This is a genomic window from Pseudoclavibacter sp. RFBJ3, from assembly GCF_002931375.1.
Classification (GTDB): domain Bacteria; phylum Actinomycetota; class Actinomycetes; order Actinomycetales; family Microbacteriaceae; genus Pseudoclavibacter.
In genome coordinates this window covers 113,356-225,042 of record NZ_PSXZ01000009.1, presented here as the reverse complement: position 1 = coordinate 225,042, position 111,687 = coordinate 113,356, and the positions used below count along the sequence as shown (strand labels likewise).

The following is a 111,687-nucleotide window of genomic DNA, read 5'->3' as shown; positions in this document are numbered from 1 at the left end:
GGGAGGCGAAGTCGTCCTGCGGGGCGATCAGGTCTCCTACATGGAGCCGCTCACCTCCTCGGTACGGGTGCGTCTGCCATCGGGGGTCACGCCGCTGCACCTGGCGACCTGGCAGGTCGCATTCCGGGAGTGCAGGCACATCGTGCGCGTCCGGGTCGAGGGGCTGCCGGTTCGCGTGGTCATCCCCTCGCCCGGTGCCGACGAGCACGCCGGCCGTCTCGCAGAGCAGGTGCTGAATCGGGTCGCGTCCACGAGCTGGGCACTGGAGGGGCCGGTCGCCGCCTTCTCCGCGCCGCGCGGTGTGCGGTTCCGCGTCCGAACGAGCGACCACGAGGACTGGCAGCTCGTGGAAGCGGACGAGCAGGGCAAGGTCCGCTTCCGCGTCGGCGGGGTCGCCGAGGAAGACGCCTTCGCGGAAGGTGACGCAGCCTCAGCAGGCGCCTCCATGCTGAGCACGGGGGAGAGCATCGTGCAGATCGGCCTCGATGACCCCCGGTGCCCGCAGCTTCGTCGCATCCGAGTCGCCGTCGTTCCGCCGGACAGCAGGGAACAACCCCACGGCGATCCTGCGCTGTGGCGCGACGAGGTGCTCCGCTTCGTGGCTGGCCTCGAGGACGACACCCCCACCGAGGCCGGGCTCGCCGGTCTCCTCGCTCGCCACGAGCTGCTCGGCGACGTGCGCGTCGAGCCTTCTGACCTCGCGTCTGCGCTGCACCGGGTCGAGACGCGCGGCGACTGCGCCGACTTCGAGGTGCTCTCGATGCTGCTCGCCTGGCACCGGGTGCCGAGCGATGCCTGGTCCGTCGGGCTGCGCGACCGAGTGCAGGGCGCCGTGACAGGCATGAAGTACTGGATCACCCAACCCGGCCTCGACGCCATGTGCTACTTCACGGAGAACCACCAGTTCGTCTGGCACGTCGCAGAGCTGCTCGCCGGGGAGACCTTCCCAGACGAGGTCTTCTCCGTCGACGGGCGAACGGGTGCCGAGCATGCGGACGAGGCGCGCATCCGCGCCGCCGGATGGCTCGACCGCAAGCTGTCCGGCGGGTTCAGCGAGTTCGACTCGAACGCGTACCTCGCCATCGACAGCTACGCCCTCTGCATGCTGATCGAGCTCGGGGTCGACGACCGTCTCACCGAGGCCTCGCGGGTGCTCCTCGACAAGGTGCTCTTCACACTCGCCTGCAACTCGTGGCGCGGCACGCACGGAGCGGCGCACGGGCGCTCGTACGTGCACACGCTGCGCAGCTCGCGCTTCGAGGAGACCTCGCCCATCCTGCGCCTGCTCGCCGGAGTCGGCAGCCTCAACGACGCCGTGCTGCCGGTGACCACGCTCGCGATCTCGCGGAAGTACGCCGTGCCGGCGATCATCCGCAAGCTCGCCGGGGAGCCGCCCCGCGAATGGTGGGGCACCCAGGTCTACCGCGGGAAGCTGGCGTTCGAACGGGACCTCCTCAGCAGGCCGTACCGCTCAGACCTCCGCGTCTGGAAGACCCCGGACGTGATGCTCTCGAGCGTGCAGGACTACCGAGCCGGGCTGCCCGGCCTCCAGGAGCACATCTGGGGCGCCACGCTCGCCCGCGAGTTCCAGATCTTCGTCACGCATCCCGCGAACGCGGATACGGGGTCTTCGGCGAGGCCCAACGCGTGGGCCGGTCACCGAGTGCTCCCGCGCGTGCATCAGCACCGGAACGTGGTCGTGCATCTCCAGCGATTCACGAGCAGCGACCCCATCACGAGAACGCACCTCTGGCTGCCGTCCGAGCAGGCGGACGAGCTCGTCGTCGGCGGCGAGTGGATCGCCGCCCGGCGCGGGGACGGTTACGTCGCCATCGCGACTCCCGGCGGCGTGCGCCCCATCGCGACCGGTGAAACCGCTCAGCAGGAGTGGATACCGGCCGAACACGGCGCGGTCTGGGTCGCCGTCGCCGGTCGGAAAGAGTCGGACGGCGACTTCCAGACGTGGGCCGCCGGCCTGCAAACTGCGACCCTCGACTGGAACCCGAGCGGCGCCGACGACCCCGGCGTCCGGTTCCAGCTGGGATCCGGACCGAAGCTGGACGTGACCTTCTCGAGCGCGCTGCTCGTCGACGACGTGCCAGAGGGATTCAGCGACGGCACCATCGTCGAGGAACAGCACCTCCAGAACCCGGCGACGCGCAGCGCGTTCGGTGACGCCGAGATCATCGCGGAATGGGACGGCGAGCTGCTCCAGCTGCCCGTCGAGCACGTCCGTCAGGGACTCGCGCAGATCGGCGGTGACGCACATGGCCGGTGAGGACACCTCCTCGGCGGACCTCGCTCCACCGCCGCTGCCGCCGTTGACGAAGGCCGCGGCCGGAAGCGGATTCGCCGAGCTCGAGGGCGATCTCCTGCGCGGCACCCTCGCCATGGGCGTCGACAGATGGTTCTGGGGCGAGGGGGTCTGCCTCCTCGCGACGTGGCGCGCCGCCGAAGCTCGCGGGGCGACACCCCCGCAGCTCGTGCTCGACTACATGGGACGCCACGCGACGCGTCTCCCCGTGCTCGAGCACGTCAACAACATGGCACCGGCCGCCACGGCAGCCGAACTGCTGCGCGCATCCGGTGATCCAGGTGCTCGACGCCTCGTCGATGCCTGCCTGGCCTGGTACCAGGACGCACCGGAAGCGACCAGGGCCTCGAACGGCGCGCTCGAGCACTGGCCGGGCGGAGTCTGGGCCGACACCGTGTACATGGCTGGCGAGTTCCTCCTGCGGGCCGGGCGCGCGCTCGAACGCCCCGAGCTCACGCGGGAGGCGGTTCAGCAGTGGCTCGCCCATGCCGAGCAGCTGCAGGACACGAGCACGGGCCTCTTCGCCCACGGCACCAACCAGGGCACACGGATCGACTGCTTCTGGGGGCGCGCCAACGCGTGGATCGCACTTGCCGGTGCGGACCTGCTGCACCTCGCAGGCGACGATCCGGCCATCGGCGAGGTCCGGGAACGACTCGCCGTGCAGCTCCAGACCCTCGCTGCGCTCCAACCGGACCACGGCGTCTGGGACGTCCTCGTGGACGGCCCCATCGAGACCAGAGGAATCCTCGAGACGTCCGCGGCAGCCGGAATCGGGGCCGCGCTGCTCCGTGGAAGCGCGCTCCTCGAGCAACAGCTGCCAGTCGCCGACCGGCCCCTGCGGCGAGCCGGCGAGCGCGCTGTCCTCGGTTCGCTGGCGTACGTCGACGACGGTCGACTCACCCGAGTGAGCGCTGGAACCGTGCTCCAGCTCATCCCCTTCGGCTACTCCGTGATCCGAGACGACCGCGTCCAGCCGTGGGGACAGGGCCTCGCCCTGGAGGCGATCGCCGCCTGGAACGAGACGACAGCACCATCATCATCAGCCCCCGAACCAGAGGAGCACTCATGACCATCACCAAGTACGCCCACAGCCCCAACGCCGTCGCAGCCATGAAGACCGACGAGCTGCGTTCCTCGTTCCTCATGGAGGAGCTGTTCGCCGCGGGTGAGGCGCGAAGCGTCTACCTGCACCACGATCGGATCCTCGCGTTCGGCGTCGTGCCGCTCGACGAACCACTCGAGCTGCCCACGCCCGACCAGGTGCGTGCCGAGTTCGTCCTGCAGCGCCGCGAGGCCGGTGTCATCAACGTCGGCGGACCGGGCACCGTGCACGTCGGCGGCGAGGCCCACGAGCTCGCGCACGTCGGCACGATGTACCTCGGACGCGGGGAACGCGAAGTGCGGTTCTCCTCGGCCGACCCAGCGAACCCTGCCGCGTTCTACGTGTTCACCGCGACCTCGCACCAGGACCTCCCGACGACCAAGATCACGCCGGACATGACCAACGTCGTCGAGCTCGGCGACCCCGAGAACGCCAACCGCCGCACACTGAACCAGTGCATCTACGAGGGTGGGACCCGCAGCTCGCAGATCGCGTTCGGGTTCACGCAGGTTCACTCGGGCAGCGCCTGGAACACCCTCCCAGCGCACACGCACGACCGACGAACGGAGTGCTACCTGTACTTCGATCTCGCGCCGGAGCACCGGGTCTTCCACGTCATGGGGGAGCCGCAGGAGACCAGGCACCTCGTCGTGTCGAACCGTCAGCTCGTGGTCTCGCCGAGCTGGTCGGTGCACTTCGGTGCGGGTACCGGCCCGTACACGTTCGTGTGGGCGACCGCGGGCGAGAACACCACCTACAACGACATGGACCCCGTCGACACCACGCTGGTGCGGTGAGCAGAGCGAGCCCTGCCGTCGGATGACGGCAGGGCTCGCTGCCTTGGTGAGACAGGATCGACGTGTCCCTCTCGCCTGATCGTCTAGGTTTATCCGGATGATGATGATGTCGAGGTGGGCAGCGAGTGTGCTCCTCGTGTCGGTTCTCGCGGGGATCCTCGCGGCAGTGTTCGCCGCCATGCGGTCCGACTGGGCGACTGGGCTCGCAGCGCTCATCGCGCTCGCGGCCGCATGGGCCTCGATCTGGCTGGTGCTGCGCGGGCATGCGCGCGACCGTGCGCGGCTCGAGGAGGTCACCGAGCTCAGCACGAGGCGGGCCGACCAGGCATCGGTGCTGAGCCACGAGCTCCGCACGCCGCTCGCGGTCATCCAGGGGGCCGGGGAGCTCCTCGCGGAGGAGAAGGCCGGCCCGCTCACCGAGAAACAGGCCGTGTTCGTGCATCGCATCGTCGACAACGCCGTTCGGATGCACAACTTCTCGGAGCAACTGCTCACGAGGGCCCGCCTCGAGGCCGGCCTCGTGTCGATCGAGCGCTCTCGGGTCGACCTCAGAGTGCTGTTCCGGGGCGTCGTCGAGGAGCTGTCGGAGATCTCCGATGTCACGGTCGTGCTGGATGCCCCTGGCGCCCCGGTCAGCGCGTTCGTCGACCCGCAGCTCACGAGGCAGGTCATCACGAACCTCGTGAACAACGCGGCGAGGAGCGAGTCGGCGGGCGGTCGCGTGGAAGTGCGTATCGTTCCTGGGGACGACGAGGTCATGATCTCGGTCAGCGACGGAGGGACGGGGATGACGGAGACACAGCGGGAACGCCTGTTCAGCCGGTTCTCGAGCGGCCGCCCGCTCGGCAACGGCACCGGCATCGGGCTCTTCATCTCGCAGCAGTTCGTGGAGCTGCAGGGTGGCCGCATCCATGTCGACACGATCTCGGGAAAAGGGACGACGATGATGTTCACGCTGCCCCTTGCCGATCCAGCCATCGTGAGGCGTCGACGATGACCGCGCCGCACAGTCTCGCGTTCGTCGTCGACGACGAACCGGCGATGCTCGACATCGTCACGTTCGCGTTGGAGACGCAGGGGTTCACGACGGAGTCGTTCCGCTCGGCGGAGAGCGCGTGGACGGCCCTCGAGCGTTCTCGCCCGGACCTCGTGGTGCTCGACATCATGCTGCCGGGCATCTCAGGCATCTCGCTGTGCCAGCGCATCAAGTCCCGCTGGGACCTGCCGGTGATCCTCGTGACCGCGAAGGGCGAGGTCTCCGACCGGATCGCGGGGCTGGAGGCGGAGGCCGACGACTACGTCGCGAAGCCGTTCCACCCGCGCGAGCTGGCACTCAGGGCGCAGCGGCTCGTGCGGCGGCCGGAGTCGTCGCGTGCCGTCGTGACCTCGGGGGTCCGACTCGAGCTCGACCCCGCGAGCCACGATGTCATCGTCGCCGCGGAGCGGGTCTCGCTCACCAACACCGAGTACAAGCTCCTCGCCGCCCTCATGGCGCACCCAAACTCACCGCTCGACTTCTCGCAGCTCCTCCTCATGTGCTGGGGCGAGTACGACCGCCACGGGGATCGGGAGATGATCAAGGCCGCGGTCTACCGGATGCGCCACAAGCTCGAGGCGGCCGTCACGGGAAGCGCGGCGGCGATCGAGAGCGTGCGGGGCACCGGCTACCTGCTCCGCGCCGACCGCACCTGAGCGTCGTCCGTCACCAGGGCTCCCGCCCAACTCGGTGACAGAGCTGTCACCGAGCATCACCGAGCTGTCACGGGCGTGCCCGCATCCCGCTCGTAGCGTTGGCAACGTCGAGCACAGCTCACTGATGCTCGGCAGTTCGAAGACCAGGACAAAGGAGTTCTCCCGCATGCAACGCACACTGCTTCCCTTCGCGGTCGCGGCAACAGCCGTCACCGCTCTCCTCGCCGGCTGCTCGGCGGGTGCGGGCACCGAGGCGGGCGCCTCAAGCGAACCGGTCACCTTCATCTGCACCCCGCAGGAGGACTGGTGCCAGGTCATCGCCGCCGAGTTCACGGCGGCCTCCGGCATCCCGGCGAACTACGTGCGGCTGAGCGGCGGCGAGGCCGTCGCACGCCTCAGCGCGACAGGAGACACCCCGGAGTTCGACGCCTGGTTCGGCGGCGGCGCCGAGGGGCATCTCGCGGCCGACGAATCCGGCTTCCTCGAGCCGTACACCTCACCGAACGCCGAGCAGATCCCGTCGGAATACAAGGACGCGGATGGGCGCTGGACCGGCGTCTACGTCGGCGCGCTGAGCTTCTGCTCGAACACCGACGTGCTCGAGGAGATCGGTGCCGAGGCGCCGACCTCCTGGGCGGACCTGCTCGACCCGAAGTTCAAGGGGAACATCGCCATGGCGCACCCCGGCACCTCCGGCACGGCGTACCAGGCGCTCTGGACCGAGGTCGAGCTCAACGACGGCGACCAGGATGCGGCCATCGGCTTCTTCGGCAAGCTGCACTCGAACATCCTCCAGTACTCGAAGAGCGGCAGCGCGCCGGGCCAGATGGCAGGTCGCGGTGAGGTCGCCACCGGCGTGATCTTCGCCCAGGACTGCCAGAAGTTCGTGAACGAGGGCTTCACGAACCTCGAGACGACCTTCCCCTCCGAGGGAACCGGCTACGAGGTCGGGGCCGTCTCGCTCATCAAGAACGCGAAGAACCCAGAGGGCGCCAAGGCGTTCATCGACTGGACCCTCACGGCAGAGGCCCAGGATCTCGCCGCGACCGTCGGCAGCTACAGCGTGCCGACGAACCCGGACGCGGTCATCACGGAGGACATGGTCGACTTCGACACCGTGAAGCTCGTGCACGCCGACATCGACGCCGCGGGTCAGGCGCGCAACGAGCTCACCGGACGGTTCGACTCGGAGGTGGCGCCTGCTCCCAAGGAGTAGAAGCGCGGACGAACAATGACCTCAACACTCGAAGCAGTCGCTGGCGGCGCCACGCCGCCAGCGGCCCCCGCCCCCGCACGAGGACGCGGTTCGCGCTCGGCGCCGCGGTCACGAGCCCGCGCCGACCGCAGCGTCGTGATCCTCGGCACGGCCGTCGCCGTCATCCTCCTGCTCCTCATCGGCTACCCGGTGATGAGCCTCCTCTCCGCAGCCTTCGCCCCGGATGGGCTCGCGGTGCTCGCGAGCATCGTGACCGACCCCGTCAACCATCGGATCGTGCTCAACACACTGGTCCTCGGGCTCATCGTCGGGGTCCTGGGCACCATCATCGGCTTCCTGTTCGCGTTCGCCCAGGTCCGCATCGCGTTCCGCGGCAAACGAGCGCTGCACCTGCTCGCGATGGTCCCGATCGTGGCGCCCCCGTTCGCGGTCGCCACCGCCGTCATCACGCTCTTCGGCCGCAACGGCGCCATCAGCAACGGCATCTTCGGCATCAAGGGTGACATCTACGGGCTCTCCGGCCTGGTGCTCGTCCTCGCCCTGTCCTTCTTTCCCGTCGCCTACATGAACTTCAAGGGCATGCTCGAGTCGCTCGACCCGAGCCTCGACGAGGCCGCAGCTGGCCTCGGGGCGAGCAAGATCAAGGTGTTCTTCTCCGTCACCATCCCCATGCTCGTCCCCGGCTTCGCCGGGTCCTTCCTCCTGCTGTTCGTGGAGTCCATCGCCGACCTCGCGAACCCGCTGGTCCTCGGCGGCGACTACACGGTCCTCGCGAGCCGGGCCTACCTCGCCGTCACCGGCGACTACAACACGAGCGCGGGCGCTGCCTACTCGCTCACGATCCTCGTGCCAGCCCTCCTCGTGTTCCTCGTGCAGCGCTACTGGGTCTCGAAGCGCAGCGTCGTGACCGTGACGGGCAAGCCGACGGGACGATCCGAGCAGATCACCGCACCGAGCATCCGGGTGCCCATCCTCCTGCTCGTCGGCTCGATCAGCGCGCTCATCGTCACGATCTACGTGACCGTCCTGACCGGTGGCTTCATGAAGGTGCCAGGGGTCAACAACGAGTTCACGCTCGACCACTTCACCTTCGTCCTCACGGGCATCGGCTCGAAGGCCATGATCGACACGGCCACCCTGGCCCTCATCGCGGCCCCGATCGCCGGTGTGCTCGGGATGCTCATCGCCTGGCTCGTCGTCCGGAAGCTGCGTCGCACCTCCGGACTGCTCGACTTCGTCGGGATGCTGGGGCTGGCCGTGCCCGGCACCGTCCTCGGCATCGGCTACGCGCTCAGCTACATCACGCCGACCACGATCTTCGGCGTGCAGATCCTGCCGGCCCTCGCCGGTGGAAGCGCGGCGTTCTCCGGCGGCATCGCGATCGTGATGGTCTACATCACCCGCTCGCTGCCATCCGGCCAGCGTTCGGGCATCGCGGCGCTCAACCAGATCCATCCCGCCATCGAGGAAGCCTCCACGTCGCTCGGCGCCGGGTCGGGGACGACGTTCCGCAAGGTGACACTGCCGCTCATCCAGTCGGCCCTCCTCACCGGCCTGACCTTCGCGTTCGCCAGGTCCATGACGACGCTGTCGCCCATCGTGTTCCTCACCACCCCAGGCATCAAGATCATGACCTCGCAGATCCTCGCCGAGGTCGACTCGGGGCGCTTCGGGAACGCGTTCGCGTACTGCACGGTGCTCATCCTCATCGTGCTGACGCTCATCCTCATCATCAACTTCCTCGTCCGAAAGGTGATCTTCCGTGGTCGCACACACCGTCGTTGACTCCGTCGAAGGCCTCGCCGAGGCTGTCGGCATCGACCCTGAGGCCGCACTCGGCCGCATCACCCTCCGCAAGCTGACGAAGCGATACGGAGCCAAGGCCGACGACCCGTTGGCCGTCGACTCCGTCGATCTCGAGATCGAACCTGGCGAGTTCATCACCCTCCTCGGCCCCTCCGGCTGCGGCAAGACCTCGACGCTGCGGATGATCGCCGGGTTCGAGGAGCCGACCTCGGGGGAGCTCGAACTCGACGGGGCCGACATGATCCGCGTCGCCCCGAACCAGCGGCCCATGTCGATGGTCTTCCAGTCGTATGCGCTCTTCCCGCACCTGTCCGTCCGCGAGAACGTCTCGTACGGGTTGAAGCTCAAGAAGATGCCGGCGGCGCGGATGCGCGAGGAGGTCGACACGGTCCTGACGATCATGAACCTCATGAACTTCGCCGACCGGGCGCCCCACCAGCTGTCCGGAGGTCAGCAGCAGCGCGTCGCCCTCGCCCGTGCGCTGGTCATGCGACCGAAGGTGCTGCTCTTCGACGAGCCCCTCTCGAACCTCGACGCGAAGCTGCGCGTCCTGATGCGCAACGAGATCCGCCGCCTGCAGCGTCGACTCGGCATCACGAGCATCTTCGTCACCCACGACCAGGACGAGGCGATGACGCTCTCCGACCGCATCGTCGTCATGAACCGCGGCCGGATCGAGCAGGTCGATGTCCCGGACGCCGTGTACCGGCGCCCGGAGTCGGTGTTCGTCGCCGACTTCATCGGCCGCGCGACGTTCCTCGACGCCACCCTCCTCGCCGAGCCGGCGAATGGACGGGCCCGGGTCGTGGCGCTCGGCCGGGAGTTCGAGACGGACTGCCAGGACGGCGTCACGATCGACACGGAGGTGCTCCTCATGATCAGGCCGGAGTCGGTGCGACTCTCCGGTCGAGTGGAGGCCGCGGAGGTCCACGGAGACGTCGGACGGGTCCTCACGACCATCTTCCACGGCGACAGCGTCGAGTACGAGATCGAGACCGACACGGGGACGATCGTGGCGCAGGTCTCGGACCCATCCGTCGAGGACATCCTGCGCCCCATGGACTGCGTTCGCGTTGGCATCGCCCCGGAACGCGGATGGCTGCTGCCCAAGACGGGCGACGAAGGCGACGACACGGCGGCTCACTAGGCGCCTGAGCGGTGTGCGGTCCCGGGCCACTTCCTCCCCGAAGGCGGTGGCCCGAATCGTTCTGTGGAGGCCTCGGGCGCCGCGGGTCAGCGTCGGCGCGCGGCTCGGACGCCGTTCAGGATGACGAGGAGCTCTGCGGCTTCGTGGACGAGCACGACCCCGGCGAGGCCAAGCACGCCGAACAGCGCGAGCGGGAACAGGACCACGATGATGGCGAGCGCGAGCGCGATGTTGACGGTCATGATGCGGCGTCCGCGTCTGGCGTGCGCGAACGCGCTCGGAAGCAGCCTGAGGTCGCTTCCCGTGAAGGCGATGTCCGCGGACTCGATCGCCGCGGCGGCACCGTGGGTCCCCATGGCGATCCCGACGGTTGCCGTGGCGAGCGCCGGGGCGTCGTTGATGCCGTCGCCGACCATCGCGGTCGGCGTCTTGGACGCCAGCCGTTCGATGACGCGGGCCTTGTCCGCCGGAAGCTGCTCGGCGTGCACCTCGGCGATCCCCGCCTGCGATGCGAGCGCCTGCGCGGTCTGCGTGTTGTCGCCGGTCAGCATGAGGGAGCGGATGCCGAGCCGGGAGAGCTGATCGATGGCGTCCGCAGCATCCGGGCGCAGCTCGTCGCGGACGCCGATCAGGCCCGCGATGCTGCCATCGACCTCCACCACCACGACCGTCATGCCATTGCCCGCCAGCGTCTCGGCCGCGACCTCCACGCCGAGCGGCGGGAGCCACCTCGTGTTGCCCACTCGCACGGCCGCGCCATCCACCTGGCCGGCTATGCCGAGTCCTGCGAGCTCCTCGACGTCGGTGGCGGTCAAGGGGGCCTCACCCGCCGCAGTGATCGCGCTGGCGAGCGGATGCCCGCTGACGGCCTCGAGGGCAGCCGCGAGGTCGACGACACCCTGCCCGGTCCAAGCGGCCCCCGGAACGACCTCGACGACGCGCGGGTCGTTCATGGTCAGCGTGCCCGTCTTGTCGAACGCGATCGTTCGGATCGTTCCGAACTGCTCGAACGCAGCACCGGATGTGATGACCACACCGAGCTTCGAGGCGGAGCCGATCGCGCTGATCACGGTCACCGGGACGGCGATCGCGAGGGCGCAGGGAGAGGCGGCGACGAGCACGACCAGGGCACGCTCGGTCCAGAGCGCCGGATCTCCGACGAGGAACCCGAACGCCACGATGAGCAGCGCCAGCACGAGCACCGTCGGCACAAGCGGGCGGGCGATGCCGTCCGCCAACCGCGCGCGGTTCCCCTTCTTGGCGTGGGCTTGCCGGACCAGCTCGACGATCTGGGTCAGCGAGTTGTCTCGGCCATCGGCCGTGGCCTCGACGCGCAGGGCGCCGGAGATGGTGATGGTCCCGGCCGCGATCGCGTCTCCCGGTTCGAGCTGCACGGGGATGGACTCGCCCGTGACCGCCGACGTGTCGACGTTCGATCGGCCCTCCCGCACGATGCCATCCGTGGCGACGCGGTCACCGGCGCCGAGCTGCAGCACATCTCCGCGACGCACCTCGCTGGCCGGAACGGTCGCGGTGCCGCCGGCGCGAACCACGATCGCCGTCTCCGGGAGCAGCGCGAGGAGCGCGCGCAGCCCATCCTTGGCCCGCGACATCGCGCGGCCCTCGAGCGTCTCCGCGAGGGAGAAGAGGAACGCCAGCGCTGCGGCCTCGCCCACGTGCCCGAGGAGCACGGCCCCGATCGCGGCGATCGTCATCAGCAGCCCGACCCCGAGGCGGCCCCGCGCGAGGCGACGGAGCGTGTCGGGGACGAAGGTCGAGGCCCCGGCCAGCAGGGCGATGGCATGGAAGAGGACCGCGGCGGCGGGCGCCCCGCCCCATTCGAACCCGTAGCCGACGATCAGCGCGACGCCCGACACCGCGGACGGCAGGAGCGCCCGATCCCGCCACCAGGGCGCGGCGACGGGCGGTCCGCTCGCCGGTTCGGACGCGGAGCCTGCTGAGGCCGCCGAAGCCAGTGTGGTCGCCGACGCCAGCCGAGGTCCGCAGCAGGCATCCCCGTCGTCGTCTCCGCATCCCGCAGCGACGACCGGCGACGGAGGAAGGGTGTCGGAGGCGGGTGACGGCCCCGAGCGGAGCAGCAGCGGCCGACGCGGGGCGCCTCCTCGCGGGGGTTCGGCCGGGCCGCAGCATTCCTCGCTCACGCGGGACCCGCCACTTCCGAGGCGCACGCCGCGCAGCTGTCGCAGTCGGACCCGCACGGGACGCCCCCGTCGACGGCCAGGACGGTCTCGATCAGCATGCCGAGCGCGCGGGTGATGTGCGAGTCGGCGATCTCGTACCGCGTCTGCCTGCCCTCGGGGCTCGCGACGACGATGCCGCACCCCCGCAGGCAGGCGAGGTGGTTCGAGACGTTCGTGCGAGTGAGCCCCAGCGACTCGGAGAGACGCGCGGGGTACCCGGGGCCGGAGAGGAGCGCAAGCAGGATCCTTGATCGGGTGGGATCCGCCATCGCCCGGCCGAGCCTGTTCATCACGTCGAGCCTCGAAGCAAGAGTCAGCATGGAGTGACTATACAGCGAAGAGTGACCTGTCTGGCGGGTCAGGCTGCCTCCACCACCACGTGCGGGTCAGCGACCGGCCCACTCGCCGCGCACGTGGCCGATGTGCTGTGCCACCAGCTCCTGCATCCGCGCTCGGTCGCGATCGAGCGCCGCCTCGATCATCTGGCCGTGCTCGAGCGTGGACGCGGTGAGCTGGCCGGCTTCGGCGAGCGGCAGCAGGTTGTGGAGGCGGCTGCGCTCGCGGGCACGCCGCACGATCTGGACGAGCTCCGGGTTGCCGTGGAGAGACAGGAACGAGGTGTGGAACTCGGTGTCGGCCGTCAGGTAGGCGACCATGTCGTTCGCCGCCTCAGCTCGCTGCATCGCCTCGACGAGGGGGCGCAGCGAGCGGATGCGCGCCGCGTCCTCGTCGCTGTGCTGCTCGGCGATGTCGCCCATGACGGGCACCTCGAGCAGCAGGCGCACCTCGGCGAGGTTGTTGAGCTCGGCGCGCGTGACCTCCGTCACGCGGAACCCCGTGTTCGGCAGCACCTCGACCATCCCATCACGCGACAGCTCGAGCATCGCCTCCCGGACCGGGGTCGCCGAGGAGGCGAAGCGGGCGGCGAGCGCAGGCGCCGAGTAGACCTGCCCAGGGGTGAGCTCGCCGCCGATGAGCGCGGCTCGCAGTTCCGCGGCCACGCGCTGGCGCACGGAGTCGCGACGGCCCGGGCTGGGCTGCGCGCCGGCGGGGGTGCTCATCGGCGACGCTCGTCTGCATCGGCGATCGCCCGGGCCAGCACGAGGTCCTCCCACGACATTCCGGCGCTCTTGAACACCACGGGGCGGCTGCCGAGCGGCCGGCGGGTGCCCTGCACGAGATCGGCCATCGGGATCAGGTCCCGCGCGTCGAGGGCGTCCTCGTCGATGGCCATGATGACGTCGCCGCACTCGCGAAGCGCCGCCGCGACGTCCTCGACGATCACGTCGGCTCGGCCGAGCAGCGCACCCGGCAGCTCGCGTGCATCCGGCGAATGCGAGCCGACCGCCACGACCACTGCGTCGTCGCGCACGAGCTCGTCGGGGAAGAGCGGGGCCGAGGCTGTCGTCGTGCACAGGATGAGCCCAGCCGCGCGGGTTGCAGCCTCGGCCTCATGGCTGCCCGCCGCGACCACGGCGTCGAAGTCCTCGCTCGCGGGGACGCGCTCGGGGGAGCGGACCACCGACGTGACTCGGCCGATCTGCCGTGTGCCCTCGAGCACGGCCCTGACCGTGCGCACGTGTGCTCTCGCCTGCGGGCCGGCGCCATAGGCGACGACCTCCAGCGGGCCGGAGTCTCGCTCGAGCGCATCCTTGACCGCCGCCACGGAGACGGCCGAGGTGCGAATGTCGGTGAGGGCCGGCCCGTCGATGAGGGCGCGAGGCGTGAGCGTCTCCGCGTCGAACAGCACGTAGAGGCCCTGGATGCGGGCGAGTCCCCGCGCCGGGTTGTCCGGTGCGATCGTCAGCAGCTTGATGCCGGCGCTGTCCGCGGTCTCGGCCGGCATGAGGAGGAACTCGCCGTGCTCGAGCGACTCGAAGATGCGCGCGTGGTCGGTCTCGGGACGGAACCCGTCGGCGAGGGCGCGCCGGAGCGCATCGACAGCCGCCGTCGGGGAGAGGAGCGCCGCGACGTCATCGGCGCCGAGGTAGGGGATGCGCGCGCTCATCGCAGCACGAACCCGGGCGTCATCTCGTCACGAGGGTCGACCTCGAAGACGTGCTCGCCGGTTTTGTGCGCCATGCCCGAGACCTGCGTCGTCGTCGCGCGGCGCCCGGCCTCGACGCCCTCCGCGACGACGCGGGCGAGGAAGCGGGAGCCGACGATGGAGTCGTGCACGAGCTCGGACCCGACGGGCAGCGCGCCCTGCTCGGTCAGCGTCGCGACCCGGGCGCACGTGCCGGACCCACAGGGGGAGCGGTCGAGCTCACCGTCGGCGAACACCGTGGCGTTGCGCTGGCGGACGACGCCGTCGGCGCTGTGGTCGGAGAAGAGGATCGTGCCGTAGACCCCGCTCAGTCGTTCGTCGTTCGGATGCTGGGCGTGCGGCGAATCGTTCAGGAGCCACTTCACCTCCCGCCCGAACGCGATGATCTCGCTCACGTCCTCCGGCTCGATGGACAGCCCGATGGTGCTCACGTCGACCTGCGCGTAGATGGCCCCGGCGAAGGTGAGGTCGGCGAGCACCGCGCCCCTGGATGTCGAGACGGGGACCTGCCGCGCGAGCACGTAGCCCGGAACGTTGATGAAGTCGGCCCCCGTGACGGTGCCATCTGGGTCGGTGTGGACCCTCGCGGTCACGCGGCCTGAGGGGACGTCGATGATGACGTCCGTCGTGCCGCTTGTCTCGGCGGCGACGAGGCCGCTCTCGATGGCCCACACGCCGAGCGCGATCGTGCCGTGCCCGCACGCCGTCGAGAACCCGTCCTTGTGCCAGAAGAGCACCCCGAGGTGGGCGCCGTCGTCGTTCGGCTCCACGATGAAGCCGCCGTACATGTCGGCGTGCCCGCGCGGCTCGAAGCAGAGCAGCTGGCGGACTCGGTCGATGGCGGGGGAGGCCATGGCGAAGACGCGCTTGCTGGCCACGTCTGCGCCCTCGATCGGGATCCCGAGCTCCGGCACGATGCGGAACGGCTCGCCGGCCGTGTGGTAGTCGATCGTCGTGTAGCGCTCGCGCATGAAGCCTCCAGAGAGATTGCAATTGCAATCACACTAGGGCACGGCGCGCGCGACCGACAGGGTGGGCGCAGACACGCGACTCGCGCGCCACTCGAACCCTGCCTAGAACATAGGTACGATGGCGGGGTCATGAACTCGTACCTGCTCCATGCCGACGCCGACTCCTTCTTCGCATCGGTCGCCCTGCGTGACCGGCCGGAGCTCGCAGCCAAGCCCGTCGCCGCCGTGGCGCACCTGTTCATCGCCAGCGCCAACTACCCGGCGCGGGAGTTCGGCATCCACGCCGGCATGCTCGTCACCGAGGCACGTGAGCTGTGCCCACGCATCCTGCTCGTCGAGGCCTACCGCCAGGAGATCGAAGCGGTCGGGGATGCGCTCTACGCGCTCTTCGACTCGGTCGCGCGGGGCATCGAGCCCGGCTCGATCGAGGAGGCGTTCCTCGACGTCGGGGCTCGCACGATCAAGGAGGCGCAGAGCGTCGCCCACGAGCTGCGTCGGCGCGCCGCGACCGAGCTGCGCATCCCCGTCAGCGTCGGCATCGGCCGCACGAAGCTCATGGCGAAGCTCGCCTCGAGAGCAGCGAAGCCCGACGGCGTGCACGTCATCGACGAGGCGCGCGAGCTGGAGCTGCGCACCGAGCTGCCCATCGGCGAGGTGTGGGGCATCGGGGCACGCACCGAGGCGCGGCTCATCAAGCTCGGCGTCGCCCGCATCGGCGATGTCGACGTCATCCCGCGCGACGAGCTGCTGCGGGTCTGCGGCACGGGGATGGCCAGGCGGCTGTGGCGCATCCGCGCCGGCACCGACGATGCGATGATCTCGCCCATCCGGCACCGCACGAGCCTCACCTCGGAATCGTCGACCTCGGGGTACGCGCGGGCCGACCGCACGCCGGAGGAGGTCGTCGAGGGCTGCGTCGAACGCGTCTGCCACCGCGCGACTCGAGCGGGGCTCAGCGCGACGGGCATCAAGCTCGAGCTGCGCCCCGTCGGGCTCGGCCCGGTCAGGGAGAAGTACCAGGGCATCGACTCGAGCGCGTCCTTCGACGTGTGGATGCCCGTCGCGAAGAAGCTGCTCGTCGACTCGAGCACCTCGGAGCTCGAGTCCGCGAGCGTGACGCTCACCGGGCTGGTTCCGGTCGAGATGGTGCAGCCGACGCTCTTCTGACGGTCCCGCCCCGTGGTTTCGTCTGCCCGGTACCCTGCCTCTACGCTGAACTGCAGATCGCGGGATGCGCGAGCGGACGAGACGAGGACCCCGACGATGAGCAGCACTCTCGAGCCGCGCGAGGGCATCCTGCGCCCCATCTCGGCGGGCGTGGTCTCGGCGCTCGTGGCGTTCACGAGCTCGTTCATCGTCGTGCTGACGGGCCTGACCGCCGTGGGGGCGAGTGCAGATCAGGCGTCGAGCGGCCTCCTCGCCGTGAGCGTCTCCATGGGCCTCGGGTGCATCCTGCTGGCGGGATGGACTCGCCTGCCCATCACCGTCGCCTGGTCGACACCGGGCGCGGCCCTGCTCGCGGCGACGGGCACCCTCGATGGCGGCTGGCCGGTCGCGGTCGGCGCGTTCCTCATCACGGGACTCCTCATCGTCGTCACGGGGCTCATCCCGCAGCTCGGAGCGCTCGTCGCTCGCATTCCCGTCTCCGTCGCCCAGGCGATGCTCGCGGGCGTGCTCTTCCAGCTCTGCCTCGGCCCGATCACCGGCATGGCGGAGAACCCGCTCGCCGTCGCGCCCGTCGTCATCGCCTGGCTGCTCGCGCTGCGCTTCCTGCCTCGATGGGCCGTGCCGATCGCGTTCCTCGTCGCGGCGATCGTCATCGGCGTGCACATCGTCGCCTCCGGCGCCTCGATCCAGGCCGCCGACCTCGCCCCGCGCCTGGAGTTCACCGCTCCGGAGTTCTCGATCGCCGGCATGATCGGCATCGCACTGCCCCTCTACCTCGTCACCATGGCATCTCAGAACGTGCCGGGGGTGGCCGTCATGAAGGGCCTCGGCTTCGAGGTGCCGTGGCGGCGGTCGCTCATCGCCACCGGCATCGGCACCGTCGTCGGCGCCCCCGCCGGAGGCCACGCCATCAACCTCGCCGCCATCAGCGCGGCCCTCGCCGCGGGGCCGGAGGCGGGAGAGGACCGTTCACGGCGCTGGGTGGCGAGCGTCACCAACGGGGTCGTCGTCATCGTCCTCGGCGTGGCATCGGCCGCGTTCGGAACGCTGGTGCTGCTCGCCCCGGCCGGCGTCATCGCCGCAGTGGCGGGGCTCGCGCTCATCGGCACGCTCGCCGGCTCGCTCAAGGCGGCGCTCGCCGAGACGGGCGAGCTCGTGCCAGCCGTCGTGACCTTCGCGACCGCCGCATCCGGCATCGCGATCGGCGGGGTCAGCGCCGCCTTCTGGGCACTGCTCGCGGGCCTCGTCGTGCGCTTCGTCGTCCGACCGCGTCGCCCATCCACCGAGAGCTGAGTTGTGGTCGTCTCGGGCGACGAATGACGACCACAACTCAGCTCTCGGTGGATGCGCGACCCGATGCGCGACCCGAGGCGCAGGCCACGCTCAATCGTTGCGGGGCGCCGTGATCCGAACGATCACGAGGTAGACCGCGAGGGAGACGACGGCGCCCACGATCGCCGAGGTCCAGTTCGGCAGCGAGAACGGGTCGCTTGTGCTGCTCCAGAACAGGACGCTGCTGAGCCAGCCCCCGAAGAGCGCGCCGAGCGCGCCCACGAAGAGCGGTGCGATCCAGTCGTCGCGCCTGCGGGTGGGCAGGAAGCGCTTGGCCAGCACGCCCAGGAGAAGGCCGATGGCGAGGAAGGCGAAGTAGCTCACGCGTGCTCCAGAGGTTTCGGGGGGAGAGGACGAGGCTTCCAGCCTAAGAGCCCGCGGCCACCGCGCAGACCTCATCGCCGACGCCGCCCACGATGAGGCCGCGCTCGCGGAACGCCCGCAGCCAGCCGACCATGGGCCACTCGCCCCAGCGCTCGCGGAACACGTTCGCGTTGCGCGCGATGTCGGCGACGTGCTGGACGGGAGGCGAGGACGTCGGATGCCACTGATGGTAGGCGCGGGCGCCGCCCACCCAGGCGAGCCCAACCCCGGCGCCTTCCGCGAGTCGCGCGAAGTCGGTGTCCTCCCCGCCGTACCCGTCGTACCCCTCGAAGAACCCGCCGATCCGCCGCCAGGTCGCTGCGGTCGTCGCGAATGACAGCGACCAGAACAGGTTCCTGTCCTCGCCACCGACCACCGCTCCTGGAGACGGGGCGGGGCGGGCCGGGTGCGGGGCATCGAGCAGCTCGATGCGCTCGCCGTCGTAGCCGGCAGGGCCCGGCTGCTCGAGGTAGGTGACCGGTCCGCTCAGCAGTGCCCCAGACCAGCGCGCATCCGCGGCAGCATCGTGATACGAGGCGACGAGACCACGGCCAGGGATGCAGTCGACGTCGAGGAAGATCAGCAGCTCGGCGCCGCGCGCGAGGGCAGCTCGAGCGCCCTCGTTGCGGGCGGCGGCGAGCGGCAGGGCGCTCGTGTCCGCCTCGACGTCCACGACGATGCCACCGAGGCGATCGGCGGCGGCGAGCCGTCCCAGCTCGGGATCGTCCATGGCCACCACGATCGTGTCGTCCGCGGGGTGGGACTGGCGGAGCAGGCCAGCCCGCAGCGCCCTGAGGTGCGAGTGCCTGCCGTGCGCGATCGTGATCACCGCGGTTCTCATCTGCTCGCCATCCGGTCGAGCAGGGCCGCGGCGCGCAGCGCGCCGGCCCCGTCGTTCCAGCTCGCCCAGTTGCGTCCGTCGAGACGTGCCGCCTCGTCGAGCAGCGCGGCCCAGTCGTCGCGCTCGAAGCTGTTCGTGACGATGACGGGCAGGCCGGGGGTGGCGGCGAGGACCCTGGCTGCGGCCGCCTGCTCGTCGTGCGGTCGATCCTGCGGGACGACGACGGCGGGAACCTGGGCGGCGGCGACGTCGGCGATCGCGCCCTGCCCCGCGTGCGTGAGGACAAGTGAGGCTTCGCGGATGCGCGGGCCGGGGTCGGCGACCCGGTTCCCGGGAGTCGTGCCGATCTCGTCCCATTCGACGCCGGGCGTCTGCCGCTTGGCCTCACGGATCTGCGCGGAGCTCATACCGCCGCCGCCGCTCCCCGCGAGCACCAGGACTCGCGTGACGGGGCCGGGCCCGCGGCCCGTCGAGCGTTCGGCTGCGGAGATCGCGCCGACCGCGTGCAGGCGAGCCAGCACCCGAGCGGACGCGCCGGGCAGCATGCCCTCCGCGCTCGCCGGCCAGGCGGCGAGGACGGCATCCGACAGCCCGAACCCGAGGGTGTGCGGCGCGTCGGTGCGCACGCCGGGCAGAGCTACCGAGACCACGGGGACGCCGTGCAGGCGGGCGAGTGCCGCGACTTCCACCGACACGTCGGAGACGAAGAGGGTGGGCGCGGCGTCGGCGATCCAGGCGGAGATGCGGGCCATGCGTCGCCGCATGCCCTCGTCGTCGACGGGGGCCCAGTGCAGGGCACCGTTCGCCGTGGGCTCGAGTGGCGAGACAGCGAGGTCGTCGCGCTCGAGCCGGATCCAGGGGCCGAGCCAGGCCTCGGGTTTCGGCAGCGTCGAGAGCCCCGTCACCGGGGTCGTGCACTCGCGTGCGATGGCGAGCGCACGTCGTGCGTGGCCGCCACCTCGGTGGTGCACGTAGTAGCCGATGCTTCCCGTCTCGGACGAGCCTGTGTCGCTCATGCCGCTTCCTGCCTCTCACTCTGTGCGCCGCCAAGCAGCGCCTCGTACTCGTCGACCATCCGCTCGAGGGAGCAGAAGGCGACCGCGCGCTCCCGCGCACCCTCGCGGGGCAGCCTCGCGGCCCCGAGCAGCGCGGCGGCGAGCGCCGGCACGTCGTCGCGGGCCGCGAGCCTGCCGCTGCGCTCGTCGATGATCTGCGGCAGCGCGCCCCGATCGAACGCGGCGACCGGCGTGCCGGCGGCGAGCGACTCGGCCGCGACGAGGCCGTACGGCTCGTCCCACCTCGGCGTCACGAGCGTCACGCTCGCCCGCCCGAGATGCTCGAAGAGGGTGGCCTGCTCGAGGTGCCCGAGGTACCGGATGCGCCCACCGAGTCGAGGGCGGATGCTGCGCTCGAAGTACTCGGGGTCGAAGATCGGCCCGGCGATGTCGAGGTCGACCTGCGCGAGCTCGGCGGCCGCGATCGCCAGATCCAGTCCCTTCTCCGGCACGATGCGGCCGGACCAGAACGCGGCGCCGCCGCCCGGCCCAGGCAGGAGACGGTCGGTGTCGACGCCGTTGAGGATCACGGTGCTCTCGACGCTGTCGGCCCAGGCGTCCCGCATGTGCGAGCTGACGGCGATGAAGGTCCCGGTGGACCCGCTGATGCGGACGGCCGACTCGATCCACCCGACGGGCGGTGTGTGCAGCGTCGTGAAGAAGGGCACCCCGAGCAGTCCGGACATGGCGACGGGAAGGTGGTGGATGCTGACGTTGAGCACCGCGTCGAAGCGCGCCGTCGCGGTCTGGGCGAGGTCGAGCATGAGCGCCAGGTAGGCGTGGTGCTCGTGCATCCACTCCACGGGCATCGCGCCGACGTCCTGGCGTGCCGTCTCGCTCATCGTGAAGCTCTCGACGGCGAGGTGCTCGACGCCCAGGGCGGGGTCCGAGCCGGGGGCCGCGAAGAGCGTCACCTGGTGGCCGCGACGCTTGAGCGCCAGGATCAGGGCATGGGTGTGCGACTCGAGCCCGCCGGCGAAGGGCTCGCTGATGGGGAAGCGGGAGGGGCCGATGACACAGATTCTCAACTCGCTACACGCTCCAGGCTCAGGACGGACGTGTACACGTCGTGGTGCGCGGCCGCGATCCGGCTGCGTTCGGCGGCACGCGCCTCGGGGTCGGGGCGTCGAGTCTGCGCGCGGGCTGCTGCGAGCACCGCGGCCTGTAGCGAGCCGACGTCGAGGGCCCCGGTGGGGTCTCGGTGGTACTCGAAGACGGGCCCCTGGTCGGCGAAGTAGCCCACGTCGGGCGCGATGACGGCCGTGCCGAGGTCTCGGCATGCCTCCATCCAGCCGGAATGCGTGCCGAAGCGATAGGGGAGCACCGAGGCGTCGAGCGACGCCAGGTAGTGCCACAGCTCTGTGTCGCTCAGGTAGTCGTGGATGCGCAGCTCGATGCGCCCAGCGTCGGCGAGCTCGCGGAGCCGGGCCGAGAGCTCGGGCTCGAACTTCGCGCCGGTGGGGTCGAGGAGCTCGCGGTGCCCGTTGACGAGCACGTCGAGGGTTTCCTCCCGCGCGCTGAGGTCGACGAGCGCCTCGATGACGGGCAGCGGATCCAGGCTCGCGCGCAGGCTCTTCGCGTGCACGCCGACGCGGAATCGTCCGGCGGATGCGGCGCGCCCGTCGATGGCGGCCTTCGCTTCGTCCGGCTCCACGATGTGCGGGTGCGGTACGACGATGGGGCGGCGCCCCCAGCGGCGCTCGATCTCATCGGCGGCGCCTGCCGTGAGCGTGATGAGCCCATCCGCCGCTGGGATCAAAATGTCCAGGTGGGCGGTGTGCGCGTCAGGGGCGTCGTGGTGCGGGTTCGTGAGGTCGTGCACCGTGTAGACGAGCGGCTTGCCGTGCCTGCCCAGGGCCTCCACGATCGCCCGGAGGGACTCGGGGGAGAGGGCGTCGAAGCCGAAGTGCACGTGGAAGACGTCGAACTGGGCGGCGTGCTCGTCGATCCAGTTCGAGTCGAGCATGACCGGTGGCCACCAGCGATCCGTGGCGGCTCGGCCGGACCCATCAGGGTGCGGGTCTGCAAGGCGGACGACCCGATGTGAGGAGGCCGCGGAGGAGACGGGAGCGAGGTGCCTGACGTAGACGTGTCCCGAGGGGACGCTCGCAACCCGGATGGTTCGGCTCGTGTCGCCGAGGAGTTCTGAAGTGCTGAGGGATGCCACTTATCCACATAACCAGGACAAGCGGAGGAGCGTGCGACTCTTGACAGTCCTCGGCCTCCGTGCATGCGTCGGCGGCTTCGTGTCGCTGACGGGTCAGTCGCCCGGGTACGGCTCCACGACCACGATGCCGACCCCGGGTCCGACCAGCAGATTCGCGGGCTCGAGGCGTCCCTCGCCGCGGTCGCCGCGCACCCAGAACCATTCGCCGGCGGCCACTCGGGCGCGGATGTCCTCGCGGAAGGCGTCGACGTCGGCGACGAGCTTTGAGAACGTCTCACCCTGGTAGAGCAGCTCGATCCTGGTTGACGTGCTCATGTTCATGAGGTCCTCTCTGCGGGTTCGGCGATGACGGCGAGGCCCGCCTGCGAGTTGGCGCCCTGCACGAGCGCCTCGACCCACGAGCGGTTGATGTGCACCTGCCTGCTGCCGAGGAACTTGAAGCGGATGGGCACGGCCGGGTGCATCCATACGGTGCTCCGCCCGTCCCCGCCGGCGTTGTTGTCCTTCCAGCTGAAGAAGAACGACTCTCCGCGGCGCAGCTTCGTGCCGATCGCGAGCTGGAGGTGTGCCAGCAGGCGGTCCTCGAAGTCGACGGTGACCTCGGAGTTGTAGATGAACTTCCCCACGCTGGATCCTGCTTTCTTGTCACTGGCACATGGTGTGCGCCGTCCATTATCACTCGCAGAGCGCCGACCTGTGGCCAGGGCGCCCGATCAGAGTTCGTCGAGCCAATCCGGATGGGGCACGCGCGGGTCGTTCGAGGAGCCTTCCTCGACGAGCCCCTCTGGCGCGTAGCTCTTGTTCTCGAGCTCGGCGCGCAACTTCGTGAAGGTGGCGAGGGCCTGGCTGTCGTCGAACTCCGGGACCTCGGTGTCGACCGTCTCGGTGGCGATCTGGCTCGACGGACCGACGAGCACGGAGAGCATGTTCGAGGTGCCGTCCGCGTGCCGCACGGGGATCTCGACGATCCCGGCCTGGTGCACCTCGGCGAGTGCCGCCGCATATCCCACGAGCTCTCGCGCGATCTTCGTGCTCGTGAAGTAGACACCACCTGCGTAGTGAAGCTGATCCATCGTTCCCCCAGACGGTCGCGGGCGTGCGTAATTTCCTGAGTCTCCCAGCCCCACTTGGGTGTGCTCGGAGTATTGCATTCTGATTCGTTGTATGAAGCTGATTCCGGGCTTTGCCAAATCGAAACCTGGCGTTCATCGCTCCGCCGCTACGCTCAGTGAAGTTCCTATGTATCGGCAGTGCCTGATTGGAGTCCGTGATGTCTACCCCTCAGCTCGACGCCCCGCTCTACCCACCGCTCTACGGAGCCAGCTTCGGGCAGGCGGTGAAGCGCTTCTTCAAGAAGTACGCCGTCTTCTCCGGCCGCGCGAGCCGCAGCGAGTACTGGTGGTGGTGGCTCTTCGGCGTCATCGTCAACGCCGTGTTCTTCCTCATCGGCTCGCTCACCGGCACGACCTCGGTCGACACCACAGAAGGATTCTCGGCGGCGACCCTCGGCAACCCCGTTGTCACGGTCATCCAGTCGATCTGGGGTCTCGCGATCCTCATCCCTGGCCTCGCCCTGCTCTTCCGCCGCCTGCACGACACGAACCGCTCCGGGTGGTGGTGGCTGATCCTGCTCGTGCCGCTGGCCGGTCCGATCATCATGCTCGTGTTCCTGATCGGCGACTCGCGTCCAGAGGGCGCACGGTTCGACACCCAGTAGCCTCCCGCTCCGCAGAGACACGAAACCGCCGCCCTCGTTCGAGGGCGGCGGTTTCGTCGTTCGGGGCGGGAGGCGCCAGATCAGCGTTCGGGGTTCACGGCCTCGGCCACGGCGCCGAACCGGCCGAGCAGCCCGGAGAACACGCGCAGCTCGTCCGGCGTCCAGTCGCGCAGCACGGCGTGCAGCCGGTGCCGGTTGCGGGCCCGCACCTCGGTGACCCGCTCGACCGCGAAGGCGGTTGGGGTGAGGATGCGCGCGCGCCCGTCGTTCGGGTCCGCCCCGACGGTGAGCAGCTCGAACTCCTCGAGCATCCGAACCTGGCGGCTCATGACGCTCTTGTCGATCGCGAGCTGCTCGCCGAGGGTGCCGACGTGCGCGGTCTCGTGCTGCACGAGCGCCGAGAGGATCTTGTAGCCGATGGGCTGCAGCGAAGGATGCACGGCGACCGCGGACTCGCTCCACGTGGTGCGAACGCGCCGGTAGAACGTGCCGAGCTCCGACTCCACCGAGGCGATCGCCTCGGCGAAGTCGGCGTCGTCGGGTGACTCAGGCATGATGGCCATCTTAGGTGCGGTCTGCCTGCCGTCCCGAGTCCCCGAGGATCGGGATGGCGCCGGTGCGCGGGATGCCGACCATCGCCTCAGCGACCTCGACGAGATCCTCGGAGGTCGACTCCGCGGCCTTCTCGCGGGTCTGCGGCGACGCGTCCGTCTCGCTGCCGGAAGGGGAGGTCTCCTCGCCCTTGGCCCGCTGCACGGCGTTCTGCGTGCCGAGCTGGGCGTTCGGCAGGAAGGAGACGGCGATGAGCGTGACGATCGCGAGCGGCAGGGCCGCCAGGAAGATCGCGCCGACCGAGGTCCCGTAGGCGTCCTCGACGAGGACCCGCAGCCAGTCGGGCAGCGTCGCGAGCTGCGGGATGCTGCCACCCGCGAGCGACTGCGCGGCCGCGGCCTGCTGCTCCGGCGGCAGAGCGCGGACGCTCGTGGAGATCGTGTCTGCCACGACGGTTCCCAGGATCGAGCCCATGACGGAGACGCCGATCGTGCCGCCCAGGCTGCGGAAGAAGGTGACGGCGCTCGTCGCGACGCCCATGTTCTTGACCTCTGCCTTGTTCTGGACGACGAGGACCAGGTTCTGCATGACCATGCCGACGCCGGCGCCGAGCGCGAACATCGAGACGCCCACGTACAGGTAGGGCGTGTCGTAGTGGAGGCGGCTCAGCAGGAAGAGCCCGACGACCATGAGCGCGCTGCCCGTGACGACGAACGCCTTCCACTTGCCGCGGCGGCTGATGAGGTTGCCCACGATGGTGGACGCGACGAGGAGACCCGCCATCATCGGGATCGTGAGGATGCCGGACTCGGTCGGGGTCGCACCGCGAGCGAGCTGCATGTACTGGCTCAGGAAGACGCTCGTGCCGAACATGGCGACGCCGACGGAGACGCTCGCGATGACGGCGAGCGTGAACGTGCGGTCGCGGAAGAGCGTGAGCGGGATGAGCGGCTCCTTGACGCGGAGCTCGACGAGGATCGCGATGACCAGGAGGAGGACGCCGCCGCCGACCATGAGGTACGAGGGCAGGGAGTTCCACTCGAACTGCGTGCCCGCGAGGGTCACCCAGATGAGGAGCAGGGACACACCGCTCGAGATGAGCACGATGCCGTAGTAGTCGATGCTCACCTTGCGCTTCTTCGGCTTCGGCAGGTGCAGGGTGACCTGCAGCAGGATGAGCGCGATCACTGCGAAGGGGAGGCCGACGAAGAAGTTCCAGCGCCACCCGAAGGCGTCGGTGATGACGCCGCCGAGGAGGGGGCCGCCGACGGTGGCCAGCGCCATGACGGCGCCGAAGAAGCCGGCGTAGCGGCCGCGCTCGCGCGGGCTGAGGATATCCGCCATGACGATCTGGCTGAGCGCGCCGAGTCCGCCGGCGCCGAGGCCCTGGAAGACGCGCATGGTGATGAGCATCGCGGGATCCTGCGCGAAGCCGGCGATCGCCGAGCTGACGACGAAGATGACGAGCGCGATCTGCAGGAGGAGCTTGCGGTTCGTGAGGTCGGCGAGCTTGCCCCAGATCGGGGTGGAGACGGTGGTCGCGAGCAGTGTTGCCGTGACGACCCAGGTGAACGCGCTCTGGTCGCCCTTGAGGTCGCTGATGATGAGCGGCAGCGAGGTGCTCACGACGGTCGACGCGAGCATCGACACGAACATGCCGAGCATGAGGCCGGAGAGGGCCTGCAGCACCTGACGGTGGCTCATTCCGGATTCGGTGAGCTCAGCGGCTGGCTTGGAGCTGGATCTGGGGTTCTTGCTGGACGACATCGACGCGGGGCCTCCTGGTAGTTGACAACGGTCAACCATACTCAGATGGTTGACCGTCGTCAACTACCAGAAAGGGCCCCGCGAACGGGACCCTTTGCTGCGTGCTCGAGACGCCGGAACGTGGCGTCTCGAGGGGTACTGCTAGTCGATCTTGCGCTTGAGGTTGTCGAGGCCTTCCTTGGCGGCGTCCTTGACGTCCTCGATCTTCTCCTTGAAGCCCGCCTTCGTCTGGTCGGAGCGGCCCTCAGCCTTCAGCGACTCGTCTCCGGTGACCGCGCCAGCGGCCTCCTTCGCGCGTCCGCCGAGGTCTTCTGACTTGTTCTGAATACGATCGTCGATTCCCATGAGGGGATGCTCTCAGGCGAACTTGGACGCCGCCTGTGGTGGAGTGGGGCTCAAGGCTGCGCGTGCCGATCCGCGGTGATCGACAGGGCCTCGAACACGGCGGCGACCGCCTCGTCGTCGCTCACCCCCAGCTCACGCGCCTCGACGGCGAACGCCCTCGCGGCCGCCGTCAGTCGCACATCGCCGTTCCTGCCGTCCGCGGTCACGAACGTCCCAGCGCGGCCGCGGCCGACGACGACGCCCTGCTCCTCGAGGGCCGTGTAGCACTTCGCCACCGTTCCCGGCGCGACGCCGAGCGTCTCCGCCAGCGCACGCACCGGCGGCAGCCGCTCACCGGCCAGCAGCTCGCCTCGGTCGACGGCGTCGATGATGGCCTCCCGCAGCTGCCGTCCTGGAGGGCTCGATGTGCCGCCCCCGAGGGTCAGGGAGGCGAAGAAATCAGCGGCGCTCACTGGCGCGGCCGCTTGCCTGGGCTCGTGTTCTCGTCGACGGCGGTGTCGGAGCCGAGCGAGATCTCTTCGTCGTCGTCCGGGTCGACGAGGTCGTCGAACATCGCAGCACTCGCCGCGTTCGCCGCCAGGTCGTGCTTCTTCTCGCGCTGGGGTCCGAATCCGAGCCACTTGCGTGTCGGGTAGTGGAGCTGCTCGCGCCGCCACCACAGCGTCGCGAGCACCAGCGTCGCGACGCTCGGCAGGAGCGCAAGCCACGCGCCGTAGGCGATCGGGTACTGGCCGTTCGCCGCATCCACGCGGAGGGTCGCGAAGGCGAAGAGGAACAGGATCCCGAGTGTCGCGAAGGCGGCGTAGAGCTGGAGGATCTTCGCGGAGATGACCGCGACCCCGGAGATGCGGAGGATTAGGACGACGACGAGCCCGATCAGCGGCAGCGTCGGCACGAGGCCGAAGAGGAACGTGCCGAACCAGTTGTAGCCGAGCGCCTCATCCATCTGGCTCAGTCCCGTGCCGGCGACCAGAAGCTGCCAGCCGTTCAGTGTCGGCGCGATGCGGTTGAGGGGGATCTCGGAGTTCCACCATGGGAAGAACATCGTCACGACCAGCAGGACCGCCAGTACGCCGAAGGCGATCTGCTTCGGGCGGTAGGCCGGGTACGACGACATCGCCGCCGTGTCCTCGACCAGCGAATCGTCCTCGTGCGCAGTAGCCATGCCCCCAGCCTACGAGGCAGGTTCGCAATCGTGGCTCCGAACGCGCAGACTGGATGCGGTCCGCACGGGCCAGCAAGGCGCAGTCGGCGAGAGGGGCAGCATGACGCAACGACACCACAGGCCCGTCCGCGTGCCATCGCAGGCGTTCGAGGCGCTCGTCGGCGCCGACGACCCAGCAGCGGTGAGCCGCGTCGCGCACGACACGGCCCGGGCGCTCCTGCAGCGAGCCCGTGGCGAGGGCGACCAGGCGGTCGTCGCGCGCCTCGTGGCCTACGCCGACGAGAACGGCATCGACGAGATCGCCGAGCTCTGGGCCGGTGCCACCTCGCGTTCCCTGCCAGGCGCGCTCTGGCGCCTCTACCTGCTGCGGCAGGCCGTGCGCGCCAATCCGGCCGAAGCGAGCTACCTCTTCCGCCGAGGCTACGAGGTCGACCGCTCCATCAGCTCCGTGGTCGCCGGTGCCGCGACCCCCACCGGGCCGGAGGAGGTCGTCGCCCTCGCCGACGTCATCCTGCACGGCGCCTTCTCCGGTGACTTCGCCATCGCCCTCGAGCGAGCCGCCGCGTTCTGCCGCGTCATGTCGCAGGGGGCGACGAGCCTCGCGAAGGACGAGGAGAGCGTCGTGCCAGCCAGGGCGCGCCAATCGACGCGACGTGCCATCCGGTACCTGGAGATGGGCGACGACCTGCACGCCTCCGCGGGTCTCTGGCGCATCGACGCGCTCGACTGAACGATCGGCCGAGGCGCCTCGTCGCGGCTAGGGCTCTCGGCTCAGCGTGACCGCCTGACGTTCTGCGCGGTTGCCCGAGCGGAGTCCGCGCGCGAGCTCGACGGCGGCAGCGGTGAGTCTCGTCACCTCGGCCCAGTCCTGCTGGTCGACGGCAGACGGTGGGAGCATCCACGAGCCGCCCACGGCGAGCACCGCCGGGATGGCGAGGTAGTCGCCGAGGTTCGCGGCGTTCACTCCGCCGGTGGGCACGAATCTCACGTCGCCGAACGGCGCGGAGAGGGCGGCGATCGCCTTGGCGCCCCCATTCGTCTCTGCGGGGAAGAACTTGACCGTCTCGATGCCCAGCTCCAGGGCGGCCTGCACCTCGGTCGCGGAGGTTGCGCCAGGGAGGACCGGGATGTCGTGGGCCCTGCACCGCTCGACGACGGCACGGCTCAGGCCGGGGGAGACGATGAACGAGGCTCCCGCATCCACGGCGATGTCGACCTGTGCTGGGGTGAGCACCGTTCCGGCGCCGACGAGCACTCCGCCGCGGGCGGCGAGAGCGGCGATCGTCGAGGCGGCGGCGCTCGTCCGGAAGGTCACCTCGGCGACCGGGAGCCCACCGTCGGCGAGTGCCTCCGCGATGCCGAGGCCCTCGGCGGTGGTCTTCGCGGAGACCACGGGAACGATCGAGTGCTCGGCGAGACGAGCAAGGATTTCGTGCAAGAGAACCTCCGTTGGCTGCCTTGTGTTCCCAAGTGGAACCCAATGATCATATTATTGGAGATCCTACCGAGAGCCGCCACCGCGCACGGCCCCGATCGGCAACGACGCCCACGAGTGGAGCAGAACCATGAAGATCCTCGCCCTCGAGTCCAGCACCACCTCAGCGAAGACGCTGGTCTTCGACTCCGACACCCAGGAGGTGCAGGTGCGGACTCGGCGATTCGAAGTCGACGGAACCGACCCCGCCGTTCGCGAGGCGGAGGGCATCTTCACCCAGCTCATCGCCCTGGCCCGCGAATCCGTCCGCGGGCACGACATCGACGCCCTCGTGTTGTCGAACACGTACCACGGCCTCGGGCTCGTGACCCAGGACCTCCAAGCGGCCACGCCCGTCTACGAGTGGCCCTTCACCGGCGCCCAAGGACTCTGCGCCGAACTGCGCGGCGATGCCGAGCTCACCACCTGGTTCTACGAGCGCACGGGGTGCATGGTCAACGCCAGCTACCCCGCCTTCAAGCTCGCCTACCTGGCCCGCCAGGGCGTGGAGATCGCCGGGCGCAAGGTCATGGACCAGGGGAGCTTCAACTTCCTGAGGCTCACCGGCCTCCCGTGGACGAGCTACTCCCTCGCCTCGGGAACCGGCCTGCTCAACGTCCGCACCTCCGACTGGGACCTCGAGATCCTCGAGACCCTCGGCGTCGCCGGCGTCGACTTCCCCGAACTGCACGACAGCGAGGAATCCGCCCCGCTGCTCGCCGACGTCGCCACCTACCTCGGCATCCGCCCTGGAATCCCCGTCCTCGTCCCCGGACCGGATGGCGGCCTCAGCCAGGTCGGCGACCTCGCCGGGCTCCCCGGCGACATGACGTTCTCCATGGGAACCAGCGGCGCCATGCGGTTCGCGACCCTCGAGCCGTCCCTCTCCCCGCGGCTCAGCACCTGGGCCTACCGCTCCCCGCTCGGCTGGCTCAGCGGCGCCGCCACGAGCGGATGCACGAACTGCGTCGACTGGGCGAAGGACAGGTTCTTCGGCTCGGACGCCCATTTCTCCGAGATCGAACCCCAGCTCGTCCAGGGACGGGATGAGCTGCCGACCTTCCTGCCCTTCCTCTACGGCGAACGGTGCCCAGGCTGGCAGGACCAGCGGCTCGGCGGGTTCGTCGGCCTCGAGCCCCGGCACGGGCGCGTCGACATGTACCAGGCCGTGCTGCAGGGAGTTGTGCTCTCGCTCTACCACTGCTTCCGCGAGCTCACCGCGATCAACGGCATGCCGACCCGCGTCCTCCTCTCCGGCGGAGTCCTCTCCTCGCCGTTCTGGACCCAGATGACGGCAGACGCCTTCGGGGTCGAGATGGAGGTGTCGTCGCTGCAGCACAGCTCGGTGGTCGGCGCCGTTCGCCTCGGGCTCCGCGCCGCCGGACTCAGCGAGGACCAGCCGGCGTTCCGGAACACGGAGACGCAGCGAGTCATCCCGAACCCCGCCATGCGGGACTACTACGACCGCGCCTTCGCCAAGTACCTCGACGCCTACGACCGCACGAGCACCGCACCGGATGCGCGTGCTGAGTCCCTCACTGGAGGCAACGCCTGATGCGCATCCTGATCACCCCCACCTCGCTGAGCCGAACTCCGGACGCCGACGTGCTCGCCCCGCTGCGGGACATGGCCGACGAGCTGATCTTCAACACGCTCGGGCGCCCGCTCACCTCCGAAGAGCTCGCTGAAGCCCTGCCCGGGATCGACGGCGTCATCGCCGGCCTCGACACCTACGACGCGGCAGCGCTCGCGGGAGCCGACCGCCTCCGGGTGATCTCCAGGTACGGTGTCGGCGTCAACAACGTCGACCTGGAGGCCGCAGCGGGGAAGGGCATCCACGTCACCAGGACGCCCGGGGCCAACGCCTCCGCGGTCGCCGAGCTCGCGATCGGCCTCGCCTTCGCCGTCGCCAGAGAGATCCCCAGGCTGCACGCGGAGGTCGCAGATGGCGGCTGGCCGCGAGGCAGCGGCATCGAGCTCGGCGGGCGCACCTTCGGGGTCGTCGGCTTCGGCGCGATCGGCCGGATCGTCGCCGAACGAGCCCGCGGCATCGGGATGCACGTGCTCGCCTACGACCCCTTCGTGCCGGCCGCCGCCATCGCCGAGACCGGAGCTGCGCCAGCCAGCCTCGACGAGCTCTTCCGAGCAGCCGACGTCGTCAGCCTGCACGTGCCGCTCCTCGAGAGCACCCGCCACGTCGCCGACGCCGCACGCATCGCGGCCATGAAGCCAGGGGCCATCCTGCTCAACACCTCGCGCGGTGGCCTCATCGACGAGGCGGCCGCCCGCGAGGCGCTCGACGCCGGACACCTCTTCGGGGTCGGCCTCGACGCCTACGAGACGGAACCGCCGCAGGACTCACCGCTGCTCGGCCACCCGAGGGTCGTCGCGACGCCGCACAGCGGGGCGCACACCGCCGAGGCGGTCGCCAGAATGGCGAGCGGGGCCATCCAGAACCTCATCGAGGAGCTCTCCGGACAGCCCAGCGTGCATCGCGTCTAGGGCGTGTCGGGCGTCTCCGACTCGAGCTCGGGGGTCTCGCCGATGGCTGCGTCGTGGATGGTGAGCACCTCGCCCAGGATCGTGTCGAGGTAACCCTTTGAGTGCCTCTCTGCGGCGAGGGGGTCGCCGTCCGCGATCGCCTGCGCGGTGAGCACGTGGTTGTGCAGTGCGTCGTGCAGCGGCCTCGCCGGCGTGAGGCCCAGGTTCGCGCGGCCGGCGAGAACCTGGGAGATGGGCTCCTTGACGGCCGCGAGCAGCGCGTTGCCGCTCGCATCCAGGATCAGGTCGTGGAACTCGATGTCTGCCTGCAGGTACTCGGGGGAGTCGCCGCGCTCGCTGGCACCGAGGGCCTGCAGCTGCGCGGCGAGCTCGAGCAGGCGAGTCCGCTCGCGCTGCGAGGCCCGCGAGGCGGCGAGCTTCGCGGCGACCGGCTCGATCGCCGATCGGAGCTCGGTGAGCGCGACGAGCTGCTGGCTGCGGCTGTTCCCCCGAAGGCGCCAGCGGATGAGCGTCGTGTCGAGCGCGTTCCATTCGCCGGTGGGCTGGACGGTGATGCCGACTCGTCTCCGCGAGACGAGGAGCCCCATGGATTCCAGGACTCGGACGGCTTCGCGCACGACGGTGCGGGACACCGCGTAGTGCTCCTCGAGAGCAGCGAGGGTGAGGACCTGGCCAGCCTCGAGCTCGCCTCCCGCGATGCGGACGCCGAGGTCGTCGAGCACCGACCCGTGCACTGCCTGCGCCATGCGCACCCCTCTTCGCTCACCGCAACGATATAGATATGATCACAACTTGAAATAAGTATGATCATTGTGCGAGGCTCGAACCACACTGAGCGTCACCAGAACCCGCGTTCCGAATCATCGCAGATCGCGAACGGCCTCACCCTCACGGCACCGCTGCACGGTCGCACGGTCCGAATTCCAGAAATCGACGGAGATCACCATGGAAGAAGAATGGACCCAGACACTGGGGACCGCACCGCTGCTCGGCATCGCAGCAGGAGCCATCGCGCTCATCCTGATCCTCATCATCCGCTTCAGGCTCCACGCGTTCCTGACCCTGGTGATCGTCTCGCTCCTCACGGCGCTCGTCGCGGGCGTCCCCGTCTCGGCAGTCGCGAGCACCCTCACCGGCGGCTTCGGCAGCACCCTCGCGACCGTCGCGCTCCTCATCGGCTTCGGCGCGATGCTCGGCCGCCTCATCGAGCACTCCGGCGGCGCCAAAGCCCTCGCTGACAAGCTCGTCGACGTCTTCGGCGAGAAGCGAGCCCCCTTCGCGCTCGGCATCGCCTCGCTCATCCTCGGCTTCCCGATGTTCTTCGACGCCGGCCTCATCATGATGCTGCCCATCGTCTTCGCCGTCGCGCGCCGAGTCTCGGGCAACAACGTCCTCCTCTTCGGCATCCCCGCAGCAGCCGCCTTCTCGGTCATGCACGTGTTCCTCCCGCCGCACCCCGGCCCCGTCGCCGCCACCGAGCTCTACGAAGCCAACCTCGGCGTCGTCCTCCTGCTCGGCCTCATCATCGTGTTCCCGCTCTGGTACGTCTCCGGTTACCTGTGGGGCAAGTTCGTCGCCAAGCGCATCCAGCTCCCCGTCCCCGCCCTCTTCGGCGACCTCGACGAGGACCAGCCGAAGAACCCGCCGAAGGTCTCCACGATCATCCTGCTGCTCCTGCTGCCGATGGTCCTCATCTTCCTCAACACGGGCATCTCGGCCCTCGCCAGCGCCGGAGTCGTCGACGGCGACGCGATCTGGGCCCAGGCCGCGGTCCTCCTCGGCAACTCGCCCATCGCGCTCCTCATCGCGGTCGTGACGGCCAGCATCGTCCTCGGCACGCGCCGCGGCGAGAACGGCACCGCCCTGGAGAAGCTCCTCGACTCCTCCCTCGGCCCGATCTGCTCCGTGATCCTCATCACCGGCGCCGGCGGAATGTTCGGCGGGGTCCTGCGCGCCTCCGGCATCGGCGACGCGCTCGCCGACACGCTCGGCGACCTCGGACTCCCGCTCATCGTCGCGGCCTACGTCATCGCCGTCGTCCTCCGCGTCGCACAGGGATCCGCGACCGTCGCCCTCGTCACCGCGGCGGGCCTCATCGCCCCCGCGGTCGTCGTCGCCGACCTCAACGACTTCCAGGTCGCCTCCATCGTGCTCGCCACCGCAGCTGGCTCGGTCTTCGCCGGCCACGTCAACGACTCCGGCTTCTGGCTCGTCGGGCGCCTCATGGGCATGGACGTGAAGACGACGCTCAAGACCTGGACGGTGCAGCAGACCATCGAGTCGGTCACGGCGTTCGCCTTCGTGCTCGTCGTCTACCTGGTCGCGTCGCTCTTCTGACCCTGACCCGGAACGCCCCGTCTGCGTGACACCACCTCACAGAGCAGGAACAGCATGGATCTCTTCACCCTCACGGGCAAGCTCGCCCTCATCACCGGGTCGTCACGCGGCCTCGGACGCTCGCTCGCCACGGCGCTCGCCGACGCTGGCAGCACGATCATCCTCCACGGTCGGGACGTCGAGGCGCTCGCGACCGCTGCCGCGGAGCTCGAGGAGCGCACGGGACGCCCCGCGCACATCGTCTCCTTCGATGTCACCGACGCGGCCTCCGTCGAGGCTGGAATCGCGGCCCTCATCGCCGAGCACGGGGTGCCGGACATCCTCGTCAACAACGCGGGGCTCCAGCGGCGAGCGCCGTTCGCGGAGTTCAAGGTCGAGGACTGGGATGCGCTCGTCGCCGCCAACCTGAGCGGCGTGTTCTACGTCTCCAGGTTCCTGGCCCCCGCCATGATCGAGCGCGGCTCCGGCAAGATCGTCAACATCGGCTCGGTGCAGTCGCTCCTCGCCAGGCAGACGATCGCCCCGTACTCGGCCACGAAGGGCGGCGTCGCCCAGCTGACGAAGGGCATGGCGGCCGACCTCGCCAGACACAACGTGCAGGTCAACGCCATCTCGCCCGGCTACTTCGCGACCGAGATGAACCGAGCCCTCGTCGAGGACGAGCAGTTCAACAGCTGGCTCATCAACCGCACCCCGGCGCAGCGCTGGGGCGCGTTCGAGGAGCTCGCGGGCACCCTGATCTACCTCAGCTCCGACGCCTCGAGCTTCGTGTCTGGGCAGAACATCTTCGTCGACGGCGGCATGACCGCGGTCGTCTGACCCCGGTCACCGCCGACCACCTCGCACCAGGACACGCAGGAGACACCATGCGCGCAGCGTTCATCGAAAGCAAGGAAGCACTCGACCTCGCCGAGGTCGACACCCCGGAGCCGGGGGAAGGGCAGGTCCGGATCCGCGTGGACTACGTCGGCATCTGCGGCTCCGACCTCCACTACTACTTCGAAGGCGCCAACGGCGCCTTCGTGGTGCGGGAGCCGCTGGTCCCAGGTCACGAGCTCTCCGGCAGGGTCGACCTCGATCCCCTCGAAGAGTTCGAGACCGGTGCCCCCGTCACCGTGCATCCCGCCACGTTCGGCACCCCGAGCCGCGAACTCGAGGACTCGCCGCACCTCTGGCCAGGCGGCGCCTACCTGGGCAGCGCATCCACGACCCCGCACACCCAGGGCGCGCTGAGCGAGTACCTGCTCGTCGACCGTGGTATGCTCCGCAGGCTCCCAGCCACGCTGCCGGTCCGACGCGCCGTGCTCGCCGAGCCCCTCGCGGTCGCCCTCCACGCCGTCACCAAGGCGGGGGACCTGACCGGCAAGCGAGTGCTCGTCACGGGGGCCGGCCCCATCGGCCTCCTCACCATCGCCGCAGCCCGCGTCAAGGGCGCAGCGCACATCAGCGCGACCGACGTGCTCGCCGGACCGCTCGCGCGCGCCTCCGCCATGGGAGCCGTCGAGGTGATCGACGTGAGCCGCGAGCGGGTGCCCGCCGACAGCTTCGACGTGGTCTTCGAATGCTCGGGCGTCGCCGTCTCCGTGTCGAGCGCGTTCGCGGCGGCCAAGCCGGCGGGAACCGTCGTGCAGGTGGGCATGGTCCCGAACGAGCCACGACCCATCAACCTCGCTCCGTTCATCTCCAAGGAGCTGCGCGTCTTCGGCACGTTCCGCTTCAAGGACGAGATCGATGAGGCGATCGTCATCCTCGACGCGCATCCCGAGATCGAGGAGGTCATCACGCACGAGGTGCGCGCCGACGACACCGTCACAGCCTTCGGCCTCGCTCGGAACTCGGAGGAGTCCGGCAAGGTCATCGTCGCTGTCTGGCCAGAGGGCTGAGCCGCCACGCCGCCTGTTCGCCGTCAGCCAACACGGTGCACAGCGGCCGTCGATCCCAGTAAACTCGACGACGCCGGGCCGCAGTAACCCCGGGCTCCAATATTCGCCGCTGCGAGCGGCCTTCCGCCGAGAGGCGTTCCTGCGGCCTGGCTTTTCTTCTGCCTCCGCGCCCCGGCGCAGGTCGGCGGCCTCACCCGGCCCTCGCCCGGCCCTCACCCGGCCCTCGCCCGGCCCTCGCCCGGCCTCGCCTCGCCCGGCCCTCGCCCGGCCCTCGCCCGGCCCTCGCCCGGCCTCGGCTCAATCTGGCTCGCGCCCTCGCGCCCCTCGTCGGCGGTCTCGGGATGGCTTTCACGCTTCGGGATGGGAAGCAACCCATCCGGATGCGCGAGAGCCATCCCGAAGCGCTTCGGAATGGGACGGGACCCATCCCGGAGCGGCGAAGCCATCCCGAAGCGCTGCCGGTGACGCTCCACGAGGCGGCAGGCAGTGTCGGTCGCCGAGGTGACGCTCCCGCACCCGCGCGCTCTTTCGTGCCTGCGCCCGGGTGGCGCTCGCGCTCGCGCACGTGCGCGCACGCGTCGGTGGTCTCGGGATGGCTTTTACGCTTCGGGATGGGAAGCAACCCATCCGGAAGCGCGAGAGCCATCCCGAAGCGCTGCCGGTGATGCTCCACGAGACGGCAGGCAGGGTCGATCGCCGAGGCGACGCATCTGCGCTCGCGCGCTCTTCGTGCTCGCGCACGTGCGCGCACGCGTCGGCGGTCTCGGGATGGCCTTCACGCTTCGGGATGGGAAGCAACCCATCCGGATGCGCGAGAGCCATCCCGAAGCGCTGCCGGTGACGCTCCACGAGGCGGCAGGCAGTGTCGGTCGCCGAGGTGACGCTCCCGCACCCGCGCGCTCTTTCGTGCCCGCGCCCGGGTCGCGCTCGCGCACCTGCGCGCACGCGTCGGTGGTCTCGGGATGGCTTTTACGCTTCGGGATGGGAAGCAACCCATCCGGATGCGCGAAAGCCATCCCGAAATGCTGTGGGCGGTGTTCGAGGGGCATGCGCCGGGTCGATCGCCGAGGTGACGCACCTGCACTCGCGCGATCTTTCGTGCCTGCGCCCGGGTGGCGCTCGCGCACGTGCGCGCACGCGTCGGTGGTCTCGGGATGGCTTTCACGCTTCGGGATGGGAAGCAACCCATCCGGATGCGCGAAAGCCATCTCGAGACGTGGCGAGAGACGCGCGACGAGGGTGCGTCGAGCCCGAAGGATGCACGCAGGTGCAGGTGCAGGTGCCGGTGCCGGTGCAGGTGCAGGTGCAGGTGCAGGCGCTCGCGCTGCTCGCGCTGCCCGCACGCCGCGCCCGCGCCCGCGCGTATGCCGAGCACGACGGCAGCGGCCCCGGCGAGGAACGCCGGGGCCGCAGTCGTGGATCGGGAGAGTGCGGGTCTAGCCGAAGCGGCCCGACACGTAGTCCTCCGTCGCCTGGACGGACGGGTTCTCGAAGATCGTCTTCGTCGTGTCGTACTCGATGAGCTTGCCCGGCATGCCGGTGCCGGCGATGTTGAAGAACGCCGTCTTGTCGGAGACACGCGATGCCTGCTGCATGTTGTGGGTCACGATAACGATCGTGTACTCGGTCTTGAGGTCCTCGATGAGGTCCTCGATCGCGAGCGTCGAGATCGGGTCGAGGGCCGAGCAGGGCTCGTCCATGAGCAGCACGTCGGGGGAGACGGCGATGGCGCGGGCGATGCAGAGACGCTGCTGCTGTCCGCCGGAGAGGCCGGAGCCGGGGAGGTCGAGGCGGTCCTTGACCTCCTTCCACAGGTTGGCTCCCTGCAGCGACTTCTCGACGAGGGCGTCGGCGTCGCTCTTGGAGATCTTCGTGTTGTTGAGCTTCACGCCGGCGAGCACGTTCTCGCGGATCGACATCGTCGGGAACGGGTTCGGGCGCTGGAAGACCATGCCGACCTGGCGACGAACGAGGACGGGGTCGACGCCGGGGCCGTAGAGGTTGTTGCCGTCGATGAGGACCTCACCGTCGACCCACGCCTTCGGGATGACCTCGTGCATGCGGTTGAGCGTGCGGAGGAACGTCGACTTGCCGCAGCCGGATGGGCCGATGAAGGCGGTGACGCTGCGGGGCTCGATGACCATGGAGACGTCTTCGACGGCCTTGAACTTGTCGTAGTAGACGTTGAGGTCGTTGACTTCGATGCGCTTGGACACTGTGTTTCCCTAACTTCCTGGCTGGTCGGCCTGGTCAGTCTGACCGGTTAGCCCTTGGGGGCGAAGAGCTTGGTGATCATGCGTGCGACGAGGTTGAGCAGCATGACGATGATGAGGAGGACGAGTGCGCCTGTCCAGGCGAGGTTGAGCATGTTCTCGGCGCCGGCTCCGACCTGCTGCGTGTAGGAGCGGTAGACGAAGACGGGGAGGCTCATCATGGCGCCCTGCGTCATGTTGTAGTTCATGTAGATGTTGAAGCCGGCGGCGATGAGCAGCGGCGCGCTCTCTCCGATGACGCGGGAGATGGCGAGCATGACGCCTGTCGTGATGCCGGCGAGTGCGGTGGGGAGCACGACCTTGGAGATCGTGAGCCACTTCGGCACGCCGAGCGCATATGAGGCTTCGCGGAGCTCGTTCGGGACGAGGCGGATCATCTCCTCCGAGGAGCGCACGACGGTGGGGATCATGAGCACGGTGAGGGCGATGGAGCCCGCGAGTCCGGTGCGCACGTTGGTGAGCGGGATGCCGAGCGTCTGCAGGATGAGCATGATCATCGTGTAGGCGAACAGGCCGGCGACGATCGACGGGACGCCGGTCATGACATCCACGAAGAAGTTGATGGCCTTGGAGAGGCGTCCCTTGCCGTATTCGACGAGGTAGATCGAGGTGAAGAGCCCGATCGGCACGGAGATGAGGGTCGCGACGAGGGTGATGAGGAGGGTTCCGACGATGGCGTGGATGCCTCCGCCGCCTTCCGTCACGACGCCGACCATCGAGGAGGTGAAGAACGTCATGTCGAAGCGGGCGAGCCCGTTCGCGACGAGGGTGAAGAGCAGGGAGAGCAACGGCACGAGGGCGAGCACGAACGCGGCGGTGACGAGCGAGGTGACGAAGCGGTTCGTGGCCTGGCGGGGGCCCTCGATGATGCGGGCGATGATCCACTGGCCGGCGATGTAGAAGATCGCGCCGAGGACGGCGAAGCCGGTCCAGTTGAACTCGCCGCCGCCTGCCGCGAGGAGCAGGGTGATCACTGCGGAGAGCGCGAAGCCGCCGACGAGGATCGCGTACGGGCCCCATTTGGGGAGGCGGCCGTGCGTGAGCGGGTTGATCATCTCGGGAGACGTCTGGTTCTGGGCTGGTTTCTGCAATGTTGACGTCATCAGTTGGCTCCTGAGAATTCCTTGCGGCGGCTCACGATCCATCGTGCGAGGGAGTTCACGAGGAGGGTGATGGCGAAGAGCACGAGACCGGATGCGATGAGCACGTTGATGTCGAGGTTCGACGCTTCCGGGAAGGAGAGGGCGATGTTGGCGGCGATCGTCGACGGGTTGGTGTTCGACGTCAGCTGGAAGGTGATCACGCCGGTCGCGGAGAGGACCATGGCGACGGCCATCGTCTCGCCGAGGGCGCGGCCGAGGCCGAGCATGATGGAGGAGACCATTCCGCCGCGTGCGAAGGGCAGGACGGCCATCTTGACCATCTCCCAGCGCGTTGCGCCGAGGGCGAGCGATGCCTCTTCGTGGAGTCGCGGCGTCTGGAGGAAGACCTCGCGGGTGAGGGCGGTGACGATGGGGAGCACCATGACGGCGAGCACGATGGCGGCCGTCAGGATGGTGCGGCCCGTGGCCGACACCTGGCCCTGGAAGAAGGGGAGCCAGGAGAGGTTCTCGTTGAGCCATACGTAGAACGGCTGCACGAACGGGCCGAGCACGGTTGCACCCCAGAGGCCGAAGACGACCGAGGGGACGGCGGCGAGGAGGTCGATGACGTAGCCGAGGGGGGCGGCGAGCTTGCGCGACGCGTAGTGCGTGATGAAGAGCGCGACGCCGATGGCGACGGGCACGGCCATGAGGAGCGCGAGCAGCGAGGCCCAGAGCGTTCCGAAGATGAGCGGCAGCACGTACCAGAAGAAGTTGCCTTCGGCTTCCGGCTCGGCGAGGTTGGTCGCTCCGGCGACGAAGTGGCTGTTCTCGGCCGCATCAGGGAAGAAAGCTGGGAGCCCCTGGAAGAGCAGGAAGAAGAACACGGCGGCGAGGATCGCGAGGATGAGCGATCCGGAGAACGTCGAGAGGAAGCTGAAGACGCGGTCGCCCGGGCGCGACTTCGCCTTCACCGATGTGCCCGCGTCTGGGGCGAGTTCTGCAGTCATCTGCTGAGGGTTTCCCTAAGTCAATTGGGTGGAACGAGGCGAGCGGCGGATGAGAGCCGAATCGCCCGGTGCCATGCTTTCACAGCACGGCACCGGGCTGAAACGGATCTTCGGTGCTCGCGGACTACTTGATGGCGTCGACCGCGGCCTGGGCCTGGGTGCGGAGGTCGTCCGAGATGGGCGCGGAGCCCGCGTTCTCGGCGGCCGCATCCTGTGCCTCAGGGCTGATCACGTAGTCGAAGTAGGCCTTGACGTTGGCACCGACGGTGGGGTCGGTGTACTCGGCGCAGCCGATGAGGTACGAGACGAGGACGATCGGGTAGACGCCTTCGGCTGAGCGGTCGAGCTCGAACGAGAGGTCGGTCGCGGCGCGGCCTTCCTCGAGCGTGGAGTTGTCGACGACGGCGGCTGCCGCCTCGGGGGAGAGCTCGACGAACTCGGAGCCCGTCTGGATCGCTGCCGTGCTGAGGTCACCGGCGGCGGATGCGTCGAGGTAGCCGATGGTGCCGTTGCCGGAGGTCAGTGCCTGCTGGACACCGGGGGTCTCCTGGGCGCCTTCACCGCCCGAGATGGGCCAGTCGTCGCTGTCCTCGAAGGTCCACACGTCGGGAGCAGCTTCGACGAGGTACGACGTGAAGTTGCCCGTCGTGCCGGACGTGTCGGAGCGGTGGACCGGCGTGATGGCGAGGTCGGGGAACGTGACGCCGGCGTTGAGCGCGGCGATCTCGGGGGCGTTCCAGTTGGTGATCTCGCCCTTGAAGATCTTGGCGAGGGTCGCGGGGTCGAGGTTGAGCGAGTCGACGCCCTCGACGTTGAACGCGACGGCGATGGGGGAGATGTAGGCGGGGATCTCGACGAGGTCGGTGCCGTCGACGCAGTTGCCGAAGCCGCCTGCCTCGATCTCTTCCATCTTGAAGGCGCGGTCGGAGCCGATGAAGGCCGAGGTGCCGTTCGTGAAGTCGGTGCGGCCGGCGCCGGAGCCGCCGCCGGCGTAGTTGATCTGGATGTTCGGCTGGACGGCGGCGAAGCCGGCGATCCAGGAGGTCTGTGCGGTGCCCTGCGACGATGCGCCGGACGCGGCGAGGGTGCCCGTGAGCTGCGCTTCACCTTCAACTGCGGTTCCCGGCTCTGCTGCGGTTGGCTCGTTGCTGGCGCAAGCCGCAAGCGTGAGTGCGGCGATTGCGGCCATGGCGACCGATGCGCCTACTCGCGTGAACTTCATGGAGTTTCCCTTCGGGGACAGGTGACATTCCTTGGGATCAGTTGCGATCCGTCGGTGACGCTATGCGCGAAGGGTGACGAGGAGGGGCGGGGAAAGTGAACGGGGGGTGAACGGGCTGGGAATGCGCGCAGATTTCTTGCCGCTCCCGCTTACTTCATCTGCTCCAGGACGGGCTCGATCTGCGTCCGGAGCGCATCCGAGATGGGAGCGGAGCCGGCGGCCTCTGCCGAGGCTGACTGGCCTTCCTCGCTCACGACGAAGCTGAAGTAGGCCTTGGCGTTGGTGCCGACTGAGCTGTCGGCGTACTCGGCGCAGCCGATGAGGTAGGAGACGAGCACGATCGGGTAGACGCCAGGCGTCGTTCGGTTCAGCTCGAACGCGAGGTCGGTCGGAGCGCGTCCCGTTTCGATGGTGGAGTTGTCGACGACCGCGGCGGCCGCTTCTGGCGAGAACGGCACGAACTCGCCGCCCGTCTCGACGGAGGCGGTCGTGAGGCCGTCGGCGGCGGACGCATCCATGTAGCCGATCGTGCCGTTGGCGCGCAGGGCCTGCTGCATGCCTGCGCTCTCCTGAGCGGCCTCGCCGCTGTTCACGGGCCACTCGTCGACCTCGCCGTAGCTCCAGGCGTCGCCAGCTGCCTCATCGAGGTACGCCGTGAAGTTGCCGGTCGTGCCCGACTTGTCGGAACGGTGCACTGGCGTGATGGCGAGCGCGGGGAGGGTCGTGTCCGGGTTGAGGGCCGCGATCTCCGGCGCATCCCACGAGTCGATGTCGCCGGAGAAGATGCCGGCGATGGCGGCTGCGTCGAGTCGCAGCTCGTCGACTCCCTCGAGCGCGAACGCGACGGCGATGGGCGAGATGTAGGCGGGGATCTCGACGAGGTCGCTGCCGTCGGCGCAGGCGCGGAACGGGCCTTCCTCGATCTCGTCGATGTCGAACGCGCGGTCCGAGCCGATGAAGGCGGAGGTGCCGTTCTGGAAGTCGGAGCGGCCCGCGCCGGAGCCGCCGCCCGCGTAGTTGACGCGCACATCCGGCTCGATGGGGTAGAAGCCTGCGATCCAGGCCGTCTGCGCGACGCCCTGCGAGGACGCACCGGATGCGCTCAGCACGCCGTCGAGGTGCTGCGACCGCGGATCCTTGCTGACCGAGATCTCGTTGAGCGCGCATCCGCTGGTCACGAGGGCGGTGGTTGCGAGGAGCGCCAGGGCGGCGAGTGCTCGGGAGTGGTGCATCGAGATCCTTCTGCCATCAGGGGTCAGGCGAGCCCGGGTCGACCGGGATCGAACTAGGGCCTGAATCAGTATGGACGAGAAGTGGACGCGACGTGACGCGCAGGTGAACGGCGGCGGGCGCGAGGGCTCGCAACCGTGGCCGCGGCTCAGGTGATCGGCCCGTGCGTCTCCGCCGCCACGACGCCCGCTCGCGGGTGGTTGACGGGGACGTGGATGACGGAGCACTCGCCGGTCGACAGCATGGCGTGGCGCGCGAGGGAGCTCGGGCGCGTCGCCGTGTGCAGGGCGATGGAGCGAATGATGGCGGGCATGACGGGGGAGTGGCTGCAGATGACCGTGCTGCGCCGTCTCGAGATGAGCTTGCGCACCACCTCGTCGAGCTCTTCCTCGTCTTTCGTGTACGAGCCCTGGGCGATGCTGCGCTCGACCTGGGGGGTCAGGTCGAGCAGTGAGCTGATGGGGGCCACGGTCGAGCGGCAGCGGACGGCATTCGAGGTGATGACCGCTTCCGGGCCGAACGAGCGGAGGATGGGCACGACCGTCTCTGCCTGCTCCAATCCTCGGGCCGTGATGGGGCGCGAGTCGTCGTCGCCCGGCCACGACTGCGGGGGCACGGCCGTCGCGTGGCGGAGCACGAGGATCGCGAAGGTGCGGTGCAGCCCGCGCCGGTACCGGTCGGCGAAGATCTCGAGCACTTCGCGGTCTCGGTCGTAGCTGAGGAGCTTCTTGGCCTTCTTGAGCGATACCCAGTCGATGCCGTCGACCTCGTCGTTCGGCTCGAATACATGCCCTTCGTACGCGGCGTCGTCGACCTCGGCGGTCCAGTAGTGCACCTCCTTGGGCCTGCCATTCGGCATGACGTACTCGACGTACCCGAGGGGTGCGCCGAGGGTCGCCCGGTAGCCGGTCTCCTCTTCCACCTCTCGGGCGGCCGTCTCCGGGAGCGTCTCTCCGGGGTCGACCTTGCCCTTGGGGAGGGAGTAGTCGCCGTGCCGCCCGCGGTGGATGATGAGCACCTTGAGCTTGTCGTCGGCGATGTCTTCGTGCCACAGCACAGCGCCTGCCGCGTAGACGGTGCGCGAGGCGGCAGGGATGTCGATCGTCATGCGGCTAGGCCAGCGTCGTCGGCCTGCGACGCTTGCTGATGCGTCGCATCATCTCGTCGTGCAGGTCGGTGAGCCGGTCGCCGTTCTCGTCCCTGGCGTGGCGGATCCACTCGGCGTCGGAGCCGAGGTGCCAGGTCGCGGTGGTGTCGGCCATCGCGAGGTCGAACATGCCGCCGATGTCCGCCGCGTGGTTCTCGTCGGTGATGCGCACGAGCGCCTCGATGCGGCGGTCGAGGTTGCGGTGCATCATGTCGGCTGAGCCGATGAACACGCGCTCGTCGCCGTCGTTCGCGAAGCAGAAGATGCGGGAGTGCTCGAGGTAGCGCCCGACGACGGAGCGCACTCGGATGGTCTCGCTGAGGCCGGGGACGCCGGGGCGGAGGCCGCAGATGCCGCGCACCCAGATGTCGACGGGAACGCCAGCCTGGCTGGCGCGGTAGAGCGCGTCGATGATCTCCTCGTCGACCATGGAGTTGACCTTGATGCGGATGCGGCTCGGCTTGCCGTCGAGCGCGTTCTTGCGCTCCTTGTCGATGAGGTTGAGGAGGCCGGGGCGGAGGTGCATGGGGGCGACGAGGAGGCGCGTGAACTTGCGCTCGATGGCGTAGCCGGAGAGCTGGTTGAAGAGGCGCGTGATGTCGCGGGAGATCTTCTCGTTGCACGTGAAGAGCCCGAGGTCCTCGTAGATGCGGCTCGTCTTCGGGTTGTAGTTGCCGGTGCCGATGTGGTTGTACATCTTGAGCTCGTTGTCTTCCTTGCGGATGACCTGCAGCAGCTTGCAGTGGGTCTTGAGCCCGACGGTGCCGTAGACGACGTGCACGCCGGCCTTCTCGAGCTTGCGAGCCCAGACGATGTTGTTCTGCTCGTCGAAGCGTGCCTTGATCTCGACGAGGACCAGCACCTGCTTGCCCGATTCTGCGGCCTTGATGAGAGCGTTCACGATGGGGCTGTCGCCGGAGGTGCGGTACAGGGTCTGCTTGATGGCGAGCACGTTCGGGTCGGCCGCGGCGACCTCGAGGAAGGCCTGCACGCTCGTCGAGAACGCCTCGTATGGGTGCTGCACGAGCACGTCGCGGCGGGCGATGGCGCCGAACATGTCGGCCTTCTCGTCGCTCTCGGACGTCCGGAAGGCGGCTGCGGTGACGGGCACGTGCGTCCGGTACTTGAGGTCGGGCCGGTTGATCGCCCCGAGCGCGAAGAGGCCGCCGAGGTCGAGGGGGCCGGGGAGGACGTACACCTCGTTGTGGGTGATGTCGAGCTCCGTCATGAGCAGCTCGAGGGTCTCGTCGTCCATGTCGTTGGAGACCTCGAGGCGGATGGGCGGGCCGAAGCGGCGGCGCAGGAGCTCCTTCTCGAGGGCCTGCAGGAGGTTCTCGGTCTCGTCCTCCTCGATCGTCATGTCCTCGTTGCGGGTGAGGCGGAACGCGTGGTGGTCGAGGATCTTCATGCCGGGGAAGACGTGCCCGAGGTGCTGGGCGATGAGGTCCTCGAGGAGGATGAAGCGTGCCTTGCCGTGGTCGGACTGCAGCGGGTAGAAGCGCGGCAGCACGGGGGGCACCTTGAGGCGGGCGAACTCCTCCTTCTCGCTGCGGGGGTTGTAGACCCGCACGGAGATGTTGAGGGAGAGACCCGAGATGTAGGGGAACGGATGCACGGGGTCGACGGCGAGCGGCATCAGCACGGGGAAGATCTGCTCGTCGAAGAGGTCGCCGAGCTCGACGCGCTCGGCGTCGGAGAGCTCGTCCCAGCTGACGATGTGGATGCCCTGGTCGGCGAGCTCCGGGCGCACGCTGCCGTTGAAGATCGCGGCGTGCCGCTTCTGCAGTTCGTAGGCCTTCGAGCGGATCGTGTCGAGCGCCTCCTGCGGCGGAACTCCCGCGGGGGTCGGGACGGCGAGGCCGGTCGCGATGCGGCGCTTGAGGCCCGCGACTCGCACCATGAAGAACTCGTCGAGGTTCGACGAGAAGATGGCGAGGAAGTTCGCGCGCTCGAGGAGGGGCGTCGAGGGGTCCTCGCCGAGTTCGAGCACACGCTGGTTGAACGCGAGCCAGCTCAGCTCGCGGTCGACGAAGCGGCTGCGCGGCATCTCCTGCGAGTCTGCACCGGCCTCGGGGGCGCGGAGTTCGATAGTCATGCGGTCATCCTTCCAGGTGTGCGGAGAGGAACGGCGTCTTGTCGTCCGAGTCTCGCGGGAGTTCGTCCCTGTCCTGCAGGAATCGGGGGTTCCTGCCGGTGAAGATCAGCAGAGTCACGCGAACGGATCATGAACGGGTGCGTCGGTACTGCACGTCGATCGAGAGCTGCTCGTAGCCGAGAGAGCGGTAGAGCGAGAGTGCGGCGTCGTTGTCGCCTTCGACGTAGAGGGAGGTGCGCTTGGCACCTGTCGCGTGCATCCGCCCGAGGCCTGCCTGCATGAGCGCTCGGCCGAGCCCGCGGCCGGCGGCCTGGGGGGCGACGCCGACGACGTAGATCTCGACCTCATCGCCTTCGCGCTTGAGCCAGTTGTAGCCGAGCAGCGTGCCGTCGGCGTCGCGCAGCAGGAGGAAGTCGTCGGCGTCGAACCAGTCGGTCGACTGCCGCGCTTGGAGGCCGGGGGCGTCGAGTGCGCCCTGCTCTGGGTGGCTGCGGAAGACGATGGCGTTCAGGGCCAGGAAGTCGTCGGCGTCGGCGGGGGTGAAGGGCGAGATCGAGTATCCCTCGGGGGATGGCGCCGCCTCGGCGTCCGCCGCGGTGAGGGGGCGACCGAGCTTCAGGAGCGTGCGCACGGCGTCGAGGCCACGGGAGGAGGCGAGCGCGGAGGCGCCCGCCAGGTTGCCGTGGGCCCAGAAGACCGGCGCGGCCTCGCCCTCAGCGGCGACGGCGTCGAAGAGCTCGCCGCCAAGGCCTCGCCGCCGGTGCTCCGGATGCACGACGAGCTCTCCCTCGACGGTTCCGTCGTCGAGGTCCCGCGTGAGGGCCGCGGCGATGAGCCTGCCGGCATCGTCGATGGCCGTCAGTCGCCGCTCGCCGAGCGACAGGAGCGTGTCCTCGTTGAACGGGGCGACACCGTCAGCCGCAGTTGCGGCATCTGCGAGTTCGCGGACCTCCGCACTTCGAGGCGCAGCCGACGCGGCAGTGGAGAGATCGGGCATCGGTGCTCCTAGGGGGTGGTGGCGTCGTCGAGCGATGAGCCGCCGGTGGGGACCGGCTCGTCCCGTGCCGCTTCGCCGTTGCGCAGGAGCCGGTAGCCGACGTTGCGCACCGTGCCGATGACGCTCTCCTGATCGCCGAGCTTGGCGCGCAGTCGTCGCACGTGCACGTCGACCGTGCGCGTGCCGCCGAAGTAGTCGTAGCCCCACACCTCGCTCAGCAGCCGCTCACGCGTGAACACGTGGTCGGGGTGCGAGGCGAGATACCGCAGCAGCTCGAACTCCTTGAACGTCAGGTCGAGGGTGCGCCCTCGATACCTGGCCGTGTAGCTGTGCTCGTCGATCGTCAACGGACCGATGGCGATCGTGCCGCTCGGCTCCTCGACCGCCGCCTGGGGGCGGAGGAGTCGGATGCGCGCATCCACCTCGGCCGGCCCGGCCGTTCGCAGGATGACGTCGCCGATGCCCCAGTCGGAGGAGATGGCGGGGAGGCCGCCTTCTGTGATGGCGAGCAGCACGGGAACGGACGACTCGATCGTGTTGAGCACGCCGCACAGGCGCTTCGCGCTCGGGAGGTCGCTCGTGCCGTCGATGATGTTCGCGTCCGCCTGGGGAGCGGATGCGAGGGCTGACGCGGTCGGTGGGAGCACCCGGACGCGGTGCGCCAGAAGTGTGAGGGAAGGGAGAGCGTGCTCGACGCCGCCGGCGCTGAACAAGAGGACGTCTGCCAAATGTGGCCTCCTCGATGTTTGGTCGGACTCGCTGGCTAGTCTACGCACCCTCGGGGCAGCTCCAGCGTGCACAATGGGGCAATGACCCGCGAACGAGTGAGCATCGGCATCGTCTGGCTGGCTGCAGTGGTCGGAGTGTTCGGCGTTGCGATCCTCGCGGATCCCTCGCGGCACCTGGTCTGGGTGAGCATCCTCATGCTCACGCTCATCTGCCTGACCTGCCTCCTGCAGCTGCGCCTGCAGGAGAGCGACGGGTTCATCATGCGGATGAGTCTCAGCCTGGTCGGAGCCCTGGTCGTGCTTGGCGTCGCCTCGCTCGGCTTCGCGATGCTCGGCGGCGACGCGGTCGTCGGAACACCGAGTCACAGCTGAACCGCGCCGCCCTTCGCGCGCGGCCGCAATGGCTAGGATGGACGGCATGGACACCGTGCTTGTTATCGAAATCATCTTCACCGGCTTGCTGGTGCTCGCGCTCATCGCCATCAGCTTCGTCTCCGTGGTTGTGCTGAAGAACCTCTTCAAGGGTCAGAACTAGCCAGCCCGTTAGGGCGCCGCAGCTGCTGGATCGAGAGGAAACCCCCGATGGTGTACGACATCCCAACTGACCTCCCTCCCGAGATCGTGCCGCTTTCCTGGCTGCTCGGCGTGTGGGAGGGCACTGGCCACGTCGAGTACAAGGTGGGCGAGGAAGTGCGCGAGCAGGCCTTCCGCCAGCGTGTGAGCTTCAGCCACGACGGCCTTCCCTACCTCAACTACTCCGCGCAGCTGTGGCTCGAGGAGGGCACGGGCGACGAGCCCGTGCAGGTGCCGCTCACGGGCGAGACCGGGTTCTGGCGTCTGGCGCGCACGAGGGACGACGGCGATGTCGGTCCCGGCTACCTTCCCCCGACGGCCCCCGCCACCATCACCGATGCGGACGGCGTCGAGGGGCTCCGCGACGACGAGCAGGCGTTTCCGCTCGAGGTCTCCATCGTGCACCCGACCGGACTCCTCGAGCGCTACAGCGGCAGCGCGCGCGGGCCGCGAATCGACTTGAAGACCGAGGAAGTCCTGCTCGCGCCCGGCGCGAAGGAGTTCACCGCGTCCACCCGCATGTACGGCTACGTGGCGGGGGAGCTGCTGTGGGCCTGGGACATCGCCGCCCTCGGCCAGGAGCTCGCGACCCACGCGTCGGCGAAGCTGGCCAAGCTTGACTGAGCACCCCGTCTCGAACGAGCCCTCGTCTGTCGCCGACGAGCCTCAGCCGTACCGTTCGCCCTTCCTCGCGGTCCCCGGCGCGGTGGAGGGCGTCGGCATCGACGCGGGTGTCGCCTGGCACTACGGGCAGGTGACGGCCGACCAGCGAGAGCTCGCAGCGGGCCGCTCCATCGTGGATGCCTCGCACCTCGGTGTCATCCGCCTCACGGGCGCCGACCGGCTCACCTGGCTCGACTCGCTCACCTCGCAGCGGCTCACGACCCTCGAGCCCGGGCAGAGTGCTGAGACGCTGCTCCTCGACATCCAGGGGCACATCGAGCACGGCGCTGCCGTGCTCGACGACGGTACGGCGACCTGGCTCATCACCGAGCGCGAGTCGGCCCCCGTGTTCGCGGCCTGGCTGAACCGGATGCGGTTCCTCCTCGACGTGCAGGTCGCCGAGGTCACGGACCGGTTCGCGGTCGTCGCGACGCTCGGCCAGCTCGACCTCGGTGCGGCGGCCCCCAACGGCACGCCGCTCGTCTGGAACGACCCGTGGGCCACTCCTCCCGCACACGGCTGGAGCTACTCGCAGTTCCCGGTCGTCCCCGCCGACGGCGCGGTCGACGCGCACCCCGGAGCCGACTTCCCGGTGAAGCTGCATGTCCTCGAGCGCGCGAGCCTGCAGGGGCTCGTCGACCGCGCACTGGCGGGCGAGCTGCCCGTCGCAGGCATGCACGCGTTCGAGGCGCTCCGCATCGCGGCGCTCCGTCCCCGCCTCGGGGCTGAGGTCGACTCGAGGGCGATCCCGCACGAGTTCGACTGGCTCCGCAGCGCCGTCCACCTCGAGAAGGGCTGCTACCGCGGGCAGGAGACGGTCGCGAAGGTCCACTTCCTCGGTCGTCCGCCGCGCAGGATCGTCCTCCTCGACCTGGACGGCTCGCTCGGCGAGCTTCCCGTGGCCGGCAGCACGCTTTCGGTCGAGGGCGATGCCAAGGCGCAGACGGTCGGACGCATCAGCTCGGTCGCGATCCATCACGAGGACGGCCCCATCGCGTTGGCGCTCGTGAAGCGCTCGCTCGCGGGAGACGCCTCGCTTGTCGTGGAGCTCGCCGACGGGCAGCAGGTCTCGGCGAGCGCGACGACGATCGTGTCGCCGACGGCTGGCCGCGCGGCAGACGTGCCCCGCCTGCCGCGCCTCGAGCGTCGCGGGCAGTAGACATGTCGGCTCCGGCGGCTGGCGTCGGGGCCGCGTTCGCCCGTCTGCGGGCCTCGCTTCCGGCGGTGCTGCAGATCACGGCGGCGGCCTTCGCCGCCTACGCGATCGCGCACTGGGGGCTCGGGCATCCCATCCCGTTCCTCGCCGTGACGGTCGCGATCACGAGCCTCGGCCTGCAGCGCGACGCGCGCCCCCGTCGTGTCTTCGACACGGCGCTCGGCATCACCTTCGGGGTACTGCTCTCCAACCTCTCGCTCCTGCTCTTCGGGCGCGGCGTGTGGCAGGTGACCGTCGTCCTCGCGGTCGTGCTCCTGCTCGCGCGGCTCGTGCACCCGAGCCCCGGGTTCGCGATCGGCGCCGCCGTGCAGGCGTCGCTGGTGCAGCTCATCCCCGTCCAGGGCGTCGGCGAGTACTCGCGCCTCCTCGACGCGGTCATCGGGGGAGCGGTGGCCATCGCGGCGACCGCGCTCATCCCGCGCAACGCGTCGGCGCTCGCGAAGAACGAGGCCAAGGGGCTCATCGGCGCGCTCGCCCAGGCGCTCGGCGATATCTCGCAGGCCCTGCGCAGGGGAGACAGCGACGCAGGCCTCGCTGCGCTCGAGGAGCTGCGCATGACGCAGGCCACGCTCGACGCCTGGTCGACCGAGCTCGAGAGCGCCGCATCCATCGCCCGGATCTCGCCGTTCATGCGCCACCATCGCGGGAGGGTCGAGCGGATGGCGGAACTGCGAACGAGCATCGACCTCGCCACGCGCAATCTCCGGGTGGTCGCGCGGCGTGCCTGGTCGCTGTCGTGGGATGGTCGCCACCGCGAGGAGCTCGCCGACCTTCTCGGCGACATCCAGTCGGGGATGCTCGAGCTGCAGCTCGGTCTCGACGACGACGCGATGCTCCACCAGTCGCGCCAGACGCTGCTCATCGCGGCGGCCAGGCTGGAGCCGGAGCACCTGCATGGAGCGCAGCTCGGCGACTCGGTGCTGCTCATGCAGTGCAGGCCCCTCGTCGTCGACCTGCTCATCGCGAGCGGGATGGAGGCGGAGGCCGCACGAACGGCTCTCCCCGAGGTCCACTAGTCGCCGCGCCGTGGCCCCCGACGCGCGGACTACGAGGGTGCGAGCGCGCCGGAGGCGGGGGCAACGGCGTCCCACGAGACCGTGATCTCGCCGAGGCGCCAGCGCTTCCGCGAGTCGGCGAGCGGCCAGCCGGCCGCGCGCATCCGCTCGCACACGGCGATGAAGCGCTGCCTCGCGCCGAACGTCTGTCGTGGGGCCTCCCGCTGCCAGGCGTCGTCGAGTGCCTTCAGGTATTCGTGCACGCCTTCGCCAGGCACGTTGCGGTGGATGAGGGCCTTCGGCAGCCGTTCGGCAACCACGAGCGGAGACTCGAGACTGGCGGTGTGCAGCGAGACCGTGAACGTCCGAGGTCCGGCCGCGTCGACGCCGATCCAGGACGATACGCGGCCGACCTCGTTGCACGTTCCCTCGGCGAGCAGGCCGCCTGGCGCGAGTCGACCGGTCATCCGGGCCCAGGCCTCGGCGACTTCCGACTCGTCGTACTGCCGCAGCACGTTCATGGCTCGGATGACACTCGGCTGCTCGCCGCCGGGAGTCGGCACCTCGAAGCCACCGACGGCGAAGCTCACTCGGCCCGCGAGCTCTGGCCGATCGGCGAGCTGCGCTCTGGCGAGCGCCACGCGCCCCGGGTCGATCTCGAGGCCGTGCACTCGCACCTCGGGCGAGGCCCGTCGGAGGCGATCCGCCAGCTCGAATGCCGTCGCGCCGCTCGCCCCGTAGCCCAGGTCGACGACAAGCGGGCGCGGGGCGGACTGCAGCGCGGGGTGCTCCGCGATCCAGCGGTCGACTCTCCGCAGGCGGTTCGTTCCCGTCGTTCCGCGTGTGAGTCGACCCAATGGCATGCGACGAGACTATTTCAGCTTCGGTCTCCTCGCCGTCGCACGCGGGTCACCCCCACTCGGTACGCTTGGACCATGACTGAAGCGCTGACCCTCATCCTGGTCCGTCACGGACAGAGCGAATGGAACGAGAAGAACCTCTTTACCGGCTGGGTGGATGTTGAGCTCACCGAGCAGGGCCGCGAAGAGGGTGCCCGCGCGGGCCGCCTCATCCGCGAGTCCGGCCTCAAGCCCAACGTGCTCTACACGTCGCTGCTCACGCGCGCGATCGACACCGCGAACCTCGCGCTGAAGGAAGCCGGCCGCGGCTGGATCGACGTCGAGCGCACGTGGCGCCTCAACGAGCGCCACTACGGCGACCTGCAGGGCAAGGACAAGGCCCAGGTCCGCGACCAGTACGGCGAGGAGCAGTTCATGGAGTGGCGCCGCTCCTACGACACGCCGCCGCCCGCCCTCGACGACAGCAGCGAGTTCTCGCAGGCGCACGACGAGCGCTACGCGGACCTCGGCGATGAGCTGCCCCGCACGGAGTGCCTGAAGGACGTCCTCGTTCGCTTCCTCCCGTACTGGGAAGAGGAGGTGCTGCCGACGCTCGTCAAGCGCGGCACCGTCATGGTGGCCGCCCACGGCAACAGCCTGCGTGCGCTCGTGAAGCACCTCGAGGGCATCAGCGACGACGACATCGCCGCCGTCAACATCCCGACCGGCATGCCCCTCGTCTACCGTTTCGACCCCGAGACGCACGAAGTCCTCGGCAAGGGCGAGTACCTCGACCCGGAGGCAGCAGCCGCAGGAGCTGCCGCGGTCGCGTCGCAGGGCAAGTAGCACCGGGCCTTGCTGCACAGCAGAACGGCGGATGCTCCAGGAGAATCTCCTGGAGCATCCGCCGTTCTGCTGCTGCTCAGAGCCGGGCCGTTTTTCAGCCTCGGGCTGTCACGCCCGGACCTGAGGACCCGAGACGCCTAGGCGCCGGGGGTGACCGGGGCGACCGGAGTGGAGGGCTCCTTCTCCTGCATCCACTCGCCGCTGGTCAGGTACTGCACCTTCTGGGCGATCGAGACCGCGTGGTCGGCGAAGCGCTCGAAGTAGCGGCTCGCGAGCGTCGCGTCGACGACCTCGACGCTCTGCGCCTGGATGTCGTCGGACAGGAGCGCGTCGAACGTGCTGCGGTGCAGGTCGTCGATCTGCGTGTCGCTCGCCTTGATCTCGTCGGCGATGCGGTTCGTCTCCTCGTCGTTGCCCGCGTCGAGCAGGGCGACGAGCTGACGGGCGACGGCCACGTCGAGGCGGCTCATCTCGGCGAACACCGGACGAAGCGTGTTCGGGCCGACACCGCCGGGGAAGCGGTAGCGAGCGAGCGCCGCGATGTGCGCCGCGAGGTCGCCCATGCGCTCGAGCGAGGAGCTGATGCGCAGCGCGCTCACGACGAGGCGCAGGTCGCGCGCGACGGGTGACTGGCGGGCGATGATCTCGATGGTGTGCTCATCGAGGGCGATGGCGAGCTCGTCGATGCGGGCATCGTCGGAGATGACCTGCTCGGCGAGGGCGACATCGGAGGTGGTGAACGCAACGGCGGCGCGCTGCATGGCGGACTCGACGTGGCGGGCGATCTCCACGAGGCCGTTGCTGACCTCAGCGAGTTCCTGCTGGAAAACTTCGCGCATGTTTATCCTCTTGTTTCGTGGCAACGGGCGATGTGCCGCTGCCCGCGTTTCTGGGCAGACCGGTCGCCCAGTCCCTCTGGGAGTGACTCTGCTCTCACGGGCGATTCTACGGAGCCAAGGTAACCGACTCGTGTACGACGGGTGTCGAGTCCGCTGGCCCATATGCTGGGCACATGGACTCGTCCGTCGCAGTGGTCCTTGCGATCGTACTCGGCTTCCTCTTGGGTGCAGGTTTTGTCTGGCTGCTCCACGTCGCCTCGGTACGTCAGGCAAAGGCAAGAGCTGCATTCTCCCCCCGCCTCCCCGAGGGCATCGAGCATCTGCTCGGCGCCCTCGACTCGATCGTGATCGTCACCGACCCGTCCAGGAACGTCTACCAGTCCTCCCCGGGGGCTACGTCGAAGGGGCTCGTCCGTGCCGGCGGGCGCCTCGACGAGCGTGTCGGGGCCGTCGTGGATGAGGCGAGGCGTCAGGGCGAGGCGGTCACCAAGGACCTCGAGATCGCCCGTGGCCCCTTCGGGCGCTCGGAGATCCACGTGAGAGTGCGTGCGGCGCCCCTCTCGACGCGGTTCTTCCTGGTGCTCGCGGAGGATCGCACGGAGGCGCTTCGCGTCGAGAGCGTGCGCCGAGACTTCGTGGCCAATGTGAGTCACGAGCTCAAGACCCCCATCGGCGCGGTCACGCTGCTCGCAGAGGCCATCGCAGAGTCTGCGGGTGACGTGGAGCAGGTCAAGTACTTCACGGGGCGGCTCAGCAAGGAGAGCCTGCGCCTCGCCTCGATCACCAACGAGCTCATCGAGCTGTCCAGGCTGCAGTCGAGCGACTCCCTCGCAGACCCGGAGCTCCTCTCGATCCACGAGATCCTCTCGCTCGCCGTCGACCAGTCGCGCGTGCCCGCCGAGGTGGCCGGCGTCGACATCGTGCTCGGCGACGACGTGGATGCGTTCGTCTACGGCGAGCGGGCTCACCTCCTCATGTGCTTCACGAACCTCGTGTCCAACGCGGTCCAGTACTCTTCGCCGAACTCGCGGGTGGGGATCGGCACGCGACTCGTCGACGACACCGTCGAGGTCGCCATCTCAGACCAGGGCATCGGCATCGCCCCGGAGGATCAGGGGCGCATCTTCGAGCGCTTCTTCCGCGTCGACCAGGCCCGTTCCCGACGCACCGGCGGCACGGGCCTCGGCCTGAGCATCGTGCGGCACGTGGCCGAGAACCACGGCGGCGACGTGCGCGTCTGGTCGCAGCCCGGGAAGGGATCGACGTTCACGGTTCGCCTCCCCTCCGCCGATTCCGTCGTCGCGGAGATCGACCTGCAGCGCTTCACCGAGCGCCGCTCAGCCTGAGACGCGTCGGGCGGCCCCGACCGACGGCACGCCGTCGAACGGGCGCGGCCCTTGGCACGTCACTCAATGTTCACGAAAGATATGCACAATGGCCTCCGTGACCCGCATCCTCCTCGTCGAAGACGAATCCGCACTGCATGAGCCGCTCTCCTTCCTCCTCGGACGGGAGGGGTACGAGGTCGCTGTCGCCGAGACGGGCCTCGACGCCCTCGACCTGTTCGACCGTGATGGTGCCGACCTGGTGCTCCTCGACCTCATGCTCCCTGGCGTCCCCGGGACCGAGGTGTGCAAGCAGATCCGCCTCACGTCGAAGGTGCCCATCATCATGCTCACGGCCAAGGACAGCGAGGTCGACATCGTCGTCGGTCTCGAGCTGGGTGCCGACGACTACGTCACGAAGCCGTACTCCACGCGCGAGCTGCTGGCCCGCGTGCGCGCCGTGCTCCGCCGCAACGAGCAGGAGGACGAGGGCGAGGATGACAGCATCATCGAGGTCGGCGAGGTTCGCATGGACCTCGACCGGCACACTCTGCAGGTCTCGGGCAAGGTGACCCCCATGCCGTTGAAGGAGTACGAGCTGCTCGAGTACCTGATGCGGAACTCGGGGCGCGTGCTCACGCGTGGGCAGCTCATCGACCGCGTCTGGGGGCCGGACTACTACGGCGACACCAAGACGCTCGACGTGCACATCAAGCGCATCCGCAGCCGCATCGAGGAGAAGCCGTCGACCCCCGTGCGCCTCGTGACGGTGCGCGGGCTCGGCTACCGCTACGAGGGCTGAGCGACTTCCAGACGGCGCAACACGAGAAGGGCGCATCCACTCACGTGGATGCGCCCTTCTCGGCAGTCTGCGTGCGTCGGCTAGGCCGTGCCGCCTTCTTCCGGTACCTCGGTGGGTGCCGGCGTGGGGGCGATGCTCGGCGGTGCCGCGGGCGGCTCGGTCTGGGCAGGGCCGGGAACGAGCGTCGAGTACTCCGGCAGCGTGCCGTCGAGCACGGGGACGGTCACTGCCTGCATGGTCTGGACGCCGTCGAGGGTCGCCGTGAAGTCGACGTCGTGGGTGGAGCCCGGGGTGAAGTCCATGCCTTCGAGGAGCACGGTCGCGCCCTCGCCGAAGCCCACCTGCGTGACGCCCGCGGATGCGTCGACGGGAACGGTCACGACGACCTCCTGCTCGACGCCGTTGATGAGTCCCGTGTACGTGATGTCGAGCGAGCCGGCGCTGCCCGTGTGGTTGACGACCGAGAAGATGAGGTTCGCCCGGTCGGTCACGTCGGTGCCGACCAGCGTGTCGGTGATGAGGATGGCGTTGCGGACCTCGAGGTCGCCGACGTTGGCGTTCGTGCCGTCGCTCGCCGAGTACTGCGTCGTGGTTCGCTGGGGGGAGATGTAGTTGCAGCCGGCAAGCCCAACCGCGACTGCGGCGGCAAGGGTGACGGACGCGACGGCGCGGATCTTCACGTCTGGAGCCTCCAGGTTCGGACCGTGCGGCTGTCGCCGCACGAATTCACAGGATGCAGGAAGCCTATCTGATCCAGGTGCCCCTCCTGGACAAAGCGGCGGCGGACTCTACCACCCCAGTCCTCGAATGAGCCGTTTTGACATGGTACTCTTAGGTGCCGAAAGGGGCTTGTATTTATGCAGTTTGAGGTCGGGGAGACAGTCGTCTATCCCCATCACGGCGCGGCCACCATTTCAGAGGTGAAGATCCGAGTCATCAAGGGCGAAGAGAAGATGTTCCTCAAGTTGAACGTTGCACAGGGAGACCTCGTCATCGAGGTTCCTGCTGACAACGTCGACCTGGTAGGAGTACGCGACGTCATCGGACAGGACGGTCTCGACCGTGTGTTCGAGGTGCTGCGCGCCCCCATCACCGAGGAGCCGACGAACTGGTCCCGCAGGTACAAGTCGAATCTTGAGAAGCTCGCCTCCGGCGATGTCATCAAGGTGTCGGAGGTCGTGCGCGACCTCTGGCGACGCGATCAGGATCGGGGCCTCTCTGCGGGTGAGAAGCGAATGCTCGCGAAGGCCAGGCAGATCCTCGTCTCGGAGCTCGCGCTCGCCGAGAAGACCGACGAGGAGAAGGCCGGCGACGTCCTCGACAAGGTCCTCGCTTCCTAGTCAGCACTCCGGGTGGTTCTGCGGCTCGTGAGGGTCGTTCAACGCACACCATGCGCTTTGCCGTCAGGGCCGCGCGGACGTCCATTCGTCCGCGCGGCCCTGACGCGTATGCTGGTGCAGTGAATCAGCGCATCTACGACACGCAGACGCAAGCACTCGGCGACTTCACGCCGATGGTGCCAGGCGAGGTCTCGATGTACGTCTGCGGGCCGACGGTGCAGTCAGCGCCCCACGCTGGTCACCTCCGTTCGGCGCTCGTCTACGACCAGTTCCGGTCATGGTTCGAGGCGAGCGGCCTCCGGGTGACGCTCGTGCGCAACGTCACCGACATCGACGACAAGACTCTTGCCGGAGCCACCGCTGGCGAACCATGGTGGGCACTCGCGTACCGCGTGGAACGCGAGTTCAACGCCGCCTACGAGGCGCTCGGCATCCGCCAACCCACGTACGAGCCTCGCGCGACGGGGTCCATCCCGGAGATGCAGGAGCTCATCTCGCAGCTCATCGAGCGCGGCCACGCGTATCCGGCCGCCGACGAGAGCGGCGACGTGTGGTTCGACACCGGCAGCTGGCCGAGCTACGGGGAGCTCACGCACCAGCGCCCCGAGGACATGGCAGAGGGCGAGGCGCCGAGCCGCGGCAAGCGCAGCGCCGCCGACTTCGCGCTCTGGAAGGGGCGCAAGCCCGGCGAGCCGGAGTCGGCCGCCTGGGCGTCGCCCTGGGGCTCAGGTCGGCCGGGCTGGCACATCGAGTGCTCGGCGATGTCGACCAAGTACCTCGGGCCGACCTTCGACATCCACGGCGGTGGGCGTGACCTCCGCTTCCCCCACCATGAGAACGAGCTGGCGCAGTCGCGCGCCGCGGGCCTCGAGTTCGCTCGCACGTGGGTGCACAACGGCCTCGTCTCGGTGGCAGGACAGAAGATGTCGAAGTCGATCGGCAACACGGTCTCGGCGCTCGACCTCCTGTCCTCCGCTCGCCCCGTCGTGGTCCGCTACTTCCTCGGGTCGGCGCACTACCGCTCGACCATCGAGATCGGCGACACCTCGCTCGAGGAGGCAGCCGCGTCGTTCGCGCGCATCGAGTCGTTCCTCGAGCGCGCGGAGCGGGCCGGCCTCCCGGTTCCAGCCGAGCCGGCGGGCACGGTGCGATTCGACGGCCTCCCCGCTGCGTTCGTCGCCGCGATGAACGACGATTTCGCGGTCCCCCAGGCCATAGCGTCGCTGCACGAGACGGTGACCGTCGGCAACCAGGCGTTCGACACGGGCGCAGCGGATGCGGCGGCCCGAGCAGCACGCGAGGTCACCTCGATGCTCGACATCCTCGGCATCAACCCACGCGCCGAGCAGTGGGGCGGGGGAGCGGATGCGGCCGGCGACACGGCCCTCGCGGCGCTCGTCGACTCGCTGCTCGTGGAGCGCAAGCAGGCCCGCGGTGCGAAGGACTTCGCCCGCGCAGATCAGATTCGAGACACGCTGGCAGCAGCCGGCGTGCAGATTGAAGACTCGCCGAACGGCAGCTTCTGGACGTTGGAGAAGGCATGAGCACGAATTCGCGCGGCAACCGCAGCAAGAAGGGCCCCACGAAGGGCACGGGCGGCAACGGCCGCAAGTCCCTCGAAGGTCGGGGCAACACGCCGCGCGCCGAGGACCGTTCCTGGCACGTGGCCGGCAAGCGCAAGGCCGCGAAGGAACGCCTGGAAGCCGCTCGCGGTGGCTCCAAGCCGCGTCCGGCGCAGCGTGAGGGCGGCGCCCCGCGCCGCGCGCGGACCGACGACAGCACGGAGCTCGTGACAGGCCGCAACTCGGTGGTCGAAGCGCTGCGCGCCGGCATCCCCGCCACGACGCTCTATGTCGCCGCGCGCGGTGAGATGGATGAGCGCGTCAAGGAGATCTTCAAGATCGCCACCGAGCGCAAGATCCCGATCCTCGAGGTCATGCGTCCCGAGCTCGACCGCATGGCGGGTCGCGACGCAGTCCACCAGGGCGTCGTCATCAAGGTGCCGGCGTACACGTACGCCGACCCGATGGAGGAGCTCGACCGCGCCATCCAGCGTCGCCGGAACCCGCTGTTCGTCGCGCTCGACGGCATCACGGACCCTCGCAACCTCGGCGCCATCGTGCGTTCCGTGGCGGCGTTCGGCGGCGATGGCATCATCGTGCCGCAGCGACGCTCGGTCGGCATGACGGCCTCCGCGTGGAAGACCTCTGCCGGCGCCGCAGCGCGTCTGCCCGTCTCCATGGCCTCGAACCTGACGGCCACCATCAAGGCGTACAAGAAGGCCGGCGTCTTCGTCATCGGCCTCGACGGCGACGGCGACGTCTCGCTGCCGTCGCTCGAGCTCGCGACCTCTCCGCTCCTCGTCGTCGTCGGCAGCGAGGGCAAGGGCCTCTCGAGGCTCGTCACCGAGCACTGCGACGCGATCGTCTCCATCCCGATCGACGGGGCGACGGAATCCCTCAACGCTGGCATCGCGACGAGCATCACGATGTACGAGGTCTCGAAGCTGCGGGCCGCCAAGCGCGCCGCCAAGTAGGCGCAGCAACTGCGATCAGATGGGCCTCACCTGCGGGTGGGGCCCATCGTCGTATCTGGTCCCAGGTCGTGGAGACGGGTCAGCGGCACCACGAGGTCAGGAAGCCGGTGAGGCGGCGGAGCTCCGCGCCCGTGGCGATGTCGATGACGGTGGTCGTCGACTGCTTCATGCCGGGAAGCACGGCGTAGCCGTCCGGCCCCTGCGCGCCGAGGCCCGTCTCGACGGCGAGGTACTGGCCGTTGGGGGAGACGCAGATGTCGCGCAGCCACTCGCCGCTGTCGCCGGGGTCGAAGAGCGTGCGCTGGCCGTCGGCGTCGGCGAACTCCACCGTGACGTCGGCGAGCCCGGCCGCCGCATCCGCGACCGCGGAGATCTGGGTTCCCTCCGGGTCGAGCACGCTCGTCTGCGTGAGGTACTGCGTCTCGCTGAGCGTCATCGGAGCCGGGGTGAGCTGCTCAGCGGTCCCCGAGCTCAGATCGAAGAGGGTGTAGCCGCCGACACCGGAGGTCACGGCGGTGGCCGTGCCGGGAACGAAGCCATGGAAGTGCTGCGCTTGGCCGATCGGCTCGGCTGGGGTGCCGGCGAGCACGTTCACGAGGTACAGCTGCTCGTCGAGGGTCTGCGCGATGAGCGCCCCTGTGCGGGGCGCGAACGCCCACGTCGAGACCATGAGCGGTGTGCCGTCGGGGCCTGCCACCTGCTTGGGGCGGAACGACGTGTCGCTCGTGTCGAAGACGAACAGCGAGCGCACCAGCTCGGTCTGCCCGTCGGCGTGCACGCCGTCGACGACGAAGCCGATGAGGCCGCTCGCCGCGTCGGCGGCGAGGCTCGAGAAGCTCCCGGTCGCGTCCACGTTCAGCGGGACAGCCGGTCCGGGCTCAGCGCGGGGCGAGACGCCGACCGTGCCGAGGCCTACGGAGTCCTGTTCGATGACGGCGACGAACGCGTCCGTGAGGGCATACTCCTGGATGCGCGGGGCGGTGAACAGGATGCTCGGCTCACCCCCGCCGGAGACGTTCGTCTCGATGACCCGGTCCTCGAGCGTCCCGCCGGTCGAGATCGCCCCGCGGACGAGTGTCGACACCTCGAGAGGTGGAGTCGTGAACTCGGTCTCGAGGGTCGATGAGACGCCCGTCGAGGAGCTCACGGCATTCGTCACTGTGAGGGTGTAGCTCGTGTCGTAGGCGAGCAGCTGCTCGAACGTCACCGTGATCGTGCCGTTCTCCTCCGTGAGGCTGTAGTCGGCGGCTGGCTCGAGGACGACCTGCGCGGGGTCGATCTCGCGGAGGCGCTGGTTCGGTGTCAGCACGAGGCGCGTGCCCTGCTGCTCGACCGTGCCGATGGCGTTGACCGCCGTCGACGCGACTCGCGGACCCTGCAGGATGTTGCCGACGGCGAGCCCCGCGGCGAGCAGTGCGAGCACGATGACCGCCAGGATGAACGTCCTCCGGAAGCGGCGTCCGCCCGAGGCGAGATCAGTAGACATAGGGGTCGTTCGGCTGGTCGATCGCGGTGATGGTCGTCGGCATGAGTGCGACGCGCTCGGCGCTGGAGGCGCTCGGGTTCGTGACGAACGCGCCGTCGACCTCGACCCAGGAATCGACGGGGTAGCTGCCCTGCCAACCGGGCTGGTGCACGGCGACGCCGACCGGGGCGGCGTCGATCGCGCAGCAGTTCACGACGAAGCGCGCCAGGATGAAGGCGTCCGGCGAGTCCGGGTCCTCGGTCACGAACCCGACGAGCTTCGCGCGTTCGCCGAGCACCTGCTGCTCCCCGTCGCCCTGGCGGAGCATCGCGGCCCAGTCCTTGACGGTGAAGGAGCTGGTGTCGCGGCCCCGGAGCGTCTCGCCCTCCGAGATCGGGGAGTCCACGGTCTGCGCGTTGGCGTTGAGGGAGCGGTTCTCCACCGCCGCGGAGCTGAGCGTCACCGGCGGCGCGATGATGAGCGCCACGAACGCCGTGGCGACGACGACGAGCGTGACGGTCGTCGAGGCGATCACGGCGATGCGCTGACGTGCGCCGAGCCGCGGGCGGCGGTTGCTCCGCCGTGTGGTCGATGTGCCGAGCGCATCCGACTCATGCGAGTGGTCGTGGTCATGTCCGTGGTCGTGGTCGTCGCGACCCGGAGTGACGGCGATGGCCGCGATCGCGAGGACGCCGCCGATGACCGCCATGATCGAGGTGAACACGAAGTAGCGGGGGTGGATGTAGAGCGAGAGACCGCCCGTCATGGAGAGCCACACCGTGGCGACGACGGTGAAGAGCGTGAGCGCGACCCCGCGCCATCTGGAGAGCAGTCGTTCAAGCAATGAGGTTCACTCCGAGTCCGAGGGTGAAGGCCGACAGCGCGACGATGAGGGTGATGCGCGCGAGGACCGCGCTCGTGTAGGTCGTGCGCATGAGCGCGAGCATCTTGACGTCGATCATCGGCCCCATCACGAGGAAGGCCACGATCCCGCCGGGCATGAACGTGCCGACGAAGGACAGGGCGAAGAACGCGTCGACGTTCGCGCAGATCGAGATGACGAAGCCGAGCGTCATGAGCACGAGCACCGAGAGCACGGGATGCTCGCCGAGCGTCGTGAGGAGATCGCGTGAGACGCCGACCTGGATGGCACCCGCGATGGCGGATCCGATGAAGAGCGCGGGGAGCATCGTGGAGGTCTCGGCGCCGAACATCGACGCGCTCGCCCGCAAGCGGTCGCGGACGCCGGAGCGGCCCCCGTGTCCGTGCTTCGCCTCCAGCTCGCAGGTTGCGGCGAAGCTCGGCGTGAGCAGTTCCTGTGGTCTCGGGTGGCGGCTGAACAGGAAGCCGATGACGTTGGCGATGACGAAGCCGCCGATGATGCGGGCGGCCAGGATCCCGTGGTCCCAGCCGAACGCCTGGTACGTCGTGACGATCGTGATGGGGTTCAGGATGGGCGCTGCGAGCAGGAACGTGATCGACTCGGCCGGCGTGAAGCCGCGGAGCACGAGGCCGCGGGCGAGGGGCACGTTGCCGCACTCGCAGACGGGTAGGGCGATGCCGAACAGGGAGATCACGGCGCGTCGGAGCCAGGGGCTCTGCGGCAGGATGCGCATCAGGAAGCCCGGCGGGAGCCAGTGCTGGACGACGATCGAGAGCAGGATGCCGAGCACGATGAACGGCATGGACTCGATGACGACGCTCAAGGAGAGCGTCACGAAGTCGCTGATCGGGCCGAGGGCCGGTGCGTCGTCGAGCGAAGCCGTGAACGTCCTGATCGCGATGAGCGTGAGGATCAGGCCCGCGCCGATGGTCAGTCCGAGCACACCGCGACTTGCGGTCGTGCGCTGAGGGCGCGGTGCGCGCTGCGCAGTCGTGTGCTCGTGCATCCAGCCGAGTATAGTTCGGGCCGCTTTCGGAACACGGAGGCAACGAGGGGCTCGCGCGGGGCGGTGAGGATTCTGGAGCCGACTGCGAGGTTCGAACTCGCGACATCCGCTTTACAAGAGCGGTGCTCTACCAGCTGAGCTAAGTCGGCCTGCTGCAATCGCAGCGGCACCATCATAGCCATGCGGTGCGCGAGGCGCGCACCGCATGGCCACTCGGGTGCTGCGCTCCTTACTCGGAGGGCGTCTCGTCGTCCGGGGTGAAGGAGAGCGAGAGCGAGTTCATGCAGTAGCGGTCGCCCGTCGGGGTGCCGAAGCCATCGGGGAACACGTGCCCGAGGTGGGACCCGCAGTTCGCGCAGCGCACCTCGGTGCGCACCATGCCGAGCGAGCGGTCCTCGAGCAGCTGGACTGCGTCGGGGCGGACCGACTCGTAGAAGCTCGGCCACCCGCATCCGGAGTCGAACTTCGTTCCGGCCTTGAAGAGCTCGGAGCCGCATGCGCGGCAGGTGTACAGTCCGGCGCGCCCCTCTTCGAGGAGCTCTCCCGTGTAGGCCCGCTCAGTGCCTGCCTCGCGCAGCACGTGGTACTCCTGCGGCGTGAGCTCGGCGCGCCACTCGGAATCGGGCTTGTTGACGGCGTAGGACACCGTGCCTCCTGGAGATCGACGAGACCGCTGGGAGCGGTCAGGGAGGAACGAGCATACGCGCGTTGCGTGAGTCCAGTCCGTGAGCCGTGCTCGTACACTTCCTGCATGGAACGGGACGTGGAGCTCAGCGACCTCGAGCGCGCCCTGCTGGATTTCGAAGACCTGAATCCGCGGCAGAACGCAGCGAAGACGGCAGCGATCCGGGATCGCTTCGGCTGGTCGACGACGCAGTACTACCGAAATCTCGCTACGCTCATCGAGACACCAGCTGCGCTCGCTCACCAGCCGATGCTCGTCGGCCGCCTACGGCGTGCGCGCGAGCGGCGGGCGGATGAGCGCCAGCTGCGGCGCGAGCAGCGCATGTCCAGCGCCTCTCCCACCTCAGGACGGATTCGGTAAAAACGTGGACTACCCCAAGGATCGCTTCGACGACATCCCACCCGGCCTCGATAGGCGCGGCGCGCATCGCGCGCCCCGAACCCGTCTCGCCAAGCTCGCCTCGTGGCTCTGGGGCCTGCTGGCCGTCGTCGTCATCGTCGCCGTCGCGGCGGTTGCCATGCAGATCATCAACGGCGCCGTCTCGTTCAGCCCGTCCGCCGAGCCCGAGACCAGCGAGACGCCGGCCGAGGCCGCCCCTGTCGAGGAGGCGCCTGCCGAGGTCGTGCCGCAGCTCGACCCGAACGTCGCCGTCCGCGTGCTCAACGGCACCGAGCTGGCTGGCGTCGCCGGTGGAACGACCACCGAGCTCGCTGACGCCGGCTGGAACGTGACGGAGACGGCGGATGCGCCGACCTCCGACTACGCGACGACCACCGTCTCCTACAACGACCCCGCTCAGGAGGCTGCTGCCCTGGCGCTCGTGCAGTCGCTCGGCGGGGGCACCGCGGTGCTCGATCCGAACGTCGCTGCCGCTGGAACGATCGTCGTCATCGTCGGCCTCGACCTCGCCGGATAGGGGCGAAAGCCCCGGGATTCACCGGGGAATGCGCGCCTTGTGTTCCACGAATGTGAACATCTGGAGACAAAACGTCGCCAGGTGACGTGATCGCGGTTTTCGGCTTCCACGCTCAACAGGTCGCGACCTAGTATCTTGCTCGAGTCCTGGGCACCATCGTTCGTCCCCCTCGCACGCATGCAGGGCTCCGTCGGCTGGCGCTGGCGAGTACTACTGAGCAATGGAGACAAACATGGCGAACGGAACCGTGAAGTGGTTCAACGCTGACAAGGGCTACGGCTTCATCACTGTGGATGCGCTCGACGGCGCTGCTGCACAGGATGTGTTCGTGCACTACAAGGCCATCGAGATGCAGGGCTACCGCGTTCTCGAAGAGGGACAGAAGGTCGAATTCGAGATCGGGGCCGGCGACAAGGGCCCCCAGGCGGAGTCCGTCCGCGCACTCTGATCCCCGACGACAAGCGGCGTCGACCCTCTGTGGGGGTCGGCGCCGTTTTCGGTGCAGGGCGCGGGATCTCCCGTCCTCGTTCGCCCGCAGCGAGAAGGCGTCGGGGCGGCTTGCACTCGACAGGGCCGAGTGCCAATATGGACTTGCACTCGCCTCGTTCGAGTGCCAACCACGAACCTCACGAACCACGTCCGGAAAGGACGCAGTACACATATGTCGAAGATCATTGCTTTTGACGAAGAGGCCCGTCGCGGGCTTGAGCGTGGACTGAACACGCTCGCCGACGCGGTGAAGGTCACGCTCGGCCCACGCGGCCGCAATGTCGTGCTCGAGAAGAAGTGGGGCGCGCCCACGATCACGAACGACGGCGTGTCCATCGCCAAGGAGATCGAGCTGGACGACCCGTTCGAGAAGATCGGTGCCGAGCTCGTCAAGGAGGTCGCGAAGAAGACCGACGACGTCGCCGGTGACGGCACGACGACGGCTACCGTCCTCGCTCAGGCGCTCGTCCGCGAGGGCCTCCGCAACGTCGCAGCAGGCGCAGACCCGATCTCGCTCAAGCGCGGCATCGAGAAGGCCGTCGAGGCCGTCGTCGCCGAGCTGCTCGCATCCGCCAAGGAGGTCGAGACCAAGGAGCAGATCGCTGCCACCGCATCGATCTCGGCTGCTGACGCGCAGATCGGCGAGATCATCGCCGAGGCGATCGACAAGGTCGGCAAGGAAGGCGTCGTCACCGTCGAGGAGTCGAACACGTTCGGCACCACGCTCGAGCTGACCGAGGGCATGCGCTTCGACAAGGGCTACCTCTCGCAGTACTTCGTCACCGACCCCGAGCGCCAGGAAGCCGTCTTCGAAGACGCCTACATCCTGATCGTCAACGGCAAGATCTCCAACATCAAGGACCTCCTTCCTGTTGTCGACAAGGTCATCCAGGCCGGCAAGCAGCTCCTCATCATCGCCGAGGACGTCGAGGGCGAAGCCCTCGCGACGCTCATCGTCAACAAGGTCCGCGGCATCTTCAAGTCGGTTGCCGTCAAGGCTCCCGGCTTCGGCGACCGCCGCAAGGCCCAGCTGCAGGACATCGCCATCCTCACGGGTGGACAGGTCATCAGCGAGGAAGTCGGCCTCAAGCTCGAGAACACGACGCTCGACCTCCTCGGCACGGCCCGCAAGGTCGTCGTGACGAAGGACGAGACGACGATCGTCGAGGGCGCTGGCTCGCCCGAGCAGATCGCCGGCCGCGTCGCCCAGATCCGCGCCGAGATCGAGAACAGCGACAGCGACTACGACCGCGAGAAGCTCCAGGAGCGCCTCGCGAAGCTCGCCGGTGGCGTCGCCGTCATCAAGGCCGGAGCAGCGACCGAGGTCGAGCTCAAGGAGCGCAAGCACCGCATCGAGGACGCAGTCCGCAACGCGAAGGCTGCCGTCGAAGAGGGCATCGTCGCCGGTGGTGGCGTCGCCCTCATCCAGGCTGGCGCACGCGTTCTCGACAAGCTCGAGCTCAAGGGTGACGAAGCGACCGGCGTCAACATCGTCAAGGTCGGCATCCTCGCACCGCTCAAGCAGATCGCGACGAACGCTGGCCTCGAGCCCGGCGTCGTGGCCGAGAAGGTCGCCGGACTCGAAGACGGCTGGGGCCTCAACGCCGCAACCGGCGAGTACGTCAACCTCATCGAGGCTGGAGTGCTCGACCCGGTGAAGGTCACGCGCTCCGCGCTGCTCAACGCAGCTTCGATCGCTGGTCTCTTCCTCACGACCGAGGTCGTCGTCGCTGACAAGCCTGAGAAGGCTGGCGCACCGGCGATGGACCCGGGCGCTGGAATGGACTTCTAAGCACCACGCGCACGACAACAGGCGGGCGGCTCCTCACGGAGCCGCCCGCTTCGTCGTTCCCGCCTCGCGGCTCTACGCGATGGGTCGAGGCACCGGCCGAGCCAAGCCGCCGAGTGCAGAGCCGGTCAGACGCTGAAGAGCCGCCGAACATCGCCTTCCACGGTGCCGTAGCTGGCGCTCGCGCTGCCTAGAGCGCTATTGATGGCGGAGATGCTCGACTCCACCTGAGCCTGGGTCGAGCGCCACTGCTGCACCAGGCCCTGGAAGGCTGCCGCCGCCTCCCCGCTCCACGACCCCTCGAGTGCGGTCAGGTTGCCGAGCAGTGCGGCGACCTCTGCCTGCACTCGCCCGATCGACGACTGCGTGTTCGTGACGGCGAGCTGCAGCTGCTCGCTGTCGACCATGTAGACGGCCATATGAGTGTTCCCCCTTCTTCGGCCACCGGGTGGTTCCGGCGGCACCTCGTGAGAAGGCTAGGAGCAGCTGCGGGGGAGCGGGGATCAGCTGTTCGGGGCTGTGGAGAGAGCGCTGTCCACAGGCGCGGACATGAGCAGCGGGAACTTGAGGCGGAACGTCGCCCCGCCTCCGGGGGTCTCGAGCACGTCGACCTCGCCATCGTGCGCCTTCATGATCGCCGAGACGATCGAGAGGCCGAGCCCGGAACCGCCGGTCTCGCGTGCGCGGGAGGTGTCTGCGCGCCAGAACCGCTCGAAGATCTTCTGCCTGATCTGCGGGGGGATGCCCTCACCGTGGTCGATGATGTCGACGATGGCGAGCTGGTTCTGCAGATCCACCGTCACGCCCACCTCGAGGGGTGACCCCTCCGGCGTGTACCGCATGGCGTTGCCGAGCAGGTTCGAGATGGCCTGCCGGACCTTGTCCTCGTTCGCGTGCACCATGGCGGGCACATCTCCGAGGTCCTCGTCGGAGTCGGCGGTCTCGATCCCACTCGGTTCGGCCCCCTTGCGCCTGATGGGGAAGCCTCGCAGCGCCGGGCGCGGCAGCGAACGCCGTCGCCACAGCGCGCGCTTCGCGGCCGCACCTTCCGGAGCGCTGGCGGACTCTTCGGCCGGGACGATGTCCGCCTCGACGGCAGCAGGCAGCTCGCCGGTCGTCTCGGACCCGAGGGGCTCCGCCTCGTCGCGGGTCTCCTGGATGATGTTCACGGGGAGAGCCCGCACGACGCGATCCTTGGCGGTCGCGTGCGCATCCATCGCCGCGTCCTCCGCAATCGGCTCGAGGTCGATGACGTCCTTGACGAGCTCGCGCGTCTCGTCGAGTCGAGCGAGCTGCAGGAGGTCCTCGACGAGGCCCCCCATGCGGAGCGCCTCCTTCTCGATCCGCTCCATCGCCTGGCCGACCTTCTCGGGGTCGTTGAGGGCACCCATGCGGTAGAGCTCGGCGTATCCGCGGACCGTGACGAGCGGCGTGCGCAGCTCGTGGCTCGCGTCGCCGACGAAACGACGCATCTGCGCGATGGTGCGCGTGCGCTCGTCGAAGGCGTGATCGATGCGGACGAGCATGGTGTTGAGCGACCGGGAGAGGCGCCCGACCTCAGTGTTCGGGGTGCCGGCGGGAAGGCGCTGGGAGTAGTCGCCAGAGGCGAACTGCATGGCTGTGGCCTCGACCTGCCTCAGGGGGAGCAGCGTCGCGGAGACGAGGACTCTCGTGAGGGCCGCGCCGAAGATCACGACCGTCAGCCCGAAGCCGAAGAAGATGGCGAGGAAGTTCACCATCGTCGCGTTGACGCTCGTCAACGGGGCCGCGATGAGCAGCGTGCCGCGCACCTGATCGGCGGCGTACTCTCCCTCCGGCACGGTGATGGTCCGCCAGGTCGCCCCGAGCGGGTCCTCCATGTCGAAGAGGCTCTGGCTGCCGCGGACCGCGGCGTCTGCTGGCACCTCGGGCGCGATCGCCTGCGGTCGCTGCCACTGTCCCCAGTTGTCGACGACGACCTCGCCGTCAGCATCGAGGACGGCCACGTAGATCGTGGACGGGGCGATGCGGATGGCGTCGTACGTGATGAGCCTCGACGAGGGGTCGGCGGCGAGGAACTGGGTGGGATCACTCGCGTACACGCTCAGCTGCGAGTCGGTCTGTGAGACGAGCGTCGGCCGCAGCAGCAGCGTCGTGCCGATTCCGGCGACGACGATGCCGAACGTCAGCAGCGTGATGTTGACGATCGTCAGCTTGTTGCGGAGTGAGAGCCGATCCCAGCGCCATGCCTTGAACGGCACCGCCTACTTCCCCTCGTCGTCAGGCTTGGTCACCTCTGCTATGCCTTGGCCCCGGAGACCTTCAGCATGTAGCCGAAACCGCGCTTGGTCTGGATGAGCGGCTCCTCGGTGAACTGGTCGAGCTTGCGGCGCAGGTAGGAGATGTAGGACTCGACGATGCCGGCGTCGCCGTTGAAGTCGTACTCCCAGACGTGGTCGAGGATCTGCGCCTTCGAGAGCACGCGGTTCGGGTTGAGCATGAGGTAGCGCAAGAGCTTGAACTCGGTGGGGGAGAGCTCGATCGGCTCGTCGCCGATGAACACCTCGTGGGTGTCCTGGTCCATCGTGAGCTCGCCAGTGCGGATGACCGCCTCTTCCTCGGCCTGCATGGTGCGGCGGAGGATGGCCTTGATGCGGGCGACGATCTCGTCGAGGCTGAACGGCTTGGTGACGTAGTCGTCGCCACCTGCGTTGAGGCCCTCGATCTTGTCGTCGGTGTCGTCCTTGGCGGTCAGGAACAGGATGGGGCTCGTGTAGCCAGACGCGCGCAGGCGCTTCGTGACGCCGAAGCCGTTCATGTCGGGGAGCATGACGTCCAGGACGATGAGGTCGGGCTCCTCTTCGATGACAGCGGAGATCGCGGCGGCGCCGTTGCCGACGGCACGCACCATGAACCCTGCGAAGCGCAGGCTGGTCGACAGGAGTTCGCGGATGTTTGGCTCGTCGTCAACAACGAGAATCTTGGGGCCATCAGTCATGGACTAAGTATCTTGACGCCGTCTGAGTGAAGTCTGACGGCGCGCGGTGTCGCGGCAGTGCGGATGCGCTAATCTTCTGGGTCGTCCTCACGCGGGTCCGGGCGCGCGGTGCGCTACTGTGCCGACATGGACGACTCCGTAGCCCCGAGGTACACCCATGGCCACCACGCGAGCGTGCTCCGCTCGCATGGGCGGCGTACGGCCGAGAACTCCGCCGGCTACCTCCTCCCGGAGCTGCGAGAGGGCATGCACGTGCTCGACGTCGGCTGCGGGCCGGGCTCGATCACCCTGGATCTCGCGCGGCGGGTCGGGACCGCCGGCCGTGTCGTCGGCATCGAGGTCGTGGATGAACCCCTCGAGGCGGCGCGTGGCGCCGCACTCGAAGCCGGGGACACGCAGACGGATTTCCTGCTCGGCGATGTCTACTCGCTCGACTTCGCCGACGGCGAGTTCGACGTGGTGCACGCGCATCAGGTGCTGCAGCACCTCTCCGACCCGGTCGCGGCGCTGCGGGAGATGCGGCGAGTGACGAAGCCTGGCGGACTGGTCGCGGTGCGAGATGTCGACTACGGAACGTGCGTGTGGTCGCCGCAGCTTCCGGAGCTCGACCATTGGCTCGCCGTGTACGACAAGGTCGCGCGCTCGAACGACGGGGAGCCAAACGCGGGCCGGGTCCTGCGGCGCTGGGCGCGTTCGGCGGGACTGGAGGATGTGCGTCTCTCGGCGAGCGCTTGGATCTTCACGACACCGGAGGAGCGCGCCTGGTGGGGGTCGACGTGGGCGGAACGCGCCACCAGGTCGCGGTTCGCGGAGGACGCGCGGGCGCGGGGGATCGCGTCGTCAGGCGACCTTCAGCGCATCGCCGATGCCTGGTCGGAGTGGGCGGACGACGAGGGCGCCGAGTTCGTCATGACGCACGTGGAGCTCCTCGCCCGCGTGTGACCTCCGGGTCGTGGTACAGAGCTAGGCCGGTTCGAGGATGGCGTCGGCGTCGAGGATCTCGTACGAGTACCCCTGCTCCGCGAGGAAGCGCTGCCGGTTCTGCGCGAAGTCCTGGTCGACGGTCTCGCGCGAGACGAGCGTGTAGAACGACGCGGTCACGCCGCTCGAGCTCGGGCGAAGCAGCCGGCCGAGGCGCTGCGCCTCTTCCTGCCGCGAACCGTACGAGCCGGAGATCTGCACGGCGACGGACGCATCCGGCAGATCGACCGAGAAGTTGGCGACCTTCGAGACGACGAGCACCTTCTCCCGCCCCTCCCTGAAGGCCTGGAAGAGCTCCTCGCGCTCCGCGACGGGCGTCTGGCCCGTGAGCTTCGGCACTCCGAGCTCCTCGGCGATGCTGTCGATCTGATCGAGGTACTGGGCGATGACGAGGATGTTCTCGCCTCGGTGCTTGCGGATGAGGGCCTTGACGAGCTCGTGCTTCGCGGGCGCCGTCGCGGCGATGCGGTAGCGCTCGTCGTCGCTCGCGGCCGCGTACTCCATGCGCGTCTCGTACGGCAGGTCCACCCGGACCTCGTAGCACTTGGCAGGCGAGATATACCCCTGGGCTTCGATGTCCTTCCAGGGAGCGTCGAAGCGCTTGGGGCCGATGAGGCTGAAGACGTCGCCCTCGCGGCCATCTTCGCGCACGAGGGTCGCCGTGAGGCCCAGCCGCCGTCGCGCCTGCAGCTCAGCCGTCAGCTTGAAGACGGGGGCCGGCAGCAGGTGCACCTCGTCGTAGACGATGAGGCCCCAGTCGAGGGCGTCGAGCAGGGAGAGGTGCGTGTAGACGCCCTTCCGGCGCGCGGTGAGGATCTGGTAGGTCGCGATCGTGACGGGCTTGATCTCCTTGACCTCGCCCGAATACTCGCCGATCTCGTCTTCCGTGAGCGTGGTGCGGCGGAGCAGCTCGTCGCGCCACTGCCGCGCGGAGACGGTGTTGGTGACGAGGATGAGCGTGCTCGTCGATGCGGTGGCCATGGCACCGGCGCCCACGAGCGTCTTGCCAGCGCCGCAGGGGAGCACGACGACCCCGGACCCGCCCTCGAAGAAGTGGTCGACGGCCGACCGCTGGTAGTCGCGCAGCTGCCATTCGGACTCGTCGAGCGCGATGGCGTGCGGCGTGCCAGGCGTGTAGCCCGCAAGGTCCTCCGCGGGCCAGCCGAGCTTCACGAGCTGCTGCTTGAGCTCACCTCTTGCCCAGGCCTGCACGCGGAATCCGGACTCACCGGTCGGTCCCTCGAGCAGCGGTGCGACGTGCTTGGCCCTGGAGATCTGGAGGAGCACGGCAGGGTCGTCGCTCGAGACGACCAGCTCGCCCTCCTCGTCGCGGGAGATGACGAGCTTCCCGTAGCGGGCCACGGTCTCGCGGATCTCGCCCGAGACGGACGCTGGGACGGGGAACTTCGCGAAGCGCTCGAGGACGTCGAGCATCTCGTCGGCCTCGTGGCCGGCCGCGCGGGCATTCCAGAGACCGAGCCGCGTGATGCGATACGTGTGGATGTGCTCAGGCGCTCGCTCGAGTTCGGCGAAGACCGCCAACGCGTGGCGGGCGGCTTCGGCGTCGGGATGCGCCACTTCGAGCAGGACAGTTCTGTCGCTCTGTACGATCAACGGTCCAAGTGCCATAGCGGTCAATCATACCCGCCGGGTCCTGCGCGTCAGCGGTGTCGGCGACTTCTCGCAGCGCTACTGGTCTTCGGGCACCTCGGAGAGCTGTACCTCGAGGATCGCGCGGATCGGGAGGGTCCGCTCGACGTCGGCCGCGAGGTCCCTCGCCCGGAGGCGGCCTGCCGCGACGCTCATCGGCACGAGGCGCAGGGTGGTCTCCTTGCCGCCTCCCAGGTCGACCCGCACCGTGACCTCGCTCTTCGCTCGTCGCGCCACCTCGAGCTGACGCTGCACCCACGTCTGCGCATCGTCTCCCGCGTCCAGGCGTGTCGCCTCGTCGTGGAGGGCGTCCGCGAACCTCAGCGCGGCCTCGCTCGGACGCCGTTCTCGCGCCGGGGCGGTCTCCCGGGGGCGGAGCGGCACGAGCTGGCCCGTGGCGTTCTCGGCACTTGCCGGGTAGCGGGCGTCGAGCAGCATGAGCACGACCGTGTCGCGGGATGCCGAGGAGACGAGCGCGCCCTCTCCGGACTGGCGGAGACCGAGCGGCGCGACGGCCGCGTCGACCCTCAGCGCATCCATGAGTGCCGGGTCCTGACTCGTCACGATGGTGCCGGGGCGGACGGGGTGCTCGCGAACTCGCACCCGGCCGTGCCGGTTCGAGGCCTCGCGGAGCAGGTACTCGACGGGCTGGGGGATGCCGGTGAGCGAGAGCCGAGTGAGCGTGGCCTTGATCTCGCCGATCGAGAGCCCGGTGCCGAGCGCGTGCGTGACCGAGGCCTCGGAGAGCCGGTAGCTCGAGGCCAGGCCGCGTCGCTCGAGGGATGCGACGGACTGCAGCTCCTGCTCGTCGGCGGGGGCGAGCGGGCCAGGCGCGATGATCGAGAGATCCGGCTGCAGGTAGACGCCGGGAACCTCGTCCGGCAGGGAGGCTTCGAGGAGGTCGGCCGCGCCGTCGAGGTCGTCCTGTGCGAGCAGGACGCCGAGCTGGCTGAGCTGGCCCTCGACGGTGATGCCGAGGAGCTCTGTCTGCGGCGTCGCGTGCGACTTCGCGTCGACGAGCAGGCCGGTCCTGTCTGCGACGCGGAGCTCTGCGAGCCAGCAGTCGGCGAGCTGGCGCCACCGCGACAGCGGGGCGCTGAGGCGGAACACGCGCCCGAGCGAGGTGGGGCGCATGGCGTCGGAGACCGGGCTGCAGAGGCCGAGGTCCAGCATCCATTCGAAGAGGGGGGACAGTACGGCCTGTTCGGTGTGCAGCTCTGCTGCGATGCGACGGACCGTCGTCGCGCCCAGCTGGAGTCCGCCTCGTCCGTCGCGGTAGGCGCGCGGCGCGAGGTCGAGGGAGGCGATCGCGTCGGCCGCGAGCTGTGCGGCACTGTGGGCGCGCTCGGTGGCCTGGGGGAGTGGCGCGAGGTTCGACGCATCGAACTCGGCGGCGTCGGGTGATGCCGCGAGGAGCTCGGACAATGCGGAGGCGGTGGTCGAGAGGAGCTCGGGTGCCTCCGGCGTTCCGACAGCGAGGCCGCGCAGTCGAGCCGTCTGCAGCGCCTCCGGTTCGCCTGAGGCGAGTCGCGAGGCGTCTCGCCAGCCGAGCCGCGCGACGGCTTCGTTCAGGGCGGTCTCTTCTGCGAGTGCCTCGGCGATGTCCATTGCACCGCTCGAGCCGCGCATCGACAGCCTGCGCCAGGCGGCGAGGCTGGCGAGGTCGGTGCGATCGAGGCTGCGAAGGAGTTGGAGGATCCGCAGCGCGCTCGGGGAGGCGTCTATCAGCTCTCGGACCTGCCCCGCGAGCGTCGGTTCGCGACGACGCGCCAGATGATGAGCGACAGGATGAGGAGGAACGCGACGGGGAAGCCGATGTAGGTGACGAACAGCAGCGTCGGCCAGATCGGGTTGCTCGCGTCGACCTCGATGCCGAGGAGTGGCGTCGCGAGCAGTACGAGCAGCGCGATGAAGGAGATCGCCGCGATGCCGAGGGACATGAAAGCGAGGATGCGTTCGCCCTTCGCGATGGGGGCGCCGTTGGAAGAGGTCACCGAACCAGACTAATCGACATGCGCGCCACCGTAGACTGGTTCGGATCAGCCGCACGCCGCGGCCGACCAGGGGAAGCGAAGTTCGCCGCCCCGCCTGTGAAAGTTCGATCTGGTGCTTCGTGCGCCGAACAAGGAGATGGCCATGCCCACCGGCAAGGTGAAGTTCTACGACGAGGACAAGGGATTCGGCTTCATTGCGGCCGACGACGGTCAGGAGATCTTCCTGCACGCGACAGCGCTGCCAGCAGGAACCTCGTCGGTGCGCCCGGGAACGAAGCTCGAGTTCGGCATCGCCGACGGACGACGCGGTGCGCAGGCGCTGTCCGTCCGCGTCCTCGAGGCTCCGCCGAGCGTCGCGCGCATCCAGCGCAAGTCGCCTGATGACATGGCAGTCATCATCGAGGACCTCGTGAAGCTGCTCGACTCCGTCGGCGGCGCGATGCGTCGCGGTCGCTACCCTGAGAAGCCGCAGGGCGCGAAGATCGCAGCGATGCTCCGTCGCGTCGCGGACGACCTGGACGCCTGATGACGAACGAGGCCGTGCTTGCAGCCCCGCTCGGGGTCGCCCTTGACGCCGTCGAGCTCGAGTCTTCGCGGAGGCTCGCCTGGTCGGCTCTGCTGGACGTGACGCCGGCCTCCGAGCTCGGCGAGCTCGTCGCCGTCGTCCCCGAGGAGGATGAGGGCGTCTACACGCTCCAGTACACGACACGCCTGCCTGGCTACCCGGACTGGCGATGGAATGTCTCCCTCGTGCGCCTCGTCGACCAGGCGGAGCCGACGGTCCTCGAGGCCGAGCTGCTGCCCGGCGACGGGGCCCTGCTGGCACCTTCGTGGGTGCCGTGGTCCGATCGGCTCGCCGATTACGAAGCTGCGCAGCTGCTCGAGGCCGGCGAGGTCGTTGACGTCGACGGCGAGAACGCAGAGGCCGCGGGCGCTGAGGCTGCGCCCAGGTCGAGCAAGCGCATCCGGCGCACGCGGACACGACGTCGCATCGGTGCAGACGGTGCGGCCGAGGCCGAGTCGACCGCAGGCGGTTCTGCGGACGACGAGTCGACTCAGGTGCCCGCGAGTGAGGATGTCGCAGCCGGTGCTGGCTCAGAGCCTGCCGTCGGCGAATCTGCAGAAGCCGAGAAGCCCAAGAAGAAGAAGCGCAAGAAGGAGAAGTCGGCCAAGAAGTCGAAGTCGGACGTCGACACCGACGGCACTCCGAGCGACACGGCTGCCGGCGAGGCTGCTGTCGAGGTGACCGATGCGGAGACGCCGCCCGCCGAGAAGCCCAAGCGGTCGCGTCGCAAGCGCGTCGACCAGGCGAAGCCTGACGCCGTGGCGGAGGAGACGACCCCGGACGCACACGGCGACGCCGATGGCGAGGCGGCCCAGAAGAAGCCTGAGCGTCGGAAGCGCAAGAAGGCGGGCAAGGCCGTCGACGGCGAGTCCGGTGCCGACGACACCTCGGGCCAGGAGCTCAAGGCAGGCGCGGTCGAGAGCGACAACGTTGCTCAGGAGCCGAGCGCGCCGAAGACGAAGCGGGCCGCCAAGGCGCCCGCCGCGCTCGCAGACGAGGTGCAGCCCGAGAAGAGCAGCTCACGGGGCAAGCGGCGTCGGGTCGTCGTGGTCCCTCGCAGCGAGGACGAGCTGCCAGCGCAGGAGGCCGCCGAGTTCGGTGAGGCCGCCGATATCCGGGAGTTCGCCGACGACATGGACGACGTCTTCGACGGGGTCGACTTCGAGCCCGACTCCGAGGTGTCAGCGCCCGAAGGCGACGCCAAGAGCTAGCCCGGCGGATGCTCGGTGGCCGAGGGCCGAGTTGTGGTCGTCACAACTCACCCGACGCGACCACAAGTCAGCTCCCGGCTCGCGCGGAAACGCGACACGCTGGATCGCGGAGCAAGACACGCAGGACAGACAAGACGCGCAGGACAGACGAGACACGCAGGACAGACAAGACACGCAGGACAGACAAGACACGCAGGACAGACGAGAGGAGCGTCACCAGCAGCTGCTGGTGACGCTCCTCTCGTCTGCGCTCGGGGTTGGACCCGGCGGAATCAGCCCAGGTGCTCGACGACGTAGTCGATTGCGCCCGTGAGACGGCGCACGTCGTCGGGGTCGACCGACGTGAACGTCGCGACCCGCAGCTGGTTGCGGCCGAGCTTTCGGTACGGCTCGGTGTCGACGATGGCGTTGGCGCGGAGCGCCGCCGCGACGGCAGCCGCATCCACCCGCTCGTCGAAGTCGATCGTCGTGACCACCTGCGAGCGCTCTGCAGGGTTCGCGACGAACGGAGTCGCGTACTCGGATGCCTCCGCCCAGTCGTAGATGATGCCGGAGGAGGTACGGGTGCGGTTGTCGGCCCAGGCGATTCCGCCGTTGCCGTTGATCCAGTCGAGCTGCGCCTCGAGGAGGAGCAGCGTCGAGATGGCCGGCGTGTTGAGCGTCTGGTTCTTGCGCGAGTTCTCGACGACGTGGCTGAGCTTCAGGAAGTCGGGGATGTACCGCTCGGAGGCGGCGATGCGCTCGATGCGCTCGATCCCAGCCGGGGACGCGATCGCGAGCCAGAGGCCACCGTCGGCGCCGAAGTTCTTCTGCGGCGCGAAGTAGTACACGTCGGTCTCGCTGATGTCGATGTCGACGCCGCCCGCGGCGCTGGTCGCGTCGATGACCGTCAGGGCGCCGTCATCACCGTGGACGCGACGGATGGGGGCCATTGCTCCCGTCGAGGTCTCGTTGTGCGGCCACGCGTAGACATCGACGCCGGCGACTGCCTCCGGCGAGGCGATCGTGCCCGGCTCGGCGGAGCGCACGTCCGGGGCCGTGAGCCACGGGGCGGCTGCCGCCTTGGCGAACTTCCCGCCGAACTCGCCGAAGGTCAGGTTCTGCGCGCGCTCGGAGATGAGGCCGAAGGCCGCGGAATCCCAGAATGCGGTGGACCCGCCGTTGCCGAGCAGCACCTCGTAGCCGTCGGGGAGACGGTAGAGCGAGGAGAGGCCTGCGCGCACGCGGCCCACGAGGTCCTTGACGGGTGCTTGGCGGTGGGAGGTGCCGAGGATGCTGGTGGCCCCTGCGACGAGATGATCGATCTGCGCGGGCCGGACAACCGACGGGCCGCAGCCGAATCGGCCGTCGAGCGGAATGAACTCTGTCGGGATGCGAATGTCAGGCATGCTGCAAGCCTATGCGCGCAAGCAGGCTCGCTCGCCGCTAGGCTTGGCTGACCAATGCAACGGAGGGTGGCGGGGCGTGACCAATCTGGTGGACACCACGGAGATGTATCTCCGCACCATTCTCGACCTCGAGGAAGAGGGCATCACCCCGCTTCGGGCTCGCATCTCCGAGCGGCTCGGGCACTCGGGTCCCACGGTGTCGCAGACGATCGCGCGCATGGAGCGCGACGGACTCGTCTCGGTCGCCGGTGACCGCCGCCTCGTGCTGACGACCGACGGGCGTGCCAAGGCGACGCGCGTGCTGCGCAAGCACCGGATCGCCGAGGGCCTCCTCGCCAATGTCATCGGACTCGACCTCGCCCAGGTGCACGAAGAGGCCTGCCGCTGGGAGCACGTCATGAGCGACGAGGCTGAGCAGCGGATCTTCGAGATGCTCGGTCGCCCCAGTGAATCGCCGTACGGCACCCCGATTCCGGGACTCGTCGAGTTCGGCGCCGAACCCGCCGAGGAGTTCCTCGCCGGAGTCGTGAGCGTCTCGGCGCTCCTTGAGGAGTCTGCGCGCGGAGCCACCTCCACGGAGCCCGTGCTCGCGAAGGTGCGTCGCCTCGGCGAGCCCGTCCAGTCCGACCTCCAGACGCTCACGCTCCTGCGCGAGGCAGGCGTGCTTCCCGGCACCGAGGTCACCCTGCAGCGCCGTGGTGCGTGGATCGGCCTGCTGCCTGCTTCTGGCGGCATCGGCGTCGAGGTCTCGCTCGAAACCGCCGAGCACGTGTACGTGGATGCGATCCTGAGCCCCGAAGGTGCGCTAGGCTGAGATCTGGTCACGGCCAGCTGAAGATCTCCTCCGCATTCTGCGGGCCTTCACGTGCCTGACATCCCCGGAAACTCAGGGTTCGTTACCTCGGCGTTAGGGTTCTGACACCGAAGCGTGACAATTCACAGCTTTTCCACTAGTGTTGTCCGAGTCATGAGCTATGCAGTCTGCGTAGCTGGCAGGCCGAGGCGCCGCATCCCGCTCCTCGACCTAGCTCCCCCTGGTAACAGGCAAGAGCGGGATCGGCTCCCAGGAGTCAGGCGCTGGAGGAACGACTTGGAAAACTTGACGAACGCCACGGCACCGCTGACGCGACGCCAGGCTCGTGAGATCGAGCGCCGCACGGGCCAGCGCCCAGTGGCGACTGTCGGTGTCGCGGGTGTGTCCGCGCCGGTGATCGAGGCTTCGGTCGCAGAGATCAACTCGGCATCCGTGCCGACGCCCTCTGCTTCAGCATCCTTCGTGCACGACACTGCGCACATCCAGCGCAACGAGCTCGGCGCACTCGTGTCGGTGCTCCCCACGACCACTGCCCTCCCGCAGGTCGCCGGCGATGAAGCCGTCGAGAAGCTCGCAGAGGTCATCGACATCCCCGAGGCGTTCACGGGCCGCTCCGTGAGCATCCGCGCTGCGAAGCCGGCGTCGCTCGTCGCTCGTCAGCGTCGCCGCACGGCTGGTGGCTTCGCCGCTGCAGCAACCGTCGCGGCCATCGCCACGGCAGGCGTCGTCGTGCCGGCGGCAGTCGCCGACGGCAACAACGCCAGCCAGGCGCAGGCCAACCTCCTCGCCGCCACCACGGTCGAGACCGAGGCGCCGGCGGCTGAGACCGACGCAACCGCTGAGGCTCCGGCAGAAGAAGTTGTCGAGCAGGCCTCCGTCGACCTCGTCGCCGCTCCAGAGGTTGCGGTCGACCGCACCGAGACCAGCGTCGTGACCCTCTCGAGCGACCAGGTCGCCGAGGTCGTCGCAACGCCTGAGCCCACCGCAACGGCAGACTCGAGCGCCTCCACGGGCGGCACGACGTCGACCGGCGGCAGCACCTCGGGCAAGACCAACACCGCATCGACCGGCGGACAGAGCGTCGACTCGTCGAGCGTCTCCGCTGCGGCCATGAGCTACGTCGGCGGCTACTTCGGCTCGTGCGACCTGCTCACCCAGGCCGCCTACGCAGCAGTCGGCATCTCGCTGCCGCGTGGCGTCTCCGCTCAGGCGGCAATGGGCACGCCCACCTCCAACCCGCAGCCCGGCGACCTCGTCGTCTGGCCTGGCGAGCACATCGGCATCTACGCCGGCAACGGGATGGTCATCGACGACCCCGGCTACGGCGGACGCTCCGTGCAGTACCGCTCGATCTCGTGGGGCAGCCCCTACTACGTGACGCTCCGCTAAGGAACGAACCACCTCGACAAACGCGCTCAGCTTCGGCTGGGCGCGTTTCGTCGTTACTCCCGCGTGACCGCTCATGCATCCATTTGTGATCTGACCGTGACAATTCCGTGACCTTTGTGTAGGCTCGGACGCGTCGAGGATGCCGGTTCCAACGGTGTTCGAAAGCACCGAGGAGAAGTCTTGAGCACATCGAGCACGCCGCGCACGGACAGCACCACCGTGCTGACCCGCCGCGAAGCCCGCGCGATCGAGCGGCAGACCGGAGTCCGTCCCGTCGTCACGTCGGCCGTGGCCGGGGTCTCTGCCCCCGTCATCGAGGCCTCCGTCGCCGAGATCGCCTCCACTCCTGCCGTCGCCTCTGCACCCTTGGTGCACGACACGGCTCGCATCGAGCGCAACGGCCAAGGCGCCCTCGTCTCCGTCCTGCCGTTCTCGCAGCTCGCCGCAGATGCGACCTCAGAATCCCAGGGCCTCATCGAGCACTCGGAACCCGCCGCCGTCACCGACATCTCCGCGGCCTTCACCGGGCGCTCCGTGAGCATCCGCGCCGCGAAGCCGGCCGCGCTCGTCGCACGGACCCGCCGGCGCACCGCCGCCAGCTTCGCCGCGGCAGCTACCGTGGCCGCTGCAGCCACTGCCGGGATGGTCGTCCCAGCCGCGGTCGCAGACGGCCAGAGCGAGGTGCAGTCCCAGGCCAACCTGGTTGCAGCCACATCGCCAGACGCCGCCGCGACGACACCCACAGCGGACCCGGTGCCACCTGCTGAGGAAGCCGCCGTGGAGGAGGTCGCCCTCGTCGCTGCGCCAGAGGTTGCCGTCGACCGCACGGACTCCACGGTCGTCTCGATCTCCAGCGACGATCTCGCTGCCGTCGCTGAGACGCCGACGCCGACTCCGACGCCAGAGGAGACCGAGGCTCCTGCAGAGTCGAGCTCGTCGACCTCGGGAAACACGTCCTCGGGTGGCAGCTCGAGCAACCAGACGTCCTCATCCTCGTCCGCGGGGTCCGCCGCGCCGAGTGGTGGGTCTGGCAACGTCGACACCTCGAGCCTCATCGCGGCGGCGCACAGCTACGTCGGCTCCTACTTCCCGGCCTGCACCGACCTGACCAAGGCCGTCTACGCGACGCAGGGCATCTCGCTCTCGGGGTCCGTCAGCAACCAGATCGCGGGCGCACGCCAGACTTCGAACCCGCAGCCGGGTGACCTCGTCGTGCAGCCAGGCGCGCACATCGGCATCTACGCCGGTGACGGCATGGTCATCGACTCTCCCGGGTACGGCGGCAAGGTCGTCCAGTACCGCTCCATCTGGTGGGGCAACCCGGTGTACTACACCTTCAACTAGACATCTCGAGCTTCGGCTCACTCCGGTGGGCAACGCCGCGCGCAGCTTCTGCTGCGCGCGGCGTTCTGTCGTCGTGATCAAAATGTGATGATTTGCGACCTGACTGTGACCTGAGCGTGACATTTTCGTTATAAACGGTTACGCTCGTGGAAGTCCAGGGCACCAACGGGTGCTCAGCTCCACCCGAAGGAAATCCATGAGCACCACGCTGACTCGTCGCGAGGCCCGCGCCATCGAACGCCAGACCGGTGTGCGCCCAGTCGCGGACGCCACGCAGTCGTTGAGCGCCGCCGCGCTCGCCTCCGTCGCCGGCACCCGAGCACCCGTCGCCCTGCAGCCCGAAGAGACGGGCCGCATCGAGCGCAACGCGATGACCTCGCTCCTCTCGGTTGTCCCCGCAGACCGCGTCGCAACCGCGGCGACCGAAGCCGAGGCGCCCAGCGTGCCCGCGGCCTTCGCCGGCGAGCGTGCCATGACGGTTCGCGCTCCACGCCCCAGGCAGCTCGTCGTCCGCCGCCGCGTCGCCGGAACCCTGGCCGCCGCCGCGTCTCTCGCCGCGGTCACCGCGGTCGGAGCCGTCGTGCCGAGCACCATGGCAGCGCCCGCGCCCGCCAGCGAAGCCAGCCTCTCGAACGCGGTGGCCACATCAGGTGACACCAACGCGGACGCGCAGACCGAGCAGGCGAGCGTCGAAGCGGCCATCGCCGACGCCGTCGCCGATGCCACCCCCGCCGTCGCAGCACCGGAGACCGTGACCGATCGCACGGAGACCGCGGTCGTGAGCATGAGCGCTGACCAGGTCGCCGCAGTCGCGACCCCAGAGCCCACCGCCGACGCCACCGCAGACGCCGCCGCCGCAGATACGAGCGGCGCGGGCAGCAGCTCCGCAGGCCAGAGCGTCGCCGGCTCAAGCGTCGTCGAGACCGCATCGCGGTTCATCGGCGTCTCGCCGTACGTCTTCGGCGGGGCAACCCCGGACGGCTTCGACTGCTCGGGGCTCGTGAAGTACGTGTTCGGCCTCCACGGCATCGACGTGGCACACGGCGTCAGCGCGCAGGCGGCGGCGGGCACACGCGTCTCCGATCCGCAGCCGGGCGACCTCGTCATCTTCCCGAACTTCCACGTCGGCATCTACGCCGGCAACGGCCAGATGATCGACGCTCCCACCGAGGGCCGCATGGTCGAGCTCGGTGGCCTCGACGCGGGCGGAAGCTACTACTTCGTCCGCCTCTGAGCGACGCGTCTCCCACATGCGGGAGGGGCAGCTCCCTGTCTTCGGTCTTTCCGGCCGGTGAACAGGGAAAGCTGCCCCTCCCGCATTCTGCATCCGTGGTCTACGCTGTTGCCAGATCGACGACACTCGGGAGCGTCAATGAGGGCACGCAGCGGCATCCACGCCAAGGATGCGCGCGCGTGCTCAGCCCTCGACGTCTACCAGAGCGGTGAAGCCTGTCAGACCGTTCGAATACAGGCCGACGAGTCTCGTCCGTCCATCTACCTACTCGATTCAAGGGTGCCGCCGATCCGGGCGGTGCCCTTTTTTCGTACGGATGCGAAAGCAGGTCCAGCATGCGAACCCTCGTCCTGAACGCAGGCTACGAACCGCTCGGGGTGGTCTCCGACAGGCGGGCACTCGTGCTCGTGCTGCACGGCAAGGCCAGCGTCATCGACGTCGATGAGGAGCACCCGGTGCTGGCCTCAAGCGGCGTCTGGGAGCGGCCGCGCGTCATCCTGCTGACCAGGTACGTGCGCGTTCCCATGGCTCGCATGCAGCCGGTGAGTCGCAAGGGCGTGCTGCGGAGGGACGCGAACCGCTGCGGCTACTGCGATGGCTTCGCGAACACGATCGACCACATCCTGCCGCGGTCGAGGGGCGGGCGCGACAGCTGGGAGAACCTCGTCGCCTGCTGCCTCAGGTGCAACAACGTCAAGGGTGACAAGACGCCGGGGGAGATGGGCTGGCGGCTTCGCCTCACACCGAGACCCCCACGGGCCACCGGCTGGTCGCCGCGAAGCGTCGAACGAGAGCTGCCCGAGTGGGCGGCGTACCTCCCCGCCGCCTAGCTCGTTGCTGACAGCGTCTCGCCGGCTTCCGAGAGCGCCACTGCCCTTTCCTTGAACGCGGCCGCGCGCTGGTGCAGCTCGCGGTCGAACGCTGGCTTGGTCGCTGCCCCGAGCGTGGACGCGAAGACAGGCGAGGCGAGCTTGTACGTGAACTTCCACGTCGCCTTCGTGCCGCCCTCGACGGCCTCGAATCGCCAGCCCTCGCCGAACGAGGTCAGCCAGGCCGGCCCCTTCACCATCTCGGCGGAGCTCACGAGCGGGGCGTGCACGACTCGAAGCTCGAGGATCATGCGCCGCCCTCCCGGAGTCTTCGTGAAGAAGTGCGCTCCGGAGACGGGCGCCGTGGCCCCGCGGATGAACTCGCTGCGGATGACGCCCGGATCCCAGCTCCGGGCCTCGCCGACGGTGTGCGCGAGCGCGAAGGCCGCTTCGACGGAGAGGGGCACGACGACGGACGCTTCCAACTGGGGCATGGCACCAAGTCTAGGAGTGACTAGCCTGGTGCCATGACTGATGCCGACGCCCGTATCGAAGCCGCACGCAGAGCCCTCGAGGAGGCCACCGCTGCGCTCGCGGCCGCCGAGGCCGAGGCGAAGACCGAGAGCGAGACTGCCGCTCAGGCGGGCCCGGGCGTGGTGCCCGAGCCGGCGGCGCAGGCCGGACCGCCAGCGCCTGCTGCGCCTGCGGCTCCCACAGCGTCCTCCGGCCCGTTGGATGCGCAGCAGCTCGAGGCGGTTCGCGCCGGCTACGCGTTCGAGGGTGCCGCGCTCGAGATCGGAGCGATCGTCAACGGCGAGGCGGTCGCAGGCGTTCCCGTGCGCATCCCGCTCGCCATGACCAACCGTCACGGCCTCGTCGCCGGCGCGACGGGCACTGGCAAGACGAAGACCCTGCAGGTGCTCGCCGAGCAGCTCTCCGCCGCCGGCGTGCCCGTGTTCGCGGCCGATATCAAGGGCGACCTCTCCGGGATCGCGACGCCGGGCGAGCCGAGCGACAAGCTCCTGGCGCGCACGAAGGGCATCGGGCAGGACTGGGCCCCGGCGGCCGCACCCACCGAGGTGTTCTCGCTCGGCGGGCGAGGCATCGGCGTCCCCATCCGAGCGACCGTCTCGAGCTTCGGGCCGCACATGCTCTCGAAGGTGCTTGGGCTCAACAAGACGCAGGAGTCGAGCCTCGGCCTCGTCTTCCATTTCGCCGACGAGCAGGGGCTTGCGCTCGTCGACCTCTCCGACCTGCGGACCGTGCTGCAGTACCTCACGAGCACCGAGGGCAAGCTCGAGCTGGAGTGGATCGGCGGGCTCTCGAAGCAGACGGCAGGCGTCATCCTTCGCGAGCTCGTGAACTTCTCCGAGCAGGGGGCCGACATCTTCTTCGGGGAGACCGAGATCGACACCCGTGAGTTCCTGCGGGTCACGAACGAGGGGCGCGGCGTCGTCAGCCTCCTCGAGCTACCCGGCGTCGCCAGCAACCCCGCGCTCTTCTCGACGTTCCTCATGTGGCTGCTCGCCGACCTGTTCAACGAGCTGCCCGAGGTCGGGGACCTCGACAAGCCGAAGCTCGTCTTCTTCTTCGACGAGGCGCACCTCCTGTTCTCTGGCGCCTCCAAGGCGTTCGTCGAGCAGATCACGCAGACGGTGCGGCTCATCCGCTCCAAGGGCGTCGGGATCTTTTTCGTCACGCAGACCCCGAAGGATGTCCCGGACGATGTGCTCGCGCAGCTCGGCTCGCGCATCCAGCACCAGCTGCGTGCGCATACCCCCGACGACGCGACCGCGCTGCGCCAGACCGTGCGCACCTACCCGAAGAGCGGGTACGACCTCGAGGAGGTCCTCACGCAGCTCGCGACGGGCGAGGCGATCGTCACCGTCATGAACGAGAAGGGCGCCCCGTCGCCGGTTGCGTGGACTCGCCTCCGCGCCCCGCAGGCCTCGATGTCGCCGACGCCCGAGGACGGCCTCCGCCAGCTCGTCGCCTCGTCGTCGCTGTACCCGCGCTATTCGCAGGTGCTCGACCCGCAGTCGGCGCACGAGGTGCTGACGGCCAAGATGAACGCAGCGGCGGAGCGCGAACGGGCCGAGGCCGCGGCGATCGAAGCGGAGAAGCAGGCGGCGAAGGATGCGAAGGAGCGGGAGCGGGCGGAGAAGGCGGCCCGCTCGCGCACGCAGACGCGCACGACCACCAGGTCACGGCCGGATGCGGGCAGCGGCAACGTCGTGAGCGACATGCTCGGGTCCCGGACCGGCCAGACGATCGTCCGCGAGGTGGTGCGCGGCGTGTTCGGCACGCTCTTCAAGAAGCGCCGCTAGCTCGGCGCGCGAGACCCCGGCGCAGCACGGAGAAGGCGGGTGACGGATCTCTTCGATCCGCCACCCGCCTCAGGCTGTGGTCTGGTCGCTAGCTGAGCGCACTCGAGCCGACATCCACAGCGAACTCGGTGCCGCCCTTGAGCGCGGAACCGGCGCGACGCCCTCAGGCCGTGGTGACGATGGGGACGCCCTCGCTCGGCTGCACGACGACGAAGCCTGGCCCGTGGAACGCGAGCTGGAACGACTCGCCGGACCCGCGGCCGATGAGCGAGCCCATCTTGAAGTCGTTCTTGATGGTGGGCTGCAGGTTCTGCGACCAGCAGATCGCAGCCTGGGGGTCGACGAAGGTCGGCTGCACGGAGCAGTCGAGGACCATGGGCGGGCCGTCGCTCGAGACGGCGACGGTGCCGTGGCCACCGACCTCGAGGTTGAAGAGGCCGCCCGTCATCATGCCCGCGTTCGCGAGCATCTTGATGTCCCACTGCAGGTTCGCGTCGAAGGCGAGCAGGTTGGCGGTGTTGATGGTGATGCCCTCGCCCTCGAGGACCAGCGTGAAGACGTCAGCAGCCTGGCGGGCGAAGAACACCTCACCCTGACCCCCGACGCGCATGAGCGAGCCGCCCTCGCCGGAGACCATCTTCTTCATGAACTTGCCGAGGCCGCCTGAGCCCTCGTGCTTGAACTCGAACTGGCCCTGGTAGGCGACCATCGCGCCCTTGGCTGCCAGAACCTCAGGTCCGAATCCGACGCGAAGCATCTTCTTCGATTGCAGCACCCAACGCTCGGTGCTCTGGCTCTCCCGGTTCGCTTCCGCGAATAGCTCGCTGCGCATGCTGAGTCTCCCTGATCTGTGGTTTCTCGGACGTCCGATGGCTGTATTCGCAGGGCCCGTGGCCCCGCTGTTCGGCATCCTATTGCCGTTCGCTGGCGTGGCGCATGGGGAGTGCTCCCCATGCGCCACTGGAGCCGTTCAGGCTCGTGCTGTATTGCCGGGGGCCTCCCGGCGTGCTCGGCCGGCTAGCTCAGCGCGATCTCGTTGGGAACGCCGGGGAGCGTCGCGGAGCTCGTGATCTCCTCGGTCTCCAGGTTGACGGCGTGGATCGTGCTCGTCGCCGGGTCGGTGACGTAGGCGACGCCGTCCTGCACCTTGAGCGCGGGGTGCGCGTCCTGCCATTCGGCGGGGCCCTCCCACGCGTCGATCACGGGGATCGAGGTGATGGGTGAGCCGTCCTCCTGCGAGAAGAGATGCAGCGAGCCGTCGGAGCCGAGGATGATCGCCTCGTTGTCGGAGCCGCGTGCGAGGTCGCGGAACGTGTAGCCGACGCCGTCGGGCAGCTCGGTGACCGAGATCTTGCCGCTCGCCGTGTCGACGAGCGCGAAGGCCTGCAGGAGGTAGCCCTCGGCATCCGGGTCGGTCTTGTAGTCGCCGAGGGCGATGGCCGAGTCCTCGGTCGTGAGCATGTTGCCGATGCGCCCGAACTCGTCCGGGGAGGAGAGCTTCGTGATCGTGCCGTCCGAGTAGGCGAGCGCGCCGTTCTCGCAGCCGACGACCACGACCTCGTCCTTCACCGTGCCTTCGCCGTGCACGCCGGGGCAGTCGGTGGAGCGAGCGAGCTCGGTGCCGTCGGCGTCGGTCGCGACGATGCCGGTGCGGTCGCTCAGCGTCGTGACGAAGGTGCCGTCCGAGAGCTCGATCGAGACGCCGTGGTGGGCGGCGTCGCTCGCAACCGTCTCGGTCTCGGGCAGCTTCGTGCCGTCGTCGAGGAGCGCATCCGTGTCGAAGATCACGGAGTCGCCGCTGCCGTCGAAGAACAGCACCGTCTTGCCGGCGTGCGCGACCGCGTGGCCCGCCTTCGAGCCTTCGAACGTGACGCCCGTGAGCGCCGGCTCCTGAGTGTCGAGCACCTGGAAGCCGGCGTCGGTCGTGACGAGCACGTTGCGGCCATCGCCGACGGGGTTGACGCGGGTGAACCCGTCGATGGGGACGTCGCCGACGACCTCGAGGGTCGTCGCGTCGAGGACGACGAGTCCGCCGTCGTACGTGAGCGTCACGCGTTCGGCGGTGGCCGCTGCGCCGGGGGTCGCCGCAGCTTCTCCCGTCGCGGCGGGAGCGGTCTGGGTGCAGCCGGTGAGGGCGAGGATGCCGAGGGCCGTCACGGCGATGGCGCCGCGGGTCCTGGTGGGGGAGGCGAGGGTCATGGAGACTCTTTCTGTGTTCGGGCTTGCTACTTGGGGTATTGGCGCTCGCGGTCGAGCGAGCTACGAGGTGAGGCCGGTGGTGATGCGCTCCGTGTTGGCGCGCATCATCTCGAGGTAGGTCTCTGCGCCGCCGCCCGCGGGGGTGAGCGACTCGGTGAAGAGCTGCTCGACGCGGACGTCGATGCCGGCCTCCTCCGCGAGGGCGCGGGCGAGGTCGTCGGGGCTGGAGGAGTCGGCGAAGATCGTGGGCACGCGGGCGGCGGTGATCTCGGCGCTGAGCTCGGCGAAGTCGGCGGCGCTGGGTGCGGCGAGCGTGGTCCCGCCAGGGATCACGGTGCCGACGACCGTGAAGCCGAAGCGCTCGGCGAGGTAGCCGAACACGTGGTGGTTGGTGACGAGGCTCTTCGACTCGCTCGGGATGGTGTCGAACTCGCCCTGCATCCACTCGTCGAGTTCGTCGAGCTCGCTCTCGTAGGCGGCGACGGAGGCGTCGAGGGCCGCCGCGTCGAGCCCGTCGAGGTCGGTCGCGAGTCGGGTGCCGAGCGCGTCGACGACCGCGGACATTCGGGCGGGGTCGGTCCAGAAGTGCGGATCGTCCATGCCTTCCGCGTCGCCTTCCGTGTAGGAGAGGGGCTCGAAGGCGTCGCTTGCCACGAAGTGCGGGATGCCGGCCGCATCGACCTGCTCGAGATGCTGCGCGACGCCCTCTTCCAGCCCGAGTCCGTTGGAGACGACGAAGTCCGCGTTCTCGATCGAGGCGGCCTCCTGGGCCGTGAGGCTGAAGGAGTGCGGGTCGGCGCCGGGCTTCATGAGGGTCACGACGCTCGCCTGGTCGCCGACGAGCTCGGTGACCACGTCGCCGAGGATGTTGGTGGTGACGACGATCTCGGGACGGTCATCTGCTGCGGTCGCGCTGCAGGACACGAGGCCTGCCGCGATCGCGAGCGAGGCGACGATGCCGAGTCCGTTGCGGGTGGACCGTGAGGCCGTCGATGCGCGCATGCTCAGTTTCCCGTCTCGAAGGCGAAGGCCGGGGCGGTCGGCAGCTCGAGGGTGCGGGCGACGCGCGCGCCGTCCTTGTAGTCGATCTCGTGCAGCTCGGCGGAGGCCGGCGTGCTCAGGTAGGCGCGGCTCGTGTCGACGGAGAGGTGGATGCTCGAGGCGGACTCCGGAGTGCCGATCAGCCCAGCCTGCGACCCGGTCACCTCGCCGCTCTCACCGTCGATGACCAGCAGGGTTCCCTCGTCGTCCACGGCGACGACGCGGTCGCTGTCGTCGCCGACGGCCACGGCCGTCAGGATGGGTCGTGTCGTCGGCAGGAGGGTGACCTCCTGCGAGCGGGAGGAGGCGAGCCAGATGCCGGAGTCTCCAGCGGGACCGGCCACGGCCGGGCGGTGGGGTCGGCTGTCGAGCGAGGTCGCTTGGCCGGGTGCGGTAGTTCCAGCCGCGTCTGCGGACGCGGCGTCCGGGTAGGCGACCTTCGTGATCGACGGTGCAGCGGCCGTGTCCTCGCCCTCGGCGGCCGCGGCGAACACGAGCCCATCCGCGCAGGCGAACGTCGCGCCGAGGCTCGTCTGCTGCACATCGCTCAGCCCCGGGCAGTCGACTCCCTCGCCGAGCTTCGTGCCGTCAGACGAGTAGGCGGTGAGGACGGGGGAGGCGCCCGCCGACGCGACGCTACTTGCGACCACGGCGTCGCCCACCGGCGCGGCCGCGGCGGAGTGGGCCGCCGACTCGATGCGGGTGAGCTCGACGGTCTCGCCCTGGCCGAGGGCGTGCCGGTCCAGCACCACCGTCGTGCCGGACGTCTCGAAGCTCAGGGCGGCGATGCCCTCGTTCGAGGAGACCCGTGCAGTTCCCGTCTCGGTGAGCTCGCCGACGAGGCCAGGAGTCGCACGGTAGTAATGCACGTGATCCCCGTGGGGCACCGTCCACACCCCGGTGTCGATGATCTCCGTCTTCCCGTCGGCGGCGTCGGCGCCCGAGAAGATGAACCGGCCGTCGCTGACGGCCCACGACGCGGGCGCCACGGCATCGAGTGCGGTGCTCTCGCCGGTGAGCAGGTTGAGGACGCTCACGGAGCCGTCCGCGCCGATGCTGCCGATGCTCGTCTGGGCTTCGGCGAGCTCCTCGGCCCCCGCCACGAAGCCGTGCGCCTGCTCTTCGGTGGTCGGCGCGCTCGCGGTCGGTTCGGTCTCGGAGCCCGGCGACGTGCATCCGGCGAGGGCGAGCATGCCGACGAGGGCGAGGGATGCGCGAGGTGCGAGTCCTCGGGCGGGGACTCGGGGGAGCGGGGAGATCAGGCGTGTGCGGGGCAAGACTGGTCGCTTTCTGCTGGAGCGGTGGTTCGGGGGATGGGACGGCTGGAGCGCGGTGCACGCAGCACCGAGGCGACGCCGACGGAGATGACGGCGGTCAGCGCGATGGCAGGACCAGCCGCGATGGCGAGATGCCACGAGGCGTAGAGGCCGACGACGACGGAGGCGATGCCGATCGCGCTGCCGAGCGCCATGATGCCGACGACGCTCTTCCTGCTGAGGGATGCGGCGGCCGGGGGAGCGAGGAGGAGCGCGGTCACGAGGAGCGTTCCGATGGTCTGGTAGGAGGCGATGACCGCGACCGCCACGAGGGCGATGAGGGCGAGGCTCGCGCGCTCCGGCCGCAGTCCGAGCGTGAACGCCTTGCGCTCGTCGAAGGCGAGCGCGGTGAAGGGCCGGTGGCAGAGGACGAGTCCGGCGGCGGCGAGCGCGAGCGCTGCGCCGATCAGCCAGAGCTCGCCTGGCCCGATCGCGAGCACGTCGCCGAACAGCATCGCCGTGACGTCGACGGCGAAGCTCCCCGACCTGGACACGATCGCGATGCCGAGCGCGAGCATCCCGACGAAGAGGATGCCGATGGCCGTGTCGTTGGAGAGCCGTGTCCGCTTCGTGAGGGTGCGCACGCCGACGGCCATGACGGCCGCCGAGACGGATGCGCCGGCGACCGGCGGGAGGCCGAGGAGGACTGAGACGGCGACGCCGGGGAGGATGCCGTGGGCGAGCGCCTCGCCGAGGAAGGCCATGCCACGCAGGACCACCCAGGTGCCGACGCAGGCGCACAGCACGGCGGCGAGGGAGCCGCCGAGGAGGGCTCTGGCGAAGAAGCTCGCCTCGAGGGGGTCGGTGAGGAAGGGCACGAGGAAGGACCGTAGCATAATGAAAACGCTTCTCATTACCGATAGGGTGGCGCGCATGGCTGCCCTCATCACGCTCGCGAACGCCACTGTCCGCTACGACGCACACGCCGCGCTGTCCGACGTCTCGCTTGAAGTGCGACGCTCCGCGATCACCGTCGTCGTCGGGCACAACGGCTCAGGCAAGAGCACGCTCCTCGGCGTGCTCGCCGGGACCACCCCGCTCACCTCGGGGACCCTCGACTGGCACGATTTCGACGCCAGGCCCGGCAGCATCGCCTACGTGCCCCAGCACGCCCGGCTGCCCGAGGCCTTCCCCCTGACGGTCGGTGCCGCCGTCGCGATGGGCCGCTGGGGCAGAGCGGGAAACCGGCCGAGCGCCTCGAGCTGGCGCTGGGGGCGAGGCGCGCAGGCCCGCACCCGCGACGCCGAGCTCGTCGACGCCGCCATCGAGCAGCTCGGCCTCGAGGAGCTCCGCGGACGTCTCCTCAGCCAGCTCTCCGGCGGGCAGCGGCAGCGAGCCCTCGTGGCGCAGGGCATCGCGCAGGACACGGAGGCGCTGCTCTTCGACGAGCCGACCGCAGGGGTCGACGCGGAATCCAGTGCACGCATCGCGGCGTGCCTCGCCGCGCTCGCCGAACAGGGCAGGACCGTCGTCGTCGCCAGCCACGACGCCGGAGAGATCGCAGCGGCGGACACCGTCGTCGCGCTGCGCGACGGACACGTGATCCCCGGGGAATCGCGGATGACTGCGCGAAGCGCTGCATCACTAGGATGACGACTACCCCTCGCTCCACGGACGAGGAGCGTCGGCGCCGTGCACGGCGCATCCCCGTCGAAGGAGCCCGCAATGAGCCAGTCAACCCCGATCGTGCGTTTCAACCTCGACCCGAGTCTCCTCAGCCAGAGGCAGGTGAGCACGCTGCGCTGGATCTTCGGCATCGGCGGAGCCGTGGCGATCATCCTCGGCATCGTCGCGCTCGTCTTCCCGATCAAGGCCCTCACCGCCATCGCCTGGATCTTCGGGCTGTTCTTCATCTTCTCGGGCACCCTGCGCCTCATCCGCGCCGTCGTCTCCAAGGGCATCCCCACCGGCTGGCGGGTCTTCAACGGCGTCGTCGGGCTGCTGCTCATCGCGGGTGGCGTCATCGCCCTCGTCCAGCCCGTTGCCCTCATCGACGCGCTCGGCATCCTCATCGCGATCACCTGGATCATCGAGGGCATCGCGGCGCTCGCGGATGGATCTCCCGGCCAGTCCCGCGGCTTCGCGATCCTCTCCGGCGTGCTCAGCATCGTCGCCGGCCTCCTCATCCTCCTCTGGCCTGCCGGCGTCGTCGTCGTCGCCCTGTGGATCGTGGCGATCATCCTCGTCATCGGCGGGATCACGCAGCTCGTCATGGCGTACCGCTTCGGCAAGCACGCGAAGAAGGCCTGACCCGACATGGCAACCATCACCTCCAAGATCCGTCTCGTCGACGACGCACCCTCCTCGCGGCCGCGCACCTTCACGCGCATCCTGCTCGGCGGCTTCCTCGTCTTTGCCGGGGTCACGCACCTCACAGTCGCCCGCGAGGAGTTCACGGCGCAGGTGCCGAAGTCGGTGACCAAGCACACGCCGCTCTCGACCGATCAGGTCGTGCTCGCCTCCGGCGTCGCCGAGATCGCGCTCGGCCTGTCGCTCCTGTTCGCGCGCCGCTCGGCCCGTCCGACCGTGGGCTGGATCGCAGCCGGATTCTTCACGGCCGTCTTCCCGGGCAACCTCGCGCAGTTCGCGCGTCGCCGCGACGCGTTCGGGCTCGACACCGACAGGAAGCGCTTCCTGCGCCTCTTCTTCCAGCCGGTGCTCATCGCCTGGTCGCTCTACTCCACCGGAGGCTGGCGCCGCCGCGTGAAGTAGCGGCGTTTCTCGAAGTGCGGGCGCTCCTACCCCGCACCGCCTCACCCTCTGGCCATCTCGGGATGGCTTCCGCGCTTCCCGATGGGTTGCAACCCATCGGGAAGCGCGGAACCCATCCCGAAACCTGTTGAGGGGATGGTTCGGATGTGCCGCGTCAGACCGGGTGGGCCGAGGGGGCAGCCTTCTCGACGCGTGCTGGTGCGTCTCTGAGGTCACGAGTATGTCCGATCTGGTGAAAGTGAGTGTGCTCCGAAGGTCTCGCAGACCGACGCTGATGTTCCCCCACCGCCTCAGAAGCGTGTAGATGTTCCGTCGCACTCGACGCTTCTGCGCGTCGCCCCGGTCCCGATACATCTGCGAGTGCGACACTGCAGGGGTGGATGCACACCTCCGACCATGGGTGGCCGACGATGCCCCTGCACTTGCGAATGCCATGCGAACGTCGCCCGACCTCGCCGCGCAGTTCCCGGGAGGTGTGCCCTCGACAGAGCTCGACTTCGTCTCCTACATGGCGCAGCATCTGGTCTCCGGCACCGCGAAGCACGACCTGGCGATCATCGTCGACGGCATCGCGGTCGGAAACGTCGGGCTGAGCAACATCGAACACGTGCACCAGACCGGGTGGGCCTACTACTGGCTGGCGAAGGGTGCTCGCGGCAGGGGCCTCGCGACGCGTGGCCTCGCGACGATCGCGGACCTGGCGTTCACGGAGCTCGGCCTCTTCCGCCTCGAGCTCGGCCACCGGACCGGGAACGCGGCGTCCTGCCGTGTCGCGAGTCGTGCCGGGTTCAGGCCCGAGGGCATCGAGCGGCAGAAGCTCCGCTACGGGAAGCAGCGGTTCGACGTCGAGACGCACGCGCGACTGACGCTCGACCCGGTCCCCGACATCGAGCTCATCCCGCGCACCGCCTCCCTGGCGGGGCCGCGGCAGCCGGACCTCACGCGGCCGGACCTCGGCCTCGCCTGAGGCCAGGCGGGTGGCCGAGGTCGGGACCTACTCGGTGAGGATGCGCCTCAGCGGGGGAGTTCACGCGGGGTAACGCGATTCCGCGGGGCGTCGCACGGGATGGCAGGTTGGTATCTGATTTCCCCGATCTCGACTGCTGAGGACTCCCACGTGCGCATCTCCCCGACCGTTCCCGAGTCGATCGCCTCACTGAGGGCCGCGAAGCCCGAGGTGGTCGAGCAGACGCTCGCCGCCTACACGGCGCTCTACGAGATCCCGCAGGTGATCGAGCGCGGCCTGCTCCACGGCTTCGCCAGGACGGTCGCGCGCTGGCAGGGCAACGCGCAGCTCGCCGACTGGCATCTGGCGCAGGGCGCCGATGCTCGTCTGCTCGGCGACGAGCTGCCCGCCGACGCGAAGCTGCGCGCGCTCGTGGAGCACGTCGACCTCATCACCGTGTCGCCAGCACTGGCCACCCACGAAGACCAGCACGTGCTGCCGGTCGCCGGGGTCACCCCGGACGAGATCGTGCTGCTGAGCCAGCTCGTGGCCTTCGAGAGCTACCTGGCACGCATGCTGGACGGCGACGCGCTGCTCGCCGGAACCGCGCCGGAGCGAGTGGATGCGCCCGCCCGCGCCACGGTTGCCGCCGGTCGGTCGAAGGACCTCTCGGGTCGCACCATCGCCGGACTGGCGAAGCCGACCGAGTACACGCAGGAGCAGCTCGAGTGGTCGCCGTGGGTGGCCGCCCCCGACGAGGCGGAGCTGACGGCCGAGCAGGTCGACTCGTTCGCCGCGAAGGCGACCACCAACAGCGTCTACTTCCGGCTCCTGTCCAGGGTTCCTGCGGTGCTGAAGGCCCGCAGCGCCATCGACAACGCCGTGTTCCTCGGCAAGGGCGGGCTGCCTCGCGCCGAGCGGGAGCTCGCCGCGGCCGTCGCCAGCAAGGTCAACGACTGCATCTACTGCGCCTCGGTGCACTCCAGGAAGGCGACCTTCCAGTCGAAGCGCCACGACGACGTGCAGCGGGTGCTGGACGCGGGCCTCGCTCGCGACGCCCACTGGCAGCCGACCTCGCTCGACGCGCTCAGCGACGGGCAGGACGAACGCTGGAGCGCCATCATCCGCTTCGCCGCGAGCCTGTCGACGCTGCGCCCGAGTGCCACGCCCGCGCAGATCGACGAGCTGCGCGCGCTCGGCCTCGACGACGCCGAGCTGTTCGACCTCGTTGGGTCGACGGCATTCTTCGCCTGGGCGAACCGGCTCATGCTGAGCCTCGGCGAGCCGAACTGGCCCGCCGCAGCCGCCAGCAGCTGAGCATCCGCGCCACTGCGCCGCCCCTGAACGTTCTGCACGACCTGCCACCGAGAGGTACCGATATGCCCATCTCACGCCGACTGCCCGCCGCCATCGCGGCCCTCGTCGCCAGCTCCCTGCTCCTCGCCGGCTGCGGCACGGTGACCCCCGAGGGCGGAGCCGACGCCGAGACCATCACCGTCGTCGACGATCAGGACCGCGAGGTCACGATCAACGGACCCGTCGAACGGGCCGTGGTGCTCAACAGCTACGGCAACGAGTTCGTGCGGGCGATCGGAGCCGGCGACACGGTCGTGGGCGTCGACCGCGCATCCATCAACCGCCTCCCGTACCTGCCGGTCGACGAGAGCGACGTCATCGCCGAGGGCCTCGACCAGATCAACTACGAGGCGGTCGCGGAGCTCGACCCCGACGTCGTCATCATGCCCCGCAACGCCGTCTGGCAGGAGGCCGCCGAGCAGCTCGAGTCGTTCGGCATCCCCGTCGTCGTCGCGACCGCCTGGGACTACGCGGTGTTCGACGAGACCGTCACCCTCCTCGGCCAGGTCTTCCAGAAGGAAGAGGGAGCAAGCGCCGTCACCGACTTCTCGAACGAGATCCTCGACGTCGTCGCCGAGCGCACCGAGGGCGTCGAGCCCGTGCCCGTCTACTGGGAGACGGTCGACCCGTACCTGACGGTGCTGCCCGGGTCCGGCTTCCACGCCATCATCGAGGCGGCAGGCGGCACGAACGTCTTCGAGAACGCCGCAGGCGGTGGCGACGAGCAGGAGGAGATCACGGTCGACCCCGCCGAGGTCGTCACCCGCAACCCGGCCGTCATCGTCCACGAGTTCGAGCCGAGCGCGACGCCGACCGGCCAGGAGCGCTTCGACACGCTCGGCGCAGAGATCACGTCCCGACCGGGCTGGTCGAACATCACCGCCATCCAGGACGGCGAGGTCTACCTCGCCAACGGCTGGGCGACCAGCGCCGTCGCGAAGTCCATCGGCGCCCTCTACCTCGCCAAGTGGCTGCACCCGGAGGAGTTCGCCGACGTGAACCCAGATGAGTTCCTCGAGCGCTGGGTCGTCGACTTCCAGCAGACCGACTTCCCCGGCGCCAGCGAGTACATCCAGCAGTACCAGGCGGCCGCGTAGTGGCAATCACCACGCCGAAGACCGGCACGGATACCCCGGGCGAGCAGAACGCGGTCGCCTCGAGCGAGCGCAAGCGCGCGAACGTCAAGCGGCTCGCCATCATCGGCGGCGTGGTCGTGAGCACCCTCGCCGTCGTCGCCGCCGTCACCATCGGCACGGCCGGAGTGACCTTCGGCGACGTCTGGAAGGCCGTCACCCTGTCGATCTTCGGCGGGACGCTCGAGAACGACTTCGCGCAGAAGTTCTCCATCGTCACCGAGCTGCGCCTCCCACGCGTGCTGCTGGCCTTCGCCGCCGGCGCAGGCCTCTCGCTGTCGGGTGTCCTCATGCAGGGGCTGCTCAGGAACCCGCTTGTGAGCCCCTTCACGCTCGGCGTCTCGCCGGCGGCCGCGTTCGGCGCTGCCCTCGCGATCACCATCGCGGGTGGCACGACGCTGCCCTCGTGGGCGATCATCGCGAGCGCGCTGGTCGTCTCGCTCGCCGTCTCGGCGCTCGTACTCGGGCTCGCCTCCGCCAAGGGCATGGCCATCGCCACGCTCCTGCTCCTCGGCATCGCCATCACGCAGCTGTTCGAGGCGCTCACCGCCGCACTCCAGTTCACGGCCAACGAGAACACGCTGCAGGCCATCGTGCGCTGGACGTTCGGCTCCGTGAACGACGCGACGTGGGGTGACGTGCAGACGGTCGGCGTCCTCGTCCTCGCGACGATCCCGTTCGTGCTGTGGTTCGCTAAGGACCTCAACGCCGTCGCCTTCGCGGGCGACGACGCGGCCAAGAGCCTCGGCGTCAACGTGCAGGCGCTCCGCGTCGGGCTCATCGTCGTCGCGGTTGTGCTCGCCGCTGTCATCGTCAGCTTCTGCGGCGTGATCGGCTTCGTGGGACTCGTCGGCCCGCACATCGCGCGCCTCATCATCGGCGCAGACCACCGCTACCTCATCCCGTTCTCGGTGCTCACAGGAGGGCTGCTGCTGCTCGTCGCCGACACCGTCGGGCGCACGATCCTGGCACCCGCCGTCATCCCCGTCGGCATCGTGGTCGCCTTCATCGGCGCGCCCATCTTCATCCAGCTCATCCTCACGAGGAAGACGGCCCTCAAATGAGCCTGACGATCGACGGCATCGAGTTCGCCTACGGCAAGCACAAGGTGCTGAAGGGCGTGAGCCTCGAAGTGCAGGACGGCACCTTCTGCGCGCTGCTCGGACCGAACGGCTCCGGCAAGTCGACGCTCACGAAGATCATCGCCCGCGTTCACAAGCCGAGCGTGGGGACCGTCACGTTCGACGGCACCGACGTGCTCGGCCTCGGCAGGCGCGAGCACGCGCGAACGGTGGCCTACGTGCCGCAGTCCGGAGAGGCGCCCTTCGACCTCACGGTGCGCGAGGCGGTGCTGCTCGGTCGCACGCCCCACTATGGGATGGCGCCAGGCGCCGAGGACTGGCGGCACGTCCAGGACGCGATCACGCTCCTGAACCTCGACTCTCTCGTGGACAGGAACATGTCCGAGCTCTCCGGGGGCCAGGCGCAGCGTGTGCTCGTGGCCAGGGCTCTCGCGCAGGACCCGAAGGTGCTCCTGCTCGACGAGCCGACGAGCGCGCTCGACCTGCGCTACCAGATCGAGACGCTGCAGATCGTGCGTCGCATCACCCGCACGAAGGGCATCACGGCCCTCATCGCGATCCACGACCTCAACCACGCCGGCCGCTTCTGCGACCAGATCGTCATGCTCGACCAGGGCACGATCATCAAGAGCGGAACACCGGCTGAGGCGCTGCAGGAGGACACCCTCAAGCAGGTCTACGGGCTGCGCGTGACCGTCGAGGAGCGCGAAGGCTTCGTCGAGGTTCGGCCAGTCGTCGAGGACGACCTGGAGTACCGCATCTGATGTTCGACGCCGTCATCGTCGGGGGCGGTCCGCGCGCCGTCGCCACGGTCCTCAGGGTGGTGGCGCGCCGACCAGACGCGTGCATCCGCGTAGCCATCGTCGACGCGATCGACGTGGGGGCCGGAGCGACCTGGCGCATCGACCAGCCGGCAGAGTTCCTCAACAACACGACCTCCGGCTCGACGACCATCCACGCCGACGAGTCGACCAGGATGACCGGGCCGATCGTGCCGGGCCCGGACCTCGTCGACTGGGCGGCCGCGATCGTCGACCGTGGCGAGCACCCCACGCCGTGGGTGCTCGAGGAGGCGCGCGCGGTGCGCCCCGGCAGCTTCCCCTCTCGGCGGCTGCAGGGGGTCTACTTCCGCGAGCAGCTCGCAGCGGCCGAGGCGAGCGGGCACGTGGAGCTCGCCCGAATCCGGGGAACCGCAGTGGACGTGCGCGACGACGGGCCCGACGCACGCACCGTCGTGCTCGCTGACGGCACCGAGCTGCGGGCGCCGATCGTCGTACTCGCCCAGGGCATGGTGCAGACGCTGCCGACCGACGAGACGCAGCGCTTCGAGCGGGCAGCGCGAGAGCTCGGCCTGGTCTACATCGCCCCTGGAATGCCGGCCGAGCAAGACTGGGGCAAGGTGCCAGCGGGCGAGGACGTCATCGTCCGCGGCCTCGGCGCGAACTTCTTCGACGTCGTCGCCGTGCTCACGGCGGGGCGCGGCGGACGGTTCGAGCCCGTCGCCGGCGATGTACGAGGGCGACTTCGCTACCTGCCGTCGGGAGACGAGCCCATCCTCCACGCAGGTTCGCGCCGGGGCGTGCCGTACCGCGCCAAGGCGGACGGCTGGGCGGAGGCGTCGCCGTTCGTGGCACGCACCGCGAACCCGGACTGGTTCAGGGCGCTCGCCGCGGCCGAGCCGGAGTCGTTGGACTTCCGAGGCGACGTCTGGCCATCCATCGCGCGCGAGTTCGCTGTTGCGTACCTCGCCGCCCTCTCGGCTTGGGCACCCCACGCCCTCACCGTCTCGCTTCCGGAGGCCCTCGCCGCCCTCGACGATGCCGAGAGCGTCAGCGCCATCGACGACGTCCTCACGGCGTCCATCGACCAGCGTGCTGACGACGGTGCCCACGCGTTCACGATCGACTCGCTGCGACGCCCGACGCGGGGTCAGCAGGTGAGCCCCGAGCGGTGGCGGCGTCAGGTCGAGCAGCTCGTCGAGAGCGAGCTCGGGTCGATGTCCTCGCCAGACGAGCATCCTCGCGCCGCGGTCAACCGCGCGATGGGGGCTCTGCGGGGCCAGGCGGCACGACTCGCCGTGAGCGGCGTGCTCGAGGGCCGCTCGGCTGTCACCGACTTCGAAGGCTGGTTCAACGCGGACGGGCTGTTCCTCGCATCCGGCCCACCGTCCGGGCGGACTCGTGAGGTGCTCGCGCTCATCGACGCTGGCTTGCTCCGCCTGACCGGCCCCGAGACCTCGGTATCGCTCGATGTCGAGGCCGGCGAGTTCGTCGCCCGCTCCGCGATCACGGGCATCGAGGTGCGCGCCCGCGCGCTCATCGAACCCCGCATGTCGAAGGGAAAGGTGCCGGCGACCGACGACCCGCTGCTGCGCGCGCTGCTGGACTCCGGACGCGCTCGAGTGCACGCGCGACGAGCGCGAGACGGAGTGGCCGTCGAGACGGACAGCATGGAGGCGACGGGCGCGAGCCTGGAGGAGGGGGAGCCCGGCCTCAATCTCGTGCGGCGCGACGGCTCCGTCGACGATCGAGTGGTTGTGCTCGGCATCCCGGCCCTCAGCACGCAGCCGGGCAGCGCGATCGGGGCGACGCCGCGCAAGCCCTCACCGCTGCTGGCCGGTGCCGACGTCGCCGCGAGGCAGATCGTCCGGCTCGCGAGCCAGCAGCGTCAGAGCTGAACGCGGTGCGGGGCTGGCTCGCGAGCGCCCCGAGGCACCCACGTCAGCCCGGCCACGAGGACGGCGAGGAGGGCCACGACGCCGAGGATCAGGCCCGCCGGCGCGAGACCGAGCTGCGCGCCCGCGAGGCCAGCGATCGGGTAGCAGAGCATGAAGCAGGCGTGTGAGAGCGAGAACTGGGCCGCGAAGACCGCGGGTCGCTGCTCGCCAGATGCCGCCCTCCGGAGGAGCCGCGAGGAAGGCGTCAGGATCAGCGAGGTCGCGGCGCCGAGCAGCCCCCACACGGGGAGGGCGAGTGGCCAGGCCCACGCTGCATCGGTCGAGAGCACGCCCGCCATCGCGAGGAGGCCGATCGGGATGAGGGCAGCGCCGGCCAGCATGACCCGGCGGTCGGAGACGCGATCGAGCACCCGAGGCAGCGCGAGCGCCACGAGCAGGGAGCCGGCTCCGTAGGAGGCGAGCAGGATCGCCAGGTCCGACTGCGCCCGCCCGAGCTGCGCCTGCACGAAGACGACCGAGTTCACGATCACCATGGCCGTGCCGGCCGCGACCGCCAGGTTCAGCGCCAGGAGGGCCCGGAGGTCGCGGGTGCGCAAGAAGACCCGCAGCCCGGAGGTCAGCCGGGAGATGAAGGGGCTCGGGGCTGCGAGCGTGCGGGTGGGGAACGTCGTCGTGCCGACGAGCGTCGCCGAGATGACGAAGCCGAGGACGGTCCCGACGAACAGCGAGTTGGAGCTGACGACGGTGAGCAGCAGGGCTGCGAGCAGCGGGCTCACGAGTGCCTCGAGGTCGTAGGCGAGGCGCGAGAGCGAGAGCGCCCGCGTGTAGAGGCGCTCATCCGGGAGCACGTCGGGGATGACGGCCTGGAAGGTGGGCGTGAAGGTCGCGGACGCTGCCTGCAGGACGAAGACGAGCACGTAGACCTGCCAGACCTCGCCGACGAAGGGGAGGCCGAGTGCGATGAGGGCGCGGATGAGGTCAGCAGAGATGAGGACACGGCGTCGTGACCACCGGCTCGTGACCGCCGCCATGACGGGCGACACCACGACGTAGGCGATCATCTTGATCGTCAGCGCGGTGCCGAGCACGATGCCAGCGTCGCCGCCCGCGAGGTCGAACGCGAGGAGGCCGAGCGCGACCGTGAGCAGCCCCGTGCCGACGAGCGCGATGACCTGGGCGGAGAAGAGCCGACGGAAGGCCCGGTTGGCGAGGACCTCACGCATCGACGTCTCCCCGCAGCTCGCGACCCGGCTGCGGGTCTCGCCGGTGGTGGGGTGGGATGGCGTCGGCGCCTCCGACTCCGGCGACGGAGTGCTCGGCCTGGAACAGCGCGTCGGCGACGAGCCGCTTCGCGTGACCGTTGATGAGCCGGTAGAAGACGCGCGTGCCTTCCTGCCTGGTCGCGACGATGCGGGCGAGGCGCAGCTTGGCGAGGTGCTGCGAGACGCTCGCCGGCGTCTTGCCGACGGCCTCGGCGATGTCGTTCACGGCGTGCTCCCCGTCGTCGAGGACGAGCACGATGCGCACGCGCGTCGCGTCGGCGAGCATGCCGAAGACCTCGGCGGCGAGTTCGACGGTCGGGTTGTCGAGCTCGATGTGTCCGAGTGAACCCGTGCCGTCTTCCTGCGTATCTGCATGCATACGCAGATAATGGCATAGTTGCGGGTGTCGCGTCGAGCACGCGCCCAGCGCGGCGCTGTCCTGGCCCCTACCCTGGATGCATGACTGCAGCCGACGACTTCGCGCGCCATCCCATCGACCCGACCTCCGCGGCGAAGCTCGCCGAGTCCGGCCTGCGCTACGAGACGCTCGATACCGATGACGCGGCCACCTTCAACGCATGGGCGCGAGCAGACCTCCGTGGATTCCTCGCCGCCGAGCCGAGCGAGAAGCAGCTCGAGGGGATGCGCGCATCCCTGGGCTACCGCCGCACGACGGGCGTCTGGGACGACTCGGCGCCCCTCGTCGACGAGCCCATCGCCACGGTGAGCTCGTGGCCCGCCGACCTCACGCTGCCGGGCGGCAGCCAGCTGACCAGCTGGGCGATCAGCTCGGTGACCGTCTCCCAGGCTCGCCGCCGCCGCGGGATCGCCAGGAACCTGCTCGAGGGGGAGCTGCGCACGGCCGCTGCCCTCGGCCTCCCGCTCGCGGCCCTCACGGTGTCGGAGTCGACGATCTACGGCCGGTTCGGCTTCGGGCCCGCGACCTTCGCCGCGAGCTTCAGCATCGACACGCGCCGCGTCCGCTGGGCCGGCCCGACCCCGGCCGGTCGCGTCGACTACGTGGGGCGGGAGCAGTGGGCCGAGCAGATCGGCGGCCTCTTCGACCGCGTCAGGGTGGCGCGGGTCGGGGAGATCGAGGGCTGGGACGGAATGTGGCCCCGCCTCGCGGGAACGGTGCACGACGAGGACGGCGATGGCAAGAAGCTCCGCGCCATCACCTACACCTCGGAGGCCGGTGACCTCGAGGGGGCAGCGCTGTTCAAGCTCGAGGGCGGCGACCACGACTACGCGAGCCACACGCTGAACGTCGAGTTCCTCCGCGCCGTCAGCGACGACGCCTACGCCGCGCTGTGGCGCTTCTTCCTCGAGGCCGATCTCGTCGCGACCGTCAAGGCGGAGCAGCTCGCCATCGACGAGCCCATCAGGTGGATGCTCGGCGACCAGCGGGCCGCGACCGTCACGACCTCCGACCACCAGTGGCTGCGCATCCTGGACACGAAGGCCGTGCTGGACGCGCGACGGTATTCGTCGCCCGGCGTGCTCGGACTCGAGATCGAGGATGCGCTCGGCTTCGCGGGCGGCTCGTTCGTGCTCACGGTCGGCGCGGATGGCGTCGGGACGGCGGAGCCGGTCGATGCCCTGCCCGAGGGGTCGGCAGCCGTGCGCCTGGGCGTGGACGCGCTCGGGTCGCTCCTCCTCGGCGGCGTATCGCCCGCCGCGCTCCGCGCAGCAGGCTCCCTGCATGAGCTGAGCGACGGGGCGGCGGAGCTCGCGGGACGTGTGCTGCGGGTCTCGCCGGAGCCCTCGCCGGGCATCTGGTACTGAGCTCCGCGGTGCGCCGCTCCGCCGACGGTGAACATCGCCAGCTTGGCGGGGCGGCGCGCAACTAGAATCTGCGACATGGCATCTGGATTCTGGGGGCGCGCTCGCCGCGCGAAGCAAGCGCAGCAGGCCGAGATCGACGCCCACGACAAGGACCTGGCGATGAAGGCGGGTGTTGCGCTCGTCGACGCCGATGAGCGCATCCGGCTCATGAACGACGAGCTCTCGTTCGCGGAGGCCGAACTGGGCTCCGGCGCGACACAGGACCTGAAGGACACGCTCGTCAACGTGCGCAAGTACATGGGCGAGGCGTTCCACCTGAATCAGCTGAACGTCGATGACATCCCGGACACGCCAGACGAGCTGCGCACCAGGAACGCGCGGATCGTGCAGATCTGCGAGTGGGCGATGGGGCTGCTCGAAGAGAAGTCCTCGGTGCTCGAGGAGGCCGTCGCGGTGGTGCGGCAGACGCCCGCCGTGCTCGAGGGCGTCAAGCGGGACTCGGAGCGTCTGCGCGCGCGCATCCCGGACGCGCAGGCCAGCATCGATCGTCTCGCGCTGCGCTACTCGGACGCCGCGCTGCACCAGGTGGGCGACAACCCCGCCGAGGCGGCCCAGCTCCTGACCTTCGCGGAGCACAGCGCCGACGTGTCGCTGCGCCGCCGTGAGGCCGGGCAGAACGAGCAGTCGCGGCTTGCCCTCGAGGCGTCCACGGAGGCCGTGCGCCGCGTGCATACGCTGCTCGACGCCGTCGAGAACTACGAGATCGAGGCACTCCGCGCCGAGTCGACGCTCGCTGCCGTGATCGCGGACTCGAGGGGCGATCTCGTCGCGGCGAGAGACGTGCCACGCAGCCAGGAGGTCGAGGAAGCCGCGAAGCGGCTCACCGATGCGCTCGCCGCGCTCCCTCCCGCGGGCGAGCGAACCGACCCGTTCGCGTCGCTCTCGAGGCTCCGTGCCGCGAACACGGGACTCGACGAGGCGATCGCCAAGGCCAGGGACAGGGCCGCGCGGCCCATCCCGTCGCAGACTCAGGTCGTGACCGCCATCGACGACGCGGATCGGCAGATCGCCGTCGCCAACGACGTCATCTCCGGCCACCGTGGCTGGATCGGCTCGGCGCCGCGCACCCGGCTTGCCGAGGCGGAGCGCATCCGCAACGAGCTGGTCAGCTTCCGGGGCGGTGAAGACGAACGCGAGCAGGCGCTAGCGCTGGCACGCCGGGCGGGTTCGCTCGCGAGCGAGGCACTGCAGCTCGCGCAGCGCGACATCGACCAGTCGCGTCCGCAGCAGCAGCAGGGGTACGACGAGTGGGGCCAGCCGCGTGGCGGCGGCTACCAGGGCGGCTACGGCGGTCGCGGCGGCCGACGTGGCGGAGACATGGGCGACGTCGTTGGCGGCGTGCTCGGTGGTCTCATGATCGGCGGGCTGCTTGACGGGATGTTCGACTAGCGGCTCCGGCACCTCGGTCGGGCCCTCGCTGTTGCGGCGCCCGCCGGCCGTCGTCGGTCGCCGCGTCGCTCGCTACTTCGCGGAGCGCACGGAGAGCAGCTCGTAGCCCTCAGGGACCATCGCCTCGATTTTCGCCTTCGCCGCCTCGTAGGAGTCGGCTTCCGCCTCGATCGTCTCGCTGGCTACTGGACGGATGACTGCAATGACCTTGACCATCCGCTGATCATAGAGCGGACGCGCGGCCCAGGGTGGTACGACGCGGCCCGTCGGGCGCCTGCGGGCATCGGCCAGCGGTGCGTGCCCGAGGTGGGTCAGTCCCGCTCGGGAGAGGACTGCGCATCGCGCAGGATGCGCTTGGTCGCCCTGGCCTCCCACGCCTCCTGGAGCAGTTCGCCGAGCCTCGGCGGGGGGACGTTCGCGAGCCGCACCAGCACGCTCGGGTGGCCGTCGTAGTGGGGTGTCGTGAAGAACGCCGACGGCTCGCCCTGGAGCAGAGCCTCGCGCTCGCCGAGGTCGGCGCGCCAGCACACGAGCACCCCGGGCTCGTCGTGGATGCGCGCGAACATCTTCGTCCCGACGTAGAACGCCGGGGTGCCGTAGGCGGTGCGCTCCGAGGTCTCCGGCAGGCGGAGCGCCAGCCGTCGCACATCGTCGTCGCTGCTCATGACGCCATCGTGCCACCGTCCGGCCGTCCCGTGCCCGGTTGTTGTCGGAACGAGACGGCGTCTTCGTCCGGGCGAGCGGACCGTGCTGTGAGCGGTGGCCCAGGAAGCCGCCATCGCCGTGGACGCGCCACGGAGGGAATAGCGCGGGGCGCCGGCTCGCTGAACCCGGGTATGAAGGCAATCGTCTACTCAGCCACCGGTCCGTCCAGCGTCCTCTCCCAGGTCGAGCGCGAGGTCGCGCAGCCTGGCCCGGGCGAAGTCCGCGTGAGGGTCGTCGCCTCTGGCGTGAACCCCACCGATTGGAAGGCGCGCGACGGCGGTGGCGCGGGCAGTCTGCTCGGCTTCCCGGAGGTGGTCCCGAACCAGGATGGTGCGGGCGTCGTCGATGCTCTCGGCGACGGCGTGGACACGCTCGCCGTCGGCGACCGTGTCTGGGTGTACCTCGCGGCGCACAACCGGCCGACGGGCACGGCGCAGGAGTTCACGGTGCTGCCCGCCGACCGTGTCGTCGCGTTGCCGGACGGCATCGACTTCGACGTCGCCGCGAGCCTCGGCGTGCCCGCCATGACGGCGCACCGGGCACTCACGGTGCACGAGCACGGCCCCGCCCGTCTCTCGCCCGAGGCGCTCGCGGGCCGCACGGTGCTGGTGCACGGCGGCGCAGGAGCGGTGGGCCACGCGGCCATCCAGCTCTCGGTGTGGGCAGGTGCGACGGTGATCACATCGGTGAGTAGCGACGAGAAGGAAGCCCTGGCCCTCGCAGCCGGGGCGCACCACGTGGTCCGCTACCCGGACGCCTCGCTCGCCGAGCGCATCCGGGAACTGGCTCCGAACGGCGTCGACCACATCGTCGAGGTGTCGCCCACGCAGAACGCGGCGCTCGACGTCGAGGTCATCGCCAACCACGGCAGCATCGCCTACTACGCGAACAACAACGGCGACGACTTCACCGTGCCCATCATCGCGAGCTTCGCGAAGAACGTCCGCTGGCAGGGGCTGCTGCTCTACACGGTGGGTCCGGATGCGCTGCACGCGGCGGCCGAGGACGTGACGGCGGCGCTCGTCGACGGCGCGCTTCCCGTGGGGGAGCCGGCTGGCCTGCCCATCACGTGGTTCCCGCTCGAGGAGACGGCCCAGGCGCACGACGCGGTCGAGGGTGGAGCCGTGGGGAAGGTGCTCATCCGCGTCGCGGACGAGAAGGCCTGATCTCAGCGGTTGCAGTGACGTCGGCCGCAGCTCCTCTGCGGGGCTGCGGCCGACGTGTGTCCTTCGTCCTGGCTCTGGCGGCTAGACCCGAACCCGAGCCGTCTCCTCGATCGCGATCCGCTTGCGGCGCTCGCCCGCCTCGATCTCCTCGGCGCGGGTGATGACCTCGTCGGCCTCTTCGCTGCGAACGACGACAACCCCGTCGTCGTCGGCCACGATGAGGTCCCCAGCTTCGACGACCACACCGCTCATCGCGACCGGGATGCCGATGCGACCCGGGCCGAACTTGTAGGGGCCGGCTGGCGTCACCGCGCGGGCGAAGACCGGGAGTCCGATCTCGCCGAGGCCCACGGCATCGCGGATCGCCCCGTCGATGACGAACCCGGCGACACCGAGGCGCAGGGCTCGGAGCCCGATGAGGTCGCCGATGAGCGCTCGGCTCACGTCGCCGCCGCCGTTGACGACCAGCACGTCTCCCGGCTGCGCGACGTCGAGGGCCTTGTGGATGATGAGGTTGTCGCCCGGGCGGGTCCAGACGGGAAGCGCGCGGCCCGCGAGCTTCGCGCCATCCCAGACCGGCCGTATCCCTGAGGCCGTGCCGAGCCGGTCCTGCGCATCCCCGATGTTGGCGCTCGGGATGCCCCGCGCGCGGTCGATGAGGCGGTCGCTGGTCGTCGCGGTGCTGCTTGCGTGCTCGCTGTTCATGCGTCGATCTCCTGCTGGTCGAGCGGCTGATGGGGCGGTTGGTCGAGTGGAGGCGGTGCTACTCACCGGCGATCAGCTCCGCGATGATCGGCTTCGTCGTCGCTTCTCGCTCCTCCCAGAGCGTGGCCACGTCTGCGGCTGGCATCCAGTTGGGTACCGTTCCCGCATTCTCGAGCGCGGCGACGACGTCGGGATCCTCGGTTGCGGCTTGGAGGGCTGCCTCGAGCGCGGCGACCGTTGCAGCTGGCGTTCCGGCCGGGACCGAGACGGCGAAGTTGTTCGACATCGGCGCCACTTCGAAGCCCTGCTCGTTCAACGTCGTGACGTCGGGGAAGAAGGGGCTCGGGACGTCGCTGAGGACCGAGAGCACGTTGATCTCACCTGACTTGGCCTGCCCGATGAACGAGGAGACGCCCCCGAGGGCGAAATCGACCTCGCCGGAGACGAGAGCTGCGATCTTGTCGGCCCCGCTGTTGTAATGCACGATGTTGAATTCGAGGCCGAGCTCCTTCTCGAGGGTGCGGAGGTTGACGTGGTCGTCTCCCGCACGCGAGTCGGTGCCGACGGTGATGGTGCCGGGACTCGCCTTGACGGCATCGAAGAGCTCCTGCGTGCTCGTGTACGGGCTGTCCTTGTTGACGCCGATGACGATGTCGTTGAGCGCGAACGAGCCGACGGGTGCGAAGCTCTCCCGGTCGAAACCGGCCTGCTTGCTCGGGTCGAGGTAGCGGCCGAAGATCGAGGGGATGTTCGTGAAGCCCAGCGTGAGCCCGTCCGGCTTGGCGGAGGCCAGGGCGTTGAGGCCGATGACCTGGTTGCCGCCCTCCTTGTTGACGACCTTGATGTTGACGCCGAGGTCTTCGCCCATGGCGGGGGCCATGATGCGGGCGAGGATGTCGTTGCCGGCTCCGGCCGCAGAAGGCACGATCCACTCGATCGTGGATCCGGCTTCCGGGAACTCGGCACCGTCGTCGGCGGCCCCAGCGGTTCCCGTCGCGCAGGCGCTCAGCAGGGACGCGATAGCTGCGGCTGCGACGACCGCCGTCAGGCGCGTGCTCCTGCTCGCCCAGCCGCGGCGCTTCGGCGACGCCGGGGTGTTCTCGATTCTGGGTGTGGTGAACATTGACTGACTCCTTCGTCGGTCCAGGGGTGCTAGCGGTTGGTGGATGAGGTGGTCTGCATCTCGGGGGTCTGCTCCTCGAGCTCCAGGGCGAGCCGCTTCGCGTTCATCCGCGCGACGCGCTTCGCGAGCAGCGAGCTGAGGAGCGGGCGGGCGGCACCGAACAGCACCGCGACGACGATCACGATGAGCAGCGTCACGCTGATGCCGCTGCTGAGGAACACGGAGTAGTCGCCGCTTGAGAGGGCGAGGGAGCGCTGGAAGTTCTCCTCGAGCATCGGCCCGAGGATCACGGCGAGCACCAGCGGGGTGAGGGGCACGGCGAACAGGTGGAAGAGGTAGCCGACGATGCCTGCCCCGAGCATCACGAAGATGTCGAATGCTGAGCCGTTGATGCTGTAGGTGCCGAGGAACATGAACGCGATGATGACGGCCATCAGGTAGTGGAACGGCACCTTGAGCACCGCGATCCACACTCGCGCGAGCGGCACGTTGAGGATGAGGAGGATCACGTTGCCGACGAGCAGGCTCGCGATGATCGCCCAGGCGACCTCAGGGTTGTCGCGGAACAGGAGCGGGCCGGGGATGAGGCCGTTGATCGTGAAGGCGCCGGCCATGATGGCGACGGTGGCGCTCGTCGGGATGCCGAGCGTGAAGAGCGGGATCATGGAGGAGACGGCGAGTGCGTTGTTCGCCGCCTCCGGCCCCGCGACGCCCTCGACGGCGCCCTTTCCGAACTCCCCGCCCCGGCGCGAGATGCCCTTCTCGAGGGCGTAGGAGGCGAGCGAGGTCGCGGCGCCGGGCGAGCCGGGCAGGAGGCCCATGACGAACCCGATGAAGGATCCGCGCATGAAGGGTCCGGCGGAGCGCCGCAGGTCGGTACCCGTCGGGAGGAGCTTGCCGACCTTGATGGGCTTGCGGATGCCGTCCTTGCCGCCGCGCGCCTGGGCGAGCACCTCGCTCATGCCGAACACGCCCATGACGATCGCGACGAGGCCGAGGCCGTCGAAGAGCTCGGGCATCTCGAAGGTGAAGCGCTGCACTCCCTGGCCCTGGTCGATGCCGACGCTCGCGATGGCGAGTCCGACGCCGACGCTGAGGAGCGCCTTGGCCGGGTCGCGGCCGGCGAAGCTCGCGACGAGCGCCATGCCCAGCACCGAGACGAGGAAGAGCTCGGGGGCGCCGAATTCGAGGGCGAGCCGGCTGAAAGGGGCGACGAGCACGAATCCGATGACCCCGATGAGGCCGCCGACGAACGAGGCGAGGGCTGCGATCACGAGCGCGGGCCCTCCTCGCCCCCTCTTGGCCATCTCGTACCCGTCGAGCGTCGTCGCGATGGACGAGGCCTCGCCGGGTATGCGAAGGAGGACGGCCGTGATCGTCCCGCCGTAGGCCGCTCCGTAGAGGATGGCGGCGAGCATGATGATGGCTGTTGTCGCGTCCAGGCCGAACGTGACCGGGATCAGCAGCGAGACGGCGGCGGCTGGGCCGAAGCCGGGGAGCACACCCACGAGCATGCCGATGACGCAGCCGAGGAGGGCGAAGAGCAGGTGCTCGGGGGTGAGGACGGTGATGAGGCCGCCGATGAGGTTCTCGAAGCCCATGTCAGAGTCCAATCCAGCTGAGGGGAGCGATGCTCGCGTGCGGCAGCGCGGTGTTGAGCCACACCTCGAAGACGAGGCGCGAGAGGCCCGTCACGACGAGTGCGACGAGGAGGGAGATCCACCAGCGGCGCCCACCGACGAAGATGAGGACGGTCGTGAGCATGAGCACCATGACGACCGAGTAGCCGAGGAGGGGGAGGAGTGCGGCGCCGAGGGCGACGCTTCCGACGATCGTGCCGATCCGGAGCCACGCCGCCTTGTCCGGCAGCGACTCGTCGTCCATCTCGTCGCTCTCTTCTCCTTCGAGGAGCGCCTCGAAGGGTGCGTCCGTCCCGATCGAGCCGGTCGCAGTCGGGAGATCCGGGAGGTGCGCTGGGGGCGCGCCGCGGACTCGCTCTGCGGCGAGGCGGAGGGCCCAGAGGAGGCCGGCACCGCCGACGAAGACCGCGGCGACGAGCGGCATGAGGCCGGCTCCGACCCCGGTATCCGCGGTGAGGCCGTAGCTCACCGCGGCGCCGCCGAAGGCGATTGCCGCCACGACGCAGGTGGCTGCGATGCCCCATTCGGCTCTGATCCTGTTCGATGACATCGTTGTCCTCCGCCTCTCTGCGGTTCGAATCCTGGTGCGTTTCGGGAAAGCCCTGCTCCCGGAGCGTTCGCCCCTTCGAGTGAACTTGCAACCTTGCACATGCTTGCAGGATTGTGGGAGAGTGTCAAGCAGAGCAAGAAAAGCTGGCACTGTGTTGCTGTGAGCAGCGGCAGTTGCACGGGCAACAGCATCCACTCAATGAGGAGTCCAGGTGAGTTTCAGATCGGTCATCGCCAGCAGCACCAAGCAGCTGAGCAGCTCAGAGCGCAAGGTCATGGCCGTGCTGCTGTCAGGCGAGCGCGTCTCGGAGGCGCCGGCAGCCGAGATCGCGCAGCGCGCGGGCACCCACGAGTCGACTGTCGTCCGTCTGGCGCAGAAGCTCGGCTACCGCGGCTACCCCGACCTGCGAGCCGATCTGCAGCGGGATGAGGGCTCTGAGGCTGCCGAGCAGGAGAGCTACATGCGGGCAGAGTCGGGCCACGACCTCTACTCGTTCGCGAGCGATGAAGCGGAGGCGCTCGAACGGCTCGCGAAGTACGTGCCGCAGGACGTCATGGAGGCCGCGGCTCGAGCGATCGACGCGTCGACGACGATCTACGTCTTCTCGGACGCCGACGACGAACGACCCCTCCGTGATCTCGCGGCGAGGCGCATGCGTCGGCTCGGGTTCACGGTCGTCACGCTCGAGAACAGCGCGAAGGACCTCGCCGAGAACATGGTCGGATTCGATGGCGATTCGACGCTCATCGCGTACGCCCTCAGGGAGGCGTCGATCCGTCTCGCCCCGCTCATGTCGGAGTGCCAGCGCCGAGGCGGGAAGGTCGTGCTCATCAGCGACGTGCCCGGGTTCCATTTCCGGCCGAACCCGGACCACCTCATCGCGGCTCCTCGCGGCGACGACAGCAGCTACCGCACGCCGCTGGTGCCCATCGCTCTCACCTATTCGCTCCAGCTCGCCGTATTCCACCTCGACCGCAGTCGCTACGCCGCAGTGCGCAGCCAGATCGAGGACCTGACCAGGCACTTCGGTGGCTCCGAGGAAGCTCCCCGGCGTCCATGACGGGGCGGCGACGCCGACCCCCAGCAAGCGGTGAGCAGCCGTGGCGCTTCGCGCTGAGCGTCCAAGCGGCGCTGCTGCAGTCGGCGTGGGTGGGCGCGCGTCTCATGATCGGATACAAGGCGGTCGATCTCGGTGCGACGGGG

General features: G+C 69.3%; 111 protein-coding genes and 1 tRNA gene (2 of these 112 cut by a window edge). 54 read left to right on the top strand and 58 right to left on the bottom strand.

Annotated features, from left to right (window positions below; all coding sequences use genetic code 11):
• From C5E07_RS10410 to C5E07_RS10375, 8 genes are all read left to right on the top strand, one after another.
• Positions 1-2,278, top strand: the 3' portion of a protein-coding gene (locus C5E07_RS10410) for a hypothetical protein (protein ID WP_181057922.1). The gene continues 464 nt to the left of window position 1, outside the view; 2,278 of the gene's 2,742 nt are visible here — the last part of the coding sequence; its start codon lies beyond the left edge, outside the window; the stop codon is at positions 2,276-2,278.
• Entirely contained in the window at positions 2,268-3,386 is a 1,119-nt protein-coding gene (locus tag C5E07_RS10405; protein WP_146080566.1) for a glycoside hydrolase family 88 protein, read from the top strand. Before C5E07_RS10410 ends, C5E07_RS10405 begins: the two co-directional genes overlap by 11 nt.
• The gene (kduI, locus tag C5E07_RS10400) at positions 3,383-4,216 is read left to right on the top strand and encodes a 5-dehydro-4-deoxy-D-glucuronate isomerase (protein ID WP_104242397.1); all 834 of its coding nucleotides are present in this window, start codon (positions 3,383-3,385) and stop codon (positions 4,214-4,216) included. The genes C5E07_RS10405 and kduI overlap by 4 nt, the downstream gene beginning before the upstream one ends.
• 97 nt (positions 4,217-4,313) lie before the next feature.
• On the top strand, positions 4,314-5,213 hold the full coding sequence (locus tag C5E07_RS10395) for a sensor histidine kinase KdpD (protein WP_104299378.1): 900 nt from the start codon (positions 4,314-4,316) through the stop codon (positions 5,211-5,213).
• Positions 5,210-5,908 (top strand): response regulator transcription factor, encoded by a 699-nt coding sequence (locus C5E07_RS10390; protein ID WP_104299377.1) that lies wholly within the window; start codon positions 5,210-5,212, stop codon positions 5,906-5,908. Before C5E07_RS10395 ends, C5E07_RS10390 begins: the two co-directional genes overlap by 4 nt.
• 166 nt (positions 5,909-6,074) lie before the next feature.
• Positions 6,075-7,124, top strand: a complete 1,050-nt coding sequence (locus tag C5E07_RS10385; protein ID WP_104299376.1) for an ABC transporter substrate-binding protein — start codon at positions 6,075-6,077, stop codon at positions 7,122-7,124.
• Positions 7,125-7,139: 15 nt separating this feature from the next.
• Positions 7,140-8,909, top strand: coding sequence for an iron ABC transporter permease (locus C5E07_RS10380; RefSeq protein WP_104299375.1), 1,770 nt, complete (start codon positions 7,140-7,142; stop codon positions 8,907-8,909).
• Positions 8,887-10,077, top strand: coding sequence for an ABC transporter ATP-binding protein (locus C5E07_RS10375; protein WP_219820070.1), 1,191 nt, complete (start codon positions 8,887-8,889; stop codon positions 10,075-10,077). Before C5E07_RS10380 ends, C5E07_RS10375 begins: the two co-directional genes overlap by 23 nt.
• 86 nt (positions 10,078-10,163) lie before the next feature.
• Here the strand turns inward: C5E07_RS10375 and C5E07_RS10370 are convergent, their stop codons facing one another.
• From C5E07_RS10370 to C5E07_RS10350, 5 genes are all read right to left on the bottom strand, one after another.
• Positions 10,164-12,239 (bottom strand): heavy metal translocating P-type ATPase, encoded by a 2,076-nt coding sequence (locus C5E07_RS10370; protein ID WP_374953202.1) that lies wholly within the window; start codon positions 12,237-12,239, stop codon positions 10,164-10,166.
• Positions 12,236-12,598: a helix-turn-helix transcriptional regulator gene (locus tag C5E07_RS10365; RefSeq protein ID WP_104299374.1), complete on the bottom strand. Its 363-nt coding sequence runs from the start codon at positions 12,596-12,598 to the stop codon at positions 12,236-12,238. The genes C5E07_RS10370 and C5E07_RS10365 overlap by 4 nt, the downstream gene beginning before the upstream one ends.
• A 66-nt stretch (positions 12,599-12,664) precedes the next feature.
• Positions 12,665-13,339, bottom strand: coding sequence for a GntR family transcriptional regulator (locus tag C5E07_RS10360; protein WP_104299373.1), 675 nt, complete (start codon positions 13,337-13,339; stop codon positions 12,665-12,667).
• Positions 13,336-14,286, bottom strand: a complete 951-nt coding sequence (locus C5E07_RS10355; protein ID WP_104299372.1) for an ornithine cyclodeaminase family protein — start codon at positions 14,284-14,286, stop codon at positions 13,336-13,338. Before C5E07_RS10355 ends, C5E07_RS10360 begins: the two co-directional genes overlap by 4 nt.
• Positions 14,283-15,296: a proline racemase family protein gene (locus C5E07_RS10350; protein WP_104299371.1), complete on the bottom strand. Its 1,014-nt coding sequence runs from the start codon at positions 15,294-15,296 to the stop codon at positions 14,283-14,285. The genes C5E07_RS10355 and C5E07_RS10350 overlap by 4 nt, the downstream gene beginning before the upstream one ends.
• Positions 15,297-15,425: 129 nt before the next feature.
• On the opposite strand from C5E07_RS10350, the gene C5E07_RS10345 reads away from it, so the two are divergent.
• Complete coding sequence (locus C5E07_RS10345) at positions 15,426-16,463, top strand: DNA polymerase IV (protein WP_104299370.1); 1,038 nt, start codon at positions 15,426-15,428, stop codon at positions 16,461-16,463.
• A gap of 96 nt (positions 16,464-16,559) precedes the next feature.
• Positions 16,560-17,756: a benzoate/H(+) symporter BenE family transporter gene (locus C5E07_RS10340; RefSeq protein ID WP_104299369.1), complete on the top strand. Its 1,197-nt coding sequence runs from the start codon at positions 16,560-16,562 to the stop codon at positions 17,754-17,756.
• Positions 17,757-17,846: 90 nt separating this feature from the next.
• On the opposite strand, the gene C5E07_RS10335 is transcribed toward C5E07_RS10340, so the two are convergent.
• The 8 genes from C5E07_RS10335 to C5E07_RS10300 form a co-directional block, all read right to left on the bottom strand.
• On the bottom strand, positions 17,847-18,119 hold the full coding sequence (locus C5E07_RS10335; protein ID WP_104242356.1) for a GlsB/YeaQ/YmgE family stress response membrane protein: 273 nt from the start codon (positions 18,117-18,119) through the stop codon (positions 17,847-17,849).
• A 43-nt stretch (positions 18,120-18,162) separates the two neighbouring features.
• Positions 18,163-18,999 (bottom strand): glycosyltransferase family 2 protein, encoded by an 837-nt coding sequence (locus tag C5E07_RS10330; protein ID WP_104299368.1) that lies wholly within the window; start codon positions 18,997-18,999, stop codon positions 18,163-18,165.
• The gene (locus C5E07_RS10325) at positions 18,996-20,015 is read right to left on the bottom strand and encodes a glycosyltransferase (RefSeq protein ID WP_104299367.1); all 1,020 of its coding nucleotides are present in this window, start codon (positions 20,013-20,015) and stop codon (positions 18,996-18,998) included. The genes C5E07_RS10330 and C5E07_RS10325 overlap by 4 nt, the downstream gene beginning before the upstream one ends.
• Positions 20,012-21,082 (bottom strand): glycosyltransferase, encoded by a 1,071-nt coding sequence (locus tag C5E07_RS10320; RefSeq protein ID WP_104299366.1) that lies wholly within the window; start codon positions 21,080-21,082, stop codon positions 20,012-20,014. Before C5E07_RS10320 ends, C5E07_RS10325 begins: the two co-directional genes overlap by 4 nt.
• Complete coding sequence (locus C5E07_RS10315) at positions 21,079-22,221, bottom strand: glycosyltransferase (RefSeq protein ID WP_104299365.1); 1,143 nt, start codon at positions 22,219-22,221, stop codon at positions 21,079-21,081. Before C5E07_RS10315 ends, C5E07_RS10320 begins: the two co-directional genes overlap by 4 nt.
• A 93-nt stretch (positions 22,222-22,314) precedes the next feature.
• The gene (locus C5E07_RS10310; RefSeq protein ID WP_104299364.1) at positions 22,315-22,536 is read right to left on the bottom strand and encodes a hypothetical protein; all 222 of its coding nucleotides are present in this window, start codon (positions 22,534-22,536) and stop codon (positions 22,315-22,317) included.
• A gap of 2 nt (positions 22,537-22,538) precedes the next feature.
• Positions 22,539-22,847, bottom strand: a complete 309-nt coding sequence (locus C5E07_RS10305; RefSeq protein ID WP_104242344.1) for an ATP-dependent DNA ligase — start codon at positions 22,845-22,847, stop codon at positions 22,539-22,541.
• Between the two features lie 87 nt (positions 22,848-22,934).
• The gene (locus C5E07_RS10300) at positions 22,935-23,294 is read right to left on the bottom strand and encodes a hypothetical protein (protein WP_104242342.1); all 360 of its coding nucleotides are present in this window, start codon (positions 23,292-23,294) and stop codon (positions 22,935-22,937) included.
• A gap of 197 nt (positions 23,295-23,491) precedes the next feature.
• Here C5E07_RS10300 and C5E07_RS10295 point away from each other — a divergent pair, with 197 nt between their 5' ends.
• A complete protein-coding gene (locus C5E07_RS10295) occupies positions 23,492-23,938 on the top strand; it encodes a DUF805 domain-containing protein (RefSeq protein ID WP_104242340.1) in 447 nt (148 codons plus the stop codon).
• 80 nt (positions 23,939-24,018) lie between these two features.
• On the opposite strand, the gene C5E07_RS10290 is transcribed toward C5E07_RS10295, so the two are convergent.
• The 5 genes from C5E07_RS10290 to C5E07_RS10270 all read right to left on the bottom strand — a co-directional run bounded on the left by C5E07_RS10290 (position 24,019) and on the right by C5E07_RS10270 (position 27,767).
• On the bottom strand, positions 24,019-24,492 hold the full coding sequence (locus tag C5E07_RS10290) for a MarR family winged helix-turn-helix transcriptional regulator (RefSeq protein WP_181057920.1): 474 nt from the start codon (positions 24,490-24,492) through the stop codon (positions 24,019-24,021).
• Between the two features lie 10 nt (positions 24,493-24,502).
• Positions 24,503-26,194: an MDR family MFS transporter gene (locus tag C5E07_RS10285; RefSeq protein ID WP_104299481.1), complete on the bottom strand. Its 1,692-nt coding sequence runs from the start codon at positions 26,192-26,194 to the stop codon at positions 24,503-24,505.
• A 204-nt stretch (positions 26,195-26,398) separates the two neighbouring features.
• Positions 26,399-26,602 carry a CsbD family protein gene (locus C5E07_RS10280; RefSeq protein ID WP_104242336.1) on the bottom strand — a complete coding sequence of 68 codons (204 nt, stop codon included), beginning with the start codon at positions 26,600-26,602 and terminating at the stop codon, positions 26,399-26,401.
• A gap of 50 nt (positions 26,603-26,652) precedes the next feature.
• Positions 26,653-27,054 (bottom strand): GntR family transcriptional regulator, encoded by a 402-nt coding sequence (locus tag C5E07_RS10275; RefSeq protein ID WP_258063871.1) that lies wholly within the window; start codon positions 27,052-27,054, stop codon positions 26,653-26,655.
• Complete coding sequence (locus C5E07_RS10270) at positions 27,051-27,767, bottom strand: hypothetical protein (protein WP_104299363.1); 717 nt, start codon at positions 27,765-27,767, stop codon at positions 27,051-27,053. Before C5E07_RS10270 ends, C5E07_RS10275 begins: the two co-directional genes overlap by 4 nt.
• 100 nt (positions 27,768-27,867) lie before the next feature.
• Between C5E07_RS10270 and C5E07_RS10265 the strand changes: the two genes are divergently transcribed.
• Positions 27,868-28,497, top strand: coding sequence for a DNA-directed RNA polymerase subunit beta (locus C5E07_RS10265; protein ID WP_068495464.1), 630 nt, complete (start codon positions 27,868-27,870; stop codon positions 28,495-28,497).
• A 27-nt stretch (positions 28,498-28,524) separates the two neighbouring features.
• Here C5E07_RS10265 and eda read toward each other — a convergent pair whose 3' ends face one another.
• On the bottom strand, positions 28,525-29,205 hold the full coding sequence (eda, locus tag C5E07_RS10260; protein WP_104299362.1) for a bifunctional 4-hydroxy-2-oxoglutarate aldolase/2-dehydro-3-deoxy-phosphogluconate aldolase: 681 nt from the start codon (positions 29,203-29,205) through the stop codon (positions 28,525-28,527).
• Positions 29,206-29,332: 127 nt separating this feature from the next.
• Between eda and C5E07_RS10255 the strand changes: the two genes are divergently transcribed.
• Both C5E07_RS10255 and C5E07_RS10250 read left to right on the top strand, forming a co-directional pair.
• Entirely contained in the window at positions 29,333-30,796 is a 1,464-nt protein-coding gene (locus tag C5E07_RS10255; RefSeq protein ID WP_104299361.1) for a gluconokinase, read from the top strand.
• On the top strand, positions 30,796-31,743 hold the full coding sequence (locus C5E07_RS10250; RefSeq protein WP_104299360.1) for a phosphoglycerate dehydrogenase: 948 nt from the start codon (positions 30,796-30,798) through the stop codon (positions 31,741-31,743). The genes C5E07_RS10255 and C5E07_RS10250 overlap by 1 nt, the downstream gene beginning before the upstream one ends.
• On the opposite strand, the gene C5E07_RS10245 is transcribed toward C5E07_RS10250, so the two are convergent.
• Positions 31,740-32,489: a FadR/GntR family transcriptional regulator gene (locus tag C5E07_RS10245; RefSeq protein WP_104299359.1), complete on the bottom strand. Its 750-nt coding sequence runs from the start codon at positions 32,487-32,489 to the stop codon at positions 31,740-31,742. The genes C5E07_RS10250 and C5E07_RS10245 overlap by 4 nt on opposite strands.
• A 199-nt stretch (positions 32,490-32,688) precedes the next feature.
• On the opposite strand from C5E07_RS10245, the gene C5E07_RS10240 reads away from it, so the two are divergent.
• From C5E07_RS10240 to C5E07_RS10230, 3 genes are read left to right on the top strand one after another with little or no spacing between them, the layout of a single operon-like run.
• Positions 32,689-34,080 carry a GntP family permease gene (locus tag C5E07_RS10240; protein ID WP_068495457.1) on the top strand — a complete coding sequence of 464 codons (1,392 nt, stop codon included), beginning with the start codon at positions 32,689-32,691 and terminating at the stop codon, positions 34,078-34,080.
• A gap of 54 nt (positions 34,081-34,134) precedes the next feature.
• A complete protein-coding gene (locus C5E07_RS10235) occupies positions 34,135-34,899 on the top strand; it encodes an SDR family oxidoreductase (protein ID WP_104299358.1) in 765 nt (254 codons plus the stop codon).
• A gap of 47 nt (positions 34,900-34,946) precedes the next feature.
• Positions 34,947-35,963, top strand: coding sequence for an L-idonate 5-dehydrogenase (locus C5E07_RS10230; RefSeq protein WP_104299357.1), 1,017 nt, complete (start codon positions 34,947-34,949; stop codon positions 35,961-35,963).
• A gap of 1,436 nt (positions 35,964-37,399) precedes the next feature.
• Here the strand turns inward: C5E07_RS10230 and pstB are convergent.
• The 9 genes from pstB to C5E07_RS19770 form a co-directional block, all read right to left on the bottom strand.
• The gene (gene pstB, locus C5E07_RS10215; protein WP_104241957.1) at positions 37,400-38,179 is read right to left on the bottom strand and encodes a phosphate ABC transporter ATP-binding protein PstB; all 780 of its coding nucleotides are present in this window, start codon (positions 38,177-38,179) and stop codon (positions 37,400-37,402) included.
• A 47-nt stretch (positions 38,180-38,226) separates the two neighbouring features.
• Positions 38,227-39,339 carry a phosphate ABC transporter permease PstA gene (gene pstA / locus C5E07_RS10210; RefSeq protein ID WP_104241955.1) on the bottom strand — a complete coding sequence of 371 codons (1,113 nt, stop codon included), beginning with the start codon at positions 39,337-39,339 and terminating at the stop codon, positions 38,227-38,229.
• A complete protein-coding gene (pstC, locus tag C5E07_RS10205; RefSeq protein ID WP_104241953.1) occupies positions 39,339-40,328 on the bottom strand; it encodes a phosphate ABC transporter permease subunit PstC in 990 nt (329 codons plus the stop codon). The genes pstA and pstC overlap by 1 nt, the downstream gene beginning before the upstream one ends.
• Positions 40,329-40,452: 124 nt before the next feature.
• The gene (locus C5E07_RS10200) at positions 40,453-41,550 is read right to left on the bottom strand and encodes a phosphate ABC transporter substrate-binding protein PstS (protein ID WP_104241951.1); all 1,098 of its coding nucleotides are present in this window, start codon (positions 41,548-41,550) and stop codon (positions 40,453-40,455) included.
• 149 nt (positions 41,551-41,699) lie between these two features.
• The gene (locus C5E07_RS10195) at positions 41,700-42,782 is read right to left on the bottom strand and encodes a phosphate ABC transporter substrate-binding protein PstS (protein ID WP_104299354.1); all 1,083 of its coding nucleotides are present in this window, start codon (positions 42,780-42,782) and stop codon (positions 41,700-41,702) included.
• Between the two features lie 146 nt (positions 42,783-42,928).
• Entirely contained in the window at positions 42,929-43,888 is a 960-nt protein-coding gene (locus tag C5E07_RS10190; protein WP_104241947.1) for an NUDIX hydrolase, read from the bottom strand.
• Positions 43,889-43,892: 4 nt separating this feature from the next.
• Positions 43,893-46,022, bottom strand: coding sequence for an RNA degradosome polyphosphate kinase (locus tag C5E07_RS10185; RefSeq protein WP_228496619.1), 2,130 nt, complete (start codon positions 46,020-46,022; stop codon positions 43,893-43,895).
• A 127-nt stretch (positions 46,023-46,149) separates the two neighbouring features.
• Positions 46,150-47,019, bottom strand: coding sequence for a mycothiol synthase (mshD, locus tag C5E07_RS10180; RefSeq protein ID WP_104299353.1), 870 nt, complete (start codon positions 47,017-47,019; stop codon positions 46,150-46,152).
• Between the two features lie 8 nt (positions 47,020-47,027).
• Positions 47,028-47,747 (bottom strand): winged helix family transcriptional regulator, encoded by a 720-nt coding sequence (locus tag C5E07_RS19770; protein WP_228496618.1) that lies wholly within the window; start codon positions 47,745-47,747, stop codon positions 47,028-47,030.
• Positions 47,748-47,828: 81 nt separating this feature from the next.
• On the opposite strand from C5E07_RS19770, the gene C5E07_RS19765 reads away from it, so the two are divergent.
• The 4 genes from C5E07_RS19765 to C5E07_RS10160 all read left to right on the top strand — a co-directional run bounded on the left by C5E07_RS19765 (position 47,829) and on the right by C5E07_RS10160 (position 51,215).
• Positions 47,829-48,119, top strand: coding sequence for a hypothetical protein (locus C5E07_RS19765; protein WP_228496617.1), 291 nt, complete (start codon positions 47,829-47,831; stop codon positions 48,117-48,119).
• Positions 48,120-48,332: 213 nt separating this feature from the next.
• Positions 48,333-48,944 (top strand): FABP family protein, encoded by a 612-nt coding sequence (locus C5E07_RS10170; protein ID WP_104242161.1) that lies wholly within the window; start codon positions 48,333-48,335, stop codon positions 48,942-48,944.
• Positions 48,937-50,142 carry a folate-binding protein YgfZ gene (locus tag C5E07_RS10165; RefSeq protein ID WP_104299351.1) on the top strand — a complete coding sequence of 402 codons (1,206 nt, stop codon included), beginning with the start codon at positions 48,937-48,939 and terminating at the stop codon, positions 50,140-50,142. Before C5E07_RS10170 ends, C5E07_RS10165 begins: the two co-directional genes overlap by 8 nt.
• A 2-nt stretch (positions 50,143-50,144) precedes the next feature.
• Positions 50,145-51,215 (top strand): FUSC family protein, encoded by a 1,071-nt coding sequence (locus C5E07_RS10160; RefSeq protein WP_104241939.1) that lies wholly within the window; start codon positions 50,145-50,147, stop codon positions 51,213-51,215.
• A gap of 29 nt (positions 51,216-51,244) precedes the next feature.
• Here the strand turns inward: C5E07_RS10160 and C5E07_RS10155 are convergent, their stop codons facing one another.
• On the bottom strand, positions 51,245-52,057 hold the full coding sequence (locus tag C5E07_RS10155) for a trans-aconitate 2-methyltransferase (RefSeq protein ID WP_104299350.1): 813 nt from the start codon (positions 52,055-52,057) through the stop codon (positions 51,245-51,247).
• A gap of 72 nt (positions 52,058-52,129) precedes the next feature.
• Between C5E07_RS10155 and C5E07_RS10150 the strand changes: the two genes are divergently transcribed.
• On the top strand, positions 52,130-52,879 hold the full coding sequence (locus C5E07_RS10150; RefSeq protein WP_104241936.1) for a phosphoglyceromutase: 750 nt from the start codon (positions 52,130-52,132) through the stop codon (positions 52,877-52,879).
• 137 nt (positions 52,880-53,016) lie between these two features.
• On the opposite strand, the gene phoU is transcribed toward C5E07_RS10150, so the two are convergent.
• Positions 53,017-53,718 (bottom strand): phosphate signaling complex protein PhoU, encoded by a 702-nt coding sequence (gene phoU, locus C5E07_RS10145; protein WP_104241934.1) that lies wholly within the window; start codon positions 53,716-53,718, stop codon positions 53,017-53,019.
• Between the two features lie 173 nt (positions 53,719-53,891).
• On the opposite strand from phoU, the gene C5E07_RS10140 reads away from it, so the two are divergent.
• Both C5E07_RS10140 and C5E07_RS10135 read left to right on the top strand, forming a co-directional pair.
• Positions 53,892-55,064 (top strand): cell wall metabolism sensor histidine kinase WalK, encoded by a 1,173-nt coding sequence (locus tag C5E07_RS10140; RefSeq protein ID WP_104241932.1) that lies wholly within the window; start codon positions 53,892-53,894, stop codon positions 55,062-55,064.
• Positions 55,065-55,161: 97 nt separating this feature from the next.
• Positions 55,162-55,845 carry a response regulator transcription factor gene (locus tag C5E07_RS10135; RefSeq protein WP_068479999.1) on the top strand — a complete coding sequence of 228 codons (684 nt, stop codon included), beginning with the start codon at positions 55,162-55,164 and terminating at the stop codon, positions 55,843-55,845.
• Between the two features lie 80 nt (positions 55,846-55,925).
• On the opposite strand, the gene C5E07_RS10130 is transcribed toward C5E07_RS10135, so the two are convergent.
• The gene (locus C5E07_RS10130; protein WP_104241930.1) at positions 55,926-56,525 is read right to left on the bottom strand and encodes a DNA modification methylase; all 600 of its coding nucleotides are present in this window, start codon (positions 56,523-56,525) and stop codon (positions 55,926-55,928) included.
• Between the two features lie 177 nt (positions 56,526-56,702).
• On the opposite strand from C5E07_RS10130, the gene C5E07_RS10125 reads away from it, so the two are divergent.
• The 3 genes from C5E07_RS10125 (at position 56,703) to rlmB (ending at position 59,721) form a co-directional block, all read left to right on the top strand.
• On the top strand, positions 56,703-57,185 hold the full coding sequence (locus C5E07_RS10125) for a CarD family transcriptional regulator (RefSeq protein WP_104241928.1): 483 nt from the start codon (positions 56,703-56,705) through the stop codon (positions 57,183-57,185).
• Between the two features lie 119 nt (positions 57,186-57,304).
• Positions 57,305-58,729 (top strand): cysteine--tRNA ligase, encoded by a 1,425-nt coding sequence (gene cysS / locus C5E07_RS10120; protein ID WP_104299349.1) that lies wholly within the window; start codon positions 57,305-57,307, stop codon positions 58,727-58,729.
• Entirely contained in the window at positions 58,726-59,721 is a 996-nt protein-coding gene (gene rlmB, locus C5E07_RS10115) for a 23S rRNA (guanosine(2251)-2'-O)-methyltransferase RlmB (RefSeq protein ID WP_104299348.1), read from the top strand. Before cysS ends, rlmB begins: the two co-directional genes overlap by 4 nt.
• Positions 59,722-59,800: 79 nt before the next feature.
• Here the strand turns inward: rlmB and C5E07_RS10110 are convergent, their stop codons facing one another.
• The 5 genes from C5E07_RS10110 to msrB form a co-directional block, all read right to left on the bottom strand.
• The gene (locus tag C5E07_RS10110) at positions 59,801-61,207 is read right to left on the bottom strand and encodes a hypothetical protein (protein WP_104299347.1); all 1,407 of its coding nucleotides are present in this window, start codon (positions 61,205-61,207) and stop codon (positions 59,801-59,803) included.
• The gene (locus C5E07_RS10105) at positions 61,197-62,030 is read right to left on the bottom strand and encodes a TIGR03943 family putative permease subunit (RefSeq protein ID WP_104299346.1); all 834 of its coding nucleotides are present in this window, start codon (positions 62,028-62,030) and stop codon (positions 61,197-61,199) included. The genes C5E07_RS10110 and C5E07_RS10105 overlap by 11 nt, the downstream gene beginning before the upstream one ends.
• On the bottom strand, positions 62,023-63,075 hold the full coding sequence (locus C5E07_RS10100) for a permease (RefSeq protein ID WP_104241918.1): 1,053 nt from the start codon (positions 63,073-63,075) through the stop codon (positions 62,023-62,025). Before C5E07_RS10100 ends, C5E07_RS10105 begins: the two co-directional genes overlap by 8 nt.
• A gap of 73 nt (positions 63,076-63,148) precedes the next feature.
• Positions 63,149-63,224, bottom strand: a tRNA-Thr gene (locus tag C5E07_RS10095).
• 80 nt (positions 63,225-63,304) lie between these two features.
• Positions 63,305-63,721, bottom strand: coding sequence for a peptide-methionine (R)-S-oxide reductase MsrB (gene msrB, locus C5E07_RS10090; RefSeq protein ID WP_104241916.1), 417 nt, complete (start codon positions 63,719-63,721; stop codon positions 63,305-63,307).
• 105 nt (positions 63,722-63,826) lie between these two features.
• Here msrB and C5E07_RS10085 point away from each other — a divergent pair, with 105 nt between their 5' ends.
• The 4 genes from C5E07_RS10085 to groL all read left to right on the top strand — a co-directional run bounded on the left by C5E07_RS10085 (position 63,827) and on the right by groL (position 66,957).
• On the top strand, positions 63,827-64,120 hold the full coding sequence (locus C5E07_RS10085) for a DUF3263 domain-containing protein (RefSeq protein ID WP_104241914.1): 294 nt from the start codon (positions 63,827-63,829) through the stop codon (positions 64,118-64,120).
• 4 nt (positions 64,121-64,124) lie between these two features.
• Entirely contained in the window at positions 64,125-64,676 is a 552-nt protein-coding gene (locus C5E07_RS10080; protein WP_104307082.1) for a LytR C-terminal domain-containing protein, read from the top strand.
• A gap of 232 nt (positions 64,677-64,908) precedes the next feature.
• Positions 64,909-65,124: a cold-shock protein gene (locus C5E07_RS10075; RefSeq protein WP_068479823.1), complete on the top strand. Its 216-nt coding sequence runs from the start codon at positions 64,909-64,911 to the stop codon at positions 65,122-65,124.
• A 213-nt stretch (positions 65,125-65,337) separates the two neighbouring features.
• Entirely contained in the window at positions 65,338-66,957 is a 1,620-nt protein-coding gene (gene groL, locus C5E07_RS10070; RefSeq protein WP_068479821.1) for a chaperonin GroEL, read from the top strand.
• Positions 66,958-67,082: 125 nt separating this feature from the next.
• Here the strand turns inward: groL and C5E07_RS10065 are convergent, their stop codons facing one another.
• From C5E07_RS10065 to C5E07_RS10055, 3 genes are all read right to left on the bottom strand, one after another.
• Positions 67,083-67,373, bottom strand: a complete 291-nt coding sequence (locus C5E07_RS10065) for a WXG100 family type VII secretion target (RefSeq protein ID WP_104299345.1) — start codon at positions 67,371-67,373, stop codon at positions 67,083-67,085.
• Between the two features lie 84 nt (positions 67,374-67,457).
• Positions 67,458-69,194 (bottom strand): cell wall metabolism sensor histidine kinase WalK, encoded by a 1,737-nt coding sequence (locus tag C5E07_RS10060; RefSeq protein WP_104299344.1) that lies wholly within the window; start codon positions 69,192-69,194, stop codon positions 67,458-67,460.
• Between the two features lie 38 nt (positions 69,195-69,232).
• Positions 69,233-69,931 carry a response regulator transcription factor gene (locus tag C5E07_RS10055; protein WP_068479813.1) on the bottom strand — a complete coding sequence of 233 codons (699 nt, stop codon included), beginning with the start codon at positions 69,929-69,931 and terminating at the stop codon, positions 69,233-69,235.
• 126 nt (positions 69,932-70,057) lie between these two features.
• Here C5E07_RS10055 and C5E07_RS10050 point away from each other — a divergent pair, with 126 nt between their 5' ends.
• Positions 70,058-70,873 carry a methyltransferase domain-containing protein gene (locus tag C5E07_RS10050; RefSeq protein WP_104299343.1) on the top strand — a complete coding sequence of 272 codons (816 nt, stop codon included), beginning with the start codon at positions 70,058-70,060 and terminating at the stop codon, positions 70,871-70,873.
• A gap of 21 nt (positions 70,874-70,894) precedes the next feature.
• Here C5E07_RS10050 and C5E07_RS10045 read toward each other — a convergent pair whose 3' ends face one another.
• The 3 genes from C5E07_RS10045 to C5E07_RS10035 form a co-directional block, all read right to left on the bottom strand.
• Positions 70,895-72,541 (bottom strand): DNA repair helicase XPB, encoded by a 1,647-nt coding sequence (locus C5E07_RS10045; protein ID WP_104241902.1) that lies wholly within the window; start codon positions 72,539-72,541, stop codon positions 70,895-70,897.
• 60 nt (positions 72,542-72,601) lie between these two features.
• Positions 72,602-74,191, bottom strand: coding sequence for a helicase-associated domain-containing protein (locus tag C5E07_RS10040; protein WP_104299342.1), 1,590 nt, complete (start codon positions 74,189-74,191; stop codon positions 72,602-72,604).
• Positions 74,192-74,286: 95 nt separating this feature from the next.
• Entirely contained in the window at positions 74,287-74,556 is a 270-nt protein-coding gene (locus tag C5E07_RS10035) for a hypothetical protein (protein ID WP_104241898.1), read from the bottom strand.
• Between the two features lie 142 nt (positions 74,557-74,698).
• On the opposite strand from C5E07_RS10035, the gene C5E07_RS10030 reads away from it, so the two are divergent.
• Both C5E07_RS10030 and C5E07_RS10025 read left to right on the top strand, forming a co-directional pair.
• The gene (locus C5E07_RS10030; RefSeq protein ID WP_104241897.1) at positions 74,699-75,082 is read left to right on the top strand and encodes a cold-shock protein; all 384 of its coding nucleotides are present in this window, start codon (positions 74,699-74,701) and stop codon (positions 75,080-75,082) included.
• Positions 75,082-76,332, top strand: coding sequence for a DUF3027 domain-containing protein (locus C5E07_RS10025; protein WP_104299341.1), 1,251 nt, complete (start codon positions 75,082-75,084; stop codon positions 76,330-76,332). The genes C5E07_RS10030 and C5E07_RS10025 overlap by 1 nt, the downstream gene beginning before the upstream one ends.
• Positions 76,333-76,604: 272 nt before the next feature.
• On the opposite strand, the gene serC is transcribed toward C5E07_RS10025, so the two are convergent.
• The gene (gene serC, locus C5E07_RS10020; RefSeq protein WP_104299340.1) at positions 76,605-77,720 is read right to left on the bottom strand and encodes a phosphoserine transaminase; all 1,116 of its coding nucleotides are present in this window, start codon (positions 77,718-77,720) and stop codon (positions 76,605-76,607) included.
• Between the two features lie 76 nt (positions 77,721-77,796).
• Here serC and C5E07_RS10015 point away from each other — a divergent pair, with 76 nt between their 5' ends.
• The 5 genes from C5E07_RS10015 to C5E07_RS09995 all read left to right on the top strand — a co-directional run bounded on the left by C5E07_RS10015 (position 77,797) and on the right by C5E07_RS09995 (position 83,331).
• Complete coding sequence (locus C5E07_RS10015) at positions 77,797-78,534, top strand: metal-dependent transcriptional regulator (protein WP_104241893.1); 738 nt, start codon at positions 77,797-77,799, stop codon at positions 78,532-78,534.
• 276 nt (positions 78,535-78,810) lie between these two features.
• Complete coding sequence (locus C5E07_RS19760) at positions 78,811-79,923, top strand: C40 family peptidase (protein WP_258063865.1); 1,113 nt, start codon at positions 78,811-78,813, stop codon at positions 79,921-79,923.
• Positions 79,924-80,103: 180 nt separating this feature from the next.
• Positions 80,104-81,267, top strand: a complete 1,164-nt coding sequence (locus C5E07_RS10005) for an NlpC/P60 family protein (protein WP_104299339.1) — start codon at positions 80,104-80,106, stop codon at positions 81,265-81,267.
• 196 nt (positions 81,268-81,463) lie between these two features.
• The gene (locus tag C5E07_RS10000; protein WP_104299338.1) at positions 81,464-82,501 is read left to right on the top strand and encodes a C40 family peptidase; all 1,038 of its coding nucleotides are present in this window, start codon (positions 81,464-81,466) and stop codon (positions 82,499-82,501) included.
• Between the two features lie 335 nt (positions 82,502-82,836).
• A complete protein-coding gene (locus tag C5E07_RS09995) occupies positions 82,837-83,331 on the top strand; it encodes an HNH endonuclease (protein WP_104253808.1) in 495 nt (164 codons plus the stop codon).
• Here C5E07_RS09995 and C5E07_RS09990 read toward each other — a convergent pair.
• Positions 83,328-83,804, bottom strand: coding sequence for a type II toxin-antitoxin system RatA family toxin (locus C5E07_RS09990; RefSeq protein WP_104241885.1), 477 nt, complete (start codon positions 83,802-83,804; stop codon positions 83,328-83,330). The two genes, C5E07_RS09995 and C5E07_RS09990, sit on opposite strands and share 4 nt — an antisense overlap.
• 33 nt (positions 83,805-83,837) lie before the next feature.
• Between C5E07_RS09990 and C5E07_RS09985 the strand changes: the two genes are divergently transcribed.
• A complete protein-coding gene (locus C5E07_RS09985; protein ID WP_104299337.1) occupies positions 83,838-85,637 on the top strand; it encodes a helicase HerA-like domain-containing protein in 1,800 nt (599 codons plus the stop codon).
• Positions 85,638-85,800: 163 nt separating this feature from the next.
• Here C5E07_RS09985 and C5E07_RS09980 read toward each other — a convergent pair whose 3' ends face one another.
• From C5E07_RS09980 to aztB, 5 genes are all read right to left on the bottom strand, one after another.
• A complete protein-coding gene (locus tag C5E07_RS09980) occupies positions 85,801-86,469 on the bottom strand; it encodes an AIM24 family protein (RefSeq protein ID WP_104241881.1) in 669 nt (222 codons plus the stop codon).
• A 185-nt stretch (positions 86,470-86,654) separates the two neighbouring features.
• On the bottom strand, positions 86,655-87,836 hold the full coding sequence (gene aztD / locus C5E07_RS09975; RefSeq protein ID WP_104299336.1) for a zinc metallochaperone AztD: 1,182 nt from the start codon (positions 87,834-87,836) through the stop codon (positions 86,655-86,657).
• A gap of 60 nt (positions 87,837-87,896) precedes the next feature.
• On the bottom strand, positions 87,897-88,838 hold the full coding sequence (gene aztC, locus C5E07_RS09970; protein ID WP_104299335.1) for a zinc ABC transporter substrate-binding protein AztC: 942 nt from the start codon (positions 88,836-88,838) through the stop codon (positions 87,897-87,899).
• Between the two features lie 2 nt (positions 88,839-88,840).
• Complete coding sequence (locus tag C5E07_RS09965; protein ID WP_104346634.1) at positions 88,841-90,154, bottom strand: hypothetical protein; 1,314 nt, start codon at positions 90,152-90,154, stop codon at positions 88,841-88,843.
• On the bottom strand, positions 90,136-91,029 hold the full coding sequence (gene aztB / locus C5E07_RS09960) for a zinc ABC transporter permease AztB (RefSeq protein ID WP_104299333.1): 894 nt from the start codon (positions 91,027-91,029) through the stop codon (positions 90,136-90,138). The genes C5E07_RS09965 and aztB overlap by 19 nt, the downstream gene beginning before the upstream one ends.
• A 37-nt stretch (positions 91,030-91,066) precedes the next feature.
• Between aztB and C5E07_RS09955 the strand changes: the two genes are divergently transcribed.
• From C5E07_RS09955 to C5E07_RS09915, 9 genes are all read left to right on the top strand, one after another.
• Positions 91,067-91,786 carry a metal ABC transporter ATP-binding protein gene (locus tag C5E07_RS09955; RefSeq protein ID WP_181057918.1) on the top strand — a complete coding sequence of 240 codons (720 nt, stop codon included), beginning with the start codon at positions 91,067-91,069 and terminating at the stop codon, positions 91,784-91,786.
• Positions 91,787-91,858: 72 nt separating this feature from the next.
• On the top strand, positions 91,859-92,443 hold the full coding sequence (locus C5E07_RS09950; protein WP_104299331.1) for an HdeD family acid-resistance protein: 585 nt from the start codon (positions 91,859-91,861) through the stop codon (positions 92,441-92,443).
• A 6-nt stretch (positions 92,444-92,449) separates the two neighbouring features.
• Positions 92,450-92,905: a hypothetical protein gene (locus C5E07_RS09945; RefSeq protein WP_104299330.1), complete on the top strand. Its 456-nt coding sequence runs from the start codon at positions 92,450-92,452 to the stop codon at positions 92,903-92,905.
• Positions 92,906-93,281: 376 nt separating this feature from the next.
• On the top strand, positions 93,282-93,872 hold the full coding sequence (locus C5E07_RS09940) for a GNAT family N-acetyltransferase (protein WP_104241864.1): 591 nt from the start codon (positions 93,282-93,284) through the stop codon (positions 93,870-93,872).
• Positions 93,873-94,022: 150 nt separating this feature from the next.
• Complete coding sequence (locus tag C5E07_RS19755; RefSeq protein ID WP_258063862.1) at positions 94,023-95,168, top strand: peroxidase-related enzyme; 1,146 nt, start codon at positions 94,023-94,025, stop codon at positions 95,166-95,168.
• A gap of 62 nt (positions 95,169-95,230) precedes the next feature.
• A complete protein-coding gene (locus tag C5E07_RS09930) occupies positions 95,231-96,304 on the top strand; it encodes an ABC transporter substrate-binding protein (protein WP_104299328.1) in 1,074 nt (357 codons plus the stop codon).
• Positions 96,304-97,404, top strand: a complete 1,101-nt coding sequence (locus tag C5E07_RS09925) for an iron ABC transporter permease (RefSeq protein WP_104299327.1) — start codon at positions 96,304-96,306, stop codon at positions 97,402-97,404. Before C5E07_RS09930 ends, C5E07_RS09925 begins: the two co-directional genes overlap by 1 nt.
• A complete protein-coding gene (locus C5E07_RS09920; RefSeq protein ID WP_104241856.1) occupies positions 97,401-98,186 on the top strand; it encodes an ABC transporter ATP-binding protein in 786 nt (261 codons plus the stop codon). Before C5E07_RS09925 ends, C5E07_RS09920 begins: the two co-directional genes overlap by 4 nt.
• Positions 98,186-100,099, top strand: a complete 1,914-nt coding sequence (locus tag C5E07_RS09915; protein WP_104299326.1) for an FAD/NAD(P)-binding protein — start codon at positions 98,186-98,188, stop codon at positions 100,097-100,099. The genes C5E07_RS09920 and C5E07_RS09915 overlap by 1 nt, the downstream gene beginning before the upstream one ends.
• On the opposite strand, the gene C5E07_RS09910 is transcribed toward C5E07_RS09915, so the two are convergent.
• Both C5E07_RS09910 and C5E07_RS09905 read right to left on the bottom strand, forming a co-directional pair.
• On the bottom strand, positions 100,090-101,322 hold the full coding sequence (locus C5E07_RS09910; RefSeq protein WP_104241852.1) for an MFS transporter: 1,233 nt from the start codon (positions 101,320-101,322) through the stop codon (positions 100,090-100,092). The genes C5E07_RS09915 and C5E07_RS09910 overlap by 10 nt on opposite strands.
• Entirely contained in the window at positions 101,315-101,740 is a 426-nt protein-coding gene (locus tag C5E07_RS09905) for a metalloregulator ArsR/SmtB family transcription factor (protein WP_104299325.1), read from the bottom strand. Before C5E07_RS09905 ends, C5E07_RS09910 begins: the two co-directional genes overlap by 8 nt.
• Before the next feature lie 80 nt (positions 101,741-101,820).
• Here C5E07_RS09905 and C5E07_RS09900 point away from each other — a divergent pair, with 80 nt between their 5' ends.
• A complete protein-coding gene (locus C5E07_RS09900; RefSeq protein WP_104299324.1) occupies positions 101,821-103,146 on the top strand; it encodes a GNAT family N-acetyltransferase in 1,326 nt (441 codons plus the stop codon).
• A gap of 75 nt (positions 103,147-103,221) precedes the next feature.
• Positions 103,222-104,595: a hypothetical protein gene (locus tag C5E07_RS09895; RefSeq protein WP_104241846.1), complete on the top strand. Its 1,374-nt coding sequence runs from the start codon at positions 103,222-103,224 to the stop codon at positions 104,593-104,595.
• A gap of 72 nt (positions 104,596-104,667) precedes the next feature.
• Here C5E07_RS09895 and C5E07_RS19490 read toward each other — a convergent pair whose 3' ends face one another.
• Both C5E07_RS19490 and C5E07_RS09890 read right to left on the bottom strand, forming a co-directional pair.
• Positions 104,668-104,811, bottom strand: a complete 144-nt coding sequence (locus C5E07_RS19490; RefSeq protein WP_160073511.1) for a hypothetical protein — start codon at positions 104,809-104,811, stop codon at positions 104,668-104,670.
• Between the two features lie 95 nt (positions 104,812-104,906).
• Positions 104,907-105,260, bottom strand: coding sequence for an MmcQ/YjbR family DNA-binding protein (locus C5E07_RS09890; protein WP_104299323.1), 354 nt, complete (start codon positions 105,258-105,260; stop codon positions 104,907-104,909).
• Positions 105,261-105,431: 171 nt separating this feature from the next.
• Here C5E07_RS09890 and C5E07_RS09885 point away from each other — a divergent pair, with 171 nt between their 5' ends.
• Positions 105,432-106,466 carry an NADPH:quinone reductase gene (locus C5E07_RS09885; protein ID WP_104299322.1) on the top strand — a complete coding sequence of 345 codons (1,035 nt, stop codon included), beginning with the start codon at positions 105,432-105,434 and terminating at the stop codon, positions 106,464-106,466.
• An 81-nt stretch (positions 106,467-106,547) separates the two neighbouring features.
• Here the strand turns inward: C5E07_RS09885 and C5E07_RS09880 are convergent, their stop codons facing one another.
• From C5E07_RS09880 to C5E07_RS09865, 4 genes are read right to left on the bottom strand one after another with little or no spacing between them, the layout of a single operon-like run.
• The gene (locus C5E07_RS09880; RefSeq protein ID WP_104299321.1) at positions 106,548-107,171 is read right to left on the bottom strand and encodes a methyltransferase; all 624 of its coding nucleotides are present in this window, start codon (positions 107,169-107,171) and stop codon (positions 106,548-106,550) included.
• Positions 107,172-107,229: 58 nt separating this feature from the next.
• The gene (locus C5E07_RS09875) at positions 107,230-108,294 is read right to left on the bottom strand and encodes a tripartite tricarboxylate transporter substrate binding protein (RefSeq protein WP_104241838.1); all 1,065 of its coding nucleotides are present in this window, start codon (positions 108,292-108,294) and stop codon (positions 107,230-107,232) included.
• Positions 108,295-108,323: 29 nt separating this feature from the next.
• Positions 108,324-109,895, bottom strand: a complete 1,572-nt coding sequence (locus tag C5E07_RS09870; RefSeq protein WP_104299320.1) for a tripartite tricarboxylate transporter permease — start codon at positions 109,893-109,895, stop codon at positions 108,324-108,326.
• Position 109,896: 1 nt separating this feature from the next.
• On the bottom strand, positions 109,897-110,484 hold the full coding sequence (locus C5E07_RS09865) for a tripartite tricarboxylate transporter TctB family protein (RefSeq protein ID WP_104299319.1): 588 nt from the start codon (positions 110,482-110,484) through the stop codon (positions 109,897-109,899).
• A gap of 211 nt (positions 110,485-110,695) precedes the next feature.
• Here C5E07_RS09865 and C5E07_RS09860 point away from each other — a divergent pair, with 211 nt between their 5' ends.
• Both C5E07_RS09860 and C5E07_RS09855 read left to right on the top strand, forming a co-directional pair.
• On the top strand, positions 110,696-111,544 hold the full coding sequence (locus tag C5E07_RS09860) for a MurR/RpiR family transcriptional regulator (protein ID WP_104241832.1): 849 nt from the start codon (positions 110,696-110,698) through the stop codon (positions 111,542-111,544).
• Positions 111,541-111,687: the start of an MFS transporter gene (locus tag C5E07_RS09855; RefSeq protein ID WP_104299318.1), read on the top strand. 1,107 nt of this gene lie beyond the right edge of the window; only the first 147 of its 1,254 coding nucleotides appear in the window; the start codon lies at positions 111,541-111,543; the stop codon falls past the right edge of the window. Before C5E07_RS09860 ends, C5E07_RS09855 begins: the two co-directional genes overlap by 4 nt.

Excerpts from the sequence above, each read along its gene's own strand:
- C5E07_RS10365 (WP_104299374.1), bottom strand. The coding sequence starts at position 12,598 with ATGCTGACTCTTGCTTCGAGGCTCGACGTGATGAACAGGCTCGGCCGG.
- C5E07_RS10255 (WP_104299361.1), top strand. The coding sequence starts at position 29,333 with ATGAAGATCCTCGCCCTCGAGTCCAGCACCACCTCAGCGAAGACGCTG.
- C5E07_RS10330 (WP_104299368.1), bottom strand. The coding sequence starts at position 18,999 with ATGAGAACCGCGGTGATCACGATCGCGCACGGCAGGCACTCGCACCTC.
- C5E07_RS09920 (WP_104241856.1), top strand. The coding sequence starts at position 97,401 with ATGAGCCTGACGATCGACGGCATCGAGTTCGCCTACGGCAAGCACAAG.
- C5E07_RS10055 (WP_068479813.1), bottom strand. The coding sequence starts at position 69,931 with ATGACTGATGGCCCCAAGATTCTCGTTGTTGACGACGAGCCAAACATC.
- C5E07_RS09890 (WP_104299323.1), bottom strand. The coding sequence starts at position 105,260 with ATGAGCAGCGACGACGATGTGCGACGGCTGGCGCTCCGCCTGCCGGAG.
- C5E07_RS09880 (WP_104299321.1), bottom strand. The coding sequence starts at position 107,171 with ATGAACAGCGAGCACGCAAGCAGCACCGCGACGACCAGCGACCGCCTC.
- C5E07_RS10280 (WP_104242336.1), bottom strand. The coding sequence starts at position 26,602 with ATGGGAATCGACGATCGTATTCAGAACAAGTCAGAAGACCTCGGCGGA.
- aztC (WP_104299335.1), bottom strand. The coding sequence starts at position 88,838 with ATGCGCGCATCGACGGCCTCACGGTCCACCCGCAACGGACTCGGCATC.
- C5E07_RS09980 (WP_104241881.1), bottom strand. The coding sequence starts at position 86,469 with ATGCGCAGCGAGCTATTCGCGGAAGCGAACCGGGAGAGCCAGAGCACC.
- C5E07_RS10250 (WP_104299360.1), top strand. The coding sequence starts at position 30,796 with ATGCGCATCCTGATCACCCCCACCTCGCTGAGCCGAACTCCGGACGCC.
- C5E07_RS19765 (WP_228496617.1), top strand. The coding sequence starts at position 47,829 with ATGACCCGCGAACGAGTGAGCATCGGCATCGTCTGGCTGGCTGCAGTG.
- C5E07_RS10345 (WP_104299370.1), top strand. The coding sequence starts at position 15,426 with ATGAACTCGTACCTGCTCCATGCCGACGCCGACTCCTTCTTCGCATCG.
- pstA (WP_104241955.1), bottom strand. The coding sequence starts at position 39,339 with ATGACGTCAACATTGCAGAAACCAGCCCAGAACCAGACGTCTCCCGAG.
- C5E07_RS09870 (WP_104299320.1), bottom strand. The coding sequence starts at position 109,895 with ATGGGCTTCGAGAACCTCATCGGCGGCCTCATCACCGTCCTCACCCCC.
- C5E07_RS10040 (WP_104299342.1), bottom strand. The coding sequence starts at position 74,191 with ATGCGCGGCTCGAGCGGTGCAATGGACATCGCCGAGGCACTCGCAGAA.
- C5E07_RS10000 (WP_104299338.1), top strand. The coding sequence starts at position 81,464 with ATGAGCACCACGCTGACTCGTCGCGAGGCCCGCGCCATCGAACGCCAG.
- C5E07_RS10360 (WP_104299373.1), bottom strand. The coding sequence starts at position 13,339 with ATGAGCACCCCCGCCGGCGCGCAGCCCAGCCCGGGCCGTCGCGACTCC.
- C5E07_RS10325 (WP_104299367.1), bottom strand. The coding sequence starts at position 20,015 with ATGAGCGACACAGGCTCGTCCGAGACGGGAAGCATCGGCTACTACGTG.
- pstC (WP_104241953.1), bottom strand. The coding sequence starts at position 40,328 with ATGACTGCAGAACTCGCCCCAGACGCGGGCACATCGGTGAAGGCGAAG.
- C5E07_RS09885 (WP_104299322.1), top strand. The coding sequence starts at position 105,432 with ATGAAGGCAATCGTCTACTCAGCCACCGGTCCGTCCAGCGTCCTCTCC.
- C5E07_RS10285 (WP_104299481.1), bottom strand. The coding sequence starts at position 26,194 with ATGAGCCACCGTCAGGTGCTGCAGGCCCTCTCCGGCCTCATGCTCGGC.
- C5E07_RS09950 (WP_104299331.1), top strand. The coding sequence starts at position 91,859 with ATGAGCCAGTCAACCCCGATCGTGCGTTTCAACCTCGACCCGAGTCTC.
- C5E07_RS09905 (WP_104299325.1), bottom strand. The coding sequence starts at position 101,740 with ATGCATGCAGATACGCAGGAAGACGGCACGGGTTCACTCGGACACATC.
- C5E07_RS10195 (WP_104299354.1), bottom strand. The coding sequence starts at position 42,782 with ATGCACCACTCCCGAGCACTCGCCGCCCTGGCGCTCCTCGCAACCACC.
- phoU (WP_104241934.1), bottom strand. The coding sequence starts at position 53,718 with ATGCGCGAAGTTTTCCAGCAGGAACTCGCTGAGGTCAGCAACGGCCTC.
- C5E07_RS10265 (WP_068495464.1), top strand. The coding sequence starts at position 27,868 with ATGACGCAACGACACCACAGGCCCGTCCGCGTGCCATCGCAGGCGTTC.
- C5E07_RS10025 (WP_104299341.1), top strand. The coding sequence starts at position 75,082 with ATGACGAACGAGGCCGTGCTTGCAGCCCCGCTCGGGGTCGCCCTTGAC.
- C5E07_RS10050 (WP_104299343.1), top strand. The coding sequence starts at position 70,058 with ATGGACGACTCCGTAGCCCCGAGGTACACCCATGGCCACCACGCGAGC.
- C5E07_RS10350 (WP_104299371.1), bottom strand. The coding sequence starts at position 15,296 with ATGCGCGAGCGCTACACGACGATCGACTACCACACGGCCGGCGAGCCG.
- C5E07_RS10295 (WP_104242340.1), top strand. The coding sequence starts at position 23,492 with ATGTCTACCCCTCAGCTCGACGCCCCGCTCTACCCACCGCTCTACGGA.
- C5E07_RS10030 (WP_104241897.1), top strand. The coding sequence starts at position 74,699 with ATGCCCACCGGCAAGGTGAAGTTCTACGACGAGGACAAGGGATTCGGC.
- rlmB (WP_104299348.1), top strand. The coding sequence starts at position 58,726 with ATGAGCACGAATTCGCGCGGCAACCGCAGCAAGAAGGGCCCCACGAAG.
- C5E07_RS10045 (WP_104241902.1), bottom strand. The coding sequence starts at position 72,541 with ATGGCACTTGGACCGTTGATCGTACAGAGCGACAGAACTGTCCTGCTC.
- C5E07_RS10385 (WP_104299376.1), top strand. The coding sequence starts at position 6,075 with ATGCAACGCACACTGCTTCCCTTCGCGGTCGCGGCAACAGCCGTCACC.
- C5E07_RS10190 (WP_104241947.1), bottom strand. The coding sequence starts at position 43,888 with ATGACGATCGACATCCCTGCCGCCTCGCGCACCGTCTACGCGGCAGGC.
- C5E07_RS10100 (WP_104241918.1), bottom strand. The coding sequence starts at position 63,075 with ATGCACGAGCACACGACTGCGCAGCGCGCACCGCGCCCTCAGCGCACG.
- C5E07_RS10240 (WP_068495457.1), top strand. The coding sequence starts at position 32,689 with ATGGAAGAAGAATGGACCCAGACACTGGGGACCGCACCGCTGCTCGGC.
- C5E07_RS09915 (WP_104299326.1), top strand. The coding sequence starts at position 98,186 with ATGTTCGACGCCGTCATCGTCGGGGGCGGTCCGCGCGCCGTCGCCACG.
- serC (WP_104299340.1), bottom strand. The coding sequence starts at position 77,720 with ATGCCTGACATTCGCATCCCGACAGAGTTCATTCCGCTCGACGGCCGA.
- C5E07_RS10340 (WP_104299369.1), top strand. The coding sequence starts at position 16,560 with ATGAGCAGCACTCTCGAGCCGCGCGAGGGCATCCTGCGCCCCATCTCG.
- C5E07_RS09985 (WP_104299337.1), top strand. The coding sequence starts at position 83,838 with ATGACTGATGCCGACGCCCGTATCGAAGCCGCACGCAGAGCCCTCGAG.
- C5E07_RS09930 (WP_104299328.1), top strand. The coding sequence starts at position 95,231 with ATGCCCATCTCACGCCGACTGCCCGCCGCCATCGCGGCCCTCGTCGCC.
- C5E07_RS10140 (WP_104241932.1), top strand. The coding sequence starts at position 53,892 with ATGGACTCGTCCGTCGCAGTGGTCCTTGCGATCGTACTCGGCTTCCTC.
- C5E07_RS09945 (WP_104299330.1), top strand. The coding sequence starts at position 92,450 with ATGGCAACCATCACCTCCAAGATCCGTCTCGTCGACGACGCACCCTCC.
- C5E07_RS09995 (WP_104253808.1), top strand. The coding sequence starts at position 82,837 with ATGCGAACCCTCGTCCTGAACGCAGGCTACGAACCGCTCGGGGTGGTC.
- C5E07_RS10380 (WP_104299375.1), top strand. The coding sequence starts at position 7,140 with ATGACCTCAACACTCGAAGCAGTCGCTGGCGGCGCCACGCCGCCAGCG.
- C5E07_RS10300 (WP_104242342.1), bottom strand. The coding sequence starts at position 23,294 with ATGGATCAGCTTCACTACGCAGGTGGTGTCTACTTCACGAGCACGAAG.
- C5E07_RS10125 (WP_104241928.1), top strand. The coding sequence starts at position 56,703 with ATGCAGTTTGAGGTCGGGGAGACAGTCGTCTATCCCCATCACGGCGCG.
- C5E07_RS10390 (WP_104299377.1), top strand. The coding sequence starts at position 5,210 with ATGACCGCGCCGCACAGTCTCGCGTTCGTCGTCGACGACGAACCGGCG.
- C5E07_RS09990 (WP_104241885.1), bottom strand. The coding sequence starts at position 83,804 with ATGCCCCAGTTGGAAGCGTCCGTCGTCGTGCCCCTCTCCGTCGAAGCG.
- C5E07_RS10230 (WP_104299357.1), top strand. The coding sequence starts at position 34,947 with ATGCGCGCAGCGTTCATCGAAAGCAAGGAAGCACTCGACCTCGCCGAG.
- aztD (WP_104299336.1), bottom strand. The coding sequence starts at position 87,836 with ATGACCCTCGCCTCCCCCACCAGGACCCGCGGCGCCATCGCCGTGACG.
- C5E07_RS09895 (WP_104241846.1), top strand. The coding sequence starts at position 103,222 with ATGGCATCTGGATTCTGGGGGCGCGCTCGCCGCGCGAAGCAAGCGCAG.
- C5E07_RS10395 (WP_104299378.1), top strand. The coding sequence starts at position 4,314 with ATGATGATGATGTCGAGGTGGGCAGCGAGTGTGCTCCTCGTGTCGGTT.
- mshD (WP_104299353.1), bottom strand. The coding sequence starts at position 47,019 with ATGCCCGATCTCTCCACTGCCGCGTCGGCTGCGCCTCGAAGTGCGGAG.
- C5E07_RS10270 (WP_104299363.1), bottom strand. The coding sequence starts at position 27,767 with ATGGCTACTGCGCACGAGGACGATTCGCTGGTCGAGGACACGGCGGCG.
- C5E07_RS10405 (WP_146080566.1), top strand. The coding sequence starts at position 2,268 with ATGGCCGGTGAGGACACCTCCTCGGCGGACCTCGCTCCACCGCCGCTG.
- C5E07_RS10245 (WP_104299359.1), bottom strand. The coding sequence starts at position 32,489 with ATGGCGCAGGCAGTGCACGGGTCGGTGCTCGACGACCTCGGCGTCCGC.
- kduI (WP_104242397.1), top strand. The coding sequence starts at position 3,383 with ATGACCATCACCAAGTACGCCCACAGCCCCAACGCCGTCGCAGCCATG.
- C5E07_RS09900 (WP_104299324.1), top strand. The coding sequence starts at position 101,821 with ATGACTGCAGCCGACGACTTCGCGCGCCATCCCATCGACCCGACCTCC.
- C5E07_RS19490 (WP_160073511.1), bottom strand. The coding sequence starts at position 104,811 with ATGGTCAAGGTCATTGCAGTCATCCGTCCAGTAGCCAGCGAGACGATC.
- C5E07_RS10290 (WP_181057920.1), bottom strand. The coding sequence starts at position 24,492 with ATGCCTGAGTCACCCGACGACGCCGACTTCGCCGAGGCGATCGCCTCG.
- C5E07_RS10185 (WP_228496619.1), bottom strand. The coding sequence starts at position 46,022 with ATGACTATCGAACTCCGCGCCCCCGAGGCCGGTGCAGACTCGCAGGAG.
- C5E07_RS10160 (WP_104241939.1), top strand. The coding sequence starts at position 50,145 with ATGTCGGCTCCGGCGGCTGGCGTCGGGGCCGCGTTCGCCCGTCTGCGG.
- C5E07_RS10110 (WP_104299347.1), bottom strand. The coding sequence starts at position 61,207 with ATGTCTACTGATCTCGCCTCGGGCGGACGCCGCTTCCGGAGGACGTTC.
- groL (WP_068479821.1), top strand. The coding sequence starts at position 65,338 with ATGTCGAAGATCATTGCTTTTGACGAAGAGGCCCGTCGCGGGCTTGAG.
- C5E07_RS09875 (WP_104241838.1), bottom strand. The coding sequence starts at position 108,294 with ATGTTCACCACACCCAGAATCGAGAACACCCCGGCGTCGCCGAAGCGC.
- C5E07_RS10200 (WP_104241951.1), bottom strand. The coding sequence starts at position 41,550 with ATGAAGTTCACGCGAGTAGGCGCATCGGTCGCCATGGCCGCAATCGCC.
- C5E07_RS09910 (WP_104241852.1), bottom strand. The coding sequence starts at position 101,322 with ATGCGTGAGGTCCTCGCCAACCGGGCCTTCCGTCGGCTCTTCTCCGCC.
- C5E07_RS10155 (WP_104299350.1), bottom strand. The coding sequence starts at position 52,057 with ATGCCATTGGGTCGACTCACACGCGGAACGACGGGAACGAACCGCCTG.
- C5E07_RS10310 (WP_104299364.1), bottom strand. The coding sequence starts at position 22,536 with ATGAGCACGTCAACCAGGATCGAGCTGCTCTACCAGGGTGAGACGTTC.
- C5E07_RS09865 (WP_104299319.1), bottom strand. The coding sequence starts at position 110,484 with ATGTCATCGAACAGGATCAGAGCCGAATGGGGCATCGCAGCCACCTGC.
- C5E07_RS10065 (WP_104299345.1), bottom strand. The coding sequence starts at position 67,373 with ATGGCCGTCTACATGGTCGACAGCGAGCAGCTGCAGCTCGCCGTCACG.
- C5E07_RS10150 (WP_104241936.1), top strand. The coding sequence starts at position 52,130 with ATGACTGAAGCGCTGACCCTCATCCTGGTCCGTCACGGACAGAGCGAA.
- C5E07_RS10085 (WP_104241914.1), top strand. The coding sequence starts at position 63,827 with ATGGAACGGGACGTGGAGCTCAGCGACCTCGAGCGCGCCCTGCTGGAT.
- C5E07_RS10355 (WP_104299372.1), bottom strand. The coding sequence starts at position 14,286 with ATGAGCGCGCGCATCCCCTACCTCGGCGCCGATGACGTCGCGGCGCTC.
- C5E07_RS10075 (WP_068479823.1), top strand. The coding sequence starts at position 64,909 with ATGGCGAACGGAACCGTGAAGTGGTTCAACGCTGACAAGGGCTACGGC.
- C5E07_RS09955 (WP_181057918.1), top strand. The coding sequence starts at position 91,067 with ATGGCTGCCCTCATCACGCTCGCGAACGCCACTGTCCGCTACGACGCA.
- aztB (WP_104299333.1), bottom strand. The coding sequence starts at position 91,029 with ATGCTACGGTCCTTCCTCGTGCCCTTCCTCACCGACCCCCTCGAGGCG.
- C5E07_RS10235 (WP_104299358.1), top strand. The coding sequence starts at position 34,135 with ATGGATCTCTTCACCCTCACGGGCAAGCTCGCCCTCATCACCGGGTCG.